This is a genomic window from Escherichia sp. E14S1 (genome assembly GCF_004211995.1).
Classification (GTDB): Bacteria; Pseudomonadota; Gammaproteobacteria; order Enterobacterales; family Enterobacteriaceae; genus Escherichia.
The window spans coordinates 1-92,872 of record NZ_RHJQ01000016.1 but is presented as its reverse complement, the minus strand read 5'-3'; the positions used below and the strand labels follow the sequence as shown (position 1 = coordinate 92,872).

87 protein-coding genes, 5 tRNA genes and 1 pseudogene are annotated in these 92,872 nt (G+C 52.3%); 32 read left to right on the top strand and 61 right to left on the bottom strand.

Annotated elements, in window-relative coordinates; translation table 11 throughout:
- Positions 1–251: 251 nt before the first annotated feature.
- From hemG to pepQ, 4 genes are read right to left on the bottom strand one after another with little or no spacing between them, the layout of a single operon-like run.
- Entirely contained in the window at positions 252–797 is a 546-nt protein-coding gene (gene hemG, locus D9734_RS18245) for a menaquinone-dependent protoporphyrinogen IX dehydrogenase (RefSeq protein WP_130209490.1), read from the bottom strand.
- An 11-nt stretch (positions 798–808) separates the two neighbouring features.
- On the bottom strand, positions 809–2,260 hold the full coding sequence (gene trkH, locus D9734_RS18240) for a Trk system potassium transporter TrkH (RefSeq protein WP_130209488.1): 1,452 nt from the start codon (positions 2,258–2,260) through the stop codon (positions 809–811).
- A gap of 38 nt (positions 2,261–2,298) precedes the next feature.
- Entirely contained in the window at positions 2,299–2,913 is a 615-nt protein-coding gene (locus D9734_RS18235; RefSeq protein ID WP_001296979.1) for an IMPACT family protein, read from the bottom strand.
- Positions 2,913–4,244: a Xaa-Pro dipeptidase gene (pepQ, locus tag D9734_RS18230; protein ID WP_130209486.1), complete on the bottom strand. Its 1,332-nt coding sequence runs from the start codon at positions 4,242–4,244 to the stop codon at positions 2,913–2,915. Before pepQ ends, D9734_RS18235 begins: the two co-directional genes overlap by 1 nt.
- Before the next feature lie 188 nt (positions 4,245–4,432).
- Here pepQ and fadB point away from each other — a divergent pair, with 188 nt between their 5' ends.
- Entirely contained in the window at positions 4,433–6,622 is a 2,190-nt protein-coding gene (gene fadB / locus D9734_RS18225; RefSeq protein ID WP_130209484.1) for a fatty acid oxidation complex subunit alpha FadB, read from the top strand.
- Positions 6,623–6,631: 9 nt separating this feature from the next.
- Positions 6,632–7,795, top strand: a complete 1,164-nt coding sequence (gene fadA, locus D9734_RS18220; RefSeq protein WP_130209482.1) for an acetyl-CoA C-acyltransferase FadA — start codon at positions 6,632–6,634, stop codon at positions 7,793–7,795.
- Positions 7,796–7,978: 183 nt separating this feature from the next.
- Here the strand turns inward: fadA and fre are convergent, their stop codons facing one another.
- Both fre and ubiD read right to left on the bottom strand, forming a co-directional pair.
- Positions 7,979–8,680, bottom strand: coding sequence for an NAD(P)H-flavin reductase (gene fre, locus D9734_RS18215; RefSeq protein WP_130209480.1), 702 nt, complete (start codon positions 8,678–8,680; stop codon positions 7,979–7,981).
- A gap of 45 nt (positions 8,681–8,725) precedes the next feature.
- Positions 8,726–10,219 (bottom strand): 4-hydroxy-3-polyprenylbenzoate decarboxylase, encoded by a 1,494-nt coding sequence (gene ubiD, locus D9734_RS18210; protein WP_000339805.1) that lies wholly within the window; start codon positions 10,217–10,219, stop codon positions 8,726–8,728.
- Positions 10,220–10,385: 166 nt separating this feature from the next.
- On the opposite strand from ubiD, the gene rfaH reads away from it, so the two are divergent.
- The gene (rfaH, locus tag D9734_RS18205; RefSeq protein ID WP_130209478.1) at positions 10,386–10,874 is read left to right on the top strand and encodes a transcription/translation regulatory transformer protein RfaH; all 489 of its coding nucleotides are present in this window, start codon (positions 10,386–10,388) and stop codon (positions 10,872–10,874) included.
- Here the strand turns inward: rfaH and tatD are convergent.
- The 8 genes from tatD to rmuC all read right to left on the bottom strand — a co-directional run bounded on the left by tatD (position 10,871) and on the right by rmuC (position 17,877).
- Positions 10,871–11,653 carry a 3'-5' ssDNA/RNA exonuclease TatD gene (gene tatD, locus D9734_RS18200; RefSeq protein WP_130209476.1) on the bottom strand — a complete coding sequence of 261 codons (783 nt, stop codon included), beginning with the start codon at positions 11,651–11,653 and terminating at the stop codon, positions 10,871–10,873. The two genes, rfaH and tatD, sit on opposite strands and share 4 nt — an antisense overlap.
- A gap of 41 nt (positions 11,654–11,694) precedes the next feature.
- Entirely contained in the window at positions 11,695–12,471 is a 777-nt protein-coding gene (gene tatC / locus D9734_RS18195; RefSeq protein WP_000109937.1) for a Sec-independent protein translocase subunit TatC, read from the bottom strand.
- 2 nt (positions 12,472–12,473) lie between these two features.
- Entirely contained in the window at positions 12,474–12,989 is a 516-nt protein-coding gene (gene tatB, locus D9734_RS18190) for a Sec-independent protein translocase protein TatB (protein ID WP_130209474.1), read from the bottom strand.
- A 3-nt stretch (positions 12,990–12,992) separates the two neighbouring features.
- Positions 12,993–13,262, bottom strand: a complete 270-nt coding sequence (tatA, locus tag D9734_RS18185; protein ID WP_130209472.1) for a Sec-independent protein translocase subunit TatA — start codon at positions 13,260–13,262, stop codon at positions 12,993–12,995.
- A gap of 78 nt (positions 13,263–13,340) precedes the next feature.
- Positions 13,341–14,981 (bottom strand): ubiquinone biosynthesis regulatory protein kinase UbiB, encoded by a 1,641-nt coding sequence (gene ubiB / locus D9734_RS18180; RefSeq protein WP_130209470.1) that lies wholly within the window; start codon positions 14,979–14,981, stop codon positions 13,341–13,343.
- A complete protein-coding gene (gene ubiJ / locus D9734_RS18175; RefSeq protein WP_130209468.1) occupies positions 14,981–15,586 on the bottom strand; it encodes a ubiquinone biosynthesis protein UbiJ in 606 nt (201 codons plus the stop codon). Before ubiJ ends, ubiB begins: the two co-directional genes overlap by 1 nt.
- 13 nt (positions 15,587–15,599) lie before the next feature.
- The gene (gene ubiE / locus D9734_RS18170) at positions 15,600–16,355 is read right to left on the bottom strand and encodes a bifunctional demethylmenaquinone methyltransferase/2-methoxy-6-polyprenyl-1,4-benzoquinol methylase UbiE (RefSeq protein ID WP_000227958.1); all 756 of its coding nucleotides are present in this window, start codon (positions 16,353–16,355) and stop codon (positions 15,600–15,602) included.
- A gap of 94 nt (positions 16,356–16,449) precedes the next feature.
- A complete protein-coding gene (gene rmuC / locus D9734_RS18165) occupies positions 16,450–17,877 on the bottom strand; it encodes a DNA recombination protein RmuC (RefSeq protein WP_130209466.1) in 1,428 nt (475 codons plus the stop codon).
- Between the two features lie 215 nt (positions 17,878–18,092).
- Between rmuC and D9734_RS18160 the strand changes: the two genes are divergently transcribed.
- The 6 genes from D9734_RS18160 to D9734_RS18135 are packed head-to-tail and all read left to right on the top strand — an operon-like array spanning position 18,093 to position 23,532.
- The gene (locus D9734_RS18160; protein WP_130209464.1) at positions 18,093–18,860 is read left to right on the top strand and encodes an IclR family transcriptional regulator; all 768 of its coding nucleotides are present in this window, start codon (positions 18,093–18,095) and stop codon (positions 18,858–18,860) included.
- Between the two features lie 23 nt (positions 18,861–18,883).
- A complete protein-coding gene (locus D9734_RS18155; protein ID WP_130209462.1) occupies positions 18,884–19,888 on the top strand; it encodes a 2-dehydro-3-deoxygalactonokinase in 1,005 nt (334 codons plus the stop codon).
- Positions 19,878–20,507: a 2-dehydro-3-deoxy-6-phosphogalactonate aldolase gene (locus D9734_RS18150; protein ID WP_130209460.1), complete on the top strand. Its 630-nt coding sequence runs from the start codon at positions 19,878–19,880 to the stop codon at positions 20,505–20,507. The genes D9734_RS18155 and D9734_RS18150 overlap by 11 nt, the downstream gene beginning before the upstream one ends.
- A gap of 24 nt (positions 20,508–20,531) precedes the next feature.
- Positions 20,532–21,506: a tripartite tricarboxylate transporter substrate binding protein gene (locus tag D9734_RS18145; protein WP_130209458.1), complete on the top strand. Its 975-nt coding sequence runs from the start codon at positions 20,532–20,534 to the stop codon at positions 21,504–21,506.
- A 16-nt stretch (positions 21,507–21,522) separates the two neighbouring features.
- Complete coding sequence (locus D9734_RS18140) at positions 21,523–22,029, top strand: tripartite tricarboxylate transporter TctB family protein (protein ID WP_130209456.1); 507 nt, start codon at positions 21,523–21,525, stop codon at positions 22,027–22,029.
- Positions 22,030–22,041: 12 nt separating this feature from the next.
- Complete coding sequence (locus tag D9734_RS18135; protein WP_130209454.1) at positions 22,042–23,532, top strand: tripartite tricarboxylate transporter permease; 1,491 nt, start codon at positions 22,042–22,044, stop codon at positions 23,530–23,532.
- 212 nt (positions 23,533–23,744) lie between these two features.
- On the opposite strand, the gene udp is transcribed toward D9734_RS18135, so the two are convergent.
- Positions 23,745–24,509, bottom strand: a complete 765-nt coding sequence (gene udp / locus D9734_RS18130; protein WP_130209452.1) for a uridine phosphorylase — start codon at positions 24,507–24,509, stop codon at positions 23,745–23,747.
- Between the two features lie 261 nt (positions 24,510–24,770).
- Between udp and D9734_RS18125 the strand changes: the two genes are divergently transcribed.
- Positions 24,771–25,586 carry a dienelactone hydrolase family protein gene (locus tag D9734_RS18125; protein ID WP_130209450.1) on the top strand — a complete coding sequence of 272 codons (816 nt, stop codon included), beginning with the start codon at positions 24,771–24,773 and terminating at the stop codon, positions 25,584–25,586.
- A 38-nt stretch (positions 25,587–25,624) separates the two neighbouring features.
- Here the strand turns inward: D9734_RS18125 and metE are convergent, their stop codons facing one another.
- Positions 25,625–27,886, bottom strand: coding sequence for a 5-methyltetrahydropteroyltriglutamate--homocysteine S-methyltransferase (metE, locus tag D9734_RS18120; RefSeq protein ID WP_130209448.1), 2,262 nt, complete (start codon positions 27,884–27,886; stop codon positions 25,625–25,627).
- A 117-nt stretch (positions 27,887–28,003) separates the two neighbouring features.
- Here metE and metR point away from each other — a divergent pair, with 117 nt between their 5' ends.
- Entirely contained in the window at positions 28,004–28,957 is a 954-nt protein-coding gene (metR, locus tag D9734_RS18115; protein WP_000573618.1) for an HTH-type transcriptional regulator MetR, read from the top strand.
- On the opposite strand, the gene bioP is transcribed toward metR, so the two are convergent.
- From bioP to pldB, 3 genes are all read right to left on the bottom strand, one after another.
- A complete protein-coding gene (gene bioP, locus D9734_RS18110) occupies positions 28,845–29,744 on the bottom strand; it encodes a biotin transporter (protein WP_001196237.1) in 900 nt (299 codons plus the stop codon). The genes metR and bioP overlap by 113 nt on opposite strands.
- 75 nt (positions 29,745–29,819) lie before the next feature.
- Entirely contained in the window at positions 29,820–30,620 is an 801-nt protein-coding gene (gene yigL, locus D9734_RS18105) for a sugar/pyridoxal phosphate phosphatase YigL (protein ID WP_130209446.1), read from the bottom strand.
- 7 nt (positions 30,621–30,627) lie between these two features.
- Positions 30,628–31,650, bottom strand: coding sequence for a lysophospholipase L2 (gene pldB, locus D9734_RS18100; RefSeq protein WP_130209444.1), 1,023 nt, complete (start codon positions 31,648–31,650; stop codon positions 30,628–30,630).
- Positions 31,651–31,760: 110 nt separating this feature from the next.
- Here pldB and rhtB point away from each other — a divergent pair, with 110 nt between their 5' ends.
- A complete protein-coding gene (gene rhtB / locus D9734_RS18095) occupies positions 31,761–32,381 on the top strand; it encodes a homoserine/homoserine lactone efflux protein (RefSeq protein WP_130209442.1) in 621 nt (206 codons plus the stop codon).
- 61 nt (positions 32,382–32,442) lie between these two features.
- Here rhtB and rhtC read toward each other — a convergent pair whose 3' ends face one another.
- The 3 genes from rhtC to pldA all read right to left on the bottom strand — a co-directional run bounded on the left by rhtC (position 32,443) and on the right by pldA (position 35,957).
- Positions 32,443–33,063 (bottom strand): threonine export protein RhtC, encoded by a 621-nt coding sequence (gene rhtC / locus D9734_RS18090; protein WP_000928845.1) that lies wholly within the window; start codon positions 33,061–33,063, stop codon positions 32,443–32,445.
- A 63-nt stretch (positions 33,064–33,126) separates the two neighbouring features.
- Positions 33,127–34,956 (bottom strand): ATP-dependent DNA helicase RecQ, encoded by a 1,830-nt coding sequence (recQ, locus tag D9734_RS18085; protein ID WP_130209494.1) that lies wholly within the window; start codon positions 34,954–34,956, stop codon positions 33,127–33,129.
- A 131-nt stretch (positions 34,957–35,087) separates the two neighbouring features.
- Positions 35,088–35,957 carry a phospholipase A gene (gene pldA / locus D9734_RS18080; RefSeq protein ID WP_130209440.1) on the bottom strand — a complete coding sequence of 290 codons (870 nt, stop codon included), beginning with the start codon at positions 35,955–35,957 and terminating at the stop codon, positions 35,088–35,090.
- Between the two features lie 165 nt (positions 35,958–36,122).
- Between pldA and yigI the strand changes: the two genes are divergently transcribed.
- The 4 genes from yigI to D9734_RS18060 all read left to right on the top strand — a co-directional run bounded on the left by yigI (position 36,123) and on the right by D9734_RS18060 (position 38,566).
- Complete coding sequence (gene yigI / locus D9734_RS18075) at positions 36,123–36,590, top strand: acyl-CoA thioesterase YigI (RefSeq protein WP_001277142.1); 468 nt, start codon at positions 36,123–36,125, stop codon at positions 36,588–36,590.
- A 217-nt stretch (positions 36,591–36,807) separates the two neighbouring features.
- Positions 36,808–37,698: an EamA family transporter RarD gene (gene rarD / locus D9734_RS18070; RefSeq protein ID WP_000339104.1), complete on the top strand. Its 891-nt coding sequence runs from the start codon at positions 36,808–36,810 to the stop codon at positions 37,696–37,698.
- 94 nt (positions 37,699–37,792) lie between these two features.
- Positions 37,793–38,173 carry a protein YigG gene (gene yigG, locus D9734_RS18065; RefSeq protein WP_276320016.1) on the top strand — a complete coding sequence of 127 codons (381 nt, stop codon included), beginning with the start codon at positions 37,793–37,795 and terminating at the stop codon, positions 38,171–38,173.
- 12 nt (positions 38,174–38,185) lie between these two features.
- The gene (locus tag D9734_RS18060; RefSeq protein ID WP_000032581.1) at positions 38,186–38,566 is read left to right on the top strand and encodes a DUF2628 domain-containing protein; all 381 of its coding nucleotides are present in this window, start codon (positions 38,186–38,188) and stop codon (positions 38,564–38,566) included.
- A 40-nt stretch (positions 38,567–38,606) separates the two neighbouring features.
- Here the strand turns inward: D9734_RS18060 and corA are convergent, their stop codons facing one another.
- On the bottom strand, positions 38,607–39,557 hold the full coding sequence (gene corA, locus D9734_RS18055) for a magnesium/cobalt transporter CorA (protein WP_130209436.1): 951 nt from the start codon (positions 39,555–39,557) through the stop codon (positions 38,607–38,609).
- 150 nt (positions 39,558–39,707) lie between these two features.
- The gene (gene ysgD, locus D9734_RS23590) at positions 39,708–39,764 is read right to left on the bottom strand and encodes a YsgD/CorL family protein (protein ID WP_212723238.1); all 57 of its coding nucleotides are present in this window, start codon (positions 39,762–39,764) and stop codon (positions 39,708–39,710) included.
- A 161-nt stretch (positions 39,765–39,925) separates the two neighbouring features.
- Between ysgD and D9734_RS18050 the strand changes: the two genes are divergently transcribed.
- Both D9734_RS18050 and D9734_RS18045 read left to right on the top strand, forming a co-directional pair.
- A complete protein-coding gene (locus D9734_RS18050) occupies positions 39,926–40,690 on the top strand; it encodes a phosphodiester glycosidase family protein (protein ID WP_130209434.1) in 765 nt (254 codons plus the stop codon).
- An 82-nt stretch (positions 40,691–40,772) separates the two neighbouring features.
- Positions 40,773–41,675, top strand: coding sequence for an S-adenosyl-l-methionine hydroxide adenosyltransferase family protein (locus tag D9734_RS18045; RefSeq protein ID WP_130209432.1), 903 nt, complete (start codon positions 40,773–40,775; stop codon positions 41,673–41,675).
- A 106-nt stretch (positions 41,676–41,781) separates the two neighbouring features.
- Here the strand turns inward: D9734_RS18045 and uvrD are convergent, their stop codons facing one another.
- The 6 genes from uvrD to D9734_RS18015 all read right to left on the bottom strand — a co-directional run bounded on the left by uvrD (position 41,782) and on the right by D9734_RS18015 (position 47,405).
- A complete protein-coding gene (uvrD, locus tag D9734_RS18040; protein ID WP_000383407.1) occupies positions 41,782–43,944 on the bottom strand; it encodes a DNA helicase II in 2,163 nt (720 codons plus the stop codon).
- Between the two features lie 83 nt (positions 43,945–44,027).
- A complete protein-coding gene (gene yigB / locus D9734_RS18035; RefSeq protein ID WP_130209430.1) occupies positions 44,028–44,744 on the bottom strand; it encodes a 5-amino-6-(5-phospho-D-ribitylamino)uracil phosphatase YigB in 717 nt (238 codons plus the stop codon).
- On the bottom strand, positions 44,744–45,640 hold the full coding sequence (xerC, locus tag D9734_RS18030; RefSeq protein WP_130209428.1) for a tyrosine recombinase XerC: 897 nt from the start codon (positions 45,638–45,640) through the stop codon (positions 44,744–44,746). The genes yigB and xerC overlap by 1 nt, the downstream gene beginning before the upstream one ends.
- Complete coding sequence (locus tag D9734_RS18025) at positions 45,637–46,344, bottom strand: DUF484 domain-containing protein (protein WP_130209426.1); 708 nt, start codon at positions 46,342–46,344, stop codon at positions 45,637–45,639. Before D9734_RS18025 ends, xerC begins: the two co-directional genes overlap by 4 nt.
- The gene (gene dapF / locus D9734_RS18020; protein ID WP_001160654.1) at positions 46,341–47,165 is read right to left on the bottom strand and encodes a diaminopimelate epimerase; all 825 of its coding nucleotides are present in this window, start codon (positions 47,163–47,165) and stop codon (positions 46,341–46,343) included. Before dapF ends, D9734_RS18025 begins: the two co-directional genes overlap by 4 nt.
- Positions 47,166–47,201: 36 nt before the next feature.
- Positions 47,202–47,405 carry a lipoprotein gene (locus D9734_RS18015; protein WP_021581201.1) on the bottom strand — a complete coding sequence of 68 codons (204 nt, stop codon included), beginning with the start codon at positions 47,403–47,405 and terminating at the stop codon, positions 47,202–47,204.
- A gap of 158 nt (positions 47,406–47,563) precedes the next feature.
- On the opposite strand from D9734_RS18015, the pseudogene D9734_RS23375 reads away from it, so the two are divergent.
- Positions 47,564–47,742: pseudogene (locus D9734_RS23375) on the top strand (DKNYY family protein); the annotation flags it as partial.
- Positions 47,743–47,867: 125 nt separating this feature from the next.
- Positions 47,868–48,188, top strand: a complete 321-nt coding sequence (gene cyaY / locus D9734_RS18005; RefSeq protein ID WP_000999936.1) for an iron donor protein CyaY — start codon at positions 47,868–47,870, stop codon at positions 48,186–48,188.
- A 39-nt stretch (positions 48,189–48,227) separates the two neighbouring features.
- Here the strand turns inward: cyaY and cyaA are convergent, their stop codons facing one another.
- Positions 48,228–50,774, bottom strand: coding sequence for a class I adenylate cyclase (cyaA, locus tag D9734_RS18000; protein WP_130209424.1), 2,547 nt, complete (start codon positions 50,772–50,774; stop codon positions 48,228–48,230).
- A gap of 373 nt (positions 50,775–51,147) precedes the next feature.
- Between cyaA and hemC the strand changes: the two genes are divergently transcribed.
- From hemC to aslA, 6 genes are all read left to right on the top strand, one after another.
- On the top strand, positions 51,148–52,089 hold the full coding sequence (gene hemC / locus D9734_RS17995; RefSeq protein WP_130209422.1) for a hydroxymethylbilane synthase: 942 nt from the start codon (positions 51,148–51,150) through the stop codon (positions 52,087–52,089).
- Positions 52,086–52,826 (top strand): uroporphyrinogen-III synthase, encoded by a 741-nt coding sequence (gene hemD / locus D9734_RS17990; protein ID WP_130209420.1) that lies wholly within the window; start codon positions 52,086–52,088, stop codon positions 52,824–52,826. The genes hemC and hemD overlap by 4 nt, the downstream gene beginning before the upstream one ends.
- A 21-nt stretch (positions 52,827–52,847) precedes the next feature.
- Entirely contained in the window at positions 52,848–54,035 is a 1,188-nt protein-coding gene (hemX, locus tag D9734_RS17985) for a uroporphyrinogen-III C-methyltransferase (protein WP_130209418.1), read from the top strand.
- A gap of 2 nt (positions 54,036–54,037) precedes the next feature.
- Positions 54,038–55,234, top strand: a complete 1,197-nt coding sequence (hemY, locus tag D9734_RS17980; RefSeq protein ID WP_130209416.1) for a protoheme IX biogenesis protein HemY — start codon at positions 54,038–54,040, stop codon at positions 55,232–55,234.
- A 49-nt stretch (positions 55,235–55,283) separates the two neighbouring features.
- Entirely contained in the window at positions 55,284–55,874 is a 591-nt protein-coding gene (locus D9734_RS17975) for a hypothetical protein (protein ID WP_130209414.1), read from the top strand.
- Between the two features lie 633 nt (positions 55,875–56,507).
- Positions 56,508–58,163 (top strand): arylsulfatase AslA, encoded by a 1,656-nt coding sequence (gene aslA / locus D9734_RS17970; RefSeq protein WP_130209412.1) that lies wholly within the window; start codon positions 56,508–56,510, stop codon positions 58,161–58,163.
- A 167-nt stretch (positions 58,164–58,330) separates the two neighbouring features.
- Here the strand turns inward: aslA and D9734_RS17965 are convergent, their stop codons facing one another.
- From D9734_RS17965 to trxA, 19 genes are all read right to left on the bottom strand, one after another.
- Entirely contained in the window at positions 58,331–59,566 is a 1,236-nt protein-coding gene (locus tag D9734_RS17965; protein ID WP_130209410.1) for an anaerobic sulfatase maturase, read from the bottom strand.
- 146 nt (positions 59,567–59,712) lie between these two features.
- A tRNA-Pro gene (locus tag D9734_RS17960) sits at positions 59,713–59,789 on the bottom strand.
- 42 nt (positions 59,790–59,831) lie between these two features.
- Positions 59,832–59,918 (bottom strand) — tRNA-Leu (locus D9734_RS17955).
- Positions 59,919–59,938: 20 nt separating this feature from the next.
- Positions 59,939–60,014 (bottom strand) — tRNA-His (locus tag D9734_RS17950).
- A gap of 58 nt (positions 60,015–60,072) precedes the next feature.
- Positions 60,073–60,149: transfer RNA gene (locus D9734_RS17945), tRNA-Arg, on the bottom strand.
- Between the two features lie 102 nt (positions 60,150–60,251).
- Positions 60,252–61,637: an amino acid permease gene (locus D9734_RS17940; RefSeq protein ID WP_130209408.1), complete on the bottom strand. Its 1,386-nt coding sequence runs from the start codon at positions 61,635–61,637 to the stop codon at positions 60,252–60,254.
- 190 nt (positions 61,638–61,827) lie between these two features.
- The gene (gene wecG, locus D9734_RS17935) at positions 61,828–62,568 is read right to left on the bottom strand and encodes a lipopolysaccharide N-acetylmannosaminouronosyltransferase (protein WP_130209406.1); all 741 of its coding nucleotides are present in this window, start codon (positions 62,566–62,568) and stop codon (positions 61,828–61,830) included.
- A 2-nt stretch (positions 62,569–62,570) separates the two neighbouring features.
- On the bottom strand, positions 62,571–63,923 hold the full coding sequence (gene wzyE, locus D9734_RS17930; RefSeq protein ID WP_130209404.1) for an ECA oligosaccharide polymerase: 1,353 nt from the start codon (positions 63,921–63,923) through the stop codon (positions 62,571–62,573).
- A complete protein-coding gene (rffT, locus tag D9734_RS17925; protein ID WP_130209402.1) occupies positions 63,920–64,999 on the bottom strand; it encodes a TDP-N-acetylfucosamine:lipid II N-acetylfucosaminyltransferase in 1,080 nt (359 codons plus the stop codon). Before rffT ends, wzyE begins: the two co-directional genes overlap by 4 nt.
- On the bottom strand, positions 64,996–66,246 hold the full coding sequence (wzxE, locus tag D9734_RS17920) for a lipid III flippase WzxE (protein ID WP_130209400.1): 1,251 nt from the start codon (positions 66,244–66,246) through the stop codon (positions 64,996–64,998). Before wzxE ends, rffT begins: the two co-directional genes overlap by 4 nt.
- Before the next feature lies 1 nt (position 66,247).
- Positions 66,248–67,378, bottom strand: coding sequence for a dTDP-4-amino-4,6-dideoxygalactose transaminase (gene rffA / locus D9734_RS17915; RefSeq protein ID WP_130209398.1), 1,131 nt, complete (start codon positions 67,376–67,378; stop codon positions 66,248–66,250).
- A 4-nt stretch (positions 67,379–67,382) separates the two neighbouring features.
- Positions 67,383–68,057 carry a dTDP-4-amino-4,6-dideoxy-D-galactose acyltransferase gene (rffC, locus tag D9734_RS17910; protein ID WP_130209396.1) on the bottom strand — a complete coding sequence of 225 codons (675 nt, stop codon included), beginning with the start codon at positions 68,055–68,057 and terminating at the stop codon, positions 67,383–67,385.
- 40 nt (positions 68,058–68,097) lie between these two features.
- Positions 68,098–69,360 (bottom strand): UDP-N-acetyl-D-mannosamine dehydrogenase, encoded by a 1,263-nt coding sequence (gene wecC, locus D9734_RS17905; protein ID WP_130209394.1) that lies wholly within the window; start codon positions 69,358–69,360, stop codon positions 68,098–68,100.
- Positions 69,357–70,487 carry a UDP-N-acetylglucosamine 2-epimerase (non-hydrolyzing) gene (wecB, locus tag D9734_RS17900; protein ID WP_130209392.1) on the bottom strand — a complete coding sequence of 377 codons (1,131 nt, stop codon included), beginning with the start codon at positions 70,485–70,487 and terminating at the stop codon, positions 69,357–69,359. Before wecB ends, wecC begins: the two co-directional genes overlap by 4 nt.
- A 55-nt stretch (positions 70,488–70,542) precedes the next feature.
- Complete coding sequence (gene wzzE / locus D9734_RS17895) at positions 70,543–71,589, bottom strand: ECA polysaccharide chain length modulation protein (RefSeq protein ID WP_130209390.1); 1,047 nt, start codon at positions 71,587–71,589, stop codon at positions 70,543–70,545.
- Between the two features lie 11 nt (positions 71,590–71,600).
- Entirely contained in the window at positions 71,601–72,704 is a 1,104-nt protein-coding gene (gene wecA / locus D9734_RS17890) for a UDP-N-acetylglucosamine--undecaprenyl-phosphate N-acetylglucosaminephosphotransferase (protein WP_130209388.1), read from the bottom strand.
- A 238-nt stretch (positions 72,705–72,942) separates the two neighbouring features.
- On the bottom strand, positions 72,943–74,202 hold the full coding sequence (rho, locus tag D9734_RS17885; protein WP_001054527.1) for a transcription termination factor Rho: 1,260 nt from the start codon (positions 74,200–74,202) through the stop codon (positions 72,943–72,945).
- An 87-nt stretch (positions 74,203–74,289) separates the two neighbouring features.
- Entirely contained in the window at positions 74,290–74,388 is a 99-nt protein-coding gene (gene rhoL, locus D9734_RS17880) for a rho operon leader peptide RhoL (protein ID WP_032145636.1), read from the bottom strand.
- A 139-nt stretch (positions 74,389–74,527) separates the two neighbouring features.
- Positions 74,528–74,857: a thioredoxin TrxA gene (gene trxA, locus D9734_RS17875; protein ID WP_064530526.1), complete on the bottom strand. Its 330-nt coding sequence runs from the start codon at positions 74,855–74,857 to the stop codon at positions 74,528–74,530.
- A gap of 130 nt (positions 74,858–74,987) precedes the next feature.
- Here trxA and rhlB point away from each other — a divergent pair, with 130 nt between their 5' ends.
- A complete protein-coding gene (gene rhlB, locus D9734_RS17870) occupies positions 74,988–76,253 on the top strand; it encodes an ATP-dependent RNA helicase RhlB (protein ID WP_130209386.1) in 1,266 nt (421 codons plus the stop codon).
- A 135-nt stretch (positions 76,254–76,388) separates the two neighbouring features.
- Entirely contained in the window at positions 76,389–77,873 is a 1,485-nt protein-coding gene (gene gppA / locus D9734_RS17865) for a guanosine-5'-triphosphate,3'-diphosphate diphosphatase (protein ID WP_130209384.1), read from the top strand.
- A gap of 45 nt (positions 77,874–77,918) precedes the next feature.
- Here the strand turns inward: gppA and rep are convergent, their stop codons facing one another.
- Positions 77,919–79,940 (bottom strand): DNA helicase Rep, encoded by a 2,022-nt coding sequence (gene rep / locus D9734_RS17860; RefSeq protein ID WP_130209382.1) that lies wholly within the window; start codon positions 79,938–79,940, stop codon positions 77,919–77,921.
- Between the two features lie 86 nt (positions 79,941–80,026).
- Between rep and ppiC the strand changes: the two genes are divergently transcribed.
- Positions 80,027–80,308: a peptidylprolyl isomerase PpiC gene (ppiC, locus tag D9734_RS17855; RefSeq protein WP_001140251.1), complete on the top strand. Its 282-nt coding sequence runs from the start codon at positions 80,027–80,029 to the stop codon at positions 80,306–80,308.
- A 45-nt stretch (positions 80,309–80,353) separates the two neighbouring features.
- Here ppiC and ilvC read toward each other — a convergent pair whose 3' ends face one another.
- Positions 80,354–81,829 carry a ketol-acid reductoisomerase gene (ilvC, locus tag D9734_RS17850; RefSeq protein ID WP_001296589.1) on the bottom strand — a complete coding sequence of 492 codons (1,476 nt, stop codon included), beginning with the start codon at positions 81,827–81,829 and terminating at the stop codon, positions 80,354–80,356.
- 149 nt (positions 81,830–81,978) lie between these two features.
- Between ilvC and ilvY the strand changes: the two genes are divergently transcribed.
- On the top strand, positions 81,979–82,872 hold the full coding sequence (gene ilvY / locus D9734_RS17845) for an HTH-type transcriptional activator IlvY (RefSeq protein WP_130209380.1): 894 nt from the start codon (positions 81,979–81,981) through the stop codon (positions 82,870–82,872).
- 51 nt (positions 82,873–82,923) lie between these two features.
- Here the strand turns inward: ilvY and ilvA are convergent, their stop codons facing one another.
- The 7 genes from ilvA to ilvL form a co-directional block, all read right to left on the bottom strand.
- The gene (gene ilvA / locus D9734_RS17840) at positions 82,924–84,468 is read right to left on the bottom strand and encodes a threonine ammonia-lyase, biosynthetic (protein ID WP_130209492.1); all 1,545 of its coding nucleotides are present in this window, start codon (positions 84,466–84,468) and stop codon (positions 82,924–82,926) included.
- Between the two features lie 2 nt (positions 84,469–84,470).
- Positions 84,471–86,321 (bottom strand): dihydroxy-acid dehydratase, encoded by a 1,851-nt coding sequence (gene ilvD / locus D9734_RS17835; protein ID WP_130209378.1) that lies wholly within the window; start codon positions 86,319–86,321, stop codon positions 84,471–84,473.
- A gap of 64 nt (positions 86,322–86,385) precedes the next feature.
- A complete protein-coding gene (gene ilvE, locus D9734_RS17830; RefSeq protein WP_000208520.1) occupies positions 86,386–87,315 on the bottom strand; it encodes a branched-chain-amino-acid transaminase in 930 nt (309 codons plus the stop codon).
- Between the two features lie 19 nt (positions 87,316–87,334).
- Complete coding sequence (ilvM, locus tag D9734_RS17825; RefSeq protein WP_130209376.1) at positions 87,335–87,598, bottom strand: acetolactate synthase 2 small subunit; 264 nt, start codon at positions 87,596–87,598, stop codon at positions 87,335–87,337.
- Positions 87,595–89,241, bottom strand: a complete 1,647-nt coding sequence (gene ilvG / locus D9734_RS17820; RefSeq protein WP_130209374.1) for an acetolactate synthase 2 catalytic subunit — start codon at positions 89,239–89,241, stop codon at positions 87,595–87,597. The genes ilvM and ilvG overlap by 4 nt, the downstream gene beginning before the upstream one ends.
- Positions 89,242–89,243: 2 nt before the next feature.
- Complete coding sequence (ilvX, locus tag D9734_RS17815) at positions 89,244–89,294, bottom strand: peptide IlvX (RefSeq protein WP_001387183.1); 51 nt, start codon at positions 89,292–89,294, stop codon at positions 89,244–89,246.
- Between the two features lie 86 nt (positions 89,295–89,380).
- The gene (ilvL, locus tag D9734_RS17810; RefSeq protein ID WP_001311244.1) at positions 89,381–89,479 is read right to left on the bottom strand and encodes an ilv operon leader peptide; all 99 of its coding nucleotides are present in this window, start codon (positions 89,477–89,479) and stop codon (positions 89,381–89,383) included.
- A gap of 351 nt (positions 89,480–89,830) precedes the next feature.
- Between ilvL and D9734_RS17805 the strand changes: the two genes are divergently transcribed.
- Entirely contained in the window at positions 89,831–91,351 is a 1,521-nt protein-coding gene (locus D9734_RS17805; protein ID WP_130209372.1) for a YifB family Mg chelatase-like AAA ATPase, read from the top strand.
- A gap of 24 nt (positions 91,352–91,375) precedes the next feature.
- Here the strand turns inward: D9734_RS17805 and maoP are convergent, their stop codons facing one another.
- Complete coding sequence (gene maoP / locus D9734_RS17800; RefSeq protein ID WP_000841001.1) at positions 91,376–91,714, bottom strand: macrodomain Ori organization protein MaoP; 339 nt, start codon at positions 91,712–91,714, stop codon at positions 91,376–91,378.
- 118 nt (positions 91,715–91,832) lie between these two features.
- Here maoP and hdfR point away from each other — a divergent pair, with 118 nt between their 5' ends.
- Positions 91,833–92,672: an HTH-type transcriptional regulator HdfR gene (gene hdfR / locus D9734_RS17795; RefSeq protein WP_130209370.1), complete on the top strand. Its 840-nt coding sequence runs from the start codon at positions 91,833–91,835 to the stop codon at positions 92,670–92,672.
- A gap of 96 nt (positions 92,673–92,768) precedes the next feature.
- On the opposite strand, the gene D9734_RS17790 is transcribed toward hdfR, so the two are convergent.
- A tRNA-Trp gene (locus D9734_RS17790) sits at positions 92,769–92,844 on the bottom strand.
- Positions 92,845–92,872: the final 28 nt, after the last annotated feature.

Sequence of the window (92,872 nt, the reverse complement as noted above, 5' to 3'; positions counted from 1 at the left end):
GATAAATTGTTAAAGAACAGTGCCGCTTTGCTTTTTCTCAGCGGCGCGGGGTGTGCATAATACGCCTTCCCGCTACAGAGTCAAGCATTTTTTTGCTTTTCTCTGCCGGAATTCTCAGGAGAATCCCGCTGACCCGGCGGCGTGTTTGCCGTTGTTCCGTGTCAGTGGTGGCGCATTATAGGGAGTTATTCTGAGCTGACAAGAGGAAATTTAAAATAATTTTCCGAATGCGCGTTTTTTATTCTTTATGCTTATTTCGACGCCGATCTGTTGGTTAATTGAGCGATTTCTCGGGCAAAATTCGCGACCTGCTCCCAATCGGTATAGACAACCTCTTTGCGCGTATCTGTTTCTCCGCCTGACATCTTCATAATCAGCTTGATCATAAAGCGGTCGTACCAACGATAGCGTGGATAACGCAGTGCCCCGGCAATAACGGCACAGCGATCGGGGCGCCATTGTGAACTCATCAGAAACTTTCGTGCGTAGCTGTTGGTCTGCACAGTCCGCTTCTCCGGCTTGCGTGCCACCAGGTTGACGGAGTAAAAGGCGCTCGGCATTGAGTTCAGCCGGGTGGCATGCTTTTTGACAAATGCCTGGAACGCAGAATGGTAATGACCGTAGCGAATAGAAGCGCCAATCACCACGCGATCGTAGTTTTCCCATTGTGGTTCTTCAATGCGGTGCACATTAGCGACATCCGCCTGGATCCCCAGTTCTTTCAGTTCCGAAGCCAGGTAGGAGGCAATCTCGCGCGTTTGTCCGTCCCTTGTTGAGAAAAGAATTAATGTTTTCACGTATTACTCCATCATTCACGCCAGAAAGTCGGGGTAAAGAGCACCAGCAATGTAAAGACCTCAAGACGACCAAACAGCATGTTGGCAATCAGGATCCATTTAGCCACCGGGTTCATGCTGGTAAAGTTATCAGCAACCACGCCAAGCCCTGGCCCCAGGTTATTCAATGTCGCAACAACCGAGGCAAAGGCAGAAAAGTCATCCACGCCCGTGGCGATTATCGCCAGCATACTGACAATAAACACCAATGCATAGGCGGAGAAAAATCCCCAAACGGCTTCGAGGATACGTTCCGGCAGTGCGCGATTCCCCAGCTTAATGCTATAGACGGCGTTCGGATGCACCAGTCGTTTCAGCTCACGGTTCCCCTGCTTAAACAGCAGCAGGATGCGGATCACTTTCAGGCCACCGCCCGTTGACCCGGCGCAACCGCCGATAAAAGCTGAACATAAAAGCAGTACCGGCAAAAAGAGCGGCCAGCGGGCAATGCTATCAGTCGTAAACCCGGCGGTTGTCGCCATCGACACCACCTGGAAAAATGCCTGGTTAATTGTCATCAGCGCCGAACTGTAGACATTATGAAACCACAGCACGAGGGTACAAATAACCACCAGCGTAAGCTGTACGCCGATAAACATGCGAAATTCCGGATCGCGCCAGTAGACCTTCAGACTACGCCCACTTAACAGTGAAAAGTGCAGACCGTAGTTACAGCCGGAGATCAGCAGGAAGATAGCAATGATAGTGTTAATAGTCGGGCTATCGAAATAGCCAACGCTGGCATCATGCGTCGAAAAGCCGCCAATAGCGATTGTCGCAAAGCTATGACCGATGGCATCAAAGGCATCCATTCCAGCAAACCACAGCGCCAGTGCACAGGCGACGGTCAACAAGACATAAATCAACCACAGGGTTTTCGCCGTTTCCGCAATTCGCGGACGCATTTTGTTATCTTTCAGCGGGCCGGGCATTTCCGCGCGATAGAGCTGCATCCCACCAACGCCGAGGATAGGCAGTATCGCAACCGCCAACACGATGATCCCCATCCCGCCAAACCATTGCAGCATCTGGCGATAAAAGAGGATTGCGTGAGGGAGCGAATCCAGCCCCACCAGCGTAGTGGCCCCCGTGGTGGTCAGGCCGGAGAAAGATTCAAAAAACGCATCGGTGATCGTGAGGTTCGGGCTTTCCGAGAAGATAAAAGGGAGCGCACCGACGCTACCCAGCACGGTCCAGAACAGCACCACGATCAGAAACCCTTCACGGGATTTCAGTTCGCCCTTCTCTTTACGGTTAGGCCACCACAACATAGAGCCAATAGCGAGGGCGACAAAAAAGGTCTGGGTAAATGCGCGGCCCGCCCCATCCCGGTAGATGAGTGCTACCAGCCCAGGGATAATCATTGTCCCTGAGAATAAGATGACCAGTAGTCCAACGATTCGGGTAATGGCGCGAAAATGCATCTCTGCCGCTTCCTTAGTTCTGCAAAACGAAGTGGGGATTATTCTTCAATCGCTAACAATTGCAATGAACCACGGCTAAAATCCGCCAGCTTTGCGGAAAATTCAGCCACTTTCGCCGCTGGAAGCGCCACCCGCAGCAGAACGAATGCCTGATAATCACTGTTGATAATTTTGCCGTCACACTGCCCCAGCAACGCTTCAATGCCGGTTAACTGACTATATTCACATTGCAAAGTATATTCGGTTAATGGCGTCTTGCGTTGGGTCGTTAGCTGGCGCAACGCCTGATTCACGCCGCCGCCATACGCTTTCACTAACCCACCGGTGCCAAGCAATATGCCGCCGTAGTAGCGCACCACCACAGCGGTAATTTCCCCGACGCCGCTACCCATCAGTTGGGCGAGCATCGGTTTACCTGCCGTTCCCGCCGGTTCCCCGTCGTCAGAGAAACCCAGCTGTTGAGAATCATCCGGCGCCCCCGCCACCCACGCCACACAATGGTGGCGGGCATCGGGGTGTTCTGCCCGCACCGATTCAACAAACGCTTTCGCCGCCTCAACGCCATCGGTATGCGCCAACATCGTTATGAAGCGGCTCTTTTTGATCTCTTCAACGACCGTGACCGGTGCCGCAGGAATTAACCAGCTTTCCATCACGCCAGTTTCAGATCCCGGGTCATGTTTTCCACGTTATTTTCGTGGATCACCACGTTGTCTTCGATACGAATGCCGCCGAACGGTTTCAGTGCTTCAATTTTCTGCCAGTTGAAGTGTTTGCTGAACTGCCCTTCACGCCACGGTGCCAGCAACGATTCGATGAAGTAGATACCCGGCTCAATGGTTAACACCATGCCCGGCTGGAGAATACGGGTGCAGCGCAGGTACGGATATTTTGCCGGTGCCGCGAGGTGCGTACCGCTATCATCCTGCATAAAACCTGCTACGTCATGCACCTGCAGGCCCAGCGGATGGCCGATACCGTGCGGCATAAACGGTCCGGTGAGATCGTTTTCGACCATCGCTTCTTCACTCATATCGGTGATGATTTGATGTTTACGCAGCAGTTTGGCAATGCGCTGATGGAACTGGATGTGGTAATCCACATAGCTGACGCCTGCTTTCATGGTGGCGATCAGCGCCAGTTGTTCATCATTAACGTCTTTCACCAGCTGTGCGTAGTCGTTGTCGCTTTTTGCCGACCAGGTTCGGGTCAGGTCAGCCGCATAGCCGTTATATTCTGCCCCGGCATCCAGCAGGAAGCTACGCATCTCTTCCGGTGCCTGATGGTCCAGTTTGGTGTAATGCAGCACCGAAGCGTGTTCGTTGAGCGCCACAATGTTGCTGTAAGGTACGTCGGTATCACGATGACCGGTCGCGGTCAGATAGGCAATGTTGATATCGAACTCGCTCATGCCAGAACGGAACGCTTCTTCTGCCGCGCGATGACCGCTGACCGCCATTTTCTGCGCTTCACGCATACAGGCCAGTTCGTACTCGGTTTTGAAGGAGCGGTAGTAATGCAGGTAGTCGATCACCCCTTTCGGGTTGATATTGCTGGCCTCAATGCCCAGTTGCAGCGCACGTTCCGGCACCGGACCGATATAACCAATATTGCCGCGCGCAGCAGGCAGCAGGCTACCAATGCCATCGGCTTTCGGCAGCGCGATCACGTCCACATCTTCAGTCCAGAAGGCGGTCGGCAGCGGTTCGACGTTGTGCCAGTAATCAACTGGCAGATAGAACCACAGTTTCGGCTTGTTCACGCCATCCACCAGCAACCAGCAGTTTGGCACCTGAGTTACCGGCACCCACGCTTTGAATTGCGGGTTCACTTTAAACGGATAGGGATGATCGTCGAGAAAAACATTGAACAGCTCGCCGGAGTGAATAAGTAATGCATCCAGCTTGAAGCGCGCCAGCGCATCGCGAGTCCGTTCTTGTAAGGTAGCTATATGATTTTTATAGAGCGAGGCCAGTGATTCCATTTTTTACCCTTCTGTTTTTTGACCTTAAGTCTCCGCATCTTAGCACATCGTTCATTCAGAGCGTGATTTCTGCCGAGCGTGATCAGATCGGCATTTCTTTAATCTTTTGTTTGCATATTTTTAACACAAAATACACACTTCGATGCATCTGGTACGACCAGATCACCTTGCGGATTCAGGAGACTGACATGCTTTACAAAGGCGACACCCTGTACCTTGACTGGCTGGAAGATGGCATTGCCGAACTGGTATTTGATGCCCCAGGTTCAGTTAATAAACTCGACACTGCGACCGTCGCCAGCCTCGGCGAGGCCATCGGCGTGCTGGAACAGCAATCAGATCTAAAAGGGCTGCTGCTGCGTTCGAACAAAGCAGCCTTTATCGTCGGTGCTGATATCACCGAATTTTTGTCCCTGTTCCTCGTTCCTGAAGAACAGTTAAGCCAGTGGCTGCATTTTGCCAATAGCGTGTTTAATCGCCTGGAAGATCTGCCGGTGCCGACCATTGCCGCCGTCAACGGCTATGCGCTGGGCGGTGGCTGCGAATGTGTACTGGCGACCGATTATCGTCTGGCGACGCCGGATCTGCGCATCGGTCTGCCGGAAACCAAACTGGGCATCATGCCGGGCTTTGGCGGTTCTGTACGTATGCCACGTATGCTGGGCGCTGACAGTGCGCTGGAAATCATTGCCGCCGGTAAAGATGTCGGCGCGGATCAGGCGCTGAAAATCGGTCTGGTGGATGGCGTAGTCAAAGCAGAAAAACTGATTGAAGGGGCGATGGCGATTTTACGCCAGGCCATTAACGGCGACCTCGACTGGAAAGCGAAACGTCAGCCGAAGCTAGAACCGCTAAAACTGAGCAAGATTGAAGCCACCATGAGCTTCACCATCGCTAAAGGGATGGTCGCACAAACGGCGGGGAAACATTATCCGGCCCCCATCACCGCAGTAAAAACCATTGAAGCTGCGGCCCGTTTTGGTCGTGAAGAAGCATTAAATCTGGAAAACAAAAGCTTTGTCCCGCTGGCGCATACCAACGAAGCCCGCGCACTGGTCGGCATTTTCCTTAACGATCAATATGTAAAAGGCAAAGCGAAGAAACTCACCAAAGACGTTGAAACACCGAAACAGGCCGCTGTACTGGGCGCAGGCATCATGGGTGGCGGCATCGCTTACCAGTCCGCGTGGAAAGGCGTGCCGGTTGTCATGAAAGATATCAACGACAAGTCGTTAACCCTCGGCATGACCGAAGCCGCGAAACTGCTGAACAAGCAGCTTGAGCGCGGCAAGATCGATGGTCTGAAACTGGCTGGCGTGATCTCCACGATCCACCCAACGCTCGACTACGCCGGGTTTGACCGCGTAGATATTGTGGTAGAAGCGGTTGTCGAAAACCCGAAAGTGAAAAAAGCTGTACTGGCAGAAACCGAGCAGAAAGTACGACCGGATACCGTGCTGGCGTCTAACACTTCAACCATTCCTATCAGCGAACTGGCCAACGCGCTGGAACGCCCGGAAAACTTCTGCGGAATGCACTTCTTTAACCCGGTACACCGGATGCCGTTGGTAGAAATTATTCGCGGCGAGAAAAGCTCCGACGAAACCATCGCGAAAGTCGTCGCATGGGCGAGCAAGATGGGCAAAACGCCGATTGTGGTTAACGACTGCCCCGGCTTCTTTGTTAACCGCGTGTTGTTCCCCTACTTCGCCGGTTTCAGCCAGTTGCTGCGCGACGGCGCGGACTTCCGCAAGATCGACAAAGTGATGGAAAAACAGTTTGGCTGGCCGATGGGTCCGGCATATCTGCTGGATGTTGTGGGGATTGATACCGCCCATCACGCCCAGGTGGTGATGGCTGCAGGTTTCCCGCAGCGGATGCAGAAAGATTATCGCGATGCCATCGACGCGCTGTTTGATGCCAACCGCTTTGGTCAGAAGAACGGCCTCGGTTTCTGGTGTTATAAAGAAGACAGCAAAGGTAAGCCGAAGAAAGAAGAAGACGCCGTCGTTGACGATCTGTTGGCAGAAGTCAGCCAGCCGAAGCGTGATTTTAGCGAGGAAGAGATTATCGCCCGCATGATGATCCCGATGGTCAACGAAGTGGTGCGCTGTCTGGAAGAAGGCATTATTGCCACTCCGGCAGAAGCGGATATGGCGCTGGTCTACGGCTTGGGCTTTCCTCCGTTCCACGGCGGCGCGTTCCGCTGGCTGGACACCCTCGGCAGCGCGAAATACCTCGATATGGCACAGCAATATCAGCACCTCGGCCCGCTGTACGAAGTGCCGGAAGGTCTGCGTAATAAAGCGCGTCATAACGAACCGTACTATCCCTCGGTTGAGCCAGCCCGTCCGGTTGGCGACCTGAAAACGGCTTAAGGAGTCACAATGGAACAGGTTGTCATTGTCGATGCAATTCGCACCCCGATGGGCCGTTCGAAGGGCGGTGCTTTTCGTAACGTACGTGCGGAAGATCTCTCCGCTCATTTAATGCGTAGCTTGCTGGCGCGTAATCCGGCGCTGGAAGCGGCGGCCCTCGACGATATTTACTGGGGCTGTGTGCAGCAGACGCTGGAGCAGGGTTTTAATATCGCCCGTAACGCGGCGCTGTTGGCTGAAGTACCACACTCTGTCCCGGCGGTTACCGTCAACCGTCTGTGTGGTTCATCCATGCAGGCACTGCATGATGCAGCACGAATGATCATGACTGGCGATGCACAGGCATGTCTGGTTGGCGGCGTGGAGCATATGGGCCATGTGCCGATGAGTCACGGCGTCGATTTTCACCCCGGCCTGAGCCGCAATGTCGCCAAAGCGGCGGGCATGATGGGCTTAACGGCAGAAATGCTGGCGCGTATGCACGGTATCAGCCGTGAAATGCAGGATGCCTTTGCCGCGCGGTCACACGCCCGCGCCTGGGCCGCCACGCAGTCGGGCGCATTTAAAAATGAAATCATCCCGACCGGTGGTCACGATGCCGACGGCGTATTGAAGCAGTTTAATTACGACGAAGTGATTCGCCCGGAAACCACCGTGGAAGCCCTCGCCACGCTGCGTCCGGCGTTTGATCCCGTCAGCGGTACGGTAACGGCGGGTACATCTTCTGCGCTTTCCGATGGTGCAGCTGCCATGTTGGTGATGAGTGAAAGCCGCGCCCGTGAATTAGGTCTTAAGCCGCGCGCCCGCGTGCGTTCGATGGCGGTCGTCGGTTGTGACCCGTCGATTATGGGTTACGGCCCGGTTCCGGCCTCAAAACTGGCGCTGAAAAAAGCGGGGCTTTCTGCCAGCGATATCGGTGTGTTTGAGATGAACGAAGCCTTTGCCGCGCAGATCCTGCCGTGCATTAAAGATCTGGGGCTGATGGAGCAGATCGACGAGAAGATCAACCTCAACGGTGGCGCGATCGCGCTGGGTCATCCGCTGGGCTGTTCAGGTGCTCGTATCAGTACCACGCTGCTGAATCTGATGGAGCGCAAAGATGCCCAGTTTGGTCTGGCGACGATGTGTATCGGTCTGGGTCAGGGTATTGCGACGGTGTTTGAGCGGGTTTAACCACTTGCCGGATGCGGCGTAAACGCCTTATCCGGCCCACGGTTCAGGACTATTTGTAGGCCTGATAAGACGCGCAAGCGTCGCATCAGGCATTGTTTTCCGGATGCGACATAGATCCAAATGCCACTGTATAAAGTTTTAGTTGCCGTTCTTCCCGCCTGTCAGGGGCGGGTTTTTTATGGCTTAGATAAACGCAAACGCATCGCCAAACAGACGATCTTCCCGTGCATTACGCTCATTGCAGAACAGGTCACGGGCGATTTTCGCCATCTCAAAGCGGCCAGCGATATAGATATCATGCTCCGCCAGCGTACCGTGATCCTGCAATACCGCCGTTAACACGGTGCCAGTACGTCCACGCCAGCCCGCTTCCGGTTGTTCAACTACCGGCACCACACGCAAACCAGGATGCTTCAGAGAAAGCGCCTCAAGCTCGGACAGATCATAAAGATGTTGCTCTTCACGCCCGCCCCAGTAAATGGTGATATCGCGATTGGGATTACGTGCCAGCGCTGTCAGCAAAATCGAGCGCGCATAAGAGAACCCCGTGCCGCCCGCAATCAGAATCATCGGACGTTCTTCATCATCGCGCAGCCACGCTTCACCGTGAGGAATATCCACCACGATTTGATGATCTTTAAGGATGCGATCCATAACGGCTTTGGCGTAGAGATTGATCTCCGAAGCGCCAATGTGCAGCTCAATGAAACCTTGTTCATTCGGCGTCGAAGCCATTGAAAACGGGCGTTTGTCGCGCTCGTCCATCACCACCATCAAATACTGACCAGCACGAAAAGAAAAGGCCGCGTCTGGCACGATGCGAACACGATATACGGTATCGGTGATAGCTTCTACCGAGGTCACTTTACAGCTTAAGGTTGTCATGCGCTTTCTCTGTCGGATCAATAAATAGGGCAAAACAAACGCGCATCAGGCGCTTTTACCGTTGTTAAAAATAGCCAGTTCATCCCAGATGGCATCAATACGTGCGACAACGTCCGGATCTTTTTTGATGGGACGTCCCCATTCACGCTGGGTTTCCCCTGGCCATTTATTCGTGGCATCCAGCCCCATTTTTGAACCCAGCCCGGAGACGGGCGAGGCAAAATCCAGATAATCAATAGGCGTATTTTCTACCAACACCGTATCCCGCGCAGGGTCCATACGGGTGGTAATTGCCCAAATCACATCGTTCCAGTCGCGTGCGTTAACATCATCATCGCAGACGATCACGAACTTAGTGTACATAAACTGGCGTAAGAATGACCAGACCCCCATCATGACGCGCTTCGCATGTCCGGCGTACTGTTTTTTGATTGTCACTACCGCCAGGCGATAAGAACAGCCTTCCGGCGGCAGGTAAAAATCGACAATTTCCGGGAACTGTTTTTGCAGAATCGGCACGAACACTTCGTTCAACGCCACGCCCAGTACCGCGGGTTCATCTGGCGGACGCCCGGTATAGGTGGAATGGTAAATCGCATCTTCACGCTGGGTAATATGCGTCACGGTAAATACCGGGAAACTATCGACTTCGTTATAGTAACCGGTATGGTCGCCATACGGCCCTTCCGGCGCCGTTTCGCCTTGTTCGATATACCCTTCCAGCACAATCTCCGCACTGGCGGGCACTTCAAGGTCATTGGAGATACACTTCACCACTTCGGTCTTGGTGCCGCGCAGCAATCCGGCAAAGGCGTATTCCGACAATGTATCCGGGACTGGCGTCACTGCACCGAGAATCGTAGCGGGATCGGCACCCAGCGCCACAGAAACCGGGAAACGTTCGCCCGGATGCGCCGCGCACCACTCCTGATAATCCAGTGCGCCGCCACGATGCGACAGCCAGCGCATAATCAGTTTGTTTTTACCAATCAGCTGCTGGCGATAAATACCCAGATTCTGCCGCTCTTTATGCGGGCCGCGCGTTACGGTCAGCCCCCAGGTAATTAGCGGCGCGGCGTCTTCCGGCCAGCAGGTCATAATGGGAATGCGGTTAAGATCGACGTCATCACCAGAGACGATTTTTTGTTGGCAAGGCGCACCACGCAATCGCTTTGTCGGCATGTTTAACACCTGCTTAAACTGCGGCAGTTTATCAAACAGGTCGCGGAAACCTTTTGGCGGCTCCGGCTCTTTCAGAAACGCCAATAATTTACCGACTTCACGCAGCGCCGAAACATCTTCCTGGCCCATGCCCATCGCCACGCGCTTTGGCGTACCAAACAGGTTGCACAGCACCGGCATCGAATAACCTTTGGGGTTTTCAAACAACAACGCAGGTCCACCGGCACGCAGAGTGCGGTCAGCAATTTCAGTGATTTCCAGATGCGGATCCACCGGGAGCGTGATACGTTTTAGCTCACCCTGCTGTTCAAGCAGCGTCAGGAAGTCGCGTAAATCGTTATATTTCATGGCGTCCATTGTAGCCTCTTAATCTTCGCCCATTATACGGCGTTCATCTTCGCGATGCTGTAAATTTGTTAAATTAGCGTGAACTCTGACGGCATAACGCAAACCGGGGAATATAATTAACTTAGCGTAAAGCTTTTGCTATCCTTGCGCCCCGATTAAACGGATAAGAGTCATTATGCAATCCTGGTATTTACTGTACTGCAAGCGCGGGCAACTTCAACGTGCCCAGGAGCACCTCGAAAGACAGGCGGTGAATTGCCTGGCGCCGATGATCACCCTGGAAAAAATCGTGCGAGGCAAACGTACCGCAGTCAGTGAACCATTGTTCCCCAACTACCTGTTTGTGGAATTTGATCCGGAAGTGATTCATACCACAACCATCAGTGCTACCCGCGGCGTCAGCCACTTTGTGCGCTTTGGCGCATCGCCAGCGATAGTCCCATCTGCGGTTATTCATCAACTGTCGGTGTATAAACCGGAAGACATTGTTGATCCTGCGACGCCCTATCCTGGTGATAAGGTGATTATCACCGAAGGCGCTTTCGAAGGTTTTCAGGCTATTTTCACCGAACCCGACGGCGAGGCTCGCTCTATGCTATTGCTTAATCTTATCAATAAAGAGATTAAGCACAGTGTGAAGAACACCGAGTTCCGCAAACTCTAGAACGCAATCCTAAATAACTTTTTGACATTGGCATCCGTGGTAGCAGCCAGCCATGCGGCATCTTCCCCACGCCAGTGTGCAATACGTTGCAAAATATGGGGCAGATAGGCTGGCTCATTACGCCGTGACGATGGCTTCGGCGTGAGATCGCGCGGAAGCAAATACGGTGCGTCTGTCTCAACCAGCAATTTCTCCGCCGGAATAAATGGCAACAGTTCTCGCAGCTCCAGTCCGCGTCGTTCATCGCAAACCCAACCAGTAATGCCGATATAAATTCCGCGCGCCACGCACGCCTGCATCTCTTCGCGTGTGCCGGTAAAACAGTGCAACACCGCGCCAGGCAGTTTATCCAGCCACGGCTCCAGCAACGTCATAAACCGCTCGTGGGCATCACGGCAGTGCATAAATACCGGCATGTTTAACTCTGCGGCAATGCGTAGCTGGGCAACAAAAGCGCGTTCCTGCTCTTCCGGCGTCGAAAAGTTGCGGTTAAAGTCGAGGCCACACTCACCAATCGCCACCACTTCTGGCTGCGAGGCCAGCGCCACAATCATTTCTTCTGTTGCGTCTTGCCACTGACTACTGTCATGAGGATGCACACCCGCTGTTGACCAACAGTGCGGATACTGACGCGCCAGCTTTTGCGCCTGCTGGCTTTCGCGCAGGTTAGTGCCGGTGATGAGTAGCCCATTAACTCCCGCAGCAAAAGCGCGCGCTACGACATCATCACGGTCTTTCGCAAATTGTGAGCTGGTCAGATTAACGCCGATATCAAACATCCTGCACTCCATATGACAACCGCCCTGACGGGCGGTTGAGTTTATTCTTCAGTTTTTTCGCTTTCTGCTTCAGCGTCGTTTTCTTCTTCCCGGTTTCGGCCTTTACCAACGTAAAAGCGCGAGAAGAAGACGCCAATTTCAAACAGGCAGTACATCGGGATCGCCAGCAGCGTTTGCGAGAAGACATCCGGCGGCGTCAGCAGCATCCCGACGACGAATGCACCAACCAGCACATACGGACGTTTTTTGCGTAAGTCTTCTGGCGAGGTAATCCCCATCCAGCACAGCAGCACAATCGCCACAGGCACTTCAAAGGAGATACCAAACGCCATAAACAGCGCCATCACGAAGCTCAAATAGCTGGCAATGTCGGTGGATACCTGCACCCCTTCAGGCGCGGTATTGGCAAGGAAACCAAACGCCAGCGGGAAGACCACGAAATAAGCGAACGCCATGCCGATATAAAACAGCAGAGAGCTGGAAACCAGCAGCGGCACCACCAGGCGACGTTCGTGCTTATAGAGTGCAGGAGCGATAAATGCCCACACCTGATAGAGAATCACCGGCGCTGACAGAATCAGCGACACCATAAAGGTCAGCTTGATTGGCGTAAAGAACGGCGAGGCCACATCGGTGGCGATCATCGTTGAACCTTGCGGCAACTGCTTGATCAATGGCGCGGATACCAGGTGATAAATGTCATTGGCGAAATAGACCAGACACAGAAATATCACGATCACCGCGATAATGCAGTTCAGCAGACGCTTACGCAGCTCAATCAGATGCGTGATAAGCGGTTGAGTATCTTCTACAGACATGTTTACGGTTTATCACTCGACGAAGGGGAATGTGCAGCGGTTTTCGGTTCAGCGTCCGCAGCAGGTTTTACCACCGGCTCTGGCGTGGTTTCTGGCTTCTGTTCCGGCGAACTGGCCTGCGTTTGTGCAGCGGCAGGCGTGACGCCTTCATGCGCAGCCTCATTGTCTTTCACCACCGGGTTATGAATGGTGTGCGCTTCATCGCTCGCCTTTTCAGGGTCATTCGCAACGTAGGAACGCTTCATCGACTCCGCGGCCTGGCGCAGCTCATCCATTGACGCTTTCAGTTCGGGCGTCAGGTTGGTGAGACTCGCCTTTTCAACCTTTTTCAGGCTGTCCTGAAACTCCTGGAGTTTTAACTCCTGGGTCAGTTCGTTCTGCACCGTTGTTGCCAGTGAACGCAACGCGCGAATCCAGCCCGCTACCGTTTTTACCGCCACAGGCAGTCGTTGCGGCCCCAGAACTACGAGGCCGATGATGAACACCAATAGCAGTTCGCTAAAACCGATATCAAACACGGATTACACCTGCTCTTTATCGTGGCGCTTTGCGTCTTCTGTTTTAGCCTGTTCCTGATTCGCATCCGCCTGCTTATCGGCGATTGTTTTCGCAGTAAAATCAGCATCCTGACTGGTTTTATCCTGCTTTGGTTCATCATCGCTCATTGCTTTTTTAAAGCCTTTGATCGACGCACCAAGATCGGAACCGATGGAGCCGAGCTTTTTGGTGCCAAAAAGCAGTACAACGATGACGGCAATAATCAATAACTGCCAAATACTGATACCACCCATACATGTTCCTCTGTGGTAGATGATGATTAAACAAGGCCGCATTATACGTTACACGGCCCGCCTTGAGCGATGAAAAAATCAGCGTGTTTTGCACCAACCGACAAACCAGGCGATCAGACCGGCCGCCATTAACCAGCCGGGCATCAGCCCCCATTCCGGTCGGCTGACCAACAAGAATGTGCCGCTTAATACTAACGTCGCACCAATCCCCAATAAGTAACGAGATTGTCCCTGACGCACATGATTCGACTGTAACTCGCGCGCAATCTTATCAACACTATGCTGTAAATACTTGCCCTGGCGCAAACTGTCATAAACCAATTCAGGCAGTTCTGGCATTTTTTCGATCCAGAACGGCGCTTTTTCCTTAAATGCTCTCACCAGCGCGGGAATACCGACCTGATCTTTAATCCACGATTCAAGGAAAGGTTTTGCAGTTTTCCATAAATCGAGCTGCGGATAAAGCTGCCGTCCTACTCCTTCGATATAGAGCAAGGTTTTCTGAAGTAACACCAGTTGCGGCTGCACTTCCATATTGAAGCGACGCGCCGTATTAAACAGATTTAATAGCACATGTCCAAACGAAATTTCGGCCAGCGGTTTCTCAAAGATAGGTTCGCAAACGGTACGAATGGCAAATTCGAACTCTTCAACGTTGGTATCTGGCGGTACCCAGCCTGAGTCGACATGCAGCTCTGCCACTTTGCGATAGTCGCGGTTAAAGAAGGCGATAAAGTTTTCCGCCAGATAGCGTTTATCTTCCTTGTTTAGCGAGCCGACTATCCCGCAATCAATGCCGATATATTTCGGGTTTTCCGGGTGTTCATAGCTTACGAAGATGTTGCCTGGATGCATATCGGCATGGAAAAAGCTGTCACGGAAAACCTGGGTGAAGAACACCTGCACACCGCGTTCCGCCAGCAATTTCATGTTAGTGCCGTTTTTCTCCAGCGCCGCGACATCAGAAACGGGAATGCCGTAAATGCGCTCCATCACCATCATCCCTTCGCTGCAATAGTCAGGGTAAACTTCCGGGATGTAGAGCATCGGGCTGTCTTCAAAATTGCGTCGTAACTGAATGGCGTTGGCAGATTCCCGCAGCAAATTCAATTCATCAATCAAGGTCTTTTCGTACTCGCGCACCACTTCAGTTGGGCGCAGACGGCGGCCATCCGGCAGCAAACGCGGCACCCAGCGAGCCAAGCGGTAGATAAGTTTCAGATCCGCTTTAATCACCGGCAAAATGTCCGGACGGATGACTTTAATTACCACATCTTTGCCATTCGATTTCAATCGCGCGGTATGAACCTGGGCGATAGAGGCCGACGCCAGCGGCTCGATTTCAAAATCGTCAAACCACGCCTCCACCGGCAGACCGCCCATTGCAGCTTCAATCTGTTGCTTCGCCAGTCTGCCATCAAACGGGGCGACTTTGTCCTGCAATAACGCCAGCTGATCGGCAATATGCGGCGGGAAAAGGTCACGACGGGTAGACAACATCTGCCCGAACTTGATCCATACCGGCCCCAGCTCTTGCAGCGCCAGTCGTAGTCGCTCACCTAATGGTTTGTCTTTGTGCCGATTCGGCATCCAGAATAATGAGTATCGCCATAACCGCAGCGGCAAGGTGATACGCATTTTAGGGATCAGTTCATCAAGTCCGTAGCTTAAAAAAGTGCGAATGATGAAATACAGGCGCCGTACTTCACCTGGCGTCATTAAACTGCCTCCAGTTTTTCCAGCCGTTTGGTTAACGCATCAACGGCACGTTCAACAGCGGCTGTCTCTTCCGCAAACCAGGCCACTTCAAGCGGACCAGGCGCCATACGCCACTCTTCGGTGATAGCTTCTGCCACATAACGTTGCTGGCGTTTAATACCGTGATGCAGGAACTTTGCGCCACCGCGCAGGGCTTTGCTGATGCCTTCGGCGGCAATATCACCAGTATAAGGTGCCAACAGTTCCGCAGGGTCGAACTCTGCCAGATCTGCCAACGCCACGAAATTCTGTACCACCTGAATATCGCCCTGCACTTCCAGCTCACCGCTGCGAATTAGTGCGGCAAGCTGCTGGCGGTCACGAAGTTTCGGCAACACGCTGGCGTAGGCGATAACGGTGCAATCAGCATCGCCAGACCATTCGCCCAGCACATCGACCTGCCGTTCACTAAACACCAGAATTAGCGACGTCGAAAAGCCTTTTACCTCCACGCGCAATACTTTACCCAGCAGACGCGAGCGGGCTGTTTTCAGCGCGGGTGAGCGATACAGGAAAGTGTTGAGCAGACTTTCAATTCCTGCCGTCACTAAAGGTTTAAAAGGCATAGTCGTACTCCTGTCAGAACTTATAACCACGATGCAGCGCCACAACGCCAGCCGTCAGGTTGTAATAATCGACACTTTCGAATCCGGCATCCTGCATCATGGCTTTCAGCGTATCCTGATCGGGATGCATACGGATGGATTCGGCCAGATAGCGGTAGCTGTCGGCATCGTTCGCCACCAGCGAACCAATACGTGGCAGCACATGGAAGGAGTAAGCGTCATAGGCTTTGCTTAACGGTTCGATAATCGGCTTCGAGAACTCAAGCACCAGCAGGCGACCGCCCGGTTTCAGCACGCGATACATCGAACGCAGTGCTTTATCTTTGTCGGTAACGTTACGCAGACCAAACGAAATGGTGATGCAATCAAAGGTGTTATCCGGGAACGGCAGCGCCTCTGCGTTCGCCTGAACATACTCAACGTTGCCAATCACACCGATATTGCGCAGTTTCTCACGGCCCATCTTGAGCATGGATTCATTGATATCGGCGAGAACCACTTTGCCCGTTTCACCAACCAGGCGGGAGAATTTCGCCGTCAGATCGCCGGTACCGCCAGCCAGATCCAGTACGGTCTGCCCACGACGCACACCGCTGCAATCGATCGTGAATCGCTTCCACAAACGATGAATACCAAATGACATCAAATCATTCATGACATCATATTTCGATGCCACGGAATGGAAAACGTGGGCGACCATATCCGCTTTTTGTTCCTTCGCGACGGTCTGAAAACCAAAGTGCGTCGTTTCTTGTGACTTATCCACCATCTCAATGCCTGCTCATCAAAAAATTGTTCCAGAAGTGTAACAGATTGGGCGTCGATGCCCTAGATTTCTACCCGGCTTAACTACCCCTAATGGGCTAGCGCGACTGCTGATTATATTCATCATCGCGTTGATAAGCTTCATCATTCGGCTGCCCCGGAACCGACCGCAGTCGATACTCTTCATCCTGGCTCACCGCCTGTTCAGCCAAGTCCGGATTAATCTCGCGTTTAATTTCTACCCCTAAACCGCGAAACGCTTCTGCCTGCGCCAGCACATTTCCGCGACCTGAAGAGAGTTTTTTCATCGCCTGGCGATAGTTATCCTGCGCTTTGTCCAGACTTTGACCAATCGCGGACATATCATCAATAAACAGACGCATCTTGTCGTACAGCTTGCTGGCACGATCGGCGATTTGCTGGGCGTTACGGCTTTGATGCTCATAACGCCACAGGTTGGCGATAGTACGCAACGCCACCAGCAGCGTGGTGGGGCTAACCAGCATGATGTTGTTCTTTAACGCTTCGGTGATCAGCTCTGGCTGGCGATCAAGCGCCAGTAAAAACGCTGGTTCAACGGGAATAAACATCAGCACGTAATCCAGCGTTCGTAGCCCCGGCAGCTGTTGATAATCTTTGCGCCCAAGTAAGCGGATGTGATTACGTACCGAAGCAATATGCTCCTGCAATGCGCTTTCGCGTGTGTAGTCGTCTTCCGCGTTGAAGTAGCGTTCATAGGCGACCAACGTCATTTTGGCATCGATCACCACATCTTTCCCCTGCGGCAGCCGCACGATGACATCCGGCTGCATCCGCGAGCGAGCATCATTTTCGATGCTTACCTGGGTTTCGTATTCATACCCTTCACGCAGTCCGGAAGCCTCCAGCACCCGCGTCAGTACCACTTCGCCCCAGTTCCCCTGGGTTTTGTTATCGCCTTTCAGCGCGCGCGTCAGGTTGATCGCTTCCTGGGCCATTTGCGCGTTGAGTTGCTGTAGATTACGAATTTCGTGGGTCAGGGTATGGCGTTCTTGTGCTTCTTTACCAAAGCTGTCCTGTACCTGTCGGCGAAAACCATCCAGTTGTTCACGCAGCGGCGATAACAAGTTGTTCAGACTCTGACGATTTTGTTCATCTACCCGGCGATTACTGTGCTCAAAAATACGGTTGGCGAGATTTTCAAATTGCTCGCTCAAACGCTGCTCGCTGTTGATCATCTGGCGGATTTTATCGTCAGCGTGTTGCTGTGCGGCTTCCATCCGCGTGGTTACTTCACGCAGATCCGCCTCCAGCGAAGTATTGATACTTTGCAGACTACGCACTTCGTTATTGAGCAATTCACACTCTGCGCGCCAGTGCTCACTTTGGGTAACTTGTTGTTTTGCCGCACTTAACTCCGCGACCATCTCTTCACGTTCAGCTAATTGCTCGGCTTTTTGCTGCGCATGTTGATAACTGGCAAACAGCCAACCGATGGCCACACTGACCAGCGCAATAATGGCATAAACAATGATTGTGAAATCCACAAAGCCTCCTGACGCAACAACTTACCCGCACAAAATAGAATTGTGCTGTACAAACGTCCAGTTTGAAAGAAGTTTCCTGCGAGGCGCTACGCAAAACGATCGTTTATTTTGCTTATTTTATCCCACAATATGAGACTAAGTTTATATTGTGGGACGCATCACCTTTTCCCCACTTTATTCTGTGAAACACTCGGCAATATCATCAGGAGACATCTATGGCAGAAACCTCTGCAACCACCGCTGGCGCACAAACGTTATTACGCGGACTGGCGGTTATTAATGCTGTTTATAACGGTTGCCATGACCTGAAAAGCATCGGCGAGTTCACCGGCACGACGCGGAGTACAACCCATCGTTTAGTCTCTGTTTTGGTGGAGCAACGCTATCTGCGCCATGTCCCAACTCAGGGCTACCAACTGGGCGCCAAACTGATCGAACTCGGCGCCAGAGCGCTGGAAAGCACTTCATTGTATGAAGTTGCACAGCCCGTTTTGCAACGTCTGGCCCGTTACACCCTGGACACCGTGCATCTGGGGATCGTTGAAGGCGACGAAGTGCTGTATCTGGAGAAGATCAACAGTCAGCGCGGGCTGGAAATGCGCTCACGCCCAGGCCATCGCATGCCACTGGCAATCACCGGCATCGGCAAGGCGTTGATCCTCAACCGAACAGAAGAAGAGTGGCGCACACTATTTTTGACTTGTGGTGATGAAACAAAACTGGGCGCATTTATACAAAACATGCGCCGTTATGCCGCCAGTGGTTTTGCTTTTGATCTGGAAGAGAACGAGCCCACTATCCGTTGCGTTGCAGCGCCGATTTACAACGCCCGGAATGAAATTGTGGCGGCCATTTCTGTCGCCAGTACCACCACGTATATGTCGCTGGCGCGCCTGGAAGAACTGGCACCTTACGTCAAATCCTGTGCAGAAGAGATCTCCGCTGAACTGGGCTGGGGTAAGCACGTCCGCAAAGATAATTAAACCATGATTAAAGGAAACGGCTAATGTCGGGAAATACCTCATTTATTGCCCTGGACTGGGGAACGTCATCGCTTCGGGCATGGCGTTTTGGTGACTCACCAGATCCACAAGAAAAACGTGAATTCCCTTGGGGAATCATGAAATTACCCTCCCAGGCAGCAACACGTGAGGACGCTTTCCACGATACATTTTTACGTGTCTGTGGAGACTGGCTGGCACAATCCCCCTGCCCGGTTCTGGCTTGTGGCATGATCGGCAGTGCGCAAGGGTGGCAACCAGCAGCTTATTTACCTTGCCCGGTCACTCTCGATGGCCTGGCGAAGCAACTGACGCCGGTTATCCACCAGCAGCAGACAATGCTGCACATCATTCCCGGCGTGATTAAAGAAGGTGAAATGCCCGAAGTGATGCGTGGCGAAGAGACACAAATCTTCGGTGCCATCACAATGGAACCTGCTCTGCAAGACGCAATCCGTAAGGGGGTGCCGGTGCTGATTGGCTTACCTGGCACTCATGCGAAATGGGCGGTGGTTGAAAACAACACCATTACCGATTTCCGAACCTTTATGACGGGCGAATTATTTGATGTTTTATCCCGCCATTCGATTCTTGGCGCCACCATGCATTCGGGAGATGAGCCGCACTGGGATGCCTTTGCCCAAGGACTGACAGCGGCACTGGAGCATCATCAGACCGGATTATTATCGACGCTGTTTTCGACCCGTTCGCGCTTGCTGACCGATAATCTTACGCCGTCCTCACAGGGAGATTATCTTTCTGGATTACTGATAGGCCATGAATTATGTGGTCTGGCATCCAGCTTGCTGCGTGATTTACCCGCCACAACGCCGATCGCCTTAATCGGTAGCGCCACCCTGAACAGCCGCTATTCACGGGCGTTCAGCCACGTTTTTCCCGACAGACAGCTTCACGCCATTCCTAATGCCACTGAACAGGGATTATGGCGAATCGCCCACGCTGCCGGGTTACTCTCCACCAACGCCAGGGAATGTACTCATGCCATTTAATACGCTTTTGCAAAAAACCGGGTTAGTCGCCATTTTACGCGGCGTGAAACCGGATGAGATTGTCGCCATCGGTGAAAAGCTGTACGCCGCCGGATTCCGCCTGATTGAGATTCCCATGAACTCGCCGGAGCCGTTGCAAAGTATCAGTCTACTGCGCGACGCCCTGCCTAAGGACTGCCTGGTCGGAGCCGGAACTGTGCTTTCAGTAGAGCAGGTGGTCGCGGTTAAAGAGGCTGGAGGCCAGATTATCGTGATGCCGCATTGCGATACTGCGGTGATCCGTCGCGCCCGTGCGCTGGGTATGTATTGCGCGCCTGGCGTCGCTACGCCCACTGAAGCCTTTGCTGCCATTGAACACGGCGCCAATGCCATCAAGCTGTTCCCGGCCGAACAAATTACGCCAGAAGTCACCAAAGCCTGGCGTGCGGTTATTCCGCAATCCGTTCCGATGTTACCGGTTGGCGGTATCACACCGGAAACCATGGCGCGTTATCTGAGCCACGGCGCAAACGGTTTTGGCCTCGGTTCTGCGCTATATCGCCCCGGCATGACGCCAGAGCAGGTCTATGAAAATGCAGTGCTTTTTATGAACGCATGGAACAATTTAAATAATAAATAACTGATAAATAAGGATATAAAACCAATGATAAAACATCTTACCTTACCGAAAAAAATGGCTGCGATGGTACTTCTTGCAGGCGCTGCCCTCAGCACTGCACCCGTACAGGCGGCTTCCTACCCAACCAAACAGATCGAGTTAGTCGTACCCTACGCTGCCGGAGGCGGTACGGATCTGGTTGCCCGAGCCTTTGCTGATGCCGCCAAAAACCATTTACCCGTCAGCATCGGGGTTATCAATAAACCTGGCGGTGGCGGCGCTATTGGCCTGAGCGAAATCGCCGCTGCCCGCCCTAACGGTTACAAAATCGGTTTAGGCACGGTTGAACTGACCACCCTTCCCGGCCTCGGAATGGTGCGTTTTAAAACCAGCGACTTCAAACCCATCGCCCGTCTGAATGCGGATCCGGCGGCTATCACCGTCCGTGCCGATGCGCCGTGGAATAGCTATGACGAATTTATGACTTACGCCAAAGCGAATCCCGGAAAAGTACGCATTGGTAACTCAGGCACCGGGGCTATCTGGCATCTGGCGGCGGCTGCTCTGGAAGACAAAACGGGCGCGAAGTTTTCTCATGTCCCTTATGACGGCGCAGCCCCTGCCATTACAGGTCTGTTAGGCGGGCACATTGAAGCGGTTTCTGTAAGCCCAGGTGAAGTTATCAACCATGTGAAAGGTGGCAAGCTGAAGACACTGGTGGTGATGGCGGATGAGCGTGTGAAAGCCATGCCTGACGTACCGACGTTAAAAGAGAAAGGCATTGATCTCTCTATCGGCACCTGGCGCGGTCTGATTGTGTCGCAAAAAACGCCGCAGGATGTGGTGGATGTTCTGGCGAAGGCAGCAAAAGAGACGGCTGAAGAGCCTGTATTTCAGGATGCTCTGCAAAAGTTGAATCTCAACTATGCATGGCTTGATGGCGTCAGCTTCCAGACACAAATCAGCGAGCAGGAACAGTATTTTGACGAGCTGCTAACTCGCCTGGGCCTGAAAAAATAATCCCGAGGTACGGTCGATGAACACAAAACAGTCTGTTGCTCAACTCGCCGTACCGCACCGCAAGCGCCTTTCATCCACCGTGGTGGTGGCGCTGTTACTTTGCGTAGTTGCTGGCACAGTGATGATTAATGCCGCTGATTTTCCAGCAACTGCCATTGAAACGGATCCCGGTGCAAGTGCCTTCCCTACCTTCTATGCCTGCGCCCTGATTGTGCTCGCTGTCTTGCTGGTGATACGTGATCTTTTGCTGGCAAAACCAGAATCTTGCGCCAACGCACAGGAAAAACCGGCATTCAGGAAAACGGCAACGGGAATTGCGGCAACCGCGTTTTATATTGTGGCGATGAGCTACTGCGGTTATCTCATTACTACTCCTGTTTTCCTCATCGTCATTATGACGTTGATGGGCTACAGGCGATGGGTACTCACACCGGGTATTGCGCTGTTGTTAACGGCAATCCTCTGGTTGCTGTTCGTCGAAGCGTTACAGGTGCCATTGCCTGTCGGCACATTTTTCGAATAACAGGGGCCAGCAATGTTTGAAAGTGAACTTTTAACTCAGGGTTTTTCGACATTACTCAGTAATCCTCAGGCGCTGCTGTTTGCCACGTTTGGGGTGATGCTGGGTATTGTGATTGGCGCCCTGCCCGGTTTAACAGCGACCATGGGGGTGGCGATTTTACTGCCTTTCACCTACGGCATGGAGCCTGTTTCTGGCTTGTTGATGATTTGCGGCGTCTTTTTTGGCGGCGTCTATGGCGGTTCTATCACCGCAATTTTGCTCAAAATTCCAGGCACACCCGCAGCCGCAGCCACCGCAATTGACGGTTATGAGCTGACGAAGCAGGGAAAAGCCGGGCTGGCGTTGAGTGCCGCCACGTTCTCTTCCTTTAGCGGCGGAACAATCAGCATTATTGTGCTGATGTTTCTCTCTCCGGTACTTGCCAGTTGGGCGTTGAAGTTTAGTGCTTCAGAGTCCTTCGCCCTGGCAACCTTCGGGCTGAGTATTATTGCCAGTATTTCCGGCGAGTCGTTGATTAAAGGACTGATTGCCGGAGTTGGCGGATTGCTGATCGCAACGATAGGCCTTGATCCAATGGGCGGTTTTCCACGGTTTACAGGTGGATTTGTGGAGCTGATGAATGTGCCATTTATCCCGGTGATGATTGGTTTATTTGCTGCTTCAGAGGCATTCCGCTCTATGGAGCAAAACCAGCAAATTCGTCAGGGGGCGAAGGTGGCTATCGGCAGTCTGTTACTGCCCTGGCAAACGCTACGTCGCATCGCATTAACCATTTTGCGCTCATCAGGATTAGGGGTTTTTATCGGCATGATCCCCGGTGCGGGGGCGGATATTGCAGCTTTTGTTGCCTATAACGAAACTCGTCGTTTCAGTAAGACACCAGAAAACTTTGGTAAGGGTGAGATTAAGGCGGTGGCGTCCAGTGAGGCAGGCGCGAATGGCTGCACCGGTGGCGCCTTGTTACCTATGCTGACGCTGGGGATCCCTGGCGATGCGGTAACCGCCATCATGCTGGGCGCGTTAACGTTACAAGGGATGCAACCAGGCCCACTGATGTTTACCGACCACGGCGATATGGTTTATACGCTGTTTGTCGGCATGATCTTCTGTTACTTCATGCTGTTAGTGCTTGGGCTGCTCTCTTTGAAAGTCATCGGCAACGTGGTGAAGATCCCCGGCAATATTCTCACGCCGATGATCCTCGCGCTTTGTGTTGTTGGGACTTATGCGCTGAACAATAGCCTGTTTGATGTCGGCATTATGCTGATTGCGGGCGTAGTGGGCTATTTCATGCAGAAAGGGGGATATCCGGCGTCGCCAGTGGTCCTGGCATTGATTATGGGGCCAATGGCAGAAAGTAATTTTCGCCGGGCGCTGTCGCTTTCGGGTGGGTCACTCGACTTTCTGTATACCCGACCGATCACCCTGGCATTGCTGACTCTGGCAGCCTTTACGCTACTGACACCAATAATCCGCAAAATTATGCGCTTACGGCGTCAGTAACAGATATCGCTCTCCGAAGTTGGCGAGTATGAGACTGATGACAAACGCTAAATTGCCTGATGCGCTGCGCTTATCAGGCCTACCACAGAAATGCAATATATTGAATTTGCATGCTTTTGTAGGCCAGGATAAGGCGTTCACGCCGCATCCGGCATGAACAAAGCACACGTTAACAACAATCGGAATGCTCCCCTAAGCCAGGGAGCATTTTTTTATTTCAGCAGACGACGCGCCGCTTCCACTACGATTTTCACCGCATGGCTTTCGGTTTGTTTCATCGTCTCGGCGTTCGGGATCTCTTGCTGGGTACGGTTAACGATAACGCCCGCCACCATACCGGCGCGCAGGCCCTGGCTTGCACACATGGTCAGCAAAGTTGCAGATTCCATTTCATAGTTCATCACGCCCATCGCCTGCCACTCTTCCATAGAACCTTTAAAGTGACGGACTACGCGACCAGAGTAAGTATCGTAACGCTCCTGGCCCGGGTAGAAGGTGTCAGAAGAAGCAGTCACACCAATGTGGGTGGTCGCGCCAATGGATTTCGCGGCTTCTACCAGTGCAGTCGTACATTCGAAATCAGCGACAGCCGGGAACTCCAGCGGAGCGAAGTGCAGGCTCGCGCCATCCAGACGAACAGACGCCGTGGTAACCAGGACATCACCAACATTAATATGCGGCTGAATAGCTCCCGTCGTACCGATACGCAGGAAAGTGCGAATGCCCAGCTGTGCCAGCTCTTCAACAGCAATAGAAGTAGACGGACCGCCGATACCGGTAGAGCAGACAATAACAGGTTTACCATCCAGCTCTGCGCGCCAGGTGGTGAATTCGCGGTGAGATGCCAGCTTAACCGGCTTATCCATCAGCGCGGCGATCTTTTCCACACGATCCGGGTCGCCAGGGACGATGGCAAGCGTAGCCCCTTGTAAATCGTTTTTAGTGAGGCCGAGATGAAAAACATCAGACTTGGACATATACAACTCCTCTGTGAATCGGTTTAGTCAGAAGAAGCAAAAAGACACTTTACCGAAGGATTTAACATTTTTTCGTGACACCCATCACCATGACGCAAATGTGTTGCATGCATTTACCTGATAAAAGTGATTTAAATCACATAAATAACTCTTTACCGTGTGTTGTTGCATAAAAGATGAGCCGATTCAGGCAATGTGATTTGTTGCATGCTGACTATAGTTAACATTGCGCAAAATTTTTATAAGGGTACGGAGAATACCATGGCAACAACACAACAATCTGGATTTGCACCTGCTGCATCGCCCCTCGCCTCGACCATCGTTCAGACCCCGGAAGATGCGATTGTGGCAGGGTTCACCTCTATCCCTTCACAAGGGGATAACATGCCTGCTTACCATGCCCGCCCAAAGCAGAGCGATGGCCCACTGCCAGTGGTCATTGTAGTGCAAGAAATTTTTGGCGTGCATGAACATATCCGCGATATTTGTCGCCGTCTGGCGCTGGAGGGGTATCTGGCTATCGCACCAGAACTCTATTTCCGCGAAGGCGATCCGAATGATTTCGCCGATATCCCAACGCTGCTAAGTGGTCTGGTGGCAAAAGTACCTGACTCACAGGTATTGGCCGATCTCGATCATGTCGCCAGTTGGGCGTCACGCAACGGCGGCGATGTCCATCGTTTAATGATCACCGGATTTTGCTGGGGCGGACGCATCACCTGGCTGTATGCCGCGCATAATCCACAGTTAAAAGCCGCAGTGGCGTGGTACGGCAAACTGACGGGCGATAAGTCACTGAATTCACCGAAACAACCTGTTGATATCGCAACCGATCTTAACGCTCCGGTTCTCGGCTTATATGGCGGCCAGGATAACAGCATTCCGCAAGAGAGCGTGGAAACGATGCGCCAGGCGCTGCGGGCAGCAAACGCGAAAGCAGAGATTATCGTTTACCCGGATGCCGGGCATGCGTTCAACGCCGATTATCGTCCGAGCTATCATGCAGAATCTGCAAAAGACGGCTGGCAGCGTATGCTGGAATGGTTCAGGCAGTATGGTGGCAAGAAGTCGCTGTAATGAGAAAAGACCGGGTGGTATTACCACCCGGTTTGGATTTACCCCCGACGCAAATTCTGCGCCGCCTGCACCATGTTTGCCAGCGCGGCGCGGGTTTCTGGCCAGCCACGCGTTTTCAGGCCGCAGTCCGGGTTGACCCACAGACGCTCTGCCGGAATGCGTTTTGCCGCTTTCTTCAGCAAGGCTTCAATCCATTCCACACTCGGTACGTTTGGCGAGTGAATGTCATAGACGCCCGGGCCAATTTCATTCGGATAATCAAACTCTTCAAATGACTCCAGCAACTCCATGTCGGAACGCGAGGTTTCGATGGTGATGACGTCTGCGTCCAGCGCCGCAATCGAATCCATGATGTCGTTGAACTCGCAATAACACATGTGAGTGTGGATTTGCGTTTCATCTTTCGCTACGGCGGCGTTGATACGGAAGGCCTCTACGCCCCACTGGAGATAAGCATCCCAGCCGCTGCGGCGCAGCGGTAAACCTTCGCGCAGTGCCGGTTCGTCAATCTGGATGATACCAATCCCTGCCGCTTCCAGGTCCGCCACTTCATCACGCAGCGCCAGCGCAATTTGTTTGGCGATGGTTTCACGGCTGACATCTTCACGCGGGAACGACCAGCAGAGAATCGTCACCGGGCCAGTCAGCATCCCTTTCACCGGTTTGTCGGTCAGCGATTGTGCATACTTCGCCCACTCTACGGTGATCGGTGCCGGGCGGCTAACGTCACCAATAACAATCGGTGGCTTCACGCAGCGGGAACCGTAGCTCTGTACCCAACCGTTTTGCGTAAAGACAAAACCGTCGAGATGCTCACCAAAGTATTCCACCATGTCGTTACGCTCGGCCTCGCCATGTACCAGCACATCCAGTCCCAAACGTTCCTGCTCAACAATGGCCTGCTTGATATGTTCCGCAATGCCCGTGCGGTAGTTATTGGCGTCAAGATTGCCCTTTTTGAAATCCAGACGCAAAGTACGAATTTCCGTGGTTTGCGGGAAGGAACCAATCGTGGTGGTCGGCCACGCGGGCAGTTTAAAACGCGCACGCTGGGCTTCGGCACGCACTTCATAGACATTCGCACGCTGACTGTCCTGGGCGGTGATCGCCGCCAGACGTTTTTCTACCGCCGGATTATGTACACGGGTAGAGTGGCGGCGTGCCTGAATCGGGGCGCTCCACTCTGCCAGAGCTGCCGTGTCACCACTGTTCAGCGCATCGCGCAGCAGCGCCAGTTCATGGCATTTTTGCAGGGCGAAGGCAAACCAGCTTTTCACTTCTGCATCAAGACGCGTTTCCACGCTCAGGTCGATGGGGCTGTGCAGCAGTGAGCAGGAAGATGCCACCCACAAATCACGTTTGCCGACGATATCCTTAACTTGTGCATATTTCTCGGTAAGATCGGCGCGCCAGACGTTACGACCATTGATAAGACCAGCAGACAGCAGCCAGTCAGAAGGCAAACGCTTGTGCAGTTCAACAACGTCATCTTTGCCATGCACGAGGTCAACATGCAGCCCCTGAACAGGCAGCGCAGTAATCGTGTTGAGGTTTGGTGTGACGCCTTCAAAATAGGTAGTCAGCAGCAGTTTCACCTGCCCCTGGAGCGCGTCGTAAGCGGGTTTGTATGCGTCCAGCCACGCCTGCGGCAGTTCCAGTACCAGCGCGGGTTCGTCGATCTGTACCCACTCAATGCCGCGTTTTGCCAGTTCTGCCAGCACTTGCTGATAAACCGGCAGAATGTCGTTCAGCAGGCTCAGGCGGTCAAACTGTTCACCTTTCACTTTCCCCAGCCACAGGTAGGTAATCGGCCCCAGCAGCACAGGTTTCACCTTGTGGCCCAGCGCCAGCGCCTCGTCCACTTCCTCCAGCAGCTGCGTCCAGGTCAGTTTGAACTGTTGGCCTTTAACGAACTCCGGCACCATGTAGTGATAGTTGGTGTTAAACCATTTGGTCATTTCCGCCGCTGCCGCAGGTTCGCCAGTCGGTGCACGTCCACGACCAATACGGAACAGGGTGTCGATATCTACCGAACCATCTTTGTTCTGGTGACGCGCCGGAACGTTACCCAGCAGCAGGCTGGTGGTCAGAACATGATCGTACCAGGCAAAATCGCCCACCGGCAGCAGGTCGATACCCGCTTGCTTTTGTTGATCCCAGTGACGAGCACGCAATTCACGCCCTACTGCCAGCAGTTCTTCACGCGTGGAGTTCCCCGCCCAATAACTTTCTTGCGCTTTTTTCAGCTCGCGACGCAGGCCAACGCGAGGAAAACCGAGGGTGTGATTAAGAATTGTCATTATATGCCCCTTGTGGAATTTTTAGTATTTAGACGTCCAGATGTTTACACATCCATATTTGCCAGTTACTGTATATTCCTCAAGCGCAAATTATTCATGCCGAAGTGAAGGACTTTCATGATCGAAGTAAAACACCTGAAAACGCTACAAGCGTTGCGGAACTGCGGCTCGCTCGCAGCCGCTGCGGCGACGTTGCATCAGACGCAATCCGCCCTGTCTCACCAGTTTAGCGATCTGGAACAACGCCTCGGCTTCCGGCTATTTGTGCGTAAAAGCCAGCCGCTTCGCTTTACACCGCAAGGAGAAATCCTGCTACAACTGGCAAATCAGGTGCTGCCGCAAATTAGCCAGGCACTGCAAGCCTGCAATGAACCGCAGCAGACGCGCCTGCGCATTGCCATAGAGTGCCATAGCTGTATTCAGTGGCTGACGCCCGCATTAGAAAATTTCCATAAGAACTGGCCGCAGGTGGAGATGGATTTTAAATCGGGCGTAACGTTTGATCCGCAGCCTGCGTTGCAACAGGGCGAGCTGGATCTGGTGATGACGTCCGATATTCTGCCGCGCAGTGGCCTGCATTATTCGCCGATGTTCGACTATGAAGTGCGTCTGGTGTTAGCACCTGACCATCCACTGGCGGCAAAAACGCGTATTACACCGGAAGATCTCGCCAGCGAAACGCTGTTGATTTATCCGGTGCAGCGTAGCCGACTGGATGTCTGGCGGCATTTTCTTCAGCCAGCAGGCGTCAGCCCGTCACTGAAAAGCGTCGATAACACCTTATTGTTGATTCAGATGGTTGCCGCACGGATGGGTATTGCCGCACTACCGCATTGGGTAGTGGAGAGTTTTGAACGCCAGGGCCTGGTGGTCACCAAAACCCTGGGCGAAGGCTTGTGGAGCCGACTGTACGCCGCCGTGCGCGATGGCGAGCAGCGTCAGCCGATTACAGAAGCGTTTATTCGTTCAGCGCGCAATCACGCCTGCGATCATCTGCCGTTTGTGAAGAGCGCGGAGCGACCCACTTACGATGCACCCACAGTGAGGCCAGGATCACCAGCGCGCCTGTAATAAACGTTGGCCAGTGCGGCTGTTGGTGCCAGATAGCCAGGTTAACCAGCAGCCCTGCCGGAACGTGCATATTATTCATAATGCCCAGCGTTCCGGCGTCCACCTGCGTCGCGCCGTAGTTCCACATAAAGTAGCCAATTCCGGAAGCCACCACGCCAAGAAACACCAGAATGCCCCATTGCAGCGTGGTTTGCGGCATTTTCTGCGCATTTCCCAGCAAGAACCATGCAATCACCGCCACCAGGAACGCGCCGAGATAGAACCACGCAAAAGCGTTATGCTGCGGCATCGGGCGAGTTTCCATCAGGCGTTTGTAACCCACCATACCAATGGCAAAAGTGATATTGGAGAGTTGTACCAGCAGCAGGCCCGTCCAGAAATGGTCGGTGACCTGATCGTAGCGAATAATTCCGGCGCCAATCACCGCCAGCAAGGCGCTAAAGGCATAGCCCCAGCGCAGGCGGCGCTTGCTCATGATGTCATAAATCAGCGTGATGTAGAGCGGCGTCAGCACGGTGAACAGCAACAGTTCGGAGACCGTCAGGTAGAGATAAGCACGGAAACTCAGCATATACATCACGCCAAGCTGCATCGCGCCCACCAGCATATACAGGCCGACCGTTTTCAGGCTATTGCCACGGGTACGCAGAAACGGCAGAAAAACGAGTGCCGCCAGGCCAACGCGCACCAGCACCGCAAAATAGCTATCGACGTGGCCCGCAAGGTACTCGCCATAAAAGCTAAAGGAGAAGGCCCACAGAATCGTGGTGATGATAAGTAGCGCCACAATGGAAAACTCTTTGATTAACGAGTATCCATTGTAGCGAAGTATCAGGTTGACAACTGACCAAATAAAGAACGATTACGATAAATAGAGCTTACGCAGATAATGCGGCACTGCGTCTTCGGCGTTAGTACCAATCACTTCCAGCTCTGGATGCAAGTCTTTCAGCCGTTGGTGTGCGCTGCCCATAATGCAGCCTTTACCCGCCATCGACAGCATTTCGGCATCGTTCATTCCATCGCCAAAGGCAATACAATCTTGCAGGCTGTAGCCCAGTTTCTTCGCTACCGCTTCCAGGGCATGGCCTTTTGAAACGCCGCCAGCCATGACTTCCAGGCAGGTTAAGGTAGAGAAACTGACATTGACGCGATCGCCCCAGCGAGCGTTAATCGCTTGCTCCAGTGGCAGAAGTTTTTCATGGGAATCACTGGTGAAGAACACTTTGCTGACACCTTCTGGTTCCAGCAACCCCGGCTCATACAGCGCATATTTGAATACCGCTTCTTTAAAAAAGCGCATCTCTTCCGGGCGGTGGCGATTCATAAACCATTCGTCGTCGCGATAAACGTTAGTAATGATGTCCGGATTGTCGTTGACTACGCCAAACAGGTCACTGGCAATGTCGCGATCCAGGTTATGAGCAAAAACCAGATTGCCATCCAGATCGTGAACGCGCGCGCCATTGGAGGTAATCATGTAAGACTTAATCTCCAGATTATCGCGAATTTGCCCCACATCAACGTGGTGGCGACCAGTCGCAAACACAAAGTTGATGCCGCGCGCGGTGAGCAGCTTCAGAGTTTCTTTGGCGTAAGGGGATAACGTATGGTCGGGAGAAAGTAACGTGCCATCTAAATCAGACGCAACAACCTGGTACATAAGAAATTTAAACCTCTGTAGAGCGGTTTCCGCTGGGTGAGTTATGCCTGTTGAAAAAATCAACGATGGCGTGGAGCGCGACTGAGCGCATTGCGTCCTTTTCAAAAAGGATCTCGTGGTACGCACCTTTAATTACCAACGGTCGACCTCCTTCTACAGGGTGGCCCGCGGCGGCGCGAAGTTCACAAAAACGGTCGTGCATGCGGTTATCCACCACGCGCTCTTCTTCAGCCTGCAAAAGCAGCGTTGGCGTGGCGTCATCACCTGCTCCGGCTAACACCTGTTCTCCGGCCAGAATACTTTCACGTACCCAATGGTATGTCGGCCCGCCGACACGAATCGTTGGGTCATCAGCATAGAAGCGTAGATTGCGCCGATATCGCTGCCTGCTGTGGGTAAGCACGTTGATGGTAAACGGCAAGGCGCGCCAGCGCCCGGTGCCTATCGCATAGCCATCGCGAAAACGTGGGTGCGCTTCGGCCCAGTTTAGGATCTGCCGCGCCATAAATGACGGCATGCGAATCACAATACCAAACATTGGTGCGGTCAGTGCAATGGCATCGCACACGCCAGGATGGCGTTGCAAGAACAGAGTGGAGATTGCGCCGCCCATCGAGTGGGCCAGTATATAGCGTTTACGCCACGGACCTGGCTGGACCTCTTGTTGCCAGAACGCCGCCAAATCATCAACATAATCATCAAAGCGATTAACATGGCCGAGATGTGGATCGGCTAACAGACGACCAGAACGCCCTTGCCCGCGATGGTCGATGATTAATACGTCAAACCCCAGTTGAAACAGGTCATAAGCCAGTTCCGCATATTTTACGTAGCTCTCAATGCGCCCTGGACAGATGACGACCACCCGGTCATGGTGCTGCGCGCGAAAACGGACAAAGCGCACCGGAATGTCATCCACACCAGTAAACTCTGCTTCATCACGCTGACGCCAGAAATCAGTCAGCGGTCCCATGGTAAAAGCAGCAAACGCTTTTTCTCTTGTTTCCCAGTCTTTTTGCTGCTGAAACATCGGGTAATCAGCCTCTTAAACCACGTAAAATCGTTTTTTTAAGCGTGCCTGACACAACGCTGCGACAGTAGCGTATTGTGGCACAAAAATAGACACACCGGGAGTTCATCATGACTTTAGAATGGTGGTTTGCCTACCTGCTGACATCGATCATTTTAAGCCTGTCGCCAGGCTCTGGCGCAATCAATACCATGACCACTTCCCTTAACCACGGTTATCGTGGTGCAGTGGCGTCTATTGCTGGTTTACAAACCGGGCTGGCGATTCATATTGTGCTGGTTGGCGTGGGATTGGGGACGCTATTTTCCCGCTCATTGATTGCGTTTGAAGTGTTGAAGTGGGCGGGAGCGGCTTACCTGATTTGGCTGGGGATCCAGCAGTGGCGCGCCGCTGGTGCAATTGACCTTAAATCGCTGACCCCGACCCAATCACGGCGTCATCTGTACCAACGGGCCGTGTTTGTGAATCTCACCAATCCCAAAAGTATTGTGTTTCTGGCAGCGCTATTTCCGCAATTCATCATGCCGCAGCAGCCGCAAGTTATGCAATATATCGTGCTCGGCGTCACCACCATTGTGGTCGATATTATTGTGATGATCGGTTACGCCACCCTCGCCCAACGGATCGCGTTATGGATAAAAGGGCCGAAACAAATGAAGGCATTGAATAAGATTTTCGGCTCGCTGTTTATGCTGGTGGGAGCGCTGTTGGCATCGGCGAGACATGCTTAAAAAATAATGTCGGATGCGGCGTAAACGCCTTATCCGACTTACTCTGATGACGCGTCTGGCATCAACGCGAAATAATCAAATGAATGCCAAATCCGGCAAATAATGCCCCGGCAAAACCATCAATCCACTTCGCCAGACGTTGATAACCACGGCGCATTTGCGGCAGGGCAAACAGGCTGGCAACGACGGTAAACCATGCCAGCGTTTCGACAATAATCAGCGCGAAAATGCCCCAGCGTTCGGTGGTGCCGACGTTATCGCCGACAAACAATGAGAATACCGAGCCAAAGTAGATAATCGCTTTCGGATTGGCGAGATTGGTCAGTAAACCTTTCAGGAAACTGCGCCCACTTTTCGCCAGTTCTACCTGTGGCGCAGGTGCAGAAACAACCTCTTTTTTCAGTGCACTACGCAGCATCTGATAACCCATCCAGCAGAGATACAGGCCACCACCTACCATAATCAGCGTATGCAGCCAGGCCATTTTTTCGATAATCAGATGCAGGCCAAGCAGCGCAATCCCAGCCCAAACCATTACGCCGCAGGTAATGCCCAGCACACCCATCATCGCTTCTTTACGGGAACGACTAACGGCGGTCTGAGAGACAAAAAAGAAATCGGGACCGGGGCTCATAAGCGCCACGATGTGCACCATGGCAACGGTGAGGAATAACATCAACATACAATTGACTCGCGGGGAAAACGTTTACGGAATCTTCATCCTGGCACTTTTTTATGCCGCTGACTACTCTTCGTCGTCGCCGTCAACATGCGCGCGGATAAGCGTCATAAACGGTTTACCAAAGCGTTCCAGCTTGCGCATCCCAACGCCGTTAACGCTGAGCATTTCGCTGGCGGTGATCGGCATCTGTTCCGCCATCTCAATTAAGGTTGCGTCGTTAAACACCACGTACGGCGGGACATTGCTTTCATCGGCAATCGATTTACGCAGTTTGCGTAATTTAGCGAACAGTTTACGGTCATAGTTGCCGCCGAACGATTTCTGCATCGCTTTCGGTTTGAGCGCCACAATACGCGGCACGGCAAGTTGCAAAGAGGATTCGCCACGCAGTACCGGGCGCGCGGCTTCCGTCAGCTGCAACGCGGAGTGCTGGGCAATATTTTGCGTCACCAGGCCGAGGTGAATCAGCTGGCGGATCACGCTCACCCAGTGCTCATGACTTTTATCACGGCCCATACCATAGACTTTCAGTTTGTCATGACCATAGTCGCGGATACGCTGGTTATTAGCACCACGAATCACTTCCACCACATAACCCATCCCAAACCGCTGATTTACGCGACCGATAGTGGAAAGGGCAATCTGCGCATCGGTCGAACCATCGTACTGTTTCGGCGGATCGAGACAGATATCGCAGTTACCACATGGTTCCTGACGACCTTCGCCAAAATAGTTCAGCAACACCAGACGGCGGCAAGTTTGCGCTTCGGCAAATGCGCCCATCGCATTGAGTTTATGGCGCTCGATATCCTGCAATTGCCCTTGCGGCTTCTCTTCCAGACAACGGCGCAGCCACGCCATATCAGCCGGATCGTAAAACAGCATCGCTTCCGCGGGCAGGCCATCACGCCCGGCGCGACCGGTTTCCTGATAATAGGATTCGATATTGCGCGGAATATCAAAATGCACCACGAAGCGGACGTTCGGTTTATTGATGCCCATGCCGAACGCCACGGTCGCCACCACAATTTGCAGGTCATCGCGCTGGAATTTCTCCTGCACATCGGCGCGAACATCGTTTTCCAGGCCGGCATGATACGCCGCCGCGCTAATTCCTTTACTTTGCAGACGCGCGGCTGTGTCTTCTACTTTCGCCCGACTGTTGCAGTAGATAATGCCCGACTTTCCCCGCTGTTCCTGCACGTAACGCATCAACTGATCGAGAGGTTTGAACTTCTCCATCAGCATGTAGCGAATATTCGGACGGTCAAAACTGCTGATTTGAATCAGCGGATCGTTCAGCCCCAGCAGGCGCACAATATCCTGGCGCGTGGTATCGTCGGCGGTGGCGGTTAGCGCCATAAACGGCAGCGTCGGAAAACGCTGACGCAGCTGACCGAGCGCGGCATATTCCGGGCGGAAATCGTGGCCCCACTGGGAGATACAGTGCGCTTCATCAACGGCTAATAACACCGGATTCCAGTGCGCCAGATGCTCAAGGAAGTTATCCAGCATCAGGCGTTCCGGCGCGATATAGAGCAGACGAATTTGCCCGGTACGGCAGCCTGTCATCACTTCAAGTTGCTGCTCTCGGGTTTGCGTCGAGTTAAGGCACGCCGCCGCCACGCCGTTGGCTTGCAGTTGATCCACCTGATCTTTCATCAACGAAATCAGCGGTGAAACAACCACGGTAAGGCCGTTTAGCAATAAGGCAGGAATTTGATAGCAAAGGGATTTTCCGCCACCAGTGGGCATGACGACCAGGCAATCGCGACCAGAAAGTACGGTATCGATGATCTCTTCCTGACCAGGGCGAAACTGTTGGTAGCCAAAGGTTTCTTGTAAAACCTGCTTAGCTCCTGACTCCAGATTCAACACTTCCGCCTGCGCCACATTCACCCCGATTGCCTGAAATAAAAACAGGCGCTATTTTCAGCGCCTGCGCGAGAAACTGCAATGCTTTTAGTCTCTGAGAGGATAATCCTGGATGCTGGATTCCAGATTTGCCTTTCAATCAACTCGCATTAGAACAGGTCGTTTAGCATAACTCCCACACCGACGCGGGTCTGGTTAAAGTTATAGTCGATGAGCGATTCGCCATAGCCGCTGTAGACTTGGGTATAAAGACGCACATGTTTGGTGATCGGGTAGCTTAAGCCTAACTCCGCACCACCATAACCGGTGTTCCAGTTGTACTGCCCTTTCGCGCTCAGCACAGCATCACCGAGGTGATAACCAATTTTAAGCTGGTAGTAACCCATATATTTGGTGATGTCCGGGTTATCGTCCGTATTACCGACGACATACCACGGCTTCACTTCTACCAGCCAGTTACCGTTCTCTGCCATCAGGCGGGTGTAGATACGGTTCCAACTACGGGAAGTTGGGTCAGAACGTCCGTTAGAGTCGTGATTATAACCCATCTCCACATCGCGCAGCGTCCAGCCTGCAAAGCTGTAATCGGTGGCGAACCCGAGGAACAATTGCGGTTCATAGTTGGTTTCACGAAACGGTGATGACTCATCGCTATTAGAAAGCTGCCACCAGGATTTCTGTGTGTAGGAAGCGCCCAGTACAGAGTTTGGCCCCAAAATCCCCCGCCACAGCGGAAACGCCAGGCTCAACTGGAACTTTACTTCATCCTTACGCGCGTTCTCTGCCCAGTCGTAACTGGCAATAGCTTCTTTATTGAGATCGCTGGTTTGGGTGTAGATGATGTAGTTGGTGTCGTAAGGATAAAGGGTGAAAGGATTGTCATGCTCCTGCAACATATTGCCGATAATGCTGCCACGTACTGCTGGCGCGTCATGCACATCTTTCACCGTTGCCTCTTGCGCATTTGCCACTATCGGCAGCATACACATCGGCAACAAGCAGCCCAGTAGAGTCCGCATCGATCGTGTTCTCCGTAACGAATTATTGATTAGATGAATATTTTTTCTGCGGGCTATTTTACATACTTAACTCAATTGCCGTTAGTTATCCCTTCCTAAAGTAGAAACCAACAACAAAGAAGCATAAAATCAACATTTCATTAACCAATGAAGTGTAAGGATGATATGTCTGCCGTACTGACCGCCGAACAAGCCCTGAAATTAGTGGGTGAAATGTTTGTTTATCACATGCCATTTAACCGCGCATTGGGGATGGAGCTGGAGCGTTACGAAAAAGAATTTGCACAGCTGGCCTTTAAAAATCAGCCGATGATGGTTGGTAACTGGGCGCAAAGCATTTTGCACGGTGGGGTCATTGCGTCGGCGCTGGACGTCGCCGCGGGTCTGGTGTGTGTAGGTAGCACCTTAACCCGCCACGAAACCATCAGTGAGGATGAACTGCGCCAGCGGCTATCGCGGATGGGGACAATTGATCTTCGCGTCGATTATCTACGTCCAGGCAGAGGCGAGCGTTTTACAGCTACCAGTAGCCTGCTGCGTGCGGGTAATAAAGTCGCCGTCGCCCGCGTTGAACTGCACAATGAAGAACAGCTTTATATTGCCAGTGCTACCGCCACCTATATGGTAGGTTGAATACATAAAAGCAGGTAAACTGCTGAGACTTATGACAAACGCAAAATTGCCTGATGCGCTACGCTTATCAGGCCTACCAGAGAAATGCAATATATTGAATTTGCATGGTTTTGTAGGCTGAATAAGGCGTTAACGCCGCATCCAGCATGAACAAAGCACACTTTGTCAGCAAACTGAGCAGGTCAACTGCTATCAACAACAAAAAATGAGTTTTCCAATGGATGCAAAACAAACGCGGCAGGGCGTATTACTCGCTCTTGCCGCTTATTTTATTTGGGGTATCGCCCCAGCGTACTTCAAGCTGATTTACTACGTGCCCGCCGATGAGATCCTGACGCATCGCGTGATCTGGTCGTTTTTCTTTATGGTGGTGCTGATGAGCATCTGCCGCCAGTGGTCCTATTTAAAAACGCTGATTCAGACGCCACAGAAAATTTTTATGCTGGCAGTCTCTGCCGTGCTGATTGGCGGCAACTGGCTACTGTTTATCTGGGCGGTGAACAATCACCATATGCTAGAAGCGAGCCTCGGGTACTTTATTAACCCGCTGGTGAACATTGTGCTGGGGATGATTTTCCTCGGCGAGCGATTCCGCCGGATGCAATGGTTGGCGGTGATTCTGGCGATATGTGGCGTGTTGGTCCAGCTGTGGACTTTTGGTTCGCTACCTATTATCGCGCTGGGGCTGGCGTTTAGTTTTGCCTTCTACGGCCTGGTACGCAAGAAGATTGCCGTTGAAGCGCAAACCGGCATGTTAATCGAAACCATGTGGTTGCTGCCCGTGGCGGCGATTTACCTGTTTGCTATTGCCGACAGCTCAACCAGCCATATGGGGCAAAACCCTATGTCGCTGAATTTACTGCTGATCGCCGCCGGTATTGTCACTACCGTACCGCTGTTGTGTTTTACCGCCGCTGCGACACGCCTGCGTCTCTCAACGTTAGGCTTTTTCCAGTACATTGGCCCGACGCTGATGTTCCTGCTGGCTGTGACGTTTTATGGTGAAAAACCGGGTGCCGATAAGATGGTGACTTTCGCCTTTATTTGGGTGGCGCTGGCAATTTTTGTGATGGATGCGATTTATACGCAGCGTAGAACGTCCAAATAAAAAATAAATATATTCTGAAAAAATATGCCTGCTCTTGCATGAGAGTGGGCATATTGCCATGCTGACAGGAGACTCACACAAGGATGTAAAATTTATGTTACGTATGTTTATCCCAACATCGAACGGTAAGATTTCCAGACGCCGATATATATTTTCCTTTATTTTAATAAATTTCATTTTTGCCTTTCTTATTGTTTTTTTTAACGATGGGGAAGCTGGTTTTCTTGTTATAGTCTCTACCATCGCACTCCATTATCTCGTCATCAATATGAATTGCCAACGACTCCGTGATAGTGGTTTCATATATATAAAAACTTATGTTTTTGGTACATTAGCAGTATATATCATCTCTATCATCACAATGATAGCCGAAGATTTTGCCTGTTCAGGCAATGGTTCGATGATTTTTTTAATTTGCTACTTTTCCACTTTCAGTATGCTAATGCTTGCACCTACTGATTCATCAAAACAATAGTACGGAGTATTTATGAGTAAGGAATATATGAACGATGGTTCATTAAGTGAAAAATGGAAATATCGATTTAATTTTTATGATCAACATGGTTTTCCTGGATTCTGGGGGGCAACACCAGAATATAAAGCAGCATTTAAAGCATTAAAAGTAAGACAACGCTTAACTATTCAAATGAATTTCATTGCTTTCTTCTGTTCCTGGATATATTTATTTGTCCTGGGATTATGGAAAAAAGCAATTATAGTTCTATTACTTGGTATTCTATCTCTATTTGTTGGTGCACTAATTGGCGTTAACATTCTGGGAATTGCCGTAGCAGCCTATGTTGCTGTTAACACGAACAAATGGTTCTATGAGAAAGAAGTAAAAGGGTTAAATACCTGGAGCCTTTGAATAACAGGTGGCTTAGCCAGGCTAAGCCACCGCCTTCTTTTTACAGCCAGTTCTTGCGCTTAAAGTACAGATACGGTGCCAGGCCCGCGAGGATCATAAAGATAATCGCTGCCGGGTAGCCGAAGCTCCACTTCAACTCTGGCATAAACTCAAAGTTCATCCCGTAGCTGGAAGCAACCAGCGTTGGCGGCAGGAACACGACGGATACCACCGAGAAGATCTTGATGATGCGGTTCTGCTCGATGTTGATAAAGCCCATCGCCGCCTGCATCAGGAAGTTCACCTTCTGGAACAAGGATTCGTTATGCGGCAGCAGGGACTCGATATCTCGCAGGATTTCACGCGCCTGCTCCAGTTGCCCACCCGGTAAGCGTGCTTTACGTACCAGGAAGTTGAGCGCGCGCTGGGTATCCATCAGACACAGGCGAACTTTCCAGCCGATATCTTCCAGTTCTGCCAATGTGGAGAGTGCCTCGTCGTACTCATCGCCCTGACGCCCTTCCATAATCACCCGGCTCAGTTGCTCCAGATCGCTGTAGATGTTTTCAATTTCATCCGCTAACTGTTCGATTTTGGTTTCGAACAGATCCAGCAGCAGCTCGTAAGCGTTACCGTCTACCATCGACTGGCTGCGGGCGCGCATACGATACAGACGGAATGCAGGCAGCTCGCGTTCACGCAGTGTAAACAGACGACCATCGCGGATGGTAAATGCTACAGTAGAGTTACCGGCGTGATCTTCCGCATCTTCAAAGAAGAAGAAGGAGTGAATATGCAGGCCGTCATCGTCTTCAAAGAAACGCGCCGATGCTTCGATGTCTTCCAGTTCCGGGCGAGTTGCCAGGCTCTGGCCAAGTTCAGATTGTACGCGCAGTCGCTCGTCGTCATCCGGTTCGACAAGATCAATCCATACTGCATTTACAAGGGGTTGTGACTCTTCGACTTCCAGCCGGGTCAGTCGGTTATTTTCCAGTTGAAATGCGCTCAGCATGACCGGGACTCCCAATGCTTAAAATATCGGACAGTTCGGTGGGCACACAGAAACAAATTGGGTTTCAGACCATTAAACAGCCTGACTCAGCGCGACGGGAAAATTGAGGTCGCTGACAACCGCTAAGGCTATCAGCAAAAGGGGATAGCCTTAGGAGTTGATCCTGGATGACAGGATAATGAGCCAGTATCTACTGGGTGTGTCCAAGGCGAATGTCCTCTTAGAGTGATCGTGCGCGCATGTTACGCCAGCAAAATTTTGCCGTCAACACGCAACAGAACACCACAGAACAATAGTTGAACTTCGCGCTTTTTGGTACTCGTCAAGGTCATTAACAGGATAAAAAAATCCCACATCCAGGACCTATAATGGCGCATCGGCTACTCATTGGTAAAGGAATGATCACCTTGAATCTCAAACGGATTTTTCTCGCTCTCACCTTGCTCCCCTTGTTTGCTGTTGCTGCTGATGACTGCGCGCTCTCTGACCCAACGCTGACTGTGCAGGCGTATACCGTTAATCCTCAAACCGAACGGGTGAAAATGTACTGGCAAAAAGCCAATGGCGAAGCGTGGGGAACGTTACATGCGCTGCTGGCTGATGTTAATAATCAGGATCAGGTTCAGATGGTGATGAACGGCGGCATCTATGATGAAAGCTATGCGCCGCTCGGTTTGTACATCGAAAACGGTCAGCAGAAAGTGGCGTTAAATCTCGCCTCGGGGGAAGGTAATTTCTTTATCCGTCCTGGCGGCGTTTTTTATGTTGCGGGAAATAAAGTCGGCATCGTTCGTTTGGATGCCTTTAAAGCCAGTAAAGAGATTCAGTTTGCGGTGCAGTCAGGGCCAATGCTGATGGAAAATGGCGTAATTAATCCGCGTATTCATCCCAACGTCGCCTCACGCAAAATCCGTAACGGTGTGGGGATTAATAAACAAGGGAACGCTGTGTTTTTGTTGAGCCAGCAGGCGACAAATTTTTATGATTTTGCCTGTTATGCCAAAGCGAAACTGGACGTCGAGCAGCTGCTTTATCTTGATGGCACGATTTCACATATGTATGTGAAAGGCGGGGCAATCCCGTGGCAACGCTATCCTTTTGTTACCATGATTTCCGTCGAGCGGAAAAGTTAAGCATTGTACACTCGAGGAGGCCAGACAAACTGGGGCTGGCTACACAGCTGGAAAATCATCAGATAAATGAAGGGAAACAAAAATGAAAAAAACGCTCGCAACGTTATTTTTATTAACGTGTCTGGGATCATCGTCCGCTTATGCGGATAACGCTTTGATTTTACAAACGGATTTTAGCCTGAAAGATGGGGCCGTATCGGCGATGAAAGGCGTCGCTTTCGGCGTTGACCATAATCTTAAAATCTTTGATTTAACACACGAAATTCCACCGTATAACATCTGGGAAGGTGCTTATCGCCTGTATCAGACTGCCAGTTACTGGCCGCAAGGTTCGGTGTTTGTCAGTGTGGTCGATCCGGGCGTAGGCACTGACCGTAAATCGGTGGTGCTGAAAACCAAAAACGGTCAGTACTTCGTTTCACCAGATAACGGTACGCTCACTTTGGTGGCGGAATCGCTGGGTATTGAGGGCGTCCGGCAAATCGATGAAAAAACCAACCGCCTGAAAGGTTCCGAAAAGTCATATACCTTCCATGGTCGCGATGTATATGCCTACACCGGTGCGCGTCTGGCTTCCGGAGCGATTTCCTTTGAGCAGGTGGGGCCTGAGCTTCCGGCAAAAGTTGTCGAACTGCCTTATCAGAAAGCGAAAGCGACAAAAGGTGAAGTGAAGGGCAATATCCCGATTCTTGATATTCAGTACGGTAACGTCTGGAGCAATATCAGCGACGAGTTGTTGAATCAGGCGGGGATCAAACTCAACGATACGTTATGTGTGACCATTTCCGAAGGTTCCCAGCAAAAATACGCAGGGAAAATGCCGTATGTCGCCAGCTTCGGCGATGTGCCGGAAGGCCAGCCGATGGTGTATCTGAACAGCTTGTTGAATGTTTCCGTGGCGCTGAATATGGATAATTTCGCGCAGAAACATCAGGTTGCGTCTGGTGCTGACTGGAATATTGATGTGAAGAAGTGCGCTAAGTAAGGTGCTGATGCCGGATGCGGCGTAAACGCCTTATCCGGCCTACCGGGTGCCATTTCTGTAGGCCGAATAAGGTGCGCAGCACCTCATCCCGCAACGGAATCATAAATTACACCGTCTCCAGCCGGGCGTAAGCTGCCACCAGCCATTTAATTCCCTGGCCCTGGAATGCCACCTGCAAACGGCTATGCTCGCCGCTGCCTTCCATATTGACGATAGTGCCTTCACCAAACTTGGCGTGGCGCACGCGCTGGCCGAGTTTGTAGCCGCTGTCATTCTCGACCATTGGCGTACCCATCCGCTGATGGCTGACCGGGCGGCTTACCGTGGCGCGCAGGCGCACCTCTTCCACACACTCTTCCGGCAGCTCGCCAATAAAGCGCGACGGGCGATGGTAAACCTCTTTGCCATACAGACGGCGAGTTTCCGCGTAGGTCAGCGTCAGTTTCTGCATCGCGCGGGTTACGCCAACGTAGGCCAGACGGCGTTCTTCTTCCAGACGCCCGCCTTCATCCAGCGACATTTGGCTTGGGAACATGCCCTCTTCCATACCAACGATAAACACCTGCGGAAACTCCAGACCTTTCGCCGAGTGTAGCGTCATCAACTGCACCGCATCCTGCCAGGTATCCGCCTGCCCTTCGCCCGCTTCCAGCGCCGCGTGGGAGAGGAACGCCTGCAGCGGCATTAAATCTTCGTCTTCTTCGTTGTAGCTGAACTGGCGCGTTGCCGTCACCAGTTCCTCTAAGTTTTCGATACGCGTCTGGCCTTTTTCTCCCTTCTCCTGCTCGTACATGGTGCGCAGGCCGGAGTCTTTAATTACCCGGTCAGTCTGTACATGCAGAGGCATATCGGCAGTTTCCTGCGCTAAGGCGTCGATTAATTCCATAAACCGTTGCAAGGCGCTGGCTGCACGTCCGGCGAGGGCTTTTTCCTGCAACAATTCACGGCACGCCTGCCACAACGTTAACTGGCGATCGCGCGATGTCTGACGCACCACGTCCAGCGTCCGGTCACCAATACCCCGCGTTGGCGTATTCACCACACGCTCAAAGGCCGCGTCGTCGTTGCGGTTAGCAATCAGGCGCAGATACGAGAGCGCATCTTTGATTTCCTGACGTTCGAAGAAGCGCATCCCGCCGTAAATACGGTACGGCATACTCGCCTGCAATAACGCCTCTTCCAGCACACGCGACTGGGCGTTGCTGCGGTAGAGAATGGCGCACTCGGCAAGTGCCCCGCCGTTGTCCTGCCAGGTTTTGATACGGTTAACCACAAAACGCGCTTCATCGAGTTCGTTAAAGGCACAATAGAGGGAAATCGGCTCGCCGTCCGCGCCATCGGTCCACAGTTTTTTACCCAGACGCCCGTTGTTGTTTTCAATCAGGGCGTTGGCGGCGCTCAGAATATTGCTGGTTGAGCGGTAGTTCTGCTCCAGACGAATAGTTTCAGCACCGGGGAAATCATTGAGGAAACGCTGAATGTTCTCGACCTGCGCCCCGCGCCAGCCGTAGATTGACTGGTCGTCATCACCGACGATCATCACCTTGCCAGTGTCGCCCGCCAGCAGGCGGATCCACGCGTACTGAATGTTGTTGGTATCCTGGAATTCGTCCACCAGGATGTTGGTAAAACGTTCGCGGTAGTGTTGCAGGATATGCGGCTTGTTAAGCCACAGTTCGTGGGCGCGCAGCAGCAGCTCGGCGAAGTCCACCAGGCCCGCGCGGTCACACGCTTCCTGATACGCCTGATACACCTTCTGCCAGGTCTGCTCCACCGGGTTACCATAGCTCTGAATGTGATGCGGGCGCAGCCCTTCATCTTTCTGGCTGTTGATGTACCACATTGCCTGGCGCGGTGGCCACTGCTTCTCGTCGAGGTTCATCGCCTTGATCAGACGCTTAAGCAGGCGCAGCTGGTCTTCACTATCGAGGATCTGGAAATCCTGCGGCAGGTTGGCGTCCATGTGGTGCGCACGCAGCAGGCGGTGCGCCAGCCCGTGGAAGGTGCCGACCCACATGCCGCCCTGGCTGGTGCCCATCAGTTGCCCGATACGATGACGCATCTCCGCCGCCGCTTTGTTGGTAAACGTCACCGCCATAATCGAGTATGGCGAGCAGTTTTCCACGCTCATCAGCCAGGCGATACGATGCACCAGTACGCGCGTCTTACCACTGCCCGCGCCCGCCAGCACCAGAAGGTTGCTGCGTGGCGCGGCCACCGCTTCGCGCTGTTTGTCATTAAGGCTATCGAGCAGGTAAGAAACGTCCATTGGCACCGCCGCGTAAAAATAGGTTGGGCGGAGAAGCGCAACGCCCTCCGCCAAAAAGCTGGGTATATATACAGATTTGCTGATTATATCAGCGAGGTCAGAGATGCCAACCGGGAAATTTCCAGATGCGGGAGTAAACGGCTGTCCCAGGTTTGCATCAGATCGCCATTTTCCGGTCTGATCCAACAGGCCTGCATTCCGCTGCGAATTGCCCCGCCCACGTCAGTGGTGAGATCGTCCCCGACATGTAAGATCTCGCCGATCGGCACGTTGAGTTTTTCCGCCGCCAGGAAGTACATATCGCTGAACGGTTTTGAGCGCCCGTGTGGGCCAGCACGCAGCACAAACTCAAAGTAGTCGCCCAGGCCAAACAGCTCCGGCTGGGCGTTACCGTTGGTGATCGCCACCAGCGGCCATTTCTTCGCCAGCTGTTTTAAGGTGTCGTGGGTTTGCTGCGGAACATCGATCCGGCTACGCCATTTGGCAAAGTTGATCATTGCCGCGTGTGCGCCGGCACTGGCTTCTTCCGCACTCAGCCCAGCGTCGAGCATCGCTTGTTCAATCGAACGAAAACGCCAACGCGTTACGTCGTGATAAATCTCGGGTTCCGCTTCCCGTACCGTCTGACGCAGACGTTGCAGATCTTCATTCTGGAAGCTGCGCAGCGCCGGATGATAATTTTGCACAAAGATAAGAGCTTCTTGCTCGGTACGTTGGATCACCGGACGGTTATCATAAAGGGTATCATCCAGGTCAAAAGTGAGCGCCGAGATGCGCCCCAAAGGCCGGTAAAAACGCATTATTTCCCCCGTTTGGCGCGTGGATGCGCCGCATCGTACACCGAGGCAAGGTGTTGAAAATCAAGATGAGTATAGATTTGCGTGGTGGAGAGGTTGGCATGACCCAGCAGCTCCTGCACACCACGAAGATCACCGCTCGACTCCAGCATATGCGTAGCAAACGAGTGACGTAATTTATGCGGGTGAACGTGATTATTCAGCCCTTGTTTTATGCCCCATTCGGCAAAGCGTTTCTGTACATTACGCGCGGAGATACGCTTGCCCAGTTTCGACAGGAAAAGCGCGTCGTCTTCGCTGCCAAACAGATCGCGCAAATCAAGCCAGTGCTCAATCCACGCCACAGCGTTGCGACCAATTGGCAGGCGGCGCTCTTTACTGCCTTTCCCCATCACCCACACTTCGCCGGACTCCAGGTCGAGGTGTTTGATATCCAGCCCCACCAGTTCGGAAAGACGCAGACCCGCGCCGTACATCACTTCCAGCATTGCCCGATCGCGCACGGCGAGGGGATCGTTGATATCAATATCCAGCAGCCGATTCATATCATCGACGTCGATATTTTTTGGCAGGTGACGCGGCGCTTTCGGTGCCGAAACACCTTTTGCCGGGTTGGCTTTGAGTTCGTTCTGGCTGACCAGCCAGTCAAAAAAGCTACGTAGCGCAGAGAGGCGTAATGCGAGGCTTGCCGCGCCCAGCCCTTTACGGCGACTGCGTACAGCAAAATTGCGCACCATCGTCACATCGCATTGCTGCCAACTTTGCAGGCCATTTTCGCTGGCAAAATTGATGATCGCCTCAAGCTGGCGCTGGTAGTTAAGCAGGGTTATCGGGCTAAGCTGACGCTCCACGCTCAGATAACGTAGATAGCGTTCTACATCGGTATGTAAATTGGTCATACGCGTTCAATCCAACGCTCCAGAAGCTCCGGCATCATCAGCGCAATTTCATCAAGTAACTGCGTTCCCTGTCCTTGTTGATAGTGATTGGCATCGCGGCTGGTGAACAGCACTACGCCTAAATCAGCATCGCTTCCCAGCATCGACATCGCCACCGATCCCACCGCTTTCGCTTCCGGTAGCACCACCAGCAACTCCGGCCCGTTAAGCGGCCCCAGATAATGCTGCTCCTGCCCCAGCCGCTGAATACGCAGTGGTTCAAAAGCCTGACGGCTTAATGCCAGATGAGTATGGTTCGACGGCGCACCTAAGCGCCAACGATCCGGAAACAGGCGCACACTCGCGCCCGCCAGCCCTAAATCACGCGCCCAGCGGTGAAAACGCATCAGCATATCGTCGAGACTGCTGGCGGCGGTGAGACTACGCTGCAAGTAGAGTAAGCGATAAAACAGGCCTTCGTTGGCGATAGCCTGTTCCATCAACAGCGACATGTTCTCTTCCAGAACATGAATATGGTTACGCGCGCGAGCCAGATGCCACTCGACCAGCGAAACGGTACCACGTACCGGATGCGGCACACGTATCGCTTCTACTGCGTGCGCATTGCGGATAAAAAACTCAGGATTTTTAATCAGATAATCGACAACCGCCCGGTCATCAAGCTCCGTGAGTGTTTCCTGTAGTTCTTCCCCTGGTTGCTTCATAGATGAATAAATCCGTCGTAAACATGTACTGCCGGACCCGTCATATATAACGGATGACCCGGACCTTTCCAGGCGATATCAAGACGACCACCAGGGAGTTCCACACGTACTTCTTCGGCCAGCAAACCTTGCTGAATCCCTACCGCCACCGCCGCACACGCGCCGCTGCCGCAGGCCTGGGTTTCTCCTGCCCCACGCTCATAAACGCGTAAACGAATATGCTCGCGCTTAACCACTTGCATAAAACCGATATTGGCGCGCTCCGGGAAACGTTCGTGGCTTTCCAGAACAGGGCCAAGCGTTTCTACCGCCGCGGTATCGACATCATCGACCTGAATCACGCAGTGCGGATTTCCCATCGACACCACACCGCATAAGATTGTCTGCTCGGCGGCGCGCATAATATAGGTCTTTTCCGCTTTGTTAGCGCGAAACGGCACAGCGGAAGGTTCGAAGTTGGGCTCGCCCATATTTACTCGGACCAGATCATCATCGGTGACGGTCAGAACCATCCGCCCGTTGGCAGTGCTGACGCGGATATCGCGCTTATTGGTCAGCCCTTTCAGACGCACAAAACGGGCAAAGCAGCGCGCGCCGTTGCCGCACTGCGCCACTTCACTGCCATCAGCATTAAAAATGCGATAGTGAAAATCCAGTTCAGGATCGTAAGGCGGCTCAACCACCAGCAACTGGTCAAACCCTACCCCCAGGTGCCGATCCGCCAGGCGACGAATCAGCTCCGGTGAAAAAAAGACATTCTGCGTTACCGCGTCGACGACCATAAAATCGTTGCCAAGGCCATGCATTTTCGAGAACTGCATCATTTACTCCAATCACGCGGGTACAGAAACTGACTTTTAGTAATTCACCTGGGATGGGCCATCGCCTGTGGCGCGGTCGTTTTTATCCGGCAACGTGGATTGCGTTTGCGTCTCTACCGGTTTGGTCGGCGGCGGTGCGTTTTTATCTGCAGGCGGGAAATAGAGCGGACCTTTCAGACCGCAGCCCGTCAGGCTGAAGAGAGTAAGTAATACAGTGAGTGCCTTAAACACGTTTTTCATTATGGATTGCCTGTAAAGTTCATCGCTTTCTGCTTTCTATCATCGCAGGAGAAGGCGTAAAAGCAAGCATTTAGCGACTCTTTATGAAGTCTGAAAAGTGAGGATTTGCTGCGAGTATAACGCTTACACGTGGGGATTTATGTTTTGCTGGTGGTTTCGTGATCGGCACCTCGCGCCAGGATGGCTTTATGCACTATCGCAATGTGGTTTGTTTGTTGTCTTTTTTAGTTCCGTCAGCGTGGGGATGCTCGCTCGGTGAACCTGATCATAATGTTTACCAGAAACAGGGAAAGGCGTGGTGTACCTGCGCCCTAATGAAGAGACAAATCTTTCGCTATACAGAGACATTATTATTCCGGTGACGGATGAATCATGCCGGAACGCAGCAGCAGAGGTGCAACCTTTGAAGCCCTGACCCCATGCCGCTATACTGCCGCCATCACTTAAAAACAGGATACAACAATGAACGACAGTGAATTTCATCGCCTGGCTGACCAACTGTGGCTAACCATTGAAGAGCACCTGGACGACTGGGATGGCGACAGCGATATCGACTGCGAAATCAACGGTGGCGTGCTGACCATTACCTTTGAAAACGGCAGCAAAATCATTATTAATCGTCAGGAACCGCTGCACCAGGTATGGCTGGCAACCAAACAGGGCGGCTACCATTTTGACCTGAAAGGCGATGAGTGGATTTGTGATCGCAGCGGCGAAACCTTCTGGGATTTGCTGGAACAGGCGGCAACGCAGCAGGCGGGTGAAACAGTCAGTTTTCGCTAAAATTGCATGCCGGATAAGCCTCGCTTTCCGGCTCGCTCATCACGAAAAATACTGCTGTAATAGCGGCGTATCGTTGTCCTGATTGGCAGGCGGCATGTTGCCAATAGATTTGGTTCGGAACGGAATCACCTGTTCGCGACCATCGACCTTCACAATCTGATAGAACTGCGGCAGGTTGAAGTTAATGAAGCTAGAGCCGTAGGTAAAACGGTCGTGCGATGACGAGTAGAAGCGGCTGACGTCACGCACCAGCTCCTCTTTGCTACCTTCGCAGTGGTGATACACCTCAACCCGGTTGCTTTCGTCGAGAATGTAGATATTAAAGCCATTTTCATCCTGCGTTTCTTCGAAGAAAAACTGGATGATCCCTTCGCTGGCAAAGCCGTCCACCACCGCCGGTAATTTGACGTGATTGGTTTCAACCTGCACTGACAGGCCGTGCAGTTTGTTATGCGAAATAGCGCCATAAAACTCGATGGCGTTCTCCAGTTTCTGTACCGATACATTCAGGCGTTCGAAGAACAAACCCCAGGTTTGACCAGAAACGCGCAGTGCCTTGAAGCGCCCAGTTTCCTGGCGGGTGCTGGAAAGACGCAGTTCAATACACTCAGAAACCAGTTGCTGCACGCGGGTGCGAATTAAACCGCGCAGATGCTGGCTGTAGCAGAAGACTTCCACGCTATCGGGCGGTGCGGCGTCCTGATGCATTTTGCCGAGAATGGTTTTCAGGGCTTCAATCATCGACTGCTCACCGTTGAAGTGCAGCGTACGCACTTCGTTCCACGAGTTGCGGTACAGCAAGTCAACACTACCCACCAGGCATTTTTGCTCTTCACCAAAGCTGAAAACATCCAGCTTACGAAAATCGAAATGTACTACCTGGTTACGGAATGCCGTCGTCGGGTCATATTCCAGATTAACAATTATTGCCAGATGGCGAATTTCACATGGACTGTAGAGCGCTTTTGGCGTCGGTGCGGGCAGACGCAATGGGAAGTGGTGCGACACATCGGCCACCATCTCTTGCAACTTCGGCAGATCAACAATGCCATTGCCCTTAATGTACAAGCGTGTACGTGAAGTCAACAGGCCGTTAAACCACGCCCAGGCCACTAGCTTATTCAGGTAACGGTTATATTCCAGCGGCTGATGGCTGATGATCGATTCAATCGTTGGCGCACGGTTATACAGATACCAACCTGAACGGTTAGCACGGCCCGGCGGTACATAAATAAAGGTCAGATTCGGTTCCGAGAGATCAGGTGAAATCTGCGGGTTTACCAGCGTCACTTTACCCGGTAATGCTTCAAACGCGGCGTACAGTTTACGCGTCAGCACGCCGATATCCTGCGGGCTGGCGGAGACGCTAAGGTTATTGCGGCGCGCAAAGCGGATCAGATTACGGTAGCTCTGCATCATTGCGTCGAGCAGCTCGTTGTGCGCCTCACGCACCTGATCTATCTTCCAGTTAGCACGGTTATCGAGCATTGCCAGACGAGCATCGTCCCATTCCCACTCTTTCACCAACTGGCTTAACACTTCACGACGCCAGCCTACGCAGGCGCGTTCACGGCTGAGTTTTTCGCACACTTTTAAATAGAAGCAGCGGCGTACTAAATCCAGACGGGTGAAATCTTCAATCGCCGTCAGGTATTCAGTAACACGCTCCAGCATCATGCAGTACGGATCGAGGCCAAACGACACAATCTCGCCGTCGTGCAAACGCTGTTTGATATCTTTCGCCAGCAGGCGTGGGTTCGGGTATTCCCAGGAATAGGCTTCCAGCAGCAGTGTCTTCAGCACCGCTTTGTACGGGGAATCGATACTTTTGTAGAGTTGCCAAAGGCTGGCACCAAAGTACTCTTCAGCAGAAAGCGAGCTTAAGCCGCCGAGATCCAGCCATTCATTTGGCGTCAGCACGCCCTGCGCGTAGAGCGTCATCACGTAGTCATCGTAATGCTCTTCTTCGTCGCAAGGCACCATATTCCACAGAATACGCTTACCGGCGAGACGCACGGCGGTACGGTAAAATTCATCAAGAAGCAGTATATGCTGGGTGGAACCGCAATCTTCGCCCCCCAGACTGCCACTCTCGTTGTGACGGAAACGGTTTTCATCAATCAGGAAGAAGCTAACTTCCACACCCAGCGAGGCAGCCCAGCTTTCCAGCAGGCTGCATTTACGTTGTAGTAACTGGCGCTCTTCGCTATCGAGCCAGGATTGATGACAGACCCAGATATCCAGGTCAGAGGAACAACTTTGCCCTACGGACGAAGTACTGCCCATGGTGTATACACCAGTAATCGGAAGCTCGCCTTTCGGCGGGTCCTGTACTGACATTCCACGATACAGTTCAAGTTCGTTCAGGTAGTGGCGTTGGGTTTCATCAGGCGTGTAAAGGCAAATGCCTTTGGGAACGTTACCATCAAGGTAACCCGGCATTAGCGGATGGTGATAGTGCAACAATGTCGGCAGCAGACTGTAAACCTGTTGAAATGCAGGCCCCATGGCAGCAAGCGCGCGATCCACGCGCAATTGATTTATGGCATCCAGTCTCTGTTTCAGAGTCTCAATATAGAGGTACAAGACGTATCGCCTGATTTGCTACCCGTCATGTCTGTGATTCCGGCAACATCAACGGAAACACGCGGCATTCGGGATATTTCGTATGTCAAAGGTAACTGTTACCACTTTCCGCGCCTGGTTTTTTTAGTTTCACGACGAAAAAATGGTCTAAAACGTGATCAATTTAACACCTTGCTGATTGACCGTAAAGAAAGATGCGCTACATACAAGTGTAGCACCGTTTATTCTCTGTAAATTCCTTATTACGACGGCTTGAAGCGCCTGTCAGGATTCAATTTACGTTTTGCATTAACGTCAACGTTTCACCACAACACTGACATCGCTCCAGCAAGGATGTTAGGATGGACCACGGATGATAATGACGGTAACAAGCATGTTAGACAATGTTTTAAGAATTGCCACACGCCAAAGCCCACTTGCACTCTGGCAGGCACACTATGTCAAAGACAAGTTGATGGCGAGCCATCCGGGATTAGTCGTTGAACTAGTACCGATGGTGACGCGCGGCGATGTAATTCTTGATACGCCGCTGGCGAAAGTAGGCGGAAAAGGCTTATTTGTTAAAGAGCTGGAAGTCGCGCTTCTGGAAAACCGCGCCGATATTGCCGTACATTCGATGAAAGATGTGCCGGTTGAATTCCCGCAAGGTCTGGGGCTGGTCACCATTTGCGAACGCGAGGATCCGCGTGATGCCTTTGTGTCCAATAATTATGACAATCTGGATGCGTTACCGGCTGGCAGTATCGTCGGGACTTCCAGCTTACGTCGCCAGTGCCAACTGGCGGAACGCCGCCCGGACCTGATTATCCGCTCTCTGCGTGGGAACGTTGGAACACGCCTTAGCAAGCTGGATAACGGCGAATACGATGCCATTATTCTTGCCGTGGCTGGATTAAAACGTTTAGGGCTGGAGTCCCGCATTCGCGCTGCACTGCCCCCAGAAATTTCTCTTCCGGCAGTCGGACAAGGTGCCGTAGGTATTGAATGCCGCCTTGATGATACGCGTACCCGCGAGCTTCTTGCCGCACTTAATCACCATGAAACCGCGCTACGCGTCACCGCTGAACGTGCGATGAATACCCGTCTGGAAGGGGGTTGTCAGGTGCCGATTGGCAGCTATGCCGAACTTGTCGACGGCAAAATCTGGTTGCGTGCGCTGGTCGGTGCGCCGGACGGTTCGCAGATTATTCGTGGTGAACGCCGCGGTGCGCCGCAGGATGCCGAGCAAATGGGGATTTCACTGGCGGAAGAGCTACTGAATAACGGCGCACGGGAGATTCTCGCTGAAGTCTACAACGGAGACGCGCCAGCATGAGTATCCTGGTCACCCGCCCATCTCCAGCTGGAGAAGAGTTAGTGAGCCGTCTGCGCACACTGGGGCAGGTGGCCTGGCATTTTCCGCTGATAGAGTTTTCCCCGGGTCGGCAATTACCACAACTTGCCGACCAGCTATCAGCACTTGGTAAAGGCGATCTATTGTTTGCCCTTTCGCAACACGCCGTTGCTTTTGCCCAATCACAACTGCATCAGCAAGCTTTTAAATGGCCATTACTTGCTGGTTATTTCGCCATCGGCCGCACCACTGCGCTGGCGCTGCATACCGTGAGCGGGCACCAGGTTCGTTATCCGCAGGATCGGGAAATCAGTGAAGTCTTGCTACAATTACCGGAATTACAAAGTATTGCGGGCAAACGTGCGCTGATATTACGTGGCAACGGCGGTCGTGAGCTGATTGGAGAAACTCTGACGGCACGCGGTGCTGAAGTCACTTTTTGTGAATGTTATCAACGGTGCGCCATTCATTATGACGGTGCAGAAGAGGCGATGCGTTGGCAATCCCGCGAGGTGACGACCGTCGTTGTTACCAGCGGTGAAATGTTGCATCAACTCTGGTCATTGATCCCACAATGGTATCGTGAGCACTGGTTACTACGCTGTCGGCTTTTGGTCGTCAGTGAGCGTTTGGCGAAACTCGCCCGGGAACTGGGCTGGAATGACATTAAGGTCGCCGATAACGCTGACAACGATGCGCTTTTACGGGCATTACAATAACTCTCATAACAGGAAGCCATAATGACGGAACAAGAAAAAACCTCCGCCGTGGTTGAAGATACCAGGGAGGCCGTGGACACCACGCCACAACCTGTCGTTGCAGAAAAGAAGAGTAAGAATAGTACCGCTCTGATTCTCAGTGCGGTGGCTATCGCCATTGCTCTGGCAGCAGGCGTCGGTTTGTATGGCTGGGGTAAACAACAGGCCGTCAGTCAGACTGCCACCAGCGATGCCCTGGCGAGCCAACTCACGGCACTGCAAAAAGCCCAGGAAAGCCAAAAAGCGGAGCTGGAAGGCATTATTAAGCAACAGTCTGTACAGTTAGAGCAGGCGAATCGACAGCAAGAAACGCTGGCAAAACAGCTGGATGAAGTCCAACAAAAGGTCGCTACCATCTCTGGTAGCGATGCCAAAACCTGGCTTCTGGCACAGGCGGACTTTCTGGTAAAACTTGCCGGACGTAAACTCTGGAGCGATCAGGACGTCACCACCGCAGCAGCGTTACTGAAAAGCGCTGATGCCAGCCTGGCAGATATGAATGACCCCAGCCTTATTGCTATTCGTCGGGCAATTACCGATGATATCGCCAGCCTTTCTGCGGTAACGCAGGTGGATTATGACGGCATTATCCTCAAGTTGAATCAGCTCTCTAATCAAGTGGATAACCTGCGTCTGGCCGACAATGATAGCGACGGTTCGCCAATGGATTCCGATGGTGAAGAGCTTTCCAGCTCCATCAGCGAATGGCGCGTCAATCTGCAAAAAAGCTGGCAGAGTTTTATGGACAACTTCATTACGATTCGCCGTCGTGATGATACTGCCGTACCGCTGTTAGCGCCGAATCAGGATATCTATCTGCGCGAAAATATTCGTTCCCGTCTGCTGGTCGCCGCACAAGCAGTGCCGCGTCATCAGGAAGAGACGTACCGCCAGGCGCTGGAGAACGTCTCCACCTGGGTTCGTGCTTATTACGATACTGAAGATGCCACCACCAAAGCGTTTCTCGACGAGGTGGACCAGTTAAGCCAGCAAAATATCTCGATGGATCTCCCGGAAACACTGCAAAGCCAGGCGATGCTGGAAAAACTGATGCAGACTCGCGTGCGTAACCTGCTGGCACAACCGGCAGCAGGGGCAACGGAAGCTAAACCTGCACCTGCACCTGCACCGCAAGCTGATGCCCCGGCAGCCGCGCCGCAAGGAGAATAACCATGCTAAAAGTGTTATTGCTCTTTGTGTTGCTGGTTGCGGGGATCGTGGTCGGCCCGATGATTGCCGGTCATCAGGGTTACGTACTGATCCAGACCGACAACTACAATATCGAAACCAGCGTGACTGGCCTGGCGATCATTTTGATTCTGGCGATGGTCGTGCTGTTTGCCATTGAGTGGCTACTGCGGCGGATCTTCCGCACCGGCGCGCACACCCGGGGTTGGTTTGTCGGACGTAAGCGTCGCCGCGCACGTAAGCAGACTGAACAGGCACTGCTAAAACTAGCGGAAGGCGATTATCAGCAAGTTGAAAAGCTGATGTCAAAAAATGCCGATCACGCTGAACAGCCGGTGGTGAACTACCTACTGGCTGCCGAAGCCGCACAACAACGCGGGGATGAAGCGCGCGCCAATCAGCATCTGGAACGCGCAGCGGAACTTGCGGGCAACGACACTATTCCGGTGGAAATCGCCCGCGTTCGCCTGCAACTGGCGCGTAATGAAAATCATGCGGCACGCCACGGCGTGGATAAGTTACTCGAAGTCACACCACGCCATCCGGAAGTGCTGCGTCTGGCAGAACAAGCGTATATCCGTACCGGCGCGTGGAGTTCACTGCTGGACATCATCCCGTCAATGGCGAAAGCCCACGTTGGTGATGAAGAACATCGCGCAATGCTGGAACAACAGGCATGGATTGGTCTGATGAATCAGGCACGGGCCGATGACGGCAGCGAAGGTTTACGTAACTGGTGGAAAAACCAAAGCCGGAAAACGCGTCATCAGGTGGCTTTGCAGGTGGCAATGGCGGAACATCTTATTGAATGTGACGATCATGATACTGCCCAGCAAATTATCATCGACGGCCTGAAACGCCAGTATGACGATCGCCTACTGCTGCCGATCCCACGACTGAAAACCAACAATCCGGAACAGCTTGAAAAAGTGCTACGCCAGCAAATCAAAAACGTCGGCGATCGCCCGCTGTTGTGGAGCACGCTGGGTCAGTCACTGATGAAGCACGGCGAATGGCAGGAAGCATCGCTCGCCTTCCGCGCGGCGCTGAAACAACGCCCGGACGCCTACGATTACGCATGGCTTGCCGACGCGCTGGACAGACTGCACAAACCAGAAGAAGCCGCATCGATGCGCCGCGACGGCTTGATGTTGACGTTGCAGAACAACCCGCCGCAGTAATTTATATCGCCTCGTTCAGAGGCGATATTTTTTTACAAGGATGTCAAAAATGCACATGCCTTCCCGCTACCTTTTCCGCTTGCCATCGCCTGAAAGTAATCCTGTTCGGGTAAGGTTGTTACTCTGCTTTTTGATATGTGCTGCTCTGGCTGGCGTAGGCTGGCTGACTATTTCCTTCGTGCGTACGGGCAACACCTTCATCTTCTGGTTATCACTTTTTATTGTGTCTCTGATAGCCGCCGCGAAGCAGGATAAAATCAAGCTCCTCGAGAAACGCCGAATCATGGCCGATAAACGTCAGGGGCTTTCCATTTGTCAGTTTGCACGCCAGTTTAACCCTCGTACCGTAGATACATGGATCATTCGGGCTGTGTGGAATACCTTGCAAGAAAACGGCTATATCGGCTACCCACTGCCACTTAAAGCCGACGATAAACTGGACGAAGATCTGGATTTGGTAAACGATGCCGTTGAGTTAGAAGAGCTGGTCGAAGATATCGCCGCTCGCTGCGGACGCGATTTAACCGGAATAGAGAATAATCAGTTTCTTCCCATCGTCACGGTAGGCTCTCTTGTAAGGGTGCTAAATGCACAACCAATGACGCAAGAGCGACGTAGCCTGTTGTTTATTCAGCCATAAAAAAACGCCTGCTCTTATTACGGAGCAGGCGTTAAAACAGGTCTGTATGACAACAAGTGGGTGCTTCACTCAACGTTGTGTCCATGGTGTCTGATGAGGCATAAGCGACATCTGTCAGTGGACGATAAGCACCGTAAACGGCTCTGCGTCATTCCTAAGTTTATGAGGCACTAAGGCGAACATAAGAGATGGAATGAGCATCTACCCAATTATTATGCCATACAGGCCCGGGAAATAACATCCTTTAATACTTGTTATGAGAAAATTCTGCAATCCAGGTTTCTTTCATTCGCAATAATTACCTGAGTAAATATTATCCAGCACCTTACTCTCTTTAATTATAAATACTGTGAATTGTTAAAAATATTCAATAACCAATATATATATTAATTACACTCCTAATCAAAAACAGCATCAATAATCAACACTATACAATAAACCTGCCTTACATATCCCCCGCACCAGGGGTAGGATTGAAAACGCTCTCCTGATCTTTCGATTCATTCTCATGGCAAATAAATAATATATTTTCATCATAATTATTTATATACCCATTTTATCAGGGAGAGGGATCTCAATTATCAATGCTTAATTACGTCATCCATTTAATGACATGAAACCGGAGCATTTTGCATGGAAATTTCGTTTTCACCCAAACTACTGGTGATCGCAATCGCCGCCGCTATTCCTTTGCTGGCCAGTGCTGCAGATACCCCGTCAACCGCTACCGCGCGCGAAGGTTATGCCGGGTATGATCACCCTAACCAGTACCTAGTTAAACCGGCGACCACCATTGCCGATAATATGATGCCTGTGATGCAGCATCCGGCACAGGATAAAGAAACCCAGCAGAAGCTGGCGGAATTAGAGAAAAAGACCGGTAAGAAACCGAACGTGGTTGTTTTCTTACTGGATGACGTGGGCTGGATGGATGTCGGCTTTAATGGCGGTGGCGTGGCGGTAGGTAACCCAACGCCAGATATTGACGCCGTTGCCAGCCAGGGATTGATTTTAACCTCTGCATATTCTCAACCAAGTTCTTCCCCTACCCGCGCCACCATTCTCACCGGACAATACTCCATCCACCACGGCATTCTGATGCCGCCGATGTACGGGCAACCGGGCGGTCTGCAAGGGTTAACCACCCTGCCGCAATTGCTGCACGACCAGGGTTACGTCACCCAGGCTATCGGGAAATGGCATATGGGGGAAAACAAAGAGTCGCAGCCGCAGAACGTCGGCTTTGATGATTTCCGTGGCTTCAACTCAGTGTCCGATATGTATACCGAATGGCGCGATGTTCACGTCAACCCGGAAGTCGCCCTGAGTCCGGACCGTTCTGAATACATCAAGCAATTACCATTTAGCAAAGATGATGTTCATGCTGTACGCGGCGGCGAACAGGAGGCCATTGCTGACATTACGCCGAAATATATGGAAGACCTGGATCAACGCTGGATGGAATATGGCGTTAAGTTCCTCGACAAGATGGCGAAGAGTGATAAACCTTTCTTCCTCTATTATGGCACTCGCGGCTGCCACTTCGATAACTACCCGAACGCCAAATATGCGGGTAGCTCTCCGGCACGCACCTCGTATGGTGACTGCATGGTAGAGATGAACGATGTGTTCGCTAATCTCTACAAAACGCTGGAGAAAAACGGTCAGCTGGATAACACGCTTATTGTCTTCACCTCCGATAACGGTCCGGAAGCCGAAGTGCCTCCGCACGGTCGCACACCGTTCCGTGGAGCGAAAGGATCTACCTGGGAAGGCGGCGTTCGCGTTCCGACTTTCGTGTACTGGAAAGGCATGATCCAACCGCGTAAATCTGACGGTATTGTTGATCTGGCAGATCTCTTCCCAACAGCACTGGATCTGGCGGGGCATCCTGGGGCGAAAGTTGCGAATTTAGTGCCGAAAACCACCTTTATCGATGGTGTAGACCAGACATCTTTCTTCCTGGGAACAAACGGCCAGTCTAACCGTAAGGCCGAGCACTACTTCCTCAACGGCAAACTCTCTGCTGTGCGTATGGATGAGTTCAAGTATCACGTCCTGATTCAGCAGCCTTACGCTTATACCCAGAGCGGGTATCAGGGTGGGTTCACCGGCACGGTAATGCAAACAGCCGGATCGTCGGTGTTTAACCTCTACACCGATCCACAGGAAAGCGATTCTATCGGCGTGCGCCATATCCCGATGGGAGTACCACTGCAAACCGAAATGCACGCGTATATGGAGATCCTGAAGAAATATCCTCCACGCGCGCAGATTAAATCTGACTAATCCGGCGCTATCGCAGTGATCTGCCTTTGCCGGATGCGATGTTGACGCATCTTATCCAGCCTACAGAACACTGCAATTTATTGAATTTGCACGATCATGTAGGCCGGATAAGGCGTTTACGCCGCATCCGGCAATCAACCGCAGGCGGCCACAAAATGGCCGCTTTTTTACTTATTCACCACCATCAAATGCGCCTGCATAATGTCGCTGGCCGGACGACCGTGCGCCAGCAAATCAGCCATTGCTTTAAGATACGGCGGTAGATGGCGGAAATAACGCTGATACCCGGCACACAAATAATTCAGCCCCGGTTTTCCGCTGGTATCGAGCATGAAGCGGTGTTTCGGGCAGCCTCCCCAGCACGCTTTTAACACGTTACAACTGCGACACTGCGCCGGTAACTGCTTAAATTTATCTTCACCAAAAGTCTGCTGCTGCGGAGAATCTACCATTTCTGCGATGGTCTGCTGAAGCATATTTCCCAGTCGATATTGCGGATAAACATAGTGATCGCAGGCGTAAACGTCGCCGTTGTGCTCAACAATCATCGAGCGCCCACAGGTTGGCTGATGATGGCAAACCGCACCCGACGCACCGACAAAATTGGCAAACGCCCATTCGATATTCATCACGAAAATCTTGCCGACGTCGCGTTTGATCCAGTGGTCGAATATCGCCACCAGAAACTCACCGAACTCATCGGGGCGTACCGACCATTCCGTCAGGTCGCCCTGAATATCGCCGGGCGCATGTAGTTTCAGTCCATCGCGGGCAGCTGTTTCATCAGCCAGGCGCTCGACCACCGGAATAAACTGGATGAATTCGACTCCCGCATCGCACAAAAAATCATAAACCTGCAACGGTTGCTGCGCGCTGGTGCGGTTGACGCAGACCAGCACGTTATAGTCGACATGATGCTTTTGCAGCAGCATCAGGGCACGCATCACCAGCTTATGCGTTGGTCTGCCACCTTTGGTCACGCGATATTGATTGTGGATCTCAGCCGGACCATCCAGAGATAACCCAATAAGAAAATGATTTTCTGCCAGAAATGCACACCATTCGTCATCGAGCAGCACACCGTTAGTCTGGAAGCTGTTACTTACCTTCCTGCCAGTACCGTATTTCGCCTGTAACTTTACGGCACGGCGGTAAAACTCCAGCCCCATCAGCGTTGGCTCACCGCCCTGCCAGGTAAAAGCGACTTCGTTTTGTGGTTCGCTGGCGGCGATATAGTGACGGACATACGCTTCCAGCGTGTCTTCGTCCATATGCGTGACTGGCTTTTCACGGTAAAGGGATTGTTTTTCGAGATAAAAACAGTAGTCACAGTTCAGATTACAATCGGAACCGCTCGGTTTCGCCATCACGTGAAACGCACGCGTTGGAATCTGTTGCAGCATGGTCGCTCCTTGCCTGAAGTCATCCTTCAATAAGTTAAGGGCGAAATCATACCGTGTGGCAATGAGTTACTACGGGCGTTTATTGCGAAGGGAGAGTGATGAAATGCACAGAAAACAAAAAACCCCGCCGAAGCGGGGTTCAAAATTGGTCGGCGAGAGAGGATTCGAACCTCCGACCCACTGGTCCCAAACCAGTTGCGCTACCAAGCTGCGCTACTCGCCGAAATACTGCTTTTTGAATTTTTAGTTCAATTCTTTAAAGTCGTGGTGCGAGGGGGGGGACTTGAACCCCCACGTCCGTAAGAACACTAACACCTGAAGCTAGCGCGTCTACCAATTCCGCCACCTTCGCATTGTCACAACTTCTAATAATGGGGTGGCTAATGGGATTCGAACCCACGACAACTGGAATCACAATCCAGGGCTCTACCAACTGAGCTATAGCCACCACTACAAATCTTGTTACGCGGTATTACTACCACCGCAGCTCAAGCGCCGGGACTAAATGGCGCGCCCGACAGGATTCGAACCTGAGACCTCTGCCTCCGGAGGGCAGCGCTCTATCCAGCTGAGCTACGGGCGCTTAGCGCCGTTGCGGGGGTGGATAATACGGACTTCCCCCCCCTCTGTCTAGTCCCTTTTTAAATAAAATGCGCGTTTGGTTACGGTTTGCGCGCTTTGCTGCTTATTTCTCCAGTTTATGCGCTTTACCGTGGCGATTAAGGCCAAAAACTTTATAAATCGCCGTCACCGCCAGCATGAAGATGATGCCGACAAACAGCGACATACGGGTATCTTCATTAAAGTACATACCGATCAAAACGCAAATCAGGAATGCCATTGTTACGTAGTTGGCCCACGGGAACAGGATTGAGCGGAACGGATGGCTGGCAATCGCCGCTTTGTGTGCACGACGAAAACGCAGCTGGCTTATCAAAATCACAAACCACGGCACCATGCCCGGAAGCACGCTGGCACTGTAAACGTAGACAAACACGCGCTGTGGGTTAGGGATGATGTAGTTCAGGCATGAGCCAATTAGCAGGATGACAATGGATACCGCCACTCCTGCAACCGGCACACCGTGACGGGAAACTTTCGCCATCGCCGCCGGTAACTGACGGTTTTTCGCCAGCGCGTAGAGCATACGTCCGCAACTGTACATGCCGCTGTTACAGCCAGAGAGCGCAGCCGTCAGCACCACAAAGTTGATAATGCCCGCCGCTGCGGTAATGCCGATTTTGGCGAAAGTCAGTACAAACGGGCTGCCGTTGCTGCCTATTTCATTCCATGGGAAGATGGTGACGATAACGAAAATCGCGCCTACGTAGAAAATCAGGATTCGCCACAACACCTTGCCTACGGCACTGCGCAGCGTCACCTGCGGATTCTTCGCTTCACCGGCAGTAATGCCAATCAGCTCCACGCCCTGGTAGGACGCCACCACAATACACAATGCGGTCAGGAAACCTTTCCAGCCACCCGCAAAAAAACCGCCATGCTCTGTGAGATTGCTAAAACCAATCGACTGCCCGCCGTTGCCAAAGCCAAAGAAAATCACGCCCAGACCAATGACAATCATCACGATAATCGTGGTGACTTTGATCATCGCGAACCAGAACTCGATTTCACCGTACAACCGCACCGCTGCCAGATTCGCCAGTGCCACCAGCGCCACTGCGATCAATGCGGGTATCCACTGCGCCATCTCCGGGAACCAGAACTGGACATAAACGCCAATGGCGGTGATTTCTGAGATCCCCACCGCCATCCACATAAACCAGTAAGACCAGGCAGTGAGATAGCCAAAGAACGGGCTCATGTAACGATGCGCATAAACGGCGAACGAACCGGTAACCGGTTCGAGGAACAACATTTCGCCCATTGAACGCATGATGAAAAAGACGAACAGCCCGGCGATGATATAGGCCAACAATACGGATGGCCCGGCCCATTTCAGGGTACTGGCGGCCCCCATAAACAGGCCGACGCCAATGGTGCCCCCCAGGGCGATGAGTTCGATATGTCGAGCTTCCAGCCCACGCTGTAGCTCTGGTTTGTTATCTGCCATAAATCCTCGTGTTGTGTTTGCATGCTTTCCGGTGTTACCGGTTATCGTTATGGGTACATCGAGTGTTGCGAATGTTTTCGTAATTCAGGAGAAATGGCAAATAAAGCATTAAAAATTTGAATGCTTTGTGTAATAAAAAGACAGGCAGGCGACGAAGTGACCACTCCGTCGCTTTACAGAGAGAGGAAAATCAGAGATCGCCGGTGTAATGCCAGCGTAAATAACGCAGCAAACGAAGCTGGCGCTTAATGCGACTCGGCTGCGAAAGCAGTCTATAAAGCCACTCCAGTCCCAGTTTTTGCCAGATTTTCGGCGCGCGTTTTACGTGACCGGTAAAGACATCGTACGTTCCACCAACGCCCATATACAGCGCATTAGGGTGCACCAGGCGGCAGTCGCGCATGAAGATCTCCTGCTTTGGTGACCCCATTGCGACAGTGACAATTTGCGCACCACTGGCGTGAATACGCTCAAACAGCGCCTGACGCTGCTCGGGTTTAAAATAACCATCCTGGCTGCCAACGATATTCACATTCCACTGGTCGCGCAGTTTAGCTTCGGTCTGCGCCAGCACATCAGGTTTACCGCCCACAAGAAATACCGGCGTCCCTTCCTTGCCTGCGCGCGCCATTACTTCTTCCCAGAGATCGGCACCGGCAACGCGGGAAACCTGTGCCTGCGGGTACTTTTTACGCACCGACCGCACAACGCTAATGCCATCGGCATATTTAAATTCGGCAGCGTTAATTAACTCCCTGACCTCGACGTTATCTTCAATGGTCAGCATTTTTTCGGCATTAATGGCAACCAGCGTTCCCTGCTTAAGCTGCCCATCAGCGAACAGATAATCGAGGGCATGCTGCATATCACGCCAACCGATCAACTGTAAGCCACGCAGCGTATAGGTCGGTGCCGTGGTGGTGTTATTCATTGTTATCCTTCAACCTGCGTCCGGAGCGATGATTTTATTCGTTTATGAACGAGTCCGGCGCTATCAAAAAGCCAGTACAGCAGTTTTGCAATCATCAGGCTTGCGCCGAAGACCACGATAAAAAAGACGACACGCGAGACAAACGAATCCAACCCTTCGCGCGCCAGCACGATCATATTGAAGATCGCCCCGAAGCAGAAACTGTGGAGAATCGCAGCCTTATAGCGATTAGTTTCGCGGTTGCCCAGCTCATACAACCAGTCGAACCACTTGATGATCAGACCAACCACAATCGCCCCGAGCGGGATGAACAACGCGCCGCCCATAACAACCAGTGAACCTATAAGCGTAGGCGAGATCGCCAGCCCGGAGTGGTTATTCAGCACTTCCCAGGTAAAGTAGTTGGCGGAGTTCAGCACCATACTCGGGCGACCCGGCCACAGCCAGGAAGGGATAAAGACATAGAAATCGCGAATAATTGGAGCCAGACCCTGGAAGTCGATGTTGTCGTAGTTCTGCAACAGCAGCGCCAGATTCTCCCACGGCGAGAAGGTATCGCGGGTGAGATAGAGAAACGTATAGAACGCCTCATCGCCGCTCACGTTCATTCCGTAGCGTTTTAGCGCCAGCCAGAACATGCCAACAATCCCCAGCACGCCCGCCGCCGCCAGCATCCACAGTGAAATCCAGCCGCGAATAATGCCGATAAACAGGAAGATAGCGAACGCGATAATGATATTGGCGCGAGTGCCGCCGACAATCATGTAAGTCAGCAAACCAAAGGCGACCGTGCTGACGAGGAAAAACAGCCACGCTTTACTGTCCTGGCGCAGAAAGTAGACCACTAACATTGCCGGGATGAAAAAGTAAAAGAAACGCTTTAACGCCACGCCTGAGACTTCGCTGGAGAAGATCTGGCTGTAGGAGTTAAGCCGGAACAGCAAAAAACCGTTATGCATGAAAAAGATGCCAACGCTCACCAGCGCGATACCCATCAGAATCACCCACGTGAGATTGGTTTCCACGCGGTTCATGGTAAACACTGGACGGCGCGGTGCATCGGCAACGCGTTTGCGTAAGCGTGTTTTGTAAGTGACGTAGTAAACTGCGTAAAATCCCCCCGCAGAAAGTAACGCCTGCAACAAGATATCTGGCGGCACCACGGCAACATCAAAGCGAAACACCAGCAAGCTGGTCAGCGGAAAGCCGAAGAAAAAGGTCAGCAAAAACAGCAATGAAAAGAAGACATTGAAGTTAAAACGCACGCTGCGAAACTCAAACCATGTCAGCGTGGCGATAAACAGCGTGCAGAGCAGCCAGACAACAAACAGGCCGCTGAATTGCAGCAGGCTCATGCGACCTCCCCGGAGGCAATAGCCAACGCCCGCTGCCAGCCTTGCAGATAGTTCGGGCTAAAGAAGGCAATGGTGTTTTTATCCACCGACGCCAGCTGGCGCTGCGCTTCATGCACAAAATCTTCGTTGAGATCGTCAGTGGTAAACAGCACCGGCAAATGCTGTTCTGTCATATCCTGCCAGAACGGATTTTCCCGGTTAAGCACACAAGGAATGCCCGCCTGAATCAGTAAGCACAGCGTACCAATGCCCTGCTGGCGGGCAAAAATAAAGTAGCCGAGATCGCACTGGCGAAGTAGTGCCAGATAGGCGTCAAATTCCAGTTTTTCGCTCAGAACTTGCAGATTTTCTTCGCTGAATAACTCGAGCCCCGCCTGACGAACTTCGTCGATATACGCTTCGTTATTAGGCGGATAGCCCATCGGTACAACCACTTTTACCGTATCACCAAACTGCTGATGAACAGCGCGCAAGGCGGCGATATGCTCATTGCTGCGATCGCCGGAGTTCCCTACCAAAATGGTCATTTTCCCTTCACGTTGCCGATCGTTCGCCATTGTATTGAGAGAAGGGTCCATCCGGGTTGGGAAGTAAATCAGTTCGCCCCGCACCTTTGGATGCGTTTTGGCAAAAAAGCTCAAGTCTCCCCGAGTGGCAAACACACAGCCCACTCGCTTTTGTGCCAGTCGGCGCAGAGGATAAAAGAGTTTATATTTCAATCCACTGGAAACTTCATAGAGATCTGCCCCCCAGATATGCCAGTAAAACTGGCTGGGCTTGATTCCGCCACTAAGCAGCGCCAGCCACAGCTTGGGATTGAACTGGCCGTGGAAGAAAAACCGTTGCTGGCGGTTAGCTTTCGCTTTAGCGATAACGGCTTCTGCCAGTGATTTTTTCCCAGGGAAAAATTGCACAGAAAGCGCCGGACAACTATCACTTAAGCCGTCGTCCTTGCCAGCAACCATAAACTCGCGCGCGTGCTCGCTCGTCGCGGCCAGCGCGTCATTGAAAAACCGCAGAACGGTTTGGTTATGGTGAGGGATATCCGATCCCAGTACGTGAATCAGTACAGTCATGCCCGCCTACGCCAGAGTAAAAACACGCCACAACAAAGAGAGAAATAGACGATATAGGTTGCCATGTAGGCCTGCGCCGCGCCCAGGGCGCCATGCACGGGGATCAACCAGTGGGCAAATACCATCAATAAAGTGAACTGGCTGACTTCCGCCAGAATATAAAAACGCAGCGACGCTTTGGCGATCACCAGATAACCAAAGACATAGGCGCCCACTTTCAACACATCGCCGACCAACTGCCAGGCAAAGAGATCCCGCATGGCGGTAAATTTATTCGACAACAGTAACCAGATGGCAAAATCACGCAGTAGCCAGACGGTGAAACTCGCTGCCGCCACGGCCGGTAAAACAAATTTCAGCGACTTCACCACTTCCCGGGTGATATCGCGCTTTTCCGTTAGCCGCGACAACGTGGGCAGTAAATACACGCTAAAGGAAGCAGTAATAAATTGCAGGTAGGCATCGGAAATACTGCTCACCCCTTGCCAGATCCCCACGTCATCCCAGCTATACTGCGCCGCCAACAGTTTACGCATCATGATGTACGCAACGGGCAAGGTCACCGACGTAATCAGCGCCATGAGCGTGAACTTACTCAACTGCCCTGCCAGACCGTTATCCCAGCTGGGTTTTAGATAGCTTAACGGGATAGCGCCACGCTTAATTAACATGACGGCGGCAGGCATTACCACCAGCGCGGGAATCAGCGCCAGACCAAGCAACGCGCCTTCATAACCGCCAAAACGGTAACTGACATAATAAGCGATAACGCCAATCAGGCTGCCGACAATCAGCGATAACGCATTACCCGCGGCATCGCGAAAGCCTTTCATCAACGCCAGCAACAGGTTGCCCCAGGCGATCCCCATTTGCACTAGCGCCACTAAACGCACCAGCCCTTGATAGTCGTTATTACCAAACAATCCCTGGCTGATTGGCGCAGCTGCCAGCACAAAGACCAGCGCCATCAGCGTGGAGAAGCCAAGCACCATCGCAGATGAAGTGCCGACCACACGGCGCAGCTGCTGCGGATTATCGTGGTACTGGGCAACGTATTTGGTTACGCCATTAAAGATGCCCGCCCCGGCAAGCACACCGAGCACGGTTATCAACTGGCGGAAATTTGCCGCCAACCCTAGTCCTGCCGGACCAAATGACACCGCCAATAATTTACCAACCAGTAACCCAGCGCCAATCTTGACCAGCGTACTGGCCGCCGTCCACAAGGATGCTTTTGCCAGCGACATATCAGGAGAAGTAGTTCAACAAGGTCGCAATCACCGTGCGCTGATTGACGGGCGACAAGTTGTAGAACAACGGCAGGCGCAGCAGGCGCTCGCTCTCTTTGGTGGTGTAGCGATCTTCACCGTGAAACTCACCAAAGCGTTCACCCGCAGGGCAACCGTGCAGCGGAATGTAATGGAACACCGCCATGATTTCCGCTTCCTTCAGGAAGCTAATCAACGCGCTCCGGTCATCAATATCCCGCAGCTTGATGTAGAACATATGCGCGTTCTGCACGCAGTCATCCGGAATCGACGGCAACTCGATACGCCCGGCTTTCGCCAGAGGTGCTAACGCATCGTAGTAGTTTTGCCACAGCGCCAGACGTTGCTGGTTGATACGTTCAGCGGCTTCCAGTTGCGCCCACAGATACGCAGCTTGCAGATCGGACATCAAATAGCTGGAGCCGATATCGCGCCAGGTATATTTATCAACCTGACCACGGAAGAACTGGCTGCGGTTAGTCCCTTTTTCACGGATGATCTCGGCACGTTCAATCAACGCCTTATCATTAATCAGCGTCGCCCCGCCTTCACCGCCCGCCGTGTAGTTTTTGGTTTCATGGAAGCTAAAGCAGCCAATATGACCAATGGTTCCCAACGCACGCCCTTTGTAAGTGGACATCACACCCTGAGCGGCATCTTCCACCACAAACAGGTTATGCTTTTTCGCCAACGCCATAATGGTGTCCATTTCGCAGGCCACGCCCGCGTAATGCACCGGCACAATAACGCGCGTTTTGTCGGTGATCGCCGCTTCAATCAGCGTTTCGTCGATGTTCATGGTGTCCGGGCGAACATCAACAAAAACAATTTTTGCTCCACGCAGCACAAAGGCGTTGGCGGTGGAGACAAAGGTGTAGCTCGGCATGATCACTTCATCGCCCGGTTGGATATCCAGAAGCAGCGCCGCCATCTCCAGAGAAGCGGTGCAGGATGGCGTCAGCAGTACTTTGGCGCTGCCAAAACGTTGCTCCAGCCACTGCTGGCAGCGACGGGTAAAACCGCCATCGCCACACAGTTTGCCGCTACCCATTGCCGACTGCATATAGTCGAGTTCGGTTCCCACCACCGGCGGTGCGTTAAATGGAATCATGTGATCACCTGTATAACCAGTACGCGGTGCTTTCTACATTCGCACCACTTTGTATGTATCGTTTAAGCGCGGCGGTGTTGCCCATCTGGGTCGCCACCCGCAATGTTGTTTTACCGCGAGCATACGCCCAGTTTAGCGCCGTTTGCATCAGTTCAGCACCTGCACCGCGTCCTGCCAGTAAACCAATGCGCGCGTCAGTGGTATTCAACTCTCGCAGAGAAACATAGCCGCGAATCTCGCCAGAAGCCGCGCGTAAAACCAGGCATTGATGATCAAAGGTGCCGCGCACGGCATTTTCAATCCACTGCGCATAAAAGCGACCGCTGGCGTCAGGCGCATACCACGGCGCACGAAAACGGCTTTGCGCGAATGCTTCACGGGCTAACTGGCGTAGTACTGGAATATCTGCTTCTTGAGCCACTTCCGCACGGCTTTCACTGACGTTGATCACGGGGAGCGCAAAATCCACTTCTCCTTCGACCAGCGAGAATCCCAGCTGTTGCAGGACATCTAGTTCTTCGGTATTGGATGCGGCAATTTTGGCCTGTACTCGTGACCACGGCGCCAAAACGCCTGGCGTCAGGAGCGGTGCGTCAGGACTAATGCGCACGATGGCGCTGTTAACGCCAAAAAAGGCGTTTTCCCAAGTTAGTGGTTCAATACTGGCGCGGACGGGCATTCTCTATCTCCCTCAACACAGTCGTTTACTGTAATCAGTATCAGCGCCAGACTCCTTTGGTATCCACCACATACTGCTGCTGAACATCATCGCCGCTAATGGCTTTAAACTGGCTGTGATCTACCAACATCACCAGCACATCTGCCGTCGCCAGCGCCTCGTCAAGCTGCGCCAGCGTGCAAAGTCCGGTCAGTTTTTTCGGCAACTGGTGAATATTAGGTTCAACAACCAGCGTTTCGCCGCTGTGCCACTGGGCGATCAGTTCAGCGATTTCCATCGCCGGGCTTTCGCGCAGGTCATCAATATTCGGTTTAAACGCCAGACCAAAGCAGGCAATTTTCAGTTCACTGGCGCGTTTATCAGTGGCAGCCAAACAATCAGCGACCGCCGCTTTCACCTGATCAATCACCCAGAAAGGTTTGTGATCGTTCACTTCACGCGCGGTACGGATAAGCCGCGCCTGCTGTGGGTTCTGCGCCACGATAAACCACGGGTCGACGGCAATGCAGTGACCGCCCACACCCGGACCAGGCTGGAGAATATTGACTCGTGGATGGCGATTCGCCAAACGAATCAGTTCCCAGACGTTAATTCCTTGCTCGGCACAAATCAGCGACAGTTCGTTAGCAAAAGCAATATTCACGTCGCGGAAGCTGTTTTCTGTGAGCTTACACATTTCCGCCGTCCGCGAGTTAGTGACGACACACTCACCTTCGAGGAAAATTTTGTACAGTTCGCTGGCGCGCGCCGAGCAAACTGGCGTCATGCCGCCAATGACGCGATCGTTTTTAATCAGCTCGACCATCACCTGGCCCGGCAACACGCGTTCCGGGCAATAAGCAATATTGACGTCCGCCTGCTCACCCACCTGCTGCGGGAAAGTCAGGTCCGGACGCATCTCTGCTAACCATTCTGCCATCTTCTCGGTTGAACCCACCGGCGAGGTGGATTCAAGGATCACCAACGCGCCTTTTTTCAGCACTGGCGCAATGGAGCGGGCAGCCGATTCGACGTAGGCCATATCCGGCTCATGATCGCCTTTAAATGGCGTTGGGACAGCAATCAGCCAGGCATCAGCCTCAACCGGCGTCGTGCTCGCTCGTAAAAAACCACCTTCTACGGCAGTTTTTACCACGCTCGCTAAATCAGGTTCGACGATATGGATTTCGCCACGATTGATGGTATCAACCGCTTGTTGGTTGATATCAACACCAATCACCTGTTTTTGCCGTGAGGCAAACGCAGCCGCCGTTGGCAGCCCGATATAACCCAGTCCGATAACAGAAATGGTCGCAAAACTCATAGTGATATCCGATTATTTTTTAACGCTTCCAAAATGCGAGAGCATGCCTGACCATCACCATACGGGTTATGGGCTCGGCTCATAGTTTGATATTCATCTTCGTCTTCTAAAAGACGCGTCACGTCCTCGACGATCCGTTGCTTATCCGTCCCCACCAGACGTACCGTACCTGCGGTCACCGCTTCTGGGCGTTCGGTGGTATCGCGCATCACCAGCACCGGTTTACCCAGAGAAGGTGCTTCTTCCTGAATGCCGCCAGAGTCAGTCAAAATCAACCAGGCATGGTTCATCAACCAGACAAACGGTAAATACTCCTGGGGATCAATCAAAATGACATTTTTCACATGCCCCAGAATGCGATTGACCGGCTCTCTGACATTCGGGTTAAGGTGTACCGGATAAACAATCTGGATGTCCTGATGAGTGGTAGCAATTTCAGCCAGCGCATGGCAAATTTCTTCAAAACCACGACCAAAGCTCTCACGCCTGTGACCGGTCACCAGAATCATCTTTTTATCGGGGTCGATAAACGGGTAATTTGCCGCCAGTTCTGAACGCAGCGTATCGCTGCTCATTACCTGGTCGCGCACCCACAGCAGCGCATCAATTACTGTATTACCGGTAATAAATATTCGGCTGTCAGCGACGTTTTCACGCAGCAAATTTTGCCGGGAAGTTTCAGTTGGTGAGAAATGGTACATCGCCAGATGCCCGGTCAATGTACGGTTAGCCTCTTCCGGCCACGGCGAATAGAGATCGCCCGTGCGCAGTCCGGCCTCAACGTGACCAACAGGAATTCGCTGATAAAACGCTGCCAGGCTGGTTGCCAGTGTGGTGGTAGTATCACCATGAACCAGCACAACGTCTGGTTTGAACTCGGCAAGAATAGGTTTTAGTCCTTCCAGAATCCGACAGGTTATCTCTGTCAGGCCCTGTCCTGGCTGCATTATGTTGAGATCGTAGTCAGGTACAATGGAAAAGAGTTTCAGCACCTGATCGAGCATCTCCCGATGCTGCGCAGTGACGCAAACTTTAGCCTCAAAAAAAGGATCTTTTGCCAACGCATGCACCAACGGCGCCATCTTGATGGCTTCCGGGCGCGTACCAAATACAGTCAGTACTTTCACATCGATTCTCTTCGAATAAGCGGCGAGCGCCTTTGCGCTCACCACAGCTGTGTTGCTATTTCGAGCAACGGCGGGTTAATGCGACACCAGCCCCGATCAGCCCCCCGACAATGCCCCACATAATCATCAGGAAGGCACGACGTGGGCTATCGCGTTTTACCGGTTCTTCCGGTGTACGCAAATAGCGATAGGTCTGAAAACGCGGATCCAGGGTTGGACCAACATTAAGGGTATTTAACATGGCCCGATTCTGATCATAGTCGAGATCAAAGGCTGGGCCGACAGCCTGTAAATTTTCCAGTCGCGCCTGGAGCATCGGACGCCCCAACAGGAACATTTCTGAATCAGGTAATTCCTCGGCTGGCACGTCTGTCGCACTGCGAGAAATATTGTGTTGCTCGGCGATTTTAAGTGCCTGTTCAATACTGTTCATCCGGCGGTCGTAGATGGACTTAGCCACTTCTTCCTGACGCTTCACCTGAGCCTTCATCTGAATAGTGCGCGCCGCCCATGCGCCTTTCAGCTCATCATTCAGATGGCTGGCTGCACGCTGGCTGGCAAAAGCAACATATTGACGAAGCAGGTTATTAGCATCGGGGGCGGTTTCGGCAACCAGCTTAACGCTGTCATTGACCGAGCGGGCGAAATCACCAGGAATAAACAGGATGTTGTTGATCATTTCATCCAGCAGAGCCGCATCGGCTTTACTGTTACCGACCATCCGCTGTTTGTAATAGTCAGTCTGCAACCAGAAATCGCGGCGGGTATCCCACGATGCCAGTTGCATAACAAACTCTTTATAGGCTTCATCCATAACCGATGGTTGGTCGGCAGGGGCCATATTTGAACGAACATCCAGGTTACGCAAAAATTGCTGCTGCGAGTAGTACCCGCCCAGCATATTCACGGTTGGACGATCGGTAATCGCCGTCGCACTCCACTCCTGACGCGCAAAAAAAGTATACGCCAACGCGATTAAGGCAAACGCCAGCCCCATGCCAATAATCCACAGCTTCCCAGCCCACAAGGTACGAAACAACCCACGAATATCCAGTTCATTTTCAGCGTCTTCGGCCGGTTTCCCAGGCATTGGTTGTGTCATCACATCCTCATTTATTTGGTTAAATTGGGGCTGCCACCACGATTTCTACGCAGTCTGCGTTTTACGCGCTTAATAAAGCGAGCAACTTTCCAGGCACGCTTAATGCAATATCCATAGAGGAAGAATGCTAGCAAAAAGAGCACCAGCATGACCCATTCCGGGACAAAATGAGAATATTCTGCCAGTACGCCAATAGAAGCGAGTAGCGCTGCAGCAAGGGTAATCAGCACAAATGCCTGGCGGGAAGTAAACCCGGCACGCATGATCAAATGGTGAATATGCTGACGGTCAGGTGAGAATGGACTCATGCCTTTACGCAAACGACGATACATAATCGCCACCATGTCCATCAGCGGGATAGCAATGATCCATAAGGCGGTAACCGGGCTGATTGGATGTGTGGCACCCTGGGTAGTTTCCAACAGGATCCAGATAACAGTAAAACCAATCAGCGTACTACCCGCATCGCCCATAAAGACTTTGTAGCGACGCCCCAGAATACCAAGGTTGAGCATGATATAAGGCAGGATGGCGGCGATCATGGCAAAGCACCAGATAGCGAGGCTGGTTTGCCCGTCGAACCACAAAATCATACCGATTGCCGCAAACGAGACACAGGATAACCCGCCCAGCAAGCCATCAATACCATCGACCATGTTGAAGGCATTAATCGCCGCCCAGACAGCAAACAGCGTCAGGAAGTAACCAAACGGTCCAAGCACCATCTCCCAGGAGCCAAAGATATAACCCAAACTACTGAGATAAAGTTTGCCGAACACCATCATAACAATGCCAACAGCTGCCTGTATGGTGGCACGGATTTTTACGCTGATATCAAAACGATCATCCAGCGCGCCAATGAACACAAGCACACCGGCACAAACGAGATAGAGAGCTGCATGTGGAATATAGTAATCGACAATTCCGAACGTGAAGCAAATCCCTGCATAAACCGAAATACCCCCAACGAGCGGTATCAATCCCTGGTGACGTTTGCGGAAGTTAGGTTTATCCACTAAACCGACTTTTTTTGCCACCTTGCGGGCAAAAAACAGAAACAGTGTCGTGAATAAAAAAATACTGATGAGATCAGTACTCACTGTCAGTAAATTCACAATGCATGCTCTCAGAGAAAATTATTAGCTGAAGTATACCCACGAAGACCTTTATTCAGAAGGGAAACTACTTTCTGAATCTCTCAGAAATGAGCAAAAATCAACCAATTGATATGTAAATCGCATAAAACACCCGCAAAAACCAGGAATTTTCACACCATCACAGGTATACCGCTAAGATTACAGATATAAAAGCAAAACGCCACGTAAACACGTGGCGTTTTGCTGTAACACTAACTTATGAGCGTTTCATCATCTCGAAGAAATCATCATTGGTCTTGGTCATCGCAAGCTTATTAATGAGGAATTCCATTGCGTCGATTTCGCCCATCGGGTGAATGATTTTGCGCAGGATCCACATTTTCTGCAGCTCTTCCTGAGTGGTAAGCAACTCTTCTTTACGAGTACCAGAACGGTTGTAGTCGATTGCCGGGAAGACGCGTTTTTCAGCGATTTTACGAGAGAGGTGCAGTTCCATGTTACCTGTACCTTTAAACTCTTCGTAGATAACTTCGTCCATTTTGGAGCCGGTATCGATTAGCGCCGTTGCAATGATGGTCAGGCTGCCGCCCTCTTCCACATTACGTGCTGCACCGAAGAAGCGTTTCGGACGATGCAGGGCGTTGGCGTCCACACCACCGGTCAACACTTTACCGGAAGCCGGTACGACGGTGTTGTAGGCACGAGCCAGACGAGTGATGGAGTCAAGCAGAATAATAACGTCTTTCTTATGCTCAACCAGGCGTTTTGCCTTCTCGATCACCATTTCCGCAACCTGAACGTGGCGAGATGCTGGTTCATCGAAGGTAGAAGCAACAACTTCACCTTTAACCAGACGCTGCATCTCGGTCACTTCTTCCGGACGTTCGTCAATCAGCAGAACCATCAGTACGCAGTCTGGATGGTTGTAAGCGATGCTCTGAGCAATGTTCTGCAGCAGCATGGTTTTACCCGCTTTTGGCGGTGCCACAATCAGACCACGTTGCCCACGACCGATAGGCGATGCCAGATCCAGTACGCGTGCGGTTAAATCTTCGGTAGAACCGTTACCACGCTCCATACGCAGACGAGAGTTTGCGTGCAGCGGCGTTAAGTTCTCAAAGAGGATTTTGTTACGGGCGTTTTCTGGTTTGTCGAAGTTAACTTCGTTAACCTTCAGCAGCGCAAAATAGCGTTCACCTTCTTTCGGCGGGCGAATCTTACCAGAGATGGTATCACCAGTGCGGAGGTTGAAACGGCGGATTTGGCTAGGAGAAACGTAGATGTCATCAGGGCCGGCGAGGTAGGAGCTGTCTGCGGAACGGAGGAAACCAAATCCATCCTGCAATATCTCCAGTACGCCATCACCAAAGATATCTTCGCCACTCTTTGCGTGCTGCTTCAGGATGGCAAAAATAATGTCCTGCTTACGCATACGAGCCAGGTTTTCCAGCCCCATATTTTCGCCGAGAGTGATCAGCTCAGAAACCGGCGTATTCTTTAATTCGGTAAGATTCATAGTGGTGTGAGTTCTTAAACTTGGGGTAAATCTCGAACTTAATGTTGTGAATGGTATGGCAGGATCATCCATGCCTGTTTACGGTCATCAACTCATGTCTTTTCGCTGTCTGGTCACAGGAGAGTACGCAGAACTGAAACGACAAGACGGATTGAGTGACGAGCCAGAAATCTGTTCACTTCGCATTTAAGAAAAACAGGAAGCGTTGGATATTACAAGATTCAAACTTAATAAGGTATGTTTAATACGAAGTCAACATTAAGTTAGCATGACTCACGCCGGGCGTCCAGTTTTTAGCGACGGGGCACCCGAACATGAAATTCCCTTACGCCAGGTTAGCGTCGAGGAACTCTTTCAACTGACCTTTAGACAGTGCGCCCACTTTGGTTGCGGCCAATTCGCCGTTTTTGAACAGCAGCAGAGTCGGGATACCACGGATGCCATATTTCGGCGCAGTGCCAGGGTTTTGATCGATGTTCAGTTTTGCAACGGTCAGTTTGCCCTGATATTCGTCAGCGATTTCATCCAGAATCGGGGCGATCATTTTGCACGGACCGCACCACTCTGCCCAGAAATCAACGAGGATCGCCCCGTCCGCTTTGAGTACATCCGTGTCAAAACTGTCGTCAGTCAGGTGAATAATTTTATCGCTCATATATAACTCCACAGGAATAAGCCTGGCGTGTTGGTTTCGTTGTTGGTGTAACATTAACCAACTAAAGGTTGACTTTATTTCACCGGATACGCTTTCGTAAAGCAATAGTAAGCTGATATTCTACCACACTATGAGCAAAACACATTTAACAGAACAGAAGTTTTCCGACTTCGCCCTGCATCCGAAAGTTGTAGAAGCCCTTGAAAAAAAAGGGTTTCATAACTGTACGCCCATTCAGGCACTGGCCCTTCCGCTAACGCTGGTGGGTCGTGACGTAGCCGGGCAGGCGCAAACTGGTACCGGGAAAACGATGGCGTTTCTGACGTCGACGTTTCATTATCTTCTCTCTCATCCTGCGATTGCCGATCGCAAGGTGAATCAACCGCGTGCCTTAATTATGGCACCGACGCGTGAACTTGCCGTGCAGATCCACGCCGATGCGGAACCACTGGCGCAAGCTACTGGCCTGAAATTGGGTCTGGCTTACGGTGGCGACGGCTACGACAAACAGCTGAAAGTGCTGGAAAGCGGCGTTGACATTTTGATTGGCACTACGGGTCGTTTGATCGACTACGCCAAACAGAACCACATCAACCTCGGCGCCATTCAGGTAGTGGTGCTGGACGAAGCTGATCGTATGTACGATCTGGGCTTTATTAAAGATATCCGCTGGCTGTTCCGCCGTATGCCGCCTGCAAACCAGCGTCTCAACATGCTGTTCTCCGCCACGCTTTCGTACCGGGTACGTGAACTGGCGTTCGAGCAGATGAACAATGCCGAATATATTGAAGTGGAACCGGAACAGAAAACGGGCCACCGCATTAAAGAAGAACTTTTCTACCCTTCTAACGAAGAAAAGATGCGTTTATTGCAAACGCTGATCGAAGAAGAGTGGCCAGACAGAGCGATTATTTTCGCCAACACCAAACATCGTTGTGAAGAGATCTGGGGTCACCTGGCGGCAGATGGTCATCGTGTTGGCCTGTTAACGGGTGATGTAGCGCAGAAAAAACGTCTGCGTATTCTTGATGAATTTACCCGTGGTGATTTGGATATTCTGGTTGCCACCGATGTTGCCGCGCGTGGCCTGCATATCCCGGCTGTGACGCACGTCTTTAACTACGATTTACCCGATGACTGTGAAGATTACGTTCACCGTATTGGTCGTACAGGTCGCGCTGGCGCAAGTGGTCATTCCATCAGCCTGGCATGTGAAGAGTATGCATTGAATTTGCCTGCTATTGAGACCTATATTGGTCACTCAATTCCGGTAAGCAAATACAATCCGGACGCATTGATGACCGATCTGCCAAAACCGCTGCGCCTCACGCGCCCGCGTACAGGCAATGGTCCGCGTCGTACTGGCGCTCCGCGTAATCGTCGTCGTTCAGGTTAAATAAAAAATGTCATACTCAAAATCATTCAAACTGTATCAAGATGGCAAGAGAATGAATCCCGACGAGCTTATTGTAGTAAGTGATTTGGGTGAAAGAACGCAGCCAACGCAGAGACAGATTGAAGGATGAAGAGTATGGGTTCCACCTCGTCGCTTTATGCCGCTATTGATCTCGGTTCGAATAGTTTTCATATGCTGGTTGTGCGCGAGGTGGCTGGCAGTATCCAGACGCTGACGCGAATTAAACGCAAAGTGCGTCTGGCTGCTGGCCTGAACAGCGAAAATGCCCTGTCTAATGAAGCAATGGAGCGCGGCTGGCAATGCCTGCGTCTGTTTGCTGAACGTTTGCAAGATATCCCTCCCTCGCAAATTCGCGTTGTCGCCACGGCGACGTTACGTCTTGCCGTCAATGCTGGTGATTTCATCGCTAAAGCGCAGGAAATCCTTGGCTGTCCGGTACAGGTCATTAGCGGTGAAGAGGAAGCACGCCTGATTTATCAGGGCGTTGCTCACACCACTGGCGGTGCAGATCAGCGCCTGGTGGTGGATATCGGCGGCGCCAGTACTGAACTGGTAACCGGCACCGGCGCACAAACGACGTCCTTGTTCAGCCTGTCTATGGGCTGCGTTACCTGGCTTGAGCGCTATTTTGCCGATCGTAATCTGGGGCAAGAAAACTTTGTCGCAGCCGAACAAGCCGCGCGCGAAGTGCTACGTCCAGTTGCCGATGAATTGCGCTATCACGGCTGGAAGGTGTGCGTTGGTGCTTCCGGCACCGTGCAGGCTTTGCAGGAAATCATGATGGCGCAGGGTATGGATGAACGCATTACCCTGGCGAAATTGCAGCAACTGAAACAGCGCGCTATTCACTGTGGCAGGCTGGAAGAGTTGGAAATCGAAGGGCTGACGCTGGAACGCGCGTTAGTATTCCCAAGTGGTCTGGCGATCCTGATAGCCATTTTTACCGAGCTGAATATCCAGTGTATGACGCTGGCCGGCGGCGCACTGCGTGAAGGCCTGGTTTACGGCATGTTACATCTGGCGGTCGAGCAGGATATTCGCAGCCGAACACTGCGTAATATTCAACGTCGCTTTATGATTGATACCGATCAAGCACAGCGTGTGGCTAAACTCGCCGCTAACTTGTTCGATCAGGTCGAAAATATCTGGCATCTTGAAGCGATTAGCCGCGATTTACTGGTCAGCGCCTGTCAGCTTCATGAAATTGGCCTTAGCGTTGATTTCAAACAAGCGCCGCAACATGCCGCTTATCTGGTGCGTAACCTGGATCTTCCCGGTTTTACCCCCGCGCAGAAAAAGCTGCTGGCGACGTTATTACTCAACCAGACGAATCCGGTCGATCTCTCATCGCTGCATCAGCAAAATGCCGTACCGCCGCGCGTCGCAGAACAACTCTGTCGTTTACTGCGCCTCGCCATCATTTTTGCCAGCCGTCGTCGTGATGATTTAGTACCAGATATTAAATTACAGGCCGATCATGAGCAGTTGACCTTAACGCTGCCACAAGGTTGGCTGATCCAGCATCCGCTGGGTACAGAGGTTATCGATCAGGAAAGCCAGTGGCAGAGCTATGTCCACTGGCCGCTGGAAGTGCATTAACGTGCAAGGTGCTGGATGCGATGCTCGCTTCTTATCCGGCCTTGATTATTTTCCTCGTTTTGCCGCCATCATCGCTTTCAGATTTGCCAGATGGCTTTGCCCTTTCTGCATCCGTTCTTCGGCGCTGACCACTTTACGCTCTTGTTCCCAAATCAGATCATCCTGCGGCAGCTCCAGCAGGAAGCGGCTTGGCTCCGGGCGCACCAGTTCGCCGTACTGACGGCGTTCTTTACACAGCGTAAAGGTCAATTCCTTCTGGGCGCGGGTAATGCCGACATAGGCCAGTCGCCGCTCCTCATCGATATTATCTTCATCGATGCTGCTCTGGTGCGGCAAAAATCCTTCTTCCATACCGACCATGTAGACATAGGGAAACTCCAGCCCTTTCGACGCGTGCAGAGTCATCAGTTGCACCTGATCCAGTTCTTCCTCGCTTTCCCCCCGCTCCATCATGTCGCGCAGAGTAAAGCGCGTCACCACTTGGGTTAACGTCATCGGCTCATCCAGTTCGCTGCCTTCCAGCATCTCCGTCATCCAGCTAAATAACTGGTTAACGTTCTTCATTCGCATTTCGGCAGCTTTCGGACTGGGCGATGTTTCATACAGCCAGGATTCATAATCCATGCCGTGGATCAGATCACGCACCGCGGCAATCGGCTCCCGCTCCGCCAGACGCTGGATTTCTGCCAACCAGTGAGTGAAGCGGGTCAATGCTTCATAACCACGTCCGCTAAGCGTCTGACTCAGGCCCATATCAAAGCTGGCGGTAAACATGCTTTTATTGCGCGTCATCGCCCACTCACCCAGTTTTTTCAGCGTAGCCGGGCCAATCTCTCGCTTCGGCGTGTTAACGATACGCAGAAATGCGCTGTCATCGTCCGGGTTAGTCAGCACGCGCAGATAAGCCAGCAAATCCTTGATTTCAGGACGAGAGAAAAACGACGTACCACCGGATATTTTGTACGGGATGCGGTTTTGCATCAGGAATTTTTCAAACACCCGCGACTGATGGTTACCGCGATAAAGAATAGCGTAATCTTTGTACTGCGTTTTATTGACGAAGTGATGTGCAATCAACTCCCCCGTGACGCGCTCTGCTTCATGTTCCTCGTTATTCGCGCTTAAAACTTTTAGTTCCGCGCCGTAGCCCAGTTCGGAGAACAGACGCTTTTCAAAGACGTGCGGGTTATTGGCGATCAGAATATTCGCCGCTTTCAGAATACGCCCGGAAGAGCGGTAGTTCTGCTCGAGTTTAATCACCTTCAACGCCGGGAAATCCTGACTCAGCAACACCAGGTTTTGCGGACGTGCGCCGCGCCAGGAGTAGATCGACTGGTCATCGTCACCCACCACGGTAAAGCGCGCGCGGCTGCCCACCAGCAGTTTCACCAGTTCATACTGGCTGGTGTTGGTGTCCTGATACTCATCCACCAGCAGGTAGCGAATTTTGTTCTGCCAGCGCTCGCGTACTTCTTCATTGCGTTGCAGAAGTAACGTCGGCAATAAAATCAGATCGTCGAAGTCGAGAACATTGCACGCTTTCAGGTGCGCATCATACAGTCCATAACAATGGGCAAAAATTCGATCCCGCTCGCCCTTTGCCTCAGCCGCCGCCTGCGTCGGTGTTTTTAGATCGTTTTTCCAATTGGAGATGGTCGAAATTAGCTGTTGCAAGAGAACTTTGTCATCTTCGATCAGCCCTTCGGTCAACTCTTTAAGCAAAGCAAGCTGATCGGTATCGTCAAACAACGAGAAGTTTGCCTTCATCCCCAATGCTGCATACTCGCGTTTGATGATATCCAGCCCCAGCGTGTGGAAGGTGGAGATCATCAGCCCGCGCGCCTCTTTACGCCCCAGCGTCTGCCCGACACGCTCTTTCATCTCGCGCGCCGCCTTATTGGTAAAGGTCACCGCCGCGATATGTCGCGCCTGATAACCGCAACCGCGGATCAGATGGGCGATTTTATTGGTGATAACACGAGTTTTACCGGAACCCGCCCCCGCCAGCACCAGGCAGGGGCCGGTAACGAATTCGACAGCTTGTTGTTGGCCGGGGTTTAGACGCATAGGAAAATCGCTCAATGAAAGTCGGGAGGGGAAAATAACAGCGTGGTAGTATAGCCAGCCTCATCCTTACCACTCAAGGCACGATCATGGCAAAAACAGCAGCAGCACTGCATATCCTTGTAAAAGAAGAGAAACTGGCTCTGGATCTTCTCGAGCAGATTAAGAACGGTGCCGATTTCGGCAAGCTGGCGAAGAAACACTCCATTTGCCCGTCAGGCAAACGCGGCGGTGATTTAGGTGAATTCCGCCAGGGTCAGATGGTTCCGGCGTTCGATAAAGTGGTTTTCTCTTGTCCGGTGCTGGAGCCGACTGGCCCGCTGCATACCCAGTTCGGTTACCACATCATTAAGGTGTTATACCGCAACTAACAGCAAGGCCTTCTCCAGGAGAAGGCCTTGAACTCTGAATCGCTATTAACCCGCAACAGCAATACGTTTCATATCCGTCATATAGCCGCGCAGTTTCTTACCTACCTGCTCAATCGCATGGCTGCGAATCGCTTCATTTACATCACGCAGCTGCGCGTTATCTACCGCACCTTCCGGAATAGCTTTACCCAGGTCGCCCGGTTGCAGCTCTGCCATAAACGGTTTCAGCAGCGGCACACAAGCGTAAGAGAACAGATAGTTACCGTACTCGGCAGTATCGGAGATAACCACGTTCATTTCGTACAGACGCTTACGGGCGATGGTGTTGGCAATCAGCGGCAGTTCATGCAGTGATTCATAGTAAGCAGACTCTTCAATGATGCCGGAATCAACCATGGTTTCGAACGCCAGTTCAACACCCGCTTTCACCATCGCGATCATCAGTACGCCCTTATCGAAGTACTCCTGCTCGCCGATTTTGCCTTCATACTGCGGCGCGGTTTCGAACGCGGTTTTGCCGGTTTCTTCACGCCAGGTCAGCAGTTTCTTATCGTCGTTGGCCCAGTCCGCCATCATGCCGGAGGAGAATTCGCCGGAGATGATGTCGTCCATATGTTTCTGGAACAGCGGTGCCATGATCTCTTTCAGTTGTTCTGACAGCGCGTAAGCACGCAGTTTCGCCGGGTTAGAGAGACGGTCCATCATCAGCGTGATGCCGCCCTGTTTCAGCGCTTCGGTGATGGTTTCCCAACCGAACTGAATCAGTTTTTCTGCGTATGCCGGATCGGTGCCTTCTTCCACCAGCTTGTCGAAGCACAGCAGAGAGCCAGCCTGCAACATACCGCACAGAATAGTTTGCTCGCCCATCAGGTCAGATTTCACTTCTGCAACGAAGGACGATTCCAGCACGCCCGCACGGTGACCACCGGTTGCTGCCGCCCAGGCTTTAGCGATCGCCATGCCTTCGCCTTTCGGATCATTTTCCGGGTGAACGGCGATCAGCGTCGGTACGCCGAACCCACGTTTGTACTCCTCACGTACTTCGGTGCCAGGGCATTTCGGCGCAACCATTACTACGGTGATGTCTTTACGGATCTGCTCGCCCACTTCGACGATGTTGAAACCGTGCGAGTAACCCAGCGCCGCGCCGTCTTTCATCAGCGGCTGTACGGAACGCACTACATCAGAGTGCTGCTTGTCTGGCGTCAGGTTAACCACCAGATCCGCCTGCGGGATCAGTTCTTCGTAAGTGCCAACTTTAAAACCGTTTTCGGTCGCTTTACGCCAGGATGCGCGCTTCTCGGCAATTGCTTCTTTACGCAGAGCGTAGGAGATATCGAGACCAGAATCACGCATGTTCAGGCCCTGGTTCAGACCCTGTGCGCCACAGCCGACGATGACCACTTTTTTACCCTGAAGGTAGCTCGCGCCGTCGGCGAATTCATCGCGCCCCATAAAGCGGCATTTGCCCAACTGTGCCAACTGCTGGCGCAGATTCAGTGTATTGAAGTAGTTAGCCATGGTGATTCCTCGTGATGTTGTGCTTCTTATTGTTCAGTTCGCGTTTGCGAGATTGAATTCACTATATGACAGGAAATTTATTGCGGAAATTGATATATTCACAACGTCACATTGCAATTTTTGCAACGTCAACATTGAGGGCTGCGCCATTGGATTTACGCGATCTGAAAACCTTCCTGCATCTGGCGGAAAGCCGCCATTTTGGCCGCAGCGCGCGGGCGATGCACGTAAGCCCATCCACGCTCTCACGGCAGATTCAGCGCCTGGAAGAAGATCTCGGTCAGCCGCTGTTTGTGCGCGATAACCGCACGGTAACGCTGACGGAAGCGGGGGAAGAGCTGCGTGTTTTCGCCCAGCAAACGCTGTTGCAGTATCAGCAACTGCGCCACACCATCGATCAGCAAGGGCCGTCGCTCTCAGGAGAATTACATATCTTCTGCTCGGTGACCGCCGCTTACAGCCATCTTCCACCGATTCTCGACCGCTTCCGCGCGGAACATCCGTCAGTGGAGATTAAACTCACTACTGGTGATGCGGCAGATGCGATGGAAAAGGTGGTCACTGGCGAAGCGGATCTGGCAATTGCCGGGAAACCGGAGACGTTACCCGGCGCAGTGGCGTTTTCGATGCTGGAGAATCTGACGGTGGTGCTGATCGCGCCTGCCCTACCGTGCCCGGTGCGTAATCAGGTTTCGGTAGAGAAGCCGGACTGGTCTACAGTGCCGTTTATCATGGCCGACCAGGGACCGGTACGCCGCCGCATTGAACTGTGGTTTCGACGCAATAAAATCAGCAACCCGATGATTTACGCCACGGTTGGCGGACATGAAGCGATGGTATCGATGGTGGCGCTCGGCTGCGGCGTGGCCTTGTTGCCGGAAGTAGTGCTGGAAAACAGCCCGGAACCGGTGCGTAACCGCGTAATGATTTTAGAGCGCAGCGATGAGAAAACGCCGTTTGAACTGGGTGTGTGTGCGCAGAAAAAGCGGCTGCATGAGCCGCTGATTGAGGCGTTCTGGAAGATTTTGCCAAACCACAAATAACGTTGTCGCGTGGGTAGACCTGATAAGCGAAGCGCCATCAGGCATTTTTCCCTAACCCGCCAAAAAGAACCTGAACGCCGGGTTATTGGTTTCGTCGTGGCAATCGTAGCCCAGCTCATTTAGCCGGGTTTCAAAATCCGGTTCATGGTCGCCAAGCTCAAACGCCGCCAGCACGCGTCCGTAGTCAGTACCATGACTGCGATAATGGAACAACGAAATGTTCCAGTGCGTACCCAGCGTGTTGAGGAAACGCAGCAGCGCGCCCGGTGATTCCGGGAATTCGAAGCTGTAGAGGCGTTCCTGCAACGGATGCGATGGACGCCCGCCAACCATATAGCGCACGTGAAGCTTCGCCATTTCGTCGTCGGAGAGATCAACCACGCTGTAGCCGCCATCGTTGAGCATCTGCAAAATTTCTTTGCGCTCTTCAAGGCCACGGCTCAGGCGCACGCCGACAAAGATGCAGGCGTTTTTGGCATCAGCAAAACGGTAGTTGAACTCGGTGATCGAGCGCCCGCCAAGCAGCTGGCAGAATTTGAGGAAACTGCCTTTTTCTTCCGGGATAGTCACCGCCAGCAACGCTTCACGCTGTTCGCCCAATTCGCAGCGTTCCGAGACGTAGCGTAGGCCGTGGAAATTGACGTTTGCCCCCGAAAGTACATGCGCCAGTCGTTCTCCGCGAATGTTGTGCTGGGCGATGTATTTTTTCATCCCTGCCAGCGCCAGCGCACCAGAGGGTTCCGCCACCGCACGCACATCTTCGAACAGGTCTTTCATCGCCGCACAGATAGCATCGCTGTCGACGGTGATGATGTCGTCGAGATACTCCTGGCATAAACGGAAGGTTTCGTCGCCGATGCGTTTTACCGCAACGCCTTCAGCAAATAGCCCTACGCGCGGCAAATCAACGGGATGACCTGCATCCAGCGCCGCTTTCAGGCAGGCGGAGTCTTCCGCTTCTACGGCGATCACTTTGATTTGCGGCATCAGCTGTTTGATCAGCACTGCCACACCCGCCGCCAGGCCGCCGCCACCGACCGGTACAAATACGCGATCAAGATGGGCGTCCTGCTGGAGCAGTTCCAGCGCCAGCGTGCCTTGCCCGGCGATCACCATCGGATGATCGAACGGCGGTACCCAGGTGAAGCCCTGCTGCTGCGACAGTTCAATTGCTTTGGCTTTCGCTTCATCAAAGTTTGCGCCGTGAAGCAGCACTTCGCCACCGAAGCCGCGCACCGCATCAACTTTGATGTCAGCGGTGGCGGTTGGCATGACGATCAGCGCCTTCACGCCTAACCGTGCGGAAGAAAACGCCACGCCCTGCGCGTGGTTACCCGCCGAGGCGGTGATCACGCCATGCGCTTTCTGTTCTTCCGTCAGGCCCGCCATCATGGCGTATGCGCCACGCAGCTTAAAGCTGTGCACTGGCTGGCGGTCTTCGCGCTTAACCAGAATCACGTTATCAAGACGCGATGACAGCTTTTCCATTTTTTGTAGCGGCGTGACCTGCGCCGCTTCATAGACCGGTGCGCGTAGCACCGCTCTTAAATATTCGGCACCTTCCGGAGCGCCGGAGAGGGGTTGTGAGTCTGCCATCATTAACCCCCCAGTTTCGATTTATCGCGCACCGCACCTTTGTCGGCGCTGGTTGCCAGGCTGGCGTAGGCGCGCAAGGCAAAGGAAACCTGGCGTTCACGGTTTTTCGGCGTCCAGGCCTGGTCGCCACGCGCTTCCTGCGCTTCACGACGCGCGGCAATTTCCTGCTCGCTCAGTTGCAACTGAATGCCGCGATTCGGAATGTCGATTTCGATCAGGTCGCCATCTTCAATGATCGCGATATTGCCCCCGCTTGCCGCTTCCGGTGAAACGTGGCCGATGGAGAGGCCGGAAGTCCCGCCGGAGAAACGACCGTCGGTGATCAGCGCACAGGCTTTGCCGAGTCCCATCGATTTCAGGAAGCTGGTTGGGTAGAGCATTTCCTGCATGCCAGGGCCGCCTTTCGGGCCTTCATAGCGGATCACCACGACATCACCCGCGACGACTTTACCGCCGAGGATAGCTTCTACCGCGTCGTCCTGGCTTTCGTACACTTTCGCCGGGCCGGTGAATTTGAGGATGCTGTCATCGACGCCTGCGGTTTTCACGATGCAGCCGTTTTCCGCAAAGTTACCGTAGAGTACCGCCAGGCCGCCGTCTTTGCTGTACGCGTGCTCCAGCGAGCGGATGCAGCCGTTTGCGCGGTCGTCATCGAGAGAATCCCAACGGCAATCCTGCGAGAACGCCTGTGTGGTACGAATACCCGCTGGGCCAGCGCGGAACATATTTTTTACCGCGTCATTCTGGGTCAGCATAACGTCGTATTGTTCCAGCGTTTGCGGCAACGTCAGGCCAAGTACGTTTTTCACATCACGGTTCAGTAACCCCGCGCGATCCAGTTCGCCGAGAATACCGATAACACCACCAGCACGATGAACATCTTCCATATGGTATTTCTGGGTGCTCGGCGCAACTTTACACAGCTGCGGAACCTTTCGGGAAAGTTTATCGATATCACTCATGGTGAAGTCGATTTCCGCTTCCTGCGCCGCCGCCAGCAGGTGAAGTACCGTGTTGGTAGAACCGCCCATTGCGATATCCAGCGTCATGGCGTTTTCAAACGCCGCCTTACTGGCGATATTACGCGGCAGTGCACTTTCGTCGTTTTGCTCGTAGTAACGTTTGGTCAATTCAACAATGCGTTTACCGGCATTGAGGAACAGCTGCTTACGGTCGGCGTGGGTCGCCAGCAGCGAGCCATTACCCGGTTGCGACAGGCCCAGCGCTTCGGTCAGGCAGTTCATCGAGTTAGCGGTAAACATCCCGGAGCAGGAACCACAAGTTGGGCAGGCGGAACGTTCAACCTGATCGCTCTGGGAGTCAGAAACTTTCGGGTCTGCCCCCTGGATCATCGCATCAACCAGATCGAGCTTGATGATCTGATCGGACAGTTTGGTTTTCCCGGCCTCCATCGGGCCGCCGGAAACGAAGATCACCGGAATGTTTAATCGCAGGGAAGCCATCAGCATCCCCGGGGTGATTTTGTCGCAGTTAGAGATGCAGACCATGGCGTCGGCGCAGTGGGCGTTGACCATATACTCAACGGAATCAGCGATCAGTTCGCGAGATGGCAGTGAATAAAGCATCCCCCCGTGGCCCATGGCGATCCCATCATCCACCGCAATGGTGTTGAACTCTTTGGCAACACCGCCAGCCGCTTCAATTTGTTCGGCGACCAGTTTACCGAGATCGCGCAGATGGACGTGACCCGGTACAAATTGGGTGAACGAGTTCACAACCGCGATAATCGGCTTACCAAAATCGGCGTCGGTCATTCCGGTGGCGCGCCACAGCGCACGAGCACCCGCCATATTACGACCATGAGTGGTGGTGGCGGAACGGTACTTAGGCATACTTTATTTACTCCCAGTGTCTGTCTCGTAAATGGGACGGTGCGTGCCGTCCCATTTTTTGTATTTATTGATTAACTTGATCCAACCAGCCCCATTTATCTTCGGTTTCGCCAGTGAAGAGGCCGAAGAAGGCTTGCTGAATGCGTTTGGTAACCGGGCCGCAACGGCCTTCGCCAACCTGAATCCCGTCTACGCTGCGCACTGGCGTGATTTCTGCCGCCGTACCGGACATAAACACTTCATCCGCCAGGTACAGTGATTCGCGCGACAGCACCTGCTCACGCACTTCAATTCCCAGCTCTTTCGCCAGTTTGATGATGGCGTCACGGGTAATACCCGGCAGCGCGGATGAGGTGAACGGTGGGGTGAACAGCACACCGTCTTTCACTTCAAACAGGTTTTCGCCTGCGCCTTCAGAGATGTAACCGTTCACATCCAGCGCGATACCTTCCTGATAACCGTGGCGGCGCGCTTCGCTACCCACCAGCAGGGAAGAGAGGTAGTTACCACCGGCTTTCGCCGCGGTTGGGATGGTGTTTGGTGCTGCGCGGTTCCAGGAGGAAACCATCGCATCGATCCCCTGCTCCAGCGCTTCTGCCCCCAGATACGCTCCCCACGGGAAAGCGGCGATAATCACGTCGGTTGAGTATCCCGCAGGCGGGTTTACGCCCATGCCAACATCACCGACAAAGATCAGCGGACGGATATAGGCGCTGGTGAGATTGTTTTTGCGGATCACGTCACGACAAGCTTCCATCAGCTCATCAATGCTCTGCGAAACCGGGAAGCGATAGATTTTGGCGGAGTCATGCAGACGCTGCATATGCTCACGATGGCGGAATACAACCGGTCCTTTGTGCGAGTCGTAGCAACGGATGCCTTCAAAAACCGAGGTGCCATAGTGCAGCGCGTGCGACATCACATGCACCTTCGCGTCTTCCCAGCGAACCATCTCCCCATTGAACCAAATGTAATCAGCTTTCTTCGTGGTCATTTTTATATTCCTTTTGCGCTCAGGCGCGGATTTGTTGTGATGTGGTTGTGCTCTGGCAGATGGCAACGTGTGCGACGTCCACCAGTTTATTTAACTGACTAAACAGTAAGTCGACCGACCGTGGGCTGGCAACGGTCAATTCGATATTTATATTTTGTGCATCGCTGGCGGCGGCCATATTCATTGAGCAGACGTGGAAACCACGATGACGCACCACGCGTAAAACACGTTCTAAGGTTTCCGGACTGAAGCGAGCCGATACATTGACCTGATGTTGCATCATGATAATTTCTCCAACATTTCTGAATTACTGGCACCAGGCGGCACCAGCGGCCAGACGTTCTCAAGTTCGTCGATTGAGACATGAAGCAGGTATGGCCCATCACTGTTCAGCATGGTGTCGAGTGCCGCTTCAACCTGGTCTTTACGGGTGATGTGTTGGCCAGGGATGCCGAAGGCGCTGGCTAACATGAGGAAATCTGGGTTATCGGTAAGGGTGGTTTCGCTGTATCGTTCCTGGAAAAACAGTTGCTGCCATTGTCGAACCATCCCTAACCGTTGGTTATCGAGTAAGACGATTTTCAACGGTAATTGCTTGCGTTTTACGGTGCCCAGCTCTTGCACATTCATCATGAAAGAGCCGTCACCGGAGATACAGACAACGGTATCGTTCGGTCGTGCGACTTGCGCGCCAACCGCTGCCGGTAAACCGAATCCCATAGTGCCTAAGCCGCTGGAGGTGATGAAATTTTCCGGGCGAGTATGGGCGATGTGCTGCGCAGCCCACATCTGGTGCTGCCCCACATCTGTGGTCACGACGCAATCCGCAGGTTTACGATCCGACAGTTGTTTTAACAACAACGGCGCGTAGATAGCATCACCGGGATGGTCGTAACGCCAGGCATGTTCATCACGCAGCTGCGCGCAGTATTGCTGCCAGTCATTGATATTTAACGTGTGCTGTAACGCAGGCAACAGCGTGTTTAAATCACCCTGTAATGCCACATGTGCCTGACGCAGCTTGTTCATTTCTGCTGGATCGATATCCATATGGATAACACTGGCGTGTGGTGCGAAGGTGTTCAGCTTGCCGGTCACCCGGTCATCAAAACGTGCACCTACGGCGATCAGTAAATCACATTCCTGCACCGCGAAGTTCGCCGCTTTGGTGCCGTGCATTCCCAGCATTCCCAGATAGTACGGATAATCCGCTTCAACTGCGCCCAGCCCTTTCAGCGTACAGGTGGCAGGCATTTTTGTGGCAGCGAGAAATTCACGCAAAGCCGGAACCGCCTGTGCCATGCCCACGCCACCGCCAACGTACAGCATCGGTTTTTGCGCTTTTGCCAGCATCTGGCGCGCTTGCTCGACTTCGGCATGTGGGAAAGTCACTTCGTTTTCAACGGTGGTGAACCACGGTTCCAGATCGCCGCTGGCTAACTGGATATCTTTTGGGATATCGACCAGAACTGGACCAGGACGACCTGAGCTGGCAACCTCAAACGCTTCGGCCATGATGCGCGGCAACTCTTCCAGCGACTGTACCAGGAAGCTGTGTTTGGTACAGGCTAATGACAATCCCAGGACATCCACTTCCTGAAATGCGTCGGTACCGATAAACGGAGCGGACACCTGACCGGTGATGGCAACAACAGGGATGGAATCTAACAGCGCGTCCGCAAGCCCGGTTATCAGGTTGGTTGCGCCCGGACCAGACGTGGCGATACATACGCCAGTTTTGCCAGTAGCACGGGCATAGCCGATAGCCGCCATTGCCGCTCCCTGCTCATGTCGGCACAGCAAGTGCTCCACGCCGCCGTCATACAATGCATCGTAAACCGGCATAATTGCGCCACCCGGATAACCGAAAACGGTGTTCACACCCTGTGCCCGCAACGCATGTACCACCCACTGTGCGCCATTCATAGTTAGTTCCCCGTCCTGAATCTTGAGAAACAGAATTTTGTGCTGTTATTCATTGTCTGCTCCTCGGTTATGTTTTTAAGGTCAAAAAAAACCCCCGGACCTTTCGGTGCGGGGGTCTTAGTTCGTTAAGGCTTGATCTTTAAGCCTTTCCTCGTCCAAGTGCAGCCCCGCACGGTGGGATAATAATCACCACCACGCTAATCACGACCAGGCTAATCACTCGTAGAAGGGCTGTCATTTTGTCTTTTCTTGCATCTTGTTCGAAGGAATACCTAAAGAGTTACCATAGATTTTGCGAATAGCACAAGATATTTTTTAATCATATTTTGTTGCATTCCCAATCATTTCGATAAAAACCATTGTTTTTTATATAAAAAAAGATGAGTGAAAAAAAATTCAATTCCCGTATATTTCTTACCCTCGCCCAGAGGCTAAGTTTTTTACTTCTCAATTTTGCGAGAGTCATTCCATCACTCATACAACTCAGTTCACGTTGCATAAATAAACGGGAATCAGCCGCTAATTAACGCAATCTGGCAGACTACAGCAGCGATCTCTTATGCTCATAATAGTGGCTCAAGGAGGGCTTATGTCACTGTCAATTGTTCATACTCGTGCAGCTCTGGGAGTAAACGCACCCCCGATCACTGTTGAGGTTCATATCAGTAAAGGTCTACCAGGATTAACGATGGTGGGCTTACCAGAAACAACGGTAAAAGAAGCACGCGATCGCGTGCGCAGCGCCATTATCAATAGTGGATATGAATATCCGGCGAAAAAAATCACCATTAACCTTGCACCAGCCGACCTGCCGAAAGAAGGAGGGCGATATGATTTACCTATCGCTATTGCTTTGCTGGCAGCCTCTGAACAGCTTACAGCCAATAAGTTGCATGAATATGAATTAGTCGGGGAACTGGCGCTTACAGGCGCTCTGCGCGGCGTTCCTGGCGCAATCTCCAGTGCAACTGAAGCCATTAAGTCAGGCAGAAAAATTATCGTCGCGAAAGATAACGAAGATGAAGTGGGGCTAATTAACGGTGAAGGATGCCTGATAGCCGATCATCTGCAGGCTGTCTGTGCGTTTCTCGAAGGTAAGCATGCTCTCGAACGCCCGTCACCAACTGATGTTGTATCCCGGATATTACAACATGATCTCAGTGATGTTGTCGGTCAGGAGCAAGGTAAGCGAGGGCTGGAAATTACCGCCGCAGGGGGCCACAACCTTTTACTGATTGGACCACCAGGAACAGGTAAAACAATGCTCGCCAGCCGTATTAATGGCTTATTGCCAGATTTAAGTAATGAAGAAGCTCTGGAGAGTGCCGCAATATTAAGCCTGGTGAATGCCGAGTCAGTGCAAAAACAATGGCGGCAGCGCCCATTCCGCTCACCGCATCACAGTGCGTCGTTAACTGCGATGGTAGGCGGTGGCGCAATTCCCGGGCCAGGTGAAATTTCGCTGGCGCATAACGGCGTGCTTTTTCTTGATGAGCTACCTGAATTTGAACGGCGTACACTGGATGCCTTGCGAGAGCCGATTGAATCCGGGCAGATCCATCTTTCACGCACTCGAGCAAAAATAACCTATCCAGCCCGTTTCCAGCTTGTCGCGGCGATGAACCCCAGCCCTACCGGACATTATCAGGGAAACCATAACCGCTGCACACCAGAACAAACATTACGTTATCTCAACCGACTCTCTGGTCCCTTTCTTGACCGCTTTGACCTTTCACTAGAGATCCCATTACCGCCCCCCGGCATTTTGAGTAAAGCGGTAGTGCCAGGAGAAAGCAGCGCCACCGTTAAACAACGTGTAATGGCCGCCAGAGAGCGCCAATTTAAGCGGCAGAATAAACTGAATGCCTGGCTGGATAGCCCGGAAATACGGCAATTCTGCAAGCTTGAGAGCGCAGATGCGCAGTGGCTGGAAGAAACGCTGATCCATCTGGGGTTATCGATTCGTGCCTGGCAGCGATTACTGAAAGTAGCACGAACCATTGCTGATATTGATCAGTCTGACATCATCACACGCCAGCATTTGCAGGAGGCGGTTAGCTATCGTGCGATTGACCGCTTGCTCATCCATTTGCAAAAACTGCTGACATAAAAAAAGGGCATTTCGCCCTTTTTATTAATCGTCGGAATCGGTGTAGTCTTCAGCACCTTCGACCTGCGGTTTACCGCCGGAAAGGGTATGAAAACGTTTTGGACGTTTAATACGCGTCATATACTTGGACCACACGCGTTCTGCTTCTGTCACTGGCTCACGTTCGCCACGGCATACTGCTACGAAGAGTTTCTCTTCCTCGGTAACCGGCTCGCGCTTGCCGAGATCCAGCTCATTGAAGGCATAACCATGACGCTCAAGCAGTTGTGCCTCTTTGATGGTGAAATCACCATGACGAGAGAATCCACGTGGATAATGTTTATTGTCGAAATATCGATTAGTCGTCGTAAAGCTTTCCGCCATCCTGCACGCTCCTAATTCTTTGACCGAGCTAGTTATGGCGCGGAGTATTAGTTACGCTTGACAGAGTGTAAAACAAAACATTTAAATCATAACGACAAATAATTTTGCGGAGAGCACTGTGGATACGGAATTGTTAAAAACTTTCCTGGAAGTTAGCCGAACGCGTCACTTTGGTCGAGCGGCTGAATCGCTCTATCTGACCCAATCAGCCGTGAGCTTTCGAATCAGACAACTGGAAAATCAACTAGGTGTGAATCTTTTCACCCGCCATAGAAACAATATCCGTTTAACCGCTGCCGGAGAAAAGCTTCTGCCTTATGCAGAAACGCTCATGAGCACCTGGCAGGCCGCCCGCAAGGAGGTGGCGCATACCTCACGACATAATGAGTTTTCTATCGGTGCCAGCGCCTCGCTGTGGGAGTGTATGCTTAATCAGTGGCTGGGGCGCTTGTATCAGAATCAGGATGCCCACACAGGCTTGCAATTTGAAGCGCGGATTGCCCAACGACAGTCTCTGGTAAAACAGCTACATGAACGTCAACTTGATCTTCTTATTACCACTGAAGCGCCCAAAATGGACGAATTTAGTAGCCAGTTGTTGGGACATTTCACTTTAGCGCTCTATGCCAGCGCCCCCTCTAAGTTAAAGGGTGATCTTAACTATCTGCGTCTGGAATGGGGGCCGGATTTTCAACAGCATGAGACAGGTTTGATCGGTGCTGATGAAGTTCCAATCCTGACAACCAGTTCTGCTGAACTGGCACAACAACAGATTGAAATGCTTAATGGCTGCACCTGGCTACCGGTAAGTTGGGCGCGCAAAAAAGGCGGTTTGCATACTGTTGTCGACAGTACAACACTTTCACGGCCGCTCTATGCCATATGGCTGCAAAATAGCGACAAACACGCGCTGATTCGAGATCTATTGAAAATTAACGTACTGGATGAAGTGTATTAATCTGAATGGCTGGCAAGGACGCCGGTGGAAGGATTTACTACGGAGAGGGTTATTTTAGATAAAAAAAAATCCTTAGCTTTCGCTAAGGATGATTTCTGGCAGGGGCGGAGAGACTCGAACTCCCAACACCCGGTTTTGGAGACCGGTGCTCTACCAATTGAACTACGCCCCTAATTAGGGTGGCGGAACGGACGGGACTC

Excerpts from the sequence above, each read along its gene's own strand:
- trkH (WP_130209488.1), bottom strand. The coding sequence starts at position 2,260 with ATGCATTTTCGCGCCATTACCCGAATCGTTGGACTACTGGTCATCTTA.
- D9734_RS18235 (WP_001296979.1), bottom strand. The coding sequence starts at position 2,913 with ATGGAAAGCTGGTTAATTCCTGCGGCACCGGTCACGGTCGTTGAAGAG.
- pepQ (WP_130209486.1), bottom strand. The coding sequence starts at position 4,244 with ATGGAATCACTGGCCTCGCTCTATAAAAATCATATAGCTACCTTACAA.
- fadB (WP_130209484.1), top strand. The coding sequence starts at position 4,433 with ATGCTTTACAAAGGCGACACCCTGTACCTTGACTGGCTGGAAGATGGC.
- fadA (WP_130209482.1), top strand. The coding sequence starts at position 6,632 with ATGGAACAGGTTGTCATTGTCGATGCAATTCGCACCCCGATGGGCCGT.
- fre (WP_130209480.1), bottom strand. The coding sequence starts at position 8,680 with ATGACAACCTTAAGCTGTAAAGTGACCTCGGTAGAAGCTATCACCGAT.
- ubiD (WP_000339805.1), bottom strand. The coding sequence starts at position 10,219 with ATGGACGCCATGAAATATAACGATTTACGCGACTTCCTGACGCTGCTT.
- rfaH (WP_130209478.1), top strand. The coding sequence starts at position 10,386 with ATGCAATCCTGGTATTTACTGTACTGCAAGCGCGGGCAACTTCAACGT.
- tatD (WP_130209476.1), bottom strand. The coding sequence starts at position 11,653 with ATGTTTGATATCGGCGTTAATCTGACCAGCTCACAATTTGCGAAAGAC.
- tatC (WP_000109937.1), bottom strand. The coding sequence starts at position 12,471 with ATGTCTGTAGAAGATACTCAACCGCTTATCACGCATCTGATTGAGCTG.
- tatA (WP_130209472.1), bottom strand. The coding sequence starts at position 13,262 with ATGGGTGGTATCAGTATTTGGCAGTTATTGATTATTGCCGTCATCGTT.
- ubiB (WP_130209470.1), bottom strand. The coding sequence starts at position 14,981 with ATGACGCCAGGTGAAGTACGGCGCCTGTATTTCATCATTCGCACTTTT.
- ubiJ (WP_130209468.1), bottom strand. The coding sequence starts at position 15,586 with ATGCCTTTTAAACCTTTAGTGACGGCAGGAATTGAAAGTCTGCTCAAC.
- ubiE (WP_000227958.1), bottom strand. The coding sequence starts at position 16,355 with ATGGTGGATAAGTCACAAGAAACGACGCACTTTGGTTTTCAGACCGTC.
- D9734_RS18160 (WP_130209464.1), top strand. The coding sequence starts at position 18,093 with ATGGCAGAAACCTCTGCAACCACCGCTGGCGCACAAACGTTATTACGC.
- D9734_RS18155 (WP_130209462.1), top strand. The coding sequence starts at position 18,884 with ATGTCGGGAAATACCTCATTTATTGCCCTGGACTGGGGAACGTCATCG.
- D9734_RS18150 (WP_130209460.1), top strand. The coding sequence starts at position 19,878 with ATGCCATTTAATACGCTTTTGCAAAAAACCGGGTTAGTCGCCATTTTA.
- D9734_RS18145 (WP_130209458.1), top strand. The coding sequence starts at position 20,532 with ATGATAAAACATCTTACCTTACCGAAAAAAATGGCTGCGATGGTACTT.
- D9734_RS18140 (WP_130209456.1), top strand. The coding sequence starts at position 21,523 with ATGAACACAAAACAGTCTGTTGCTCAACTCGCCGTACCGCACCGCAAG.
- D9734_RS18135 (WP_130209454.1), top strand. The coding sequence starts at position 22,042 with ATGTTTGAAAGTGAACTTTTAACTCAGGGTTTTTCGACATTACTCAGT.
- udp (WP_130209452.1), bottom strand. The coding sequence starts at position 24,509 with ATGTCCAAGTCTGATGTTTTTCATCTCGGCCTCACTAAAAACGATTTA.
- D9734_RS18125 (WP_130209450.1), top strand. The coding sequence starts at position 24,771 with ATGGCAACAACACAACAATCTGGATTTGCACCTGCTGCATCGCCCCTC.
- metE (WP_130209448.1), bottom strand. The coding sequence starts at position 27,886 with ATGACAATTCTTAATCACACCCTCGGTTTTCCTCGCGTTGGCCTGCGT.
- metR (WP_000573618.1), top strand. The coding sequence starts at position 28,004 with ATGATCGAAGTAAAACACCTGAAAACGCTACAAGCGTTGCGGAACTGC.
- yigL (WP_130209446.1), bottom strand. The coding sequence starts at position 30,620 with ATGTACCAGGTTGTTGCGTCTGATTTAGATGGCACGTTACTTTCTCCC.
- pldB (WP_130209444.1), bottom strand. The coding sequence starts at position 31,650 with ATGTTTCAGCAGCAAAAAGACTGGGAAACAAGAGAAAAAGCGTTTGCT.
- rhtB (WP_130209442.1), top strand. The coding sequence starts at position 31,761 with ATGACTTTAGAATGGTGGTTTGCCTACCTGCTGACATCGATCATTTTA.
- rhtC (WP_000928845.1), bottom strand. The coding sequence starts at position 33,063 with ATGTTGATGTTATTCCTCACCGTTGCCATGGTGCACATCGTGGCGCTT.
- pldA (WP_130209440.1), bottom strand. The coding sequence starts at position 35,957 with ATGCGGACTCTACTGGGCTGCTTGTTGCCGATGTGTATGCTGCCGATA.
- yigI (WP_001277142.1), top strand. The coding sequence starts at position 36,123 with ATGTCTGCCGTACTGACCGCCGAACAAGCCCTGAAATTAGTGGGTGAA.
- rarD (WP_000339104.1), top strand. The coding sequence starts at position 36,808 with ATGGATGCAAAACAAACGCGGCAGGGCGTATTACTCGCTCTTGCCGCT.
- yigG (WP_276320016.1), top strand. The coding sequence starts at position 37,793 with ATGTTACGTATGTTTATCCCAACATCGAACGGTAAGATTTCCAGACGC.
- D9734_RS18060 (WP_000032581.1), top strand. The coding sequence starts at position 38,186 with ATGAGTAAGGAATATATGAACGATGGTTCATTAAGTGAAAAATGGAAA.
- corA (WP_130209436.1), bottom strand. The coding sequence starts at position 39,557 with ATGCTGAGCGCATTTCAACTGGAAAATAACCGACTGACCCGGCTGGAA.
- D9734_RS18050 (WP_130209434.1), top strand. The coding sequence starts at position 39,926 with ATGGCGCATCGGCTACTCATTGGTAAAGGAATGATCACCTTGAATCTC.
- D9734_RS18045 (WP_130209432.1), top strand. The coding sequence starts at position 40,773 with ATGAAAAAAACGCTCGCAACGTTATTTTTATTAACGTGTCTGGGATCA.
- uvrD (WP_000383407.1), bottom strand. The coding sequence starts at position 43,944 with ATGGACGTTTCTTACCTGCTCGATAGCCTTAATGACAAACAGCGCGAA.
- yigB (WP_130209430.1), bottom strand. The coding sequence starts at position 44,744 with ATGCGTTTTTACCGGCCTTTGGGGCGCATCTCGGCGCTCACTTTTGAC.
- xerC (WP_130209428.1), bottom strand. The coding sequence starts at position 45,640 with ATGACCAATTTACATACCGATGTAGAACGCTATCTACGTTATCTGAGC.
- D9734_RS18025 (WP_130209426.1), bottom strand. The coding sequence starts at position 46,344 with ATGAAGCAACCAGGGGAAGAACTACAGGAAACACTCACGGAGCTTGAT.
- dapF (WP_001160654.1), bottom strand. The coding sequence starts at position 47,165 with ATGCAGTTCTCGAAAATGCATGGCCTTGGCAACGATTTTATGGTCGTC.
- D9734_RS18015 (WP_021581201.1), bottom strand. The coding sequence starts at position 47,405 with ATGAAAAACGTGTTTAAGGCACTCACTGTATTACTTACTCTCTTCAGC.
- cyaY (WP_000999936.1), top strand. The coding sequence starts at position 47,868 with ATGAACGACAGTGAATTTCATCGCCTGGCTGACCAACTGTGGCTAACC.
- hemC (WP_130209422.1), top strand. The coding sequence starts at position 51,148 with ATGTTAGACAATGTTTTAAGAATTGCCACACGCCAAAGCCCACTTGCA.
- hemD (WP_130209420.1), top strand. The coding sequence starts at position 52,086 with ATGAGTATCCTGGTCACCCGCCCATCTCCAGCTGGAGAAGAGTTAGTG.
- hemX (WP_130209418.1), top strand. The coding sequence starts at position 52,848 with ATGACGGAACAAGAAAAAACCTCCGCCGTGGTTGAAGATACCAGGGAG.
- hemY (WP_130209416.1), top strand. The coding sequence starts at position 54,038 with ATGCTAAAAGTGTTATTGCTCTTTGTGTTGCTGGTTGCGGGGATCGTG.
- D9734_RS17975 (WP_130209414.1), top strand. The coding sequence starts at position 55,284 with ATGCACATGCCTTCCCGCTACCTTTTCCGCTTGCCATCGCCTGAAAGT.
- aslA (WP_130209412.1), top strand. The coding sequence starts at position 56,508 with ATGGAAATTTCGTTTTCACCCAAACTACTGGTGATCGCAATCGCCGCC.
- D9734_RS17965 (WP_130209410.1), bottom strand. The coding sequence starts at position 59,566 with ATGCTGCAACAGATTCCAACGCGTGCGTTTCACGTGATGGCGAAACCG.
- D9734_RS17940 (WP_130209408.1), bottom strand. The coding sequence starts at position 61,637 with ATGGCAGATAACAAACCAGAGCTACAGCGTGGGCTGGAAGCTCGACAT.
- wecG (WP_130209406.1), bottom strand. The coding sequence starts at position 62,568 with ATGAATAACACCACCACGGCACCGACCTATACGCTGCGTGGCTTACAG.
- wzyE (WP_130209404.1), bottom strand. The coding sequence starts at position 63,923 with ATGAGCCTGCTGCAATTCAGCGGCCTGTTTGTTGTCTGGCTGCTCTGC.
- rffT (WP_130209402.1), bottom strand. The coding sequence starts at position 64,999 with ATGACTGTACTGATTCACGTACTGGGATCGGATATCCCTCACCATAAC.
- wzxE (WP_130209400.1), bottom strand. The coding sequence starts at position 66,246 with ATGTCGCTGGCAAAAGCATCCTTGTGGACGGCGGCCAGTACGCTGGTC.
- rffA (WP_130209398.1), bottom strand. The coding sequence starts at position 67,378 with ATGATTCCATTTAACGCACCGCCGGTGGTGGGAACCGAACTCGACTAT.
- rffC (WP_130209396.1), bottom strand. The coding sequence starts at position 68,057 with ATGCCCGTCCGCGCCAGTATTGAACCACTAACTTGGGAAAACGCCTTT.
- wecC (WP_130209394.1), bottom strand. The coding sequence starts at position 69,360 with ATGAGTTTTGCGACCATTTCTGTTATCGGACTGGGTTATATCGGGCTG.
- wzzE (WP_130209390.1), bottom strand. The coding sequence starts at position 71,589 with ATGACACAACCAATGCCTGGGAAACCGGCCGAAGACGCTGAAAATGAA.
- rho (WP_001054527.1), bottom strand. The coding sequence starts at position 74,202 with ATGAATCTTACCGAATTAAAGAATACGCCGGTTTCTGAGCTGATCACT.
- rhoL (WP_032145636.1), bottom strand. The coding sequence starts at position 74,388 with ATGCGAAGTGAACAGATTTCTGGCTCGTCACTCAATCCGTCTTGTCGT.
- trxA (WP_064530526.1), bottom strand. The coding sequence starts at position 74,857 with ATGAGCGATAAAATTATTCACCTGACTGACGACAGTTTTGACACGGAT.
- rhlB (WP_130209386.1), top strand. The coding sequence starts at position 74,988 with ATGAGCAAAACACATTTAACAGAACAGAAGTTTTCCGACTTCGCCCTG.
- gppA (WP_130209384.1), top strand. The coding sequence starts at position 76,389 with ATGGGTTCCACCTCGTCGCTTTATGCCGCTATTGATCTCGGTTCGAAT.
- rep (WP_130209382.1), bottom strand. The coding sequence starts at position 79,940 with ATGCGTCTAAACCCCGGCCAACAACAAGCTGTCGAATTCGTTACCGGC.
- ppiC (WP_001140251.1), top strand. The coding sequence starts at position 80,027 with ATGGCAAAAACAGCAGCAGCACTGCATATCCTTGTAAAAGAAGAGAAA.
- ilvC (WP_001296589.1), bottom strand. The coding sequence starts at position 81,829 with ATGGCTAACTACTTCAATACACTGAATCTGCGCCAGCAGTTGGCACAG.
- ilvA (WP_130209492.1), bottom strand. The coding sequence starts at position 84,468 with ATGGCAGACTCACAACCCCTCTCCGGCGCTCCGGAAGGTGCCGAATAT.
- ilvD (WP_130209378.1), bottom strand. The coding sequence starts at position 86,321 with ATGCCTAAGTACCGTTCCGCCACCACCACTCATGGTCGTAATATGGCG.
- ilvE (WP_000208520.1), bottom strand. The coding sequence starts at position 87,315 with ATGACCACGAAGAAAGCTGATTACATTTGGTTCAATGGGGAGATGGTT.
- ilvM (WP_130209376.1), bottom strand. The coding sequence starts at position 87,598 with ATGATGCAACATCAGGTCAATGTATCGGCTCGCTTCAGTCCGGAAACC.
- ilvG (WP_130209374.1), bottom strand. The coding sequence starts at position 89,241 with ATGAATGGCGCACAGTGGGTGGTACATGCGTTGCGGGCACAGGGTGTG.
- ilvL (WP_001311244.1), bottom strand. The coding sequence starts at position 89,479 with ATGACAGCCCTTCTACGAGTGATTAGCCTGGTCGTGATTAGCGTGGTG.
- D9734_RS17805 (WP_130209372.1), top strand. The coding sequence starts at position 89,831 with ATGTCACTGTCAATTGTTCATACTCGTGCAGCTCTGGGAGTAAACGCA.
- maoP (WP_000841001.1), bottom strand. The coding sequence starts at position 91,714 with ATGGCGGAAAGCTTTACGACGACTAATCGATATTTCGACAATAAACAT.